This window comes from Roseomonas sp. HF4 (genome assembly GCF_005222755.1).
GTDB lineage: Bacteria > Pseudomonadota > Alphaproteobacteria > Acetobacterales > Acetobacteraceae > Neoroseomonas.
Genome location: NZ_STGD01000002.1, coordinates 225281 through 334995 on the forward strand (window position 1 = coordinate 225281; position 109715 = coordinate 334995).

General features: G+C 71.7%; 111 protein-coding genes, 1 tRNA gene and 1 pseudogene (1 of these 113 cut by a window edge). 45 read left to right on the top strand and 68 right to left on the bottom strand.

Going from position 1 to position 109715, the window contains the following annotated elements:
* The 6 genes from E8M80_RS03975 to E8M80_RS04000 all read left to right on the top strand — a co-directional run bounded on the left by E8M80_RS03975 (position 1) and on the right by E8M80_RS04000 (position 8202).
* Positions 1-1419 carry a bifunctional enoyl-CoA hydratase/phosphate acetyltransferase gene (locus tag E8M80_RS03975; RefSeq protein ID WP_240789876.1) on the top strand — a complete coding sequence of 473 codons (1419 nt, stop codon included), beginning with the start codon at positions 1-3 and terminating at the stop codon, positions 1417-1419.
* Complete coding sequence (locus E8M80_RS03980) at positions 1416-2621, top strand: acetate/propionate family kinase (protein ID WP_240789877.1); 1206 nt, start codon at positions 1416-1418, stop codon at positions 2619-2621. Before E8M80_RS03975 ends, E8M80_RS03980 begins: the two co-directional genes overlap by 4 nt.
* Before the next feature lie 50 nt (positions 2622-2671).
* Positions 2672-4969 (top strand): DUF3141 domain-containing protein, encoded by a 2298-nt coding sequence (locus E8M80_RS03985; protein WP_137124362.1) that lies wholly within the window; start codon positions 2672-2674, stop codon positions 4967-4969.
* A gap of 79 nt (positions 4970-5048) precedes the next feature.
* The gene (locus tag E8M80_RS03990) at positions 5049-5969 is read left to right on the top strand and encodes a hypothetical protein (protein ID WP_137124363.1); all 921 of its coding nucleotides are present in this window, start codon (positions 5049-5051) and stop codon (positions 5967-5969) included.
* A complete protein-coding gene (locus E8M80_RS03995; RefSeq protein WP_137124364.1) occupies positions 5966-7174 on the top strand; it encodes an adenylate/guanylate cyclase domain-containing protein in 1209 nt (402 codons plus the stop codon). Before E8M80_RS03990 ends, E8M80_RS03995 begins: the two co-directional genes overlap by 4 nt.
* A gap of 5 nt (positions 7175-7179) precedes the next feature.
* A complete protein-coding gene (locus tag E8M80_RS04000; RefSeq protein ID WP_137124365.1) occupies positions 7180-8202 on the top strand; it encodes a patatin-like phospholipase family protein in 1023 nt (340 codons plus the stop codon).
* A 3-nt stretch (positions 8203-8205) separates the two neighbouring features.
* On the opposite strand, the gene E8M80_RS04005 is transcribed toward E8M80_RS04000, so the two are convergent.
* The 15 genes and pseudogenes from E8M80_RS04005 to E8M80_RS04075 form a co-directional block, all read right to left on the bottom strand.
* Positions 8206-9450, bottom strand: a complete 1245-nt coding sequence (locus E8M80_RS04005) for an aminotransferase class V-fold PLP-dependent enzyme (protein ID WP_137124366.1) — start codon at positions 9448-9450, stop codon at positions 8206-8208.
* Positions 9447-10112 carry a phosphoribosyltransferase gene (locus E8M80_RS04010; protein WP_137124367.1) on the bottom strand — a complete coding sequence of 222 codons (666 nt, stop codon included), beginning with the start codon at positions 10110-10112 and terminating at the stop codon, positions 9447-9449. The genes E8M80_RS04005 and E8M80_RS04010 overlap by 4 nt, the downstream gene beginning before the upstream one ends.
* 5 nt (positions 10113-10117) lie before the next feature.
* Positions 10118-11173: a 2-oxoacid:ferredoxin oxidoreductase subunit beta gene (locus E8M80_RS04015; protein ID WP_137124368.1), complete on the bottom strand. Its 1056-nt coding sequence runs from the start codon at positions 11171-11173 to the stop codon at positions 10118-10120.
* Positions 11170-13008, bottom strand: coding sequence for a 2-oxoacid:acceptor oxidoreductase subunit alpha (locus tag E8M80_RS04020; protein ID WP_137124369.1), 1839 nt, complete (start codon positions 13006-13008; stop codon positions 11170-11172). Before E8M80_RS04020 ends, E8M80_RS04015 begins: the two co-directional genes overlap by 4 nt.
* A complete protein-coding gene (locus E8M80_RS04025; RefSeq protein WP_137124370.1) occupies positions 12996-14786 on the bottom strand; it encodes an FAD-dependent oxidoreductase in 1791 nt (596 codons plus the stop codon). The genes E8M80_RS04020 and E8M80_RS04025 overlap by 13 nt, the downstream gene beginning before the upstream one ends.
* A gap of 226 nt (positions 14787-15012) precedes the next feature.
* Positions 15013-15939: a 3-hydroxyacyl-CoA dehydrogenase family protein gene (locus E8M80_RS04030; RefSeq protein ID WP_240789878.1), complete on the bottom strand. Its 927-nt coding sequence runs from the start codon at positions 15937-15939 to the stop codon at positions 15013-15015.
* The gene (ureG, locus tag E8M80_RS04035; protein WP_137124371.1) at positions 15936-16547 is read right to left on the bottom strand and encodes an urease accessory protein UreG; all 612 of its coding nucleotides are present in this window, start codon (positions 16545-16547) and stop codon (positions 15936-15938) included. The genes E8M80_RS04030 and ureG overlap by 4 nt, the downstream gene beginning before the upstream one ends.
* Positions 16544-17299, bottom strand: a complete 756-nt coding sequence (locus tag E8M80_RS04040) for an urease accessory protein UreF (protein ID WP_137124372.1) — start codon at positions 17297-17299, stop codon at positions 16544-16546. Before E8M80_RS04040 ends, ureG begins: the two co-directional genes overlap by 4 nt.
* Complete coding sequence (locus E8M80_RS04045) at positions 17214-17738, bottom strand: urease accessory protein UreE (RefSeq protein ID WP_137124373.1); 525 nt, start codon at positions 17736-17738, stop codon at positions 17214-17216. The genes E8M80_RS04040 and E8M80_RS04045 overlap by 86 nt, the downstream gene beginning before the upstream one ends.
* A gap of 8 nt (positions 17739-17746) precedes the next feature.
* The gene (gene ureC, locus E8M80_RS04050) at positions 17747-19462 is read right to left on the bottom strand and encodes an urease subunit alpha (RefSeq protein ID WP_137124374.1); all 1716 of its coding nucleotides are present in this window, start codon (positions 19460-19462) and stop codon (positions 17747-17749) included.
* Entirely contained in the window at positions 19463-19768 is a 306-nt protein-coding gene (locus E8M80_RS04055; RefSeq protein WP_137124375.1) for an urease subunit beta, read from the bottom strand. It abuts the gene before it with no gap.
* Between the two features lie 173 nt (positions 19769-19941).
* Positions 19942-20241, bottom strand: a pseudogene (locus tag E8M80_RS26500) (urease subunit gamma); the annotation flags it as partial.
* 69 nt (positions 20242-20310) lie between these two features.
* Entirely contained in the window at positions 20311-21027 is a 717-nt protein-coding gene (locus E8M80_RS04065; RefSeq protein ID WP_170979186.1) for an urease accessory protein UreD, read from the bottom strand.
* 206 nt (positions 21028-21233) lie between these two features.
* Positions 21234-22367 (bottom strand): zinc-dependent alcohol dehydrogenase family protein, encoded by a 1134-nt coding sequence (locus E8M80_RS04070; RefSeq protein WP_137124377.1) that lies wholly within the window; start codon positions 22365-22367, stop codon positions 21234-21236.
* A 21-nt stretch (positions 22368-22388) separates the two neighbouring features.
* Complete coding sequence (locus E8M80_RS04075) at positions 22389-23045, bottom strand: DUF1028 domain-containing protein (protein WP_137124378.1); 657 nt, start codon at positions 23043-23045, stop codon at positions 22389-22391.
* A gap of 134 nt (positions 23046-23179) precedes the next feature.
* On the opposite strand from E8M80_RS04075, the gene E8M80_RS04080 reads away from it, so the two are divergent.
* Both E8M80_RS04080 and E8M80_RS04085 read left to right on the top strand, forming a co-directional pair.
* Positions 23180-24781, top strand: a complete 1602-nt coding sequence (locus tag E8M80_RS04080; protein ID WP_137124379.1) for an ABC transporter substrate-binding protein — start codon at positions 23180-23182, stop codon at positions 24779-24781.
* Between the two features lie 2 nt (positions 24782-24783).
* Positions 24784-25533, top strand: a complete 750-nt coding sequence (locus tag E8M80_RS04085) for a hypothetical protein (RefSeq protein WP_137124380.1) — start codon at positions 24784-24786, stop codon at positions 25531-25533.
* Here the strand turns inward: E8M80_RS04085 and E8M80_RS04090 are convergent, their stop codons facing one another.
* Genes E8M80_RS04090 through E8M80_RS04125 form a run of 8 tightly spaced genes read right to left on the bottom strand, consistent with a single transcriptional unit; the run spans position 25534 to position 32931 of the window.
* Positions 25534-26340 carry an alpha/beta hydrolase gene (locus tag E8M80_RS04090; protein ID WP_170979187.1) on the bottom strand — a complete coding sequence of 269 codons (807 nt, stop codon included), beginning with the start codon at positions 26338-26340 and terminating at the stop codon, positions 25534-25536.
* A gap of 5 nt (positions 26341-26345) precedes the next feature.
* Positions 26346-27356: a dimethylarginine dimethylaminohydrolase family protein gene (locus tag E8M80_RS04095; RefSeq protein WP_137124382.1), complete on the bottom strand. Its 1011-nt coding sequence runs from the start codon at positions 27354-27356 to the stop codon at positions 26346-26348.
* A gap of 4 nt (positions 27357-27360) precedes the next feature.
* Positions 27361-28152, bottom strand: coding sequence for an ABC transporter permease (locus tag E8M80_RS04100; RefSeq protein WP_137124383.1), 792 nt, complete (start codon positions 28150-28152; stop codon positions 27361-27363).
* A 5-nt stretch (positions 28153-28157) separates the two neighbouring features.
* Positions 28158-29003 (bottom strand): ABC transporter permease, encoded by an 846-nt coding sequence (locus E8M80_RS04105; RefSeq protein WP_137124384.1) that lies wholly within the window; start codon positions 29001-29003, stop codon positions 28158-28160.
* The gene (locus E8M80_RS04110; protein WP_137124385.1) at positions 29000-30094 is read right to left on the bottom strand and encodes an ABC transporter ATP-binding protein; all 1095 of its coding nucleotides are present in this window, start codon (positions 30092-30094) and stop codon (positions 29000-29002) included. The genes E8M80_RS04105 and E8M80_RS04110 overlap by 4 nt, the downstream gene beginning before the upstream one ends.
* The gene (locus E8M80_RS04115) at positions 30091-30861 is read right to left on the bottom strand and encodes a class II aldolase/adducin family protein (protein ID WP_137124386.1); all 771 of its coding nucleotides are present in this window, start codon (positions 30859-30861) and stop codon (positions 30091-30093) included. The genes E8M80_RS04110 and E8M80_RS04115 overlap by 4 nt, the downstream gene beginning before the upstream one ends.
* Complete coding sequence (locus E8M80_RS04120; protein ID WP_137124387.1) at positions 30861-31799, bottom strand: glyoxylate/hydroxypyruvate reductase A; 939 nt, start codon at positions 31797-31799, stop codon at positions 30861-30863. Before E8M80_RS04120 ends, E8M80_RS04115 begins: the two co-directional genes overlap by 1 nt.
* A gap of 25 nt (positions 31800-31824) precedes the next feature.
* Complete coding sequence (locus E8M80_RS04125) at positions 31825-32931, bottom strand: extracellular solute-binding protein (protein WP_170979188.1); 1107 nt, start codon at positions 32929-32931, stop codon at positions 31825-31827.
* A gap of 130 nt (positions 32932-33061) precedes the next feature.
* On the opposite strand from E8M80_RS04125, the gene E8M80_RS04130 reads away from it, so the two are divergent.
* The 3 genes from E8M80_RS04130 to E8M80_RS04140 all read left to right on the top strand — a co-directional run bounded on the left by E8M80_RS04130 (position 33062) and on the right by E8M80_RS04140 (position 36560).
* Positions 33062-34390, top strand: coding sequence for an FAD-binding oxidoreductase (locus E8M80_RS04130; RefSeq protein ID WP_137124389.1), 1329 nt, complete (start codon positions 33062-33064; stop codon positions 34388-34390).
* The gene (locus tag E8M80_RS04135; RefSeq protein WP_137124390.1) at positions 34387-36006 is read left to right on the top strand and encodes an amidohydrolase; all 1620 of its coding nucleotides are present in this window, start codon (positions 34387-34389) and stop codon (positions 36004-36006) included. Before E8M80_RS04130 ends, E8M80_RS04135 begins: the two co-directional genes overlap by 4 nt.
* A 68-nt stretch (positions 36007-36074) precedes the next feature.
* Positions 36075-36560: a heme-binding protein gene (locus tag E8M80_RS04140; RefSeq protein ID WP_137124391.1), complete on the top strand. Its 486-nt coding sequence runs from the start codon at positions 36075-36077 to the stop codon at positions 36558-36560.
* A gap of 83 nt (positions 36561-36643) precedes the next feature.
* Here the strand turns inward: E8M80_RS04140 and E8M80_RS04145 are convergent, their stop codons facing one another.
* The 3 genes from E8M80_RS04145 to E8M80_RS04155 all read right to left on the bottom strand — a co-directional run bounded on the left by E8M80_RS04145 (position 36644) and on the right by E8M80_RS04155 (position 38851).
* Positions 36644-37084 (bottom strand): thioesterase family protein, encoded by a 441-nt coding sequence (locus tag E8M80_RS04145; RefSeq protein WP_137124392.1) that lies wholly within the window; start codon positions 37082-37084, stop codon positions 36644-36646.
* Between the two features lie 5 nt (positions 37085-37089).
* Positions 37090-37797 carry an RraA family protein gene (locus tag E8M80_RS04150; protein ID WP_137124393.1) on the bottom strand — a complete coding sequence of 236 codons (708 nt, stop codon included), beginning with the start codon at positions 37795-37797 and terminating at the stop codon, positions 37090-37092.
* Between the two features lie 64 nt (positions 37798-37861).
* Positions 37862-38851: a tripartite tricarboxylate transporter substrate binding protein gene (locus E8M80_RS04155; protein ID WP_137124394.1), complete on the bottom strand. Its 990-nt coding sequence runs from the start codon at positions 38849-38851 to the stop codon at positions 37862-37864.
* A 102-nt stretch (positions 38852-38953) separates the two neighbouring features.
* Between E8M80_RS04155 and E8M80_RS26990 the strand changes: the two genes are divergently transcribed.
* Complete coding sequence (locus tag E8M80_RS26990) at positions 38954-39946, top strand: nitrile hydratase subunit alpha (RefSeq protein WP_137124395.1); 993 nt, start codon at positions 38954-38956, stop codon at positions 39944-39946.
* On the opposite strand, the gene E8M80_RS04165 is transcribed toward E8M80_RS26990, so the two are convergent.
* The 5 genes from E8M80_RS04165 to E8M80_RS04180 all read right to left on the bottom strand — a co-directional run bounded on the left by E8M80_RS04165 (position 39947) and on the right by E8M80_RS04180 (position 46282).
* Entirely contained in the window at positions 39947-42337 is a 2391-nt protein-coding gene (locus E8M80_RS04165) for a 1-deoxy-D-xylulose-5-phosphate synthase N-terminal domain-containing protein (RefSeq protein ID WP_137124396.1), read from the bottom strand.
* A gap of 75 nt (positions 42338-42412) precedes the next feature.
* Positions 42413-42550 carry a hypothetical protein gene (locus E8M80_RS25740; protein WP_170979189.1) on the bottom strand — a complete coding sequence of 46 codons (138 nt, stop codon included), beginning with the start codon at positions 42548-42550 and terminating at the stop codon, positions 42413-42415.
* A gap of 96 nt (positions 42551-42646) precedes the next feature.
* Complete coding sequence (locus tag E8M80_RS04170) at positions 42647-44068, bottom strand: malonyl-CoA decarboxylase (RefSeq protein ID WP_137124397.1); 1422 nt, start codon at positions 44066-44068, stop codon at positions 42647-42649.
* 136 nt (positions 44069-44204) lie between these two features.
* Positions 44205-44624 carry a hypothetical protein gene (locus E8M80_RS04175; RefSeq protein WP_137124398.1) on the bottom strand — a complete coding sequence of 140 codons (420 nt, stop codon included), beginning with the start codon at positions 44622-44624 and terminating at the stop codon, positions 44205-44207.
* Between the two features lie 194 nt (positions 44625-44818).
* Positions 44819-46282 carry an NAD(P)H-hydrate dehydratase gene (locus E8M80_RS04180; protein WP_137124399.1) on the bottom strand — a complete coding sequence of 488 codons (1464 nt, stop codon included), beginning with the start codon at positions 46280-46282 and terminating at the stop codon, positions 44819-44821.
* A gap of 44 nt (positions 46283-46326) precedes the next feature.
* Here E8M80_RS04180 and E8M80_RS04185 point away from each other — a divergent pair, with 44 nt between their 5' ends.
* The 5 genes from E8M80_RS04185 to E8M80_RS04205 all read left to right on the top strand — a co-directional run bounded on the left by E8M80_RS04185 (position 46327) and on the right by E8M80_RS04205 (position 49764).
* Positions 46327-47529 (top strand): sulfite oxidase, encoded by a 1203-nt coding sequence (locus E8M80_RS04185; protein ID WP_240789879.1) that lies wholly within the window; start codon positions 46327-46329, stop codon positions 47527-47529.
* 117 nt (positions 47530-47646) lie between these two features.
* Positions 47647-48120, top strand: a complete 474-nt coding sequence (locus E8M80_RS04190; protein WP_137124400.1) for a hypothetical protein — start codon at positions 47647-47649, stop codon at positions 48118-48120.
* 114 nt (positions 48121-48234) lie between these two features.
* Positions 48235-48867 (top strand): ParA family partition ATPase, encoded by a 633-nt coding sequence (gene parA, locus E8M80_RS04195; protein ID WP_137124401.1) that lies wholly within the window; start codon positions 48235-48237, stop codon positions 48865-48867.
* A 1-nt stretch (position 48868) separates the two neighbouring features.
* Positions 48869-49330: a hypothetical protein gene (locus E8M80_RS04200; RefSeq protein WP_137124402.1), complete on the top strand. Its 462-nt coding sequence runs from the start codon at positions 48869-48871 to the stop codon at positions 49328-49330.
* Entirely contained in the window at positions 49327-49764 is a 438-nt protein-coding gene (locus E8M80_RS04205) for a GNAT family N-acetyltransferase (RefSeq protein ID WP_137124403.1), read from the top strand. The genes E8M80_RS04200 and E8M80_RS04205 overlap by 4 nt, the downstream gene beginning before the upstream one ends.
* Positions 49765-49905: 141 nt before the next feature.
* On the opposite strand, the gene E8M80_RS04210 is transcribed toward E8M80_RS04205, so the two are convergent.
* On the bottom strand, positions 49906-51012 hold the full coding sequence (locus E8M80_RS04210; protein ID WP_137124404.1) for an AraC family transcriptional regulator: 1107 nt from the start codon (positions 51010-51012) through the stop codon (positions 49906-49908).
* 86 nt (positions 51013-51098) lie between these two features.
* Positions 51099-52016: a DMT family transporter gene (locus tag E8M80_RS04215; RefSeq protein ID WP_137124405.1), complete on the bottom strand. Its 918-nt coding sequence runs from the start codon at positions 52014-52016 to the stop codon at positions 51099-51101.
* Between the two features lie 37 nt (positions 52017-52053).
* Between E8M80_RS04215 and E8M80_RS04220 the strand changes: the two genes are divergently transcribed.
* From E8M80_RS04220 to metC, 4 genes are read left to right on the top strand one after another with little or no spacing between them, the layout of a single operon-like run.
* Positions 52054-52716 (top strand): NUDIX domain-containing protein, encoded by a 663-nt coding sequence (locus tag E8M80_RS04220; protein WP_137124406.1) that lies wholly within the window; start codon positions 52054-52056, stop codon positions 52714-52716.
* A complete protein-coding gene (locus E8M80_RS04225; RefSeq protein ID WP_137124407.1) occupies positions 52717-53439 on the top strand; it encodes an alanyl-tRNA editing protein in 723 nt (240 codons plus the stop codon).
* Positions 53440-53444: 5 nt separating this feature from the next.
* Positions 53445-54287, top strand: a complete 843-nt coding sequence (locus tag E8M80_RS04230) for a sulfurtransferase (protein ID WP_137124408.1) — start codon at positions 53445-53447, stop codon at positions 54285-54287.
* Positions 54287-55489 (top strand): cystathionine beta-lyase, encoded by a 1203-nt coding sequence (gene metC / locus E8M80_RS04235; protein ID WP_137124409.1) that lies wholly within the window; start codon positions 54287-54289, stop codon positions 55487-55489. Before E8M80_RS04230 ends, metC begins: the two co-directional genes overlap by 1 nt.
* Positions 55490-55529: 40 nt before the next feature.
* Here the strand turns inward: metC and E8M80_RS04240 are convergent, their stop codons facing one another.
* The 3 genes from E8M80_RS04240 to E8M80_RS04250 form a co-directional block, all read right to left on the bottom strand.
* Entirely contained in the window at positions 55530-55760 is a 231-nt protein-coding gene (locus E8M80_RS04240) for a glycine zipper family protein (protein WP_137124410.1), read from the bottom strand.
* Positions 55761-55776: 16 nt separating this feature from the next.
* On the bottom strand, positions 55777-56208 hold the full coding sequence (locus E8M80_RS04245; protein WP_137124411.1) for a Rap1a/Tai family immunity protein: 432 nt from the start codon (positions 56206-56208) through the stop codon (positions 55777-55779).
* A 148-nt stretch (positions 56209-56356) separates the two neighbouring features.
* Positions 56357-56824 carry a Fur family transcriptional regulator gene (locus E8M80_RS04250; protein WP_137124412.1) on the bottom strand — a complete coding sequence of 156 codons (468 nt, stop codon included), beginning with the start codon at positions 56822-56824 and terminating at the stop codon, positions 56357-56359.
* A gap of 43 nt (positions 56825-56867) precedes the next feature.
* On the opposite strand from E8M80_RS04250, the gene hisI reads away from it, so the two are divergent.
* Genes hisI through E8M80_RS04265 form a run of 3 tightly spaced genes read left to right on the top strand, consistent with a single transcriptional unit; the run spans position 56868 to position 59333 of the window.
* On the top strand, positions 56868-57275 hold the full coding sequence (gene hisI / locus E8M80_RS04255; protein WP_137124413.1) for a phosphoribosyl-AMP cyclohydrolase: 408 nt from the start codon (positions 56868-56870) through the stop codon (positions 57273-57275).
* Complete coding sequence (locus E8M80_RS04260; protein WP_137124414.1) at positions 57272-58321, top strand: GTP-binding protein; 1050 nt, start codon at positions 57272-57274, stop codon at positions 58319-58321. Before hisI ends, E8M80_RS04260 begins: the two co-directional genes overlap by 4 nt.
* A 49-nt stretch (positions 58322-58370) precedes the next feature.
* The gene (locus E8M80_RS04265; RefSeq protein ID WP_137124415.1) at positions 58371-59333 is read left to right on the top strand and encodes a formylglycine-generating enzyme family protein; all 963 of its coding nucleotides are present in this window, start codon (positions 58371-58373) and stop codon (positions 59331-59333) included.
* 24 nt (positions 59334-59357) lie between these two features.
* Here the strand turns inward: E8M80_RS04265 and E8M80_RS04270 are convergent, their stop codons facing one another.
* Positions 59358-59639: a SemiSWEET family sugar transporter gene (locus E8M80_RS04270; protein ID WP_137124416.1), complete on the bottom strand. Its 282-nt coding sequence runs from the start codon at positions 59637-59639 to the stop codon at positions 59358-59360.
* A gap of 48 nt (positions 59640-59687) precedes the next feature.
* Here E8M80_RS04270 and E8M80_RS04275 point away from each other — a divergent pair, with 48 nt between their 5' ends.
* Genes E8M80_RS04275 through E8M80_RS04290 form a run of 4 tightly spaced genes read left to right on the top strand, consistent with a single transcriptional unit; the run spans position 59688 to position 63758 of the window.
* Positions 59688-60287, top strand: a complete 600-nt coding sequence (locus tag E8M80_RS04275; protein ID WP_137124417.1) for a GNAT family N-acetyltransferase — start codon at positions 59688-59690, stop codon at positions 60285-60287.
* A complete protein-coding gene (locus E8M80_RS04280) occupies positions 60284-61171 on the top strand; it encodes a carbon-nitrogen hydrolase family protein (protein ID WP_137124418.1) in 888 nt (295 codons plus the stop codon). The genes E8M80_RS04275 and E8M80_RS04280 overlap by 4 nt, the downstream gene beginning before the upstream one ends.
* Complete coding sequence (gene lpxB, locus E8M80_RS04285) at positions 61168-62334, top strand: lipid-A-disaccharide synthase (protein WP_137124419.1); 1167 nt, start codon at positions 61168-61170, stop codon at positions 62332-62334. Before E8M80_RS04280 ends, lpxB begins: the two co-directional genes overlap by 4 nt.
* A 38-nt stretch (positions 62335-62372) precedes the next feature.
* Positions 62373-63758: an amidohydrolase family protein gene (locus E8M80_RS04290; protein WP_137124420.1), complete on the top strand. Its 1386-nt coding sequence runs from the start codon at positions 62373-62375 to the stop codon at positions 63756-63758.
* A gap of 125 nt (positions 63759-63883) precedes the next feature.
* On the opposite strand, the gene E8M80_RS04295 is transcribed toward E8M80_RS04290, so the two are convergent.
* From E8M80_RS04295 to E8M80_RS04305, 3 genes are all read right to left on the bottom strand, one after another.
* Positions 63884-64657, bottom strand: coding sequence for an SDR family NAD(P)-dependent oxidoreductase (locus E8M80_RS04295; RefSeq protein WP_137124421.1), 774 nt, complete (start codon positions 64655-64657; stop codon positions 63884-63886).
* Positions 64658-64758: 101 nt separating this feature from the next.
* Positions 64759-65061, bottom strand: coding sequence for a putative quinol monooxygenase (locus tag E8M80_RS04300; RefSeq protein ID WP_137124422.1), 303 nt, complete (start codon positions 65059-65061; stop codon positions 64759-64761).
* Between the two features lie 51 nt (positions 65062-65112).
* Positions 65113-66420: a D-amino acid dehydrogenase gene (locus tag E8M80_RS04305; RefSeq protein WP_137124423.1), complete on the bottom strand. Its 1308-nt coding sequence runs from the start codon at positions 66418-66420 to the stop codon at positions 65113-65115.
* A gap of 86 nt (positions 66421-66506) precedes the next feature.
* Between E8M80_RS04305 and E8M80_RS04310 the strand changes: the two genes are divergently transcribed.
* Positions 66507-66953, top strand: coding sequence for an Lrp/AsnC family transcriptional regulator (locus E8M80_RS04310; protein ID WP_137124424.1), 447 nt, complete (start codon positions 66507-66509; stop codon positions 66951-66953).
* Here E8M80_RS04310 and E8M80_RS04315 read toward each other — a convergent pair.
* Positions 66950-67219: a hypothetical protein gene (locus tag E8M80_RS04315; RefSeq protein ID WP_137124425.1), complete on the bottom strand. Its 270-nt coding sequence runs from the start codon at positions 67217-67219 to the stop codon at positions 66950-66952. The two genes, E8M80_RS04310 and E8M80_RS04315, sit on opposite strands and share 4 nt — an antisense overlap.
* Positions 67219-68142, bottom strand: a complete 924-nt coding sequence (locus E8M80_RS04320) for a dihydrodipicolinate synthase family protein (RefSeq protein WP_240789881.1) — start codon at positions 68140-68142, stop codon at positions 67219-67221. The genes E8M80_RS04315 and E8M80_RS04320 overlap by 1 nt, the downstream gene beginning before the upstream one ends.
* Before the next feature lie 59 nt (positions 68143-68201).
* On the opposite strand from E8M80_RS04320, the gene E8M80_RS04325 reads away from it, so the two are divergent.
* From E8M80_RS04325 to E8M80_RS04370, 10 genes are all read left to right on the top strand, one after another.
* The gene (locus E8M80_RS04325; RefSeq protein ID WP_137124427.1) at positions 68202-69341 is read left to right on the top strand and encodes a 2-methylaconitate cis-trans isomerase PrpF family protein; all 1140 of its coding nucleotides are present in this window, start codon (positions 68202-68204) and stop codon (positions 69339-69341) included.
* Positions 69342-69396: 55 nt separating this feature from the next.
* The gene (locus E8M80_RS04330; RefSeq protein ID WP_137124428.1) at positions 69397-70374 is read left to right on the top strand and encodes a tripartite tricarboxylate transporter substrate binding protein; all 978 of its coding nucleotides are present in this window, start codon (positions 69397-69399) and stop codon (positions 70372-70374) included.
* The gene (locus tag E8M80_RS04335; protein ID WP_137124429.1) at positions 70371-71222 is read left to right on the top strand and encodes an amidohydrolase; all 852 of its coding nucleotides are present in this window, start codon (positions 70371-70373) and stop codon (positions 71220-71222) included. The genes E8M80_RS04330 and E8M80_RS04335 overlap by 4 nt, the downstream gene beginning before the upstream one ends.
* Positions 71223-71224: 2 nt before the next feature.
* On the top strand, positions 71225-72061 hold the full coding sequence (locus tag E8M80_RS04340; protein ID WP_137124430.1) for an amidohydrolase: 837 nt from the start codon (positions 71225-71227) through the stop codon (positions 72059-72061).
* Positions 72061-72888 carry a MaoC family dehydratase N-terminal domain-containing protein gene (locus E8M80_RS04345; protein ID WP_137124431.1) on the top strand — a complete coding sequence of 276 codons (828 nt, stop codon included), beginning with the start codon at positions 72061-72063 and terminating at the stop codon, positions 72886-72888. The genes E8M80_RS04340 and E8M80_RS04345 overlap by 1 nt, the downstream gene beginning before the upstream one ends.
* Positions 72888-74090, top strand: a complete 1203-nt coding sequence (locus E8M80_RS04350) for a CaiB/BaiF CoA-transferase family protein (protein WP_137124432.1) — start codon at positions 72888-72890, stop codon at positions 74088-74090. Before E8M80_RS04345 ends, E8M80_RS04350 begins: the two co-directional genes overlap by 1 nt.
* A complete protein-coding gene (locus tag E8M80_RS04355; RefSeq protein ID WP_137124433.1) occupies positions 74087-75055 on the top strand; it encodes a tripartite tricarboxylate transporter substrate binding protein in 969 nt (322 codons plus the stop codon). The genes E8M80_RS04350 and E8M80_RS04355 overlap by 4 nt, the downstream gene beginning before the upstream one ends.
* Positions 75056-75060: 5 nt before the next feature.
* Positions 75061-76248, top strand: a complete 1188-nt coding sequence (locus E8M80_RS04360; protein WP_137124434.1) for a CaiB/BaiF CoA-transferase family protein — start codon at positions 75061-75063, stop codon at positions 76246-76248.
* A gap of 14 nt (positions 76249-76262) precedes the next feature.
* Entirely contained in the window at positions 76263-76637 is a 375-nt protein-coding gene (locus E8M80_RS04365; RefSeq protein WP_137124435.1) for a VOC family protein, read from the top strand.
* 254 nt (positions 76638-76891) lie between these two features.
* Positions 76892-78076, top strand: coding sequence for a TIGR03862 family flavoprotein (locus E8M80_RS04370; protein WP_137124436.1), 1185 nt, complete (start codon positions 76892-76894; stop codon positions 78074-78076).
* Between the two features lie 43 nt (positions 78077-78119).
* On the opposite strand, the gene E8M80_RS04375 is transcribed toward E8M80_RS04370, so the two are convergent.
* From E8M80_RS04375 to E8M80_RS04410, 8 genes are all read right to left on the bottom strand, one after another.
* Complete coding sequence (locus E8M80_RS04375; protein WP_240789883.1) at positions 78120-80399, bottom strand: xanthine dehydrogenase family protein molybdopterin-binding subunit; 2280 nt, start codon at positions 80397-80399, stop codon at positions 78120-78122.
* The gene (locus E8M80_RS04380; RefSeq protein ID WP_137124438.1) at positions 80396-81997 is read right to left on the bottom strand and encodes an amidohydrolase; all 1602 of its coding nucleotides are present in this window, start codon (positions 81995-81997) and stop codon (positions 80396-80398) included. The genes E8M80_RS04375 and E8M80_RS04380 overlap by 4 nt, the downstream gene beginning before the upstream one ends.
* 41 nt (positions 81998-82038) lie before the next feature.
* Positions 82039-82647 carry a 2-hydroxychromene-2-carboxylate isomerase gene (locus E8M80_RS04385; RefSeq protein WP_137124439.1) on the bottom strand — a complete coding sequence of 203 codons (609 nt, stop codon included), beginning with the start codon at positions 82645-82647 and terminating at the stop codon, positions 82039-82041.
* Complete coding sequence (locus E8M80_RS04390; protein ID WP_137124440.1) at positions 82644-83273, bottom strand: 3-oxoacid CoA-transferase subunit B; 630 nt, start codon at positions 83271-83273, stop codon at positions 82644-82646. Before E8M80_RS04390 ends, E8M80_RS04385 begins: the two co-directional genes overlap by 4 nt.
* On the bottom strand, positions 83273-84007 hold the full coding sequence (locus E8M80_RS04395; RefSeq protein ID WP_137124441.1) for a CoA transferase subunit A: 735 nt from the start codon (positions 84005-84007) through the stop codon (positions 83273-83275). The genes E8M80_RS04390 and E8M80_RS04395 overlap by 1 nt, the downstream gene beginning before the upstream one ends.
* A 57-nt stretch (positions 84008-84064) precedes the next feature.
* Entirely contained in the window at positions 84065-84958 is an 894-nt protein-coding gene (locus tag E8M80_RS04400) for a DMT family transporter (RefSeq protein WP_137124442.1), read from the bottom strand.
* A gap of 103 nt (positions 84959-85061) precedes the next feature.
* Positions 85062-86267, bottom strand: coding sequence for an MFS transporter (locus tag E8M80_RS04405; protein ID WP_170979190.1), 1206 nt, complete (start codon positions 86265-86267; stop codon positions 85062-85064).
* 88 nt (positions 86268-86355) lie between these two features.
* Positions 86356-87669: a class I SAM-dependent methyltransferase gene (locus E8M80_RS04410; RefSeq protein WP_170979191.1), complete on the bottom strand. Its 1314-nt coding sequence runs from the start codon at positions 87667-87669 to the stop codon at positions 86356-86358.
* A 158-nt stretch (positions 87670-87827) separates the two neighbouring features.
* Here E8M80_RS04410 and E8M80_RS04415 point away from each other — a divergent pair, with 158 nt between their 5' ends.
* Positions 87828-88295, top strand: coding sequence for a nuclear transport factor 2 family protein (locus E8M80_RS04415; RefSeq protein ID WP_137124445.1), 468 nt, complete (start codon positions 87828-87830; stop codon positions 88293-88295).
* Positions 88296-88311: 16 nt separating this feature from the next.
* Here E8M80_RS04415 and E8M80_RS04420 read toward each other — a convergent pair.
* The 6 genes from E8M80_RS04420 to ssb all read right to left on the bottom strand — a co-directional run bounded on the left by E8M80_RS04420 (position 88312) and on the right by ssb (position 93380).
* Positions 88312-88387: transfer RNA gene (locus tag E8M80_RS04420), tRNA-Lys, on the bottom strand.
* Positions 88388-88419: 32 nt separating this feature from the next.
* Positions 88420-88920, bottom strand: a complete 501-nt coding sequence (locus tag E8M80_RS04425; protein ID WP_137124446.1) for a peptidylprolyl isomerase — start codon at positions 88918-88920, stop codon at positions 88420-88422.
* A gap of 10 nt (positions 88921-88930) precedes the next feature.
* Entirely contained in the window at positions 88931-89491 is a 561-nt protein-coding gene (locus E8M80_RS04430; protein ID WP_137124447.1) for a peptidylprolyl isomerase, read from the bottom strand.
* A gap of 12 nt (positions 89492-89503) precedes the next feature.
* Entirely contained in the window at positions 89504-90013 is a 510-nt protein-coding gene (coaD, locus tag E8M80_RS04435; protein WP_137124448.1) for a pantetheine-phosphate adenylyltransferase, read from the bottom strand.
* A complete protein-coding gene (gene gyrA / locus E8M80_RS04440) occupies positions 90006-92750 on the bottom strand; it encodes a DNA gyrase subunit A (protein ID WP_255467507.1) in 2745 nt (914 codons plus the stop codon). Before gyrA ends, coaD begins: the two co-directional genes overlap by 8 nt.
* Positions 92751-92858: 108 nt before the next feature.
* Positions 92859-93380, bottom strand: coding sequence for a single-stranded DNA-binding protein (gene ssb, locus E8M80_RS04445; RefSeq protein WP_137124450.1), 522 nt, complete (start codon positions 93378-93380; stop codon positions 92859-92861).
* A gap of 158 nt (positions 93381-93538) precedes the next feature.
* Between ssb and uvrA the strand changes: the two genes are divergently transcribed.
* Complete coding sequence (gene uvrA, locus E8M80_RS04450; RefSeq protein ID WP_137124451.1) at positions 93539-96400, top strand: excinuclease ABC subunit UvrA; 2862 nt, start codon at positions 93539-93541, stop codon at positions 96398-96400.
* Here uvrA and E8M80_RS04455 read toward each other — a convergent pair whose 3' ends face one another.
* Positions 96401-97528, bottom strand: a complete 1128-nt coding sequence (locus tag E8M80_RS04455) for a glycosyltransferase family 2 protein (protein ID WP_137124452.1) — start codon at positions 97526-97528, stop codon at positions 96401-96403.
* A gap of 132 nt (positions 97529-97660) precedes the next feature.
* On the opposite strand from E8M80_RS04455, the gene E8M80_RS04460 reads away from it, so the two are divergent.
* Positions 97661-97900: a hypothetical protein gene (locus E8M80_RS04460; protein WP_137124453.1), complete on the top strand. Its 240-nt coding sequence runs from the start codon at positions 97661-97663 to the stop codon at positions 97898-97900.
* Here the strand turns inward: E8M80_RS04460 and E8M80_RS04465 are convergent.
* Positions 97897-98382, bottom strand: coding sequence for a hypothetical protein (locus tag E8M80_RS04465; RefSeq protein WP_137124454.1), 486 nt, complete (start codon positions 98380-98382; stop codon positions 97897-97899). The genes E8M80_RS04460 and E8M80_RS04465 overlap by 4 nt on opposite strands.
* 80 nt (positions 98383-98462) lie before the next feature.
* Positions 98463-99275, bottom strand: coding sequence for a squalene/phytoene synthase family protein (locus E8M80_RS04470; protein WP_240789884.1), 813 nt, complete (start codon positions 99273-99275; stop codon positions 98463-98465).
* 124 nt (positions 99276-99399) lie between these two features.
* Between E8M80_RS04470 and E8M80_RS04475 the strand changes: the two genes are divergently transcribed.
* On the top strand, positions 99400-100041 hold the full coding sequence (locus tag E8M80_RS04475) for a superoxide dismutase (RefSeq protein ID WP_137124456.1): 642 nt from the start codon (positions 99400-99402) through the stop codon (positions 100039-100041).
* Positions 100042-100119: 78 nt separating this feature from the next.
* On the opposite strand, the gene yajC is transcribed toward E8M80_RS04475, so the two are convergent.
* A complete protein-coding gene (gene yajC / locus E8M80_RS04480; protein ID WP_137124457.1) occupies positions 100120-100479 on the bottom strand; it encodes a preprotein translocase subunit YajC in 360 nt (119 codons plus the stop codon).
* A 217-nt stretch (positions 100480-100696) separates the two neighbouring features.
* Here yajC and E8M80_RS04485 point away from each other — a divergent pair, with 217 nt between their 5' ends.
* Complete coding sequence (locus tag E8M80_RS04485) at positions 100697-101368, top strand: hypothetical protein (protein ID WP_137124458.1); 672 nt, start codon at positions 100697-100699, stop codon at positions 101366-101368.
* 148 nt (positions 101369-101516) lie between these two features.
* On the top strand, positions 101517-102380 hold the full coding sequence (locus E8M80_RS04490; RefSeq protein ID WP_137124459.1) for an ATP-binding protein: 864 nt from the start codon (positions 101517-101519) through the stop codon (positions 102378-102380).
* An 18-nt stretch (positions 102381-102398) separates the two neighbouring features.
* Here the strand turns inward: E8M80_RS04490 and serS are convergent, their stop codons facing one another.
* The 8 genes from serS to nagZ form a co-directional block, all read right to left on the bottom strand.
* Positions 102399-103667 (bottom strand): serine--tRNA ligase, encoded by a 1269-nt coding sequence (serS, locus tag E8M80_RS04495; RefSeq protein WP_137124460.1) that lies wholly within the window; start codon positions 103665-103667, stop codon positions 102399-102401.
* A gap of 12 nt (positions 103668-103679) precedes the next feature.
* Positions 103680-104426, bottom strand: coding sequence for a twin-arginine translocase subunit TatC (gene tatC, locus E8M80_RS04500; RefSeq protein WP_137124667.1), 747 nt, complete (start codon positions 104424-104426; stop codon positions 103680-103682).
* 57 nt (positions 104427-104483) lie between these two features.
* The gene (tatB, locus tag E8M80_RS04505; protein WP_137124461.1) at positions 104484-105095 is read right to left on the bottom strand and encodes a Sec-independent protein translocase protein TatB; all 612 of its coding nucleotides are present in this window, start codon (positions 105093-105095) and stop codon (positions 104484-104486) included.
* Between the two features lie 87 nt (positions 105096-105182).
* Positions 105183-106229, bottom strand: coding sequence for an ABC transporter ATP-binding protein (locus E8M80_RS04510; RefSeq protein ID WP_137124462.1), 1047 nt, complete (start codon positions 106227-106229; stop codon positions 105183-105185).
* 242 nt (positions 106230-106471) lie between these two features.
* Positions 106472-107329, bottom strand: a complete 858-nt coding sequence (gene scpB, locus E8M80_RS04515; protein WP_137124463.1) for an SMC-Scp complex subunit ScpB — start codon at positions 107327-107329, stop codon at positions 106472-106474.
* Positions 107313-108071 carry a ScpA family protein gene (locus E8M80_RS04520; protein WP_137124464.1) on the bottom strand — a complete coding sequence of 253 codons (759 nt, stop codon included), beginning with the start codon at positions 108069-108071 and terminating at the stop codon, positions 107313-107315. Before E8M80_RS04520 ends, scpB begins: the two co-directional genes overlap by 17 nt.
* Positions 108068-108775 carry a site-2 protease family protein gene (locus tag E8M80_RS04525; RefSeq protein WP_137124465.1) on the bottom strand — a complete coding sequence of 236 codons (708 nt, stop codon included), beginning with the start codon at positions 108773-108775 and terminating at the stop codon, positions 108068-108070. Before E8M80_RS04525 ends, E8M80_RS04520 begins: the two co-directional genes overlap by 4 nt.
* On the bottom strand, positions 108775-109715 hold the 3' portion of the coding sequence (nagZ, locus tag E8M80_RS04530; protein ID WP_240789885.1) for a beta-N-acetylhexosaminidase. It continues 91 nt past the right edge of the window; the window shows 941 of its 1032 coding nt (coding positions 92-1032); its start codon lies off the right edge, out of view; the stop codon is at positions 108775-108777. The genes E8M80_RS04525 and nagZ overlap by 1 nt, the downstream gene beginning before the upstream one ends.

Here is a 109715-nt window from a genome sequence, read left to right on the forward strand (position 1 = left end):
GTGACGATCAGCGCCCCCGCCCTCGTCGGCCGTGCCTGGGACGACATCGCGCAAGGCGAGACCGCGAGCCTCACGCGCGTCTGCACACCGAACGACCTGATCGTCTTCGCCCATGCCTCGGGCAACCTGAACCCGGTGCACCTGCCGGGCGAATCCGAGCAGGAGACCGGCCGCACGGCAATCGCGCCCGCCATGTGGTGCGGGTCGCTGTTCTCGGCGGTGTTCGGCAACCGGCTGCCCGGCCCCGGCACGGTGTATCGGTCGCAGGCACTCCGCTTCCATGCGCGCGTCGAGGCCGGCGATGCGGTGGTCGCGACCGTGACGGTGCGGGAGAAGCTGCCTGGCAACCTGCTGGTGATGGACTGCCGGCTCGAGAAGGCGGACGGCGTCCTGATCGCCGACGGCGTCGCCGAGATCAGCCCGCCGCAGAACCGGCTCGTGACCGACGGCGTCGTGATCCCGGAACTGACGCTGGTCCCGCGCGGTAAGTTCTCCCGGCTGCTCGAGGCGTGCCGCGGGCTGCCGGCCATGCCGACCGCCATCGCCGCGCCGACCGACGAGAATTCGCTGGGCGGCGCCTGGGAAGCGACGAAGGAGGGCCTGATCGAGCCCATCCTGGTCGGCCCCGAGGCGGCGATCCGCGCCGCGGCCGAGAAGATCGGCTGGAACCTGGCCGGCGTCAGGATCGAGGCGACCGCCGACATCCACGCCGCCCCCGCCCGCGCCGTCGCCCTGGTGCACGAGGCGCGCGCCGAAGCGGTGATGAAGGGCAACATCCATTCCGACGAGGTGCTGCGCCACGTCACGAAATCGGACGGCGGGCTGCGCGCCGGGCGGCGCATCAGCCATGCCTTCGTGCTCGACATCCCCGGGCATGAAGGGCTGATGATCATCACGGATGCGGCGATCAACATCCTGCCCGACCTGATGACCAAGGCCGACATCGTGCAGAACGCGATCGACCTGGCGCGCGCGATCGGGATCGAGGAGCCGCGCGTCGGCATCCTCTCGGCGATCGAGACGATCAACCCGGCGATCCCGTCCACAGTCGATGCCGCTGCGCTGGCGAAGATGGCCGAGCGCGGGCAGATCACGGGCGGGCTGGTGGACGGGCCGCTCGCCATGGACAACGCGGTGGACCTGGAGGCGGCGCGGACCAAGGGGATCCACTCGACCGTCGCGGGCCGGGCGGACGTGCTCGTGGCGCCGAACCTCGAGGCCGGCAACATGCTGGCCAAGCAGCTCGTGTTCCTCTCGCAGGCAGATACCGGCGGGCTCGTGCTCGGCGCGAAGGTGCCGGTGATGCTGACCTCGCGCGCCGACGACGAGCATGCGCGCCTGATGTCGGCGGCGCTTGCGGTGCTCTACGGCCACTGGCGGCGGACCGGGCGCTCGCGCCTGCAGGAGATGACGCCGTGATCGCCGCCGGCGATGCCGTCCTGGTGCTGAACGCCGGCTCGTCCTCGATCAAGTTCGAACTGTTCGAGGCGCGGGACGGCGCGCCGGTCGCCCGCTTCGGCGGGCAGGTGGAGGGGATCGGCGCCGCGCCGCATTTCGTCGCGCAGGATGCCGCGGGCCGGCGCCTCGCGGATCGGCGCTGGGACGGCGCCGCGGCGCCAGCCGATCACCGCGCCGCGCTCGGCGTCATCATCGAATGGCTGGATGGCGTGCTGGCGGGACGGCGCGTCGCGGCCGTCGGGCATCGCGTGGTGCATGGCGGGCCGGACCTCGCCGCGCCGGTTCTGGTCGACGACACCGTCATGAACGCGCTTCAGGCGCTGTCGCCGCTCGCGCCGCTGCACCAGCCGCACAACCTGGCCGGCATTGCCGCGGCCACAGAGCGTTTCCCCGGCGTGCCGCAGGTCGCCTGCTTCGACACCGCCTTCCACCGCGCCCATGCCTGGGAGGCCGACACCTTCGCGCTGCCGCCCGAGTTCTACGACCGCGGCATCCGGCGCTACGGCTTCCACGGCCTGTCCTACGAATACATCGCCCGGACGCTCGCGGCCGAGGAGCCGGCGCTGGCGGCGGGGCGGATCGTCGTCGCGCATCTGGGCAACGGCGCCTCGCTCTGCGCCATCCATGGCGGGCGGAGCGTGGACAGCACCATGGGCTTCACGGCGCTGGACGGCGTGCCGATGGGCACGCGCTGCGGCCAGATCGACCCGGGCGTGCTGCTGCACCTGATCGGCACCGAAGGGATGGACGTCGCGGCCGTGCAGCGGCTCCTCTACGGCAATGCCGGGCTCAAGGGCATGTCCGGCATCGGCCAGGATGTTCGCGACCTGGAGGCGAGCGTCGATCCGCGCGCGGCCGGGGCGCTGTCCCACTTCGCGTGGCGGGTGCGCCGGGAAGTGGGCGCGCTGGCGGCCGCGCTCGGCGGCATCGACGCGCTGGTCTTCACCGCGGGCATCGGCGAGAATGCCGCGGGGCTGCGCGCCAGGATCTGCGAGGGGCTGGGCTTCCTCGGCATCGTGCTGGATCCGGCGCTGAACGCGGCCAATGCGCCCGAGATATCCGGCCCTGGCGCGGCAACCCGCGTGCTGGTCCGCCCGACCGACGAGGAAGGCATGATCGCCCGCCACGTCCTGGCCTTGCTGCAGCGCAGCGAAAACGCTTGAACCCGCCCGGCCGGGGGCGCAGAACCCCGTCGAACGTCGGAGTGCCGTCCATGCCCGCCATGCCGAACCTGCCCGCCCGCGAACTGGCCAACAAGGCCAGCGAGACGACGACGCGGGTGCTCGACCAGATGCGGTCGCTGGCCGAGGTGATGGCGCGCCACGCGACCCTGGCGATGCCGCCCGCGCCAGATACCGCGGGAGCGAAGGACCTCGCGGCCCGTTTCGCCCGCGCGCCGGGTGCGCTGGCGCAGGACGCGCAGGCCTACATGACCGACGCGACGCAGCGCCTGCTGATGTTCTGGGACGTGATGCGCCAAGCCGGGAACAACTTCGTCGAGCATGAGCGCGCCGGCTGCCCGCCCGTCCTGTTCTTCCCGTACGAGACGGTGGTGGACGGGCGCGACCTGACGCGGCCGGTCAACTACGCGCTGGTGCGCATCCTGCCGCCCGAAGGCACGCGCGCGACCGACCCCAAGCTCCGCCCCTTCGTCATCATCGACCCGCGCGCGGGGCACGGCGCGGGCATCGGCGGCTTCAAGAACGACAGCCAGGTGGGCGTCGCGCTGCGTCGCGGCCACCCGGTCTATTTTGTCGTCTTCTACCGCGAGCCCGAGAAGGGGCAGACCATCCTCGACGTGACGGCGGCGGAGGCGGCCTTCCTCACCCGCATCACCAAGGACCACCCCGAGGCGCCGAAGCCCGTCGTCATCGGCAACTGCCAGGGTGGCTGGGCCACGATGATGCTGGGCGCGGCGGCGCCGGATGCGGTCGGCGCGCTGGTGCTGAACGGCGCGCCGCTGTCCTACTGGGCCGGGGAGAAGGGGCGCAACCCGATGCGCTACCTGGGCGGGCTGGCGGGCGGCGGCTGGCCGTCCTCCTTCATGGCGGACCTCGGCAACGGCAAGTTCGACGGCGCCTCGCTGGTCGCCAACTTCGAGAGCCTCTCGCCCGGCAACACCTGGTTCAAGAAGTACTTCGACCTCTATTCGCAGGTCGACAGCGAGGCCGACCGCTTCCTCGAGTTCGAACGCTGGTGGGGCGGCTACTTCCTCATGACCAGCGACGAGATCCGCTGGATCGTGGACAACCTCTTCATCGGCAACCGCTTCTCCTCCGGGCAGATCGCGTCCGGCGGCGGCGAGACCTTCAACATGCGGGAGGTCAAGGCGCCGGTGATCGTCTTCGCTTCCTCGGGCGACAACATCACGCCGGTCGGGCAGGCACTGCGCTGGATCGCCGACGTCTACCGCGACGAGCAGGAGATCAAGTCGCTCGGCCAGACCATCGTCTACCTGCTGCACGACCAGATCGGGCATCTCGGCATCTTCGTCTCGGGCGCCGTCGCGAAGAAGGAGCATTCCGAGATCGCGACCACGCTCGAGATGATCGAGGCGGTCGCACCCGGCCTCTATGAGATGCGCATCACCGGCCACGAGGGCACGGGCAGCAACGAGGAATGGCAGGTCGAACTGGTCGAGCGGACAATCGCCGACATCCGCACGCTCTCCGGGGAGGCGAGCAACGAGGCCTTCCCCGCCGTCGCCAAGATCTCGGAGATGAACCAGCATCTGTATGACGTGCTGGCCTCGCCCCTCGTGCGCCAGTTCGCGACCGAGGCGAGCGCCGAGGCGCGCCGGCAGGCGAGCCCGATGCGCACGCGCCGCTACATGTTCAGCGACCTCAACCCCTTCATGATGCCGGTGCGGGCCATGGCCGGCATGGTGCGCCAGCACCGCGCACCGGCCGCGCCCGACAATCCGTTCCTGGCGATGGAGCGGGCCTGGGCCAATGCGGTGGAGCGCAGCATCGACGGCTGGCGCGACATGCGCGACGCAGCCATGGAGACCGCCTTCCACGCGATCTACGGCGGCCTCGCGGCGGTCGGCGTCACGGGCGACGACACGGCGGCCGAGGCGGAGGCCGCGCGGCGCTCCGTCGCGGTGGAGCCCGCGAACCTCGCCGAGGCGCGCGGCCGGGTCGCCACCGGCGGCTATGCCGAGGCGGTCATCCGCATGATGATCCTGCTGGCCGATGCGCGGGGCGGCGTGCGGCGCTCGCGCCTCGCGCGGTCGAACGCCCTGCTGACGACCGAGCCGCCCTTCGTCGGCATGAGCCCGGCCGCGCGCCAGGCCATGATCCGCGAGCAGACCGTCATCGTGACCCTGATGCGGGAGCAGGCGCTGGCCACGCTGCCCGCCCTGCTGCCCGAGGCCGCCGAGCGCCGGAAGGCGCTGGCAGCGGTCGAGCATGTGGCCGGGCCGGACGACGAACTCGGCGACAAGGCGCGGGAGATGCTGGTGCAGATGCGCGAGACGCTCGGCCTCGGCCCCCGGATCGCCGCGGCCTGACGGGCGGCCTGCGCCGGGGGACTTTCCACCGGGGGCATCGAACGGTCTAGGATGCCGGGCCATAGTTCCGGCGAGGCCCATGGGCGCTCAGCCCGAGACCAACGACGCGGTTCTTGACCTCGCCTTCGGCGCGGCTGGCCCCGCTGGCGCCCTTCTCCGCGCCGAAGCCTGCATGATCGGGCGACGCAACGGGCCGGCCGACGTGCCGGGGGCGGTGCGCCGGGCCCTGGCCGCGGCCGGCGGGAGCGCCGAATTGACGCGCCCGATGGCGCGTGCCGCCCTTGCGATCGGCGAGGCGGTCGAGCGCCACGGCGCCGCCTTCCCGCCGGGCGCCGAGCCCGCCTATCACGACCGCCACCACCAGGCTGAAGCCGTGCTCGCCATGGGGTGGCTCGCCGGCGCCGCGCGGCGGATCGGCTTGCTGGACACGGCGGGGACGGACCTCGCCGTCGCGGCGATGGCGGCGCACGACCTGCTGCATGACGGCAAGGTCCATGCCGAGCGCGGAGTGCTCGAACGGCGCTCGGCCGATGCGGCCGCCGGGATGGCCGCGGCAGCTGGCGTCGATGCGGGTGCCATCGCCGCGCTGCGCCGCATCGTGCTCGCCACGACCTGGCCCTGGGAGGAGGCGGAGGCGCCCGACCTGCTGTGCCGGCTGGCGCGGGAGGCGGACCTTTTCGGCAGCGCGTTGCCGGTGCTCGGCCCGCGCCTCAGCCGCATGCTGGCGGCGGAGATCGCAAGGGCAGGACAGCCCGCGCCGGACGACGTCGCGACGCATGCGGCGCGCGTGGCTCTGCTGGGAATCCTGCCGCCGCCGACGGCGCCGGCCCGCGCGCTGGGTCTCGACGCCGCCCGCGACGCGCAGCTCGCCGCCTATGCACGCGCCGCCGACAGCCTCGCGATCAGCCCGCCGACGCCGGAGGCGGGTGCGGCGGCGCTCGATGCCATGGCGCCGGCGGATGCGGAAGCGCTCCTCGCCCGACAGGAGCGCGCGCCATGAGGGCGCCCGCGCACGGCCTGCCGCTGGCGATCGGCCTGATCGGCGCGGCGGCGCCGGGCCTGGCGTTGATGGCGACCGCGATCTTCGCCGGTGGCCCCGGTTCCGTCCTGGCCTACGGGCTGGCGGCCGCGGGCGTGCTGGCCACAGGGCTCGGCCTCGGCATCGCCGCGCACCGCGTGCGGCGCGGCCTCGCAGCCCTGGAGCGCGAGGCGGAAGATGTCCGGCGGCTCGACCTCGGCGATCCCGTGCCGGCGCCGGGCGGCGCGGCGGAGGTGAATGCGCTCGGCGCGGCGATGGGCGGCATGAAGTCGGCGCTCCGGCTGTTCAGCGTGTACGTGCCGCGCGACCTGGTACGAAAGCTGATGGCCGAGGGCGCGGAGGCAAGCCTCGGCGGCGAACGCCGGCGCCTGACCGTGATGTTCAGCGACGTGCAGGGCTTCACGGGCATCGCCGAACGCATGGACCCGGAGGAGCTGATGCGCATCACCTCCACCTATTTCCAGGCGGTGACGGATGACCTGCTGGCGCAGCACGCGACCATCGACAAGTACATCGGCGACGCGGTGATGGCGATGTGGAACGCGCCGAAGCGCGACCTGGCGCACGCCAGGCACGGCTGCCACGCCGCGCTCAGCGCGAAGCGCCTGACGCTGCGCCTCGAAGCGGAATTCGCGGCGCGGGGCTGGCCCCGCATGCGCACGCGCTTCGGCGTGCACAGCGGCGACGCGGTGGTCGGCAATGTCGGATCCTCCGACCGCATGTCCTATACGGCGATCGGCTCGATGGTGAACCTCGCCTCGCGGCTCGAAGGCATGAACAAGATGTACGGCACGCAGGTCCTGGTCTCCGAGGCCACGCGCATCGGGGCCGGGAGCGGCTTCGTCTTCCGCCCCGTCGACCTGGTGCAGGCGAAGGGCGCGCAGGACCCGATCGAGGTGCATGAGCTGGTCGGGCTGTCGGCCGCGGGGGATCCCGGCGGGGAGGACATGGTGGCCGACCCAGGGCTGGTCGCGCGCCTGCCGGCCTGGGGGGAGGCGATCCGCCGCTTCCGCGCAGGGCAGTTCGACAGCGCGGCCGAGGCACTGCGCGAGGCCGGCGACCCGGCCCAGGACCCGCTCGTCGCGGCCTATGCCGCACGCATCGCACGCTTCCCAGAGGGGCCGCCACCCGGCTGGTCGCCCGTGACGCGGCTGGACAGCAAGTAGCCCGGATGCCGAGACGGAACCGCAAGCCGATCAAGCTCGCGCTGCAGGGCGGCGGCTCGCACGGCGCCTTCACATGGGGCGTGCTCGACCGGCTGCTGGCCGACGACCGGCTGCAGGTCGAGGCGCTGGTCGGCACCAGCGCGGGCGCAATGAACGCGGCGATCGTGGCCGACGGGCTGAATGCCGGCGGGCCGGAGGAAGCGCGGCGGATGCTCGACGCCTTCTGGGAAGGGGTCGGCGCCAGCTTCGCCTTCTCCCCGGTGCAGCCCACGCCCTTCGACCTCTGGTTCAGCCCGGGGAACATGGACTTCTCGCCGGCCTGGCGCGTGGCGGACGTGCTGATGCGGCAGTTCTCCCCCTACGAGTTGAACCCCGGCAACCGCAACGGCCTGCACGAGCTGATCGAGCAGGTGGTGGATTTCGAGCGGCTACGTCGCGCGCCAGGGCCGGCGCTGTTCGTGTGCGCGACCAACGTGCTGACCGGGCGGCTGCGCGTGTTCGAGCGCGCCGAGATGAGCGCGGACGCCGTGATGGCCTCGGCCTGCGTGCCGCTGCTGTTCCAGGCGGTCGAGGTCGAGGGCCAGCATTACTGGGACGGCGGCTATTGCGGCAATCCGCCGATCTTTCCCCTGATCTACATGGGCGGCGCGCCCGACATCGTCATCGTGCAGCTCAACCCGATCAACATCCCTGAGGTCCCCCGCGACATCCGCGCCATCGTCGACCGGATGAACACGCTCGCCTTCAACTCGTCCCTGATGCGCGAGATGCGGATGATCCGCTTCGTGACCGACCTGATCGACCAGGGGCAATTGCCGAAGGACCGGCACCTGCGCTGCTTCATCCACACCGTGGATGCCGAGGCGGAACTCGCGGCGCTGAACGCATCGTCCAAGATGAATGCGAGCCAGGGGTTCCTGCACCACCTCCGCGCGCTCGGCGTCGCGCGGGCGGAGGCGTTCCTCACCGAGCATTTCGATGCGATCGGGGAGAGATCCTCGACCGACATCGTGGCGAAGTTCCTGTAGCGGTCAGTAGGTCCGCTCGTTCGCGCCGATGCGGCTGTTCTGCCCGCCCCGCGCGGCCGCCACGGCGCGCGAGACGGCCTCGACATACTCCTCGGCGACGCTGCGGTGGATCGGGTTGAGGTGCAGGTGGATGCCGTCCGGTTCCTGCTGCCGGCCGACCAGCCAGCCCTCGGCGTCGAGCGCCGCGGCCACCTTGCCGATGTCGAGCGTCGGGTCCGTCGCGCGCCAGACGAAGATGCCGATGTCGCTCGGCTGCAGCACGCCGAGGCCCGGGATGGCGGCGATGCCCGCCATCATGATCGCCTTCGCCTCCATGATGAGGCGCGCGCAGCGGAGGTAGCCCTCCTCGCCCAGGTGGTTCATCGCCGCCCAGGCGGCGGCGACGGCGCCGCCCGGTCGCGTGCCCTGGGTCGTGTAGGCGGCATAGGGCCCGCGCTGCCAGGCGCGGCTTTCGAATTTGTGCCATTCGCGGTCGGCCGCATCGGCCACCAGCAGCAGCGAGGCGCCCTTCGGCGCCATGCCGTGCTTGTGGATGTCGGCCGAGAGCGAAGTCACGCCCGGGACCGACAATTCGAAGGCCGGGATGTCGTGGCCGAGGCGGCGCACATAGGGCGCCAGGAACCCGCCGACGCAGGCATCCACGTGCATCCAGGCACCGCGGCGCGCCGCGAGCGCGGCAAGATCCGCGATCGGGTCGAAGGTGCCGAAGGGGTAGTTCGGCGCCGATCCAACGAGCGCGACCGTGTCGTCGTCCATGCGCGCCGCCATGGCAGCGACATCGGCGCGGAGATCCGCGCCCACGGGCACGCGGCGCACCTCGAGCCCGAGCGCCTCGGCCGCGCGGTCGAAGGTCAGGTGCGCAGTGTCGGGCAGCACGATGTTCGGCCGCATCTTGCCGCGCCGCGCGCGCGCGCGGTTCCGCGCCGCCATCATGGCCAGGAAGATGCTTTCCGACCCGCCGGAGGTGAAGGTGCCCCCTGCCCCCTGCCCGCCGCCGAGCAGGGCGAGAGACATGCCGATCACCTCGTCCTCCAGCGACTTCAGGCTCGGAAAGGCGCGCTGGCCGAGGTTGTTCTCGGTCCAGTAGGCCAGGTAGGCCTGCTGCTGGACACGCTCGAGGTCCTCGTCGAGCCAGTAGAAATAGACGGCGAGGCGGCCGCGCCGCCAGTCGCGGTCCTGCGCCTTGCGCTCGCGGAGCGCGGCCAGGATGGCCTCGGCTGGGCGACCTTTGGCGGGGATCTGGCTCATGCGTCCGGCGTCCCTGGCATTGCGTCGAGGAGCGCGAGGACTTCCTCGTCCGTCAGCTGGTGGAAATCGTCGTAGCAGCCGCCAATGCCGCGCGGGATGGCGGAGACCTCAGCGCAGACGATCCGGTCCGCCTCGGCGGCCAGCGCATCGATGCTGTCCTGCGGCGCGACGGGCACGGCCAGGATCAGCGGCTGCGCCCCCTGGGCCCGCAGCGCGCGCAGCGCGGCACGGGCGGTGGCGCCGGTCGCAAGGCCGTCATCGACCAGGATGGCCGGCCGGCCGCGCGGGTCGGGCCGCGGGCGATCCCGGAGATAGACGGCGCGGCGGCGCTCGAGTTCGCGCGCTTCGGCCGCCTGGACGCGCAGGATCTCGGCCGGCGCCAGGCCGCTGACCGCGACGATGTCGGCGTTCAGCACCGGCGCCTCGGCTCCCTCGGCAAGGGCGCCGAACGCCAACTCCTCATGCCAGGGTACGCCGAGCTTGCGCACGAGGAAGGGCTCGAGCGGCGCGCCGAGCGCCCGTGCCACCGGCGCCGCGACCGCGGCACCGCCGCGCAGCAGGGCGTAGACGATGGGGCGGTCCAGGCGCAGGCCGCGCAGCAGCGGCGCCAGCCTCTCCCCCGCCTCGCGGCGGTCGCGGAAGAGCGGCGCGCCGCGCGGCATGGCCGTCAGCGCAGCGAAGCGTTGATCTTGTCGAGCGCCGCGGCCCCGGGGCAAAGCTCCGCGTCGCCGAGCGCATTGAGCGGCGCCGGCACGGTGCCGAGGTGCTCGTGCAGGGCCGAGGGGTTTGGTTCGACGTAGATCAGGCCCGTGACGATCTCGCCCGCCGCCTTGCGGTCCAGGATGTGGTGCATGGCGGAGGCGCGGTTGGTCGGGTCGTGCCCTTCGTGCAGCTTGCGCAGCCGGAGCAGCGAGCCGTCGTGCTGCGTCACCTCGGTCACCTCGCCGGGCGCATAGGCGACCGTGATCTCGGCCCGGTTCAGCATGATGTCGAGCTTGTTCAGCGCGTCGTTGTGCTCGCGCACGTAGTCGTATGACTTCGTGCTGCCGGGGTGGTTGTTGAAGGCGACGCAGGGGCTCAGAACATCGAGGAAGGCGGCGCCCTCGTGCAGCAGCGCGGCCTCGATCAGCGGCACGAGCTGTTCCTTGTCGCCCGAGAAGGACCGCGCGACGAAGGTCGCGCCGAGTTGCACCGCGATGGCCGCGAGGTCGATCGGCTGGTCGGTGTTGATGGCACCCTTCTTGGCAACCGAGCCGAGGTCGGAGGTGGCCGAGAACTGACCCTTGGTCAGCCCGTACACGCCGTTGTTCTCGACGATGTAGGTCATGTTCACGCCGCGGCGGATGCTGTGCGCGAACTGGCCGAAGCCGATCGAGGCGCTGTCGCCGTCCCCCGAGACGCCGAGATAGACGAGGTCCCGGTTCGCGAGATAGGCGCCCGTCAGCACGGACGGCATCCGCCCGTGCACGGAATTGAAGCCGTGCGCGGCACCGAGGAAGTAGGTCGGTGTCTTGGACGAACAGCCGATGCCGGACAGCTTGGCGATCCGGTGCGGCGGCAGGGAGAGGTTGAAGCAGGCCTGGATGATGGCTGCGCTGATCGAATCATGCCCGCAGCCGGCGCAGAGCGTGCTGATCGCGCCTTCGTAGTCACGGCGTGTCAGGCCGATCGCGTTCGTCGGCAGCTTCGGGTGGTGCAACTTGGGCTTCGGCAGGTAGCTCATGGCGTGGCCTTGCGGAAGGGAAGGACATTCGCGGAACCGGCGCGGTCCGCGATGGCGGCCTGGATGAAGCGCGCGGTGATGGGCGTGCCGTCGTAATGCAGCACCTTGATCAGCCGCGCGGGGTCGATCTCCTCCTCGTTGATGAGGAGGGTGCGAAGCTGCGCGTCGCGGTTCTGCTCGACCACGAAGACGCGGTCGTGGTTCGCGACGAAGTCCCGCACGTCATCGTGGAACGGAAAGGCGCGGATGCGCATGGCGTCGAGGTGGACGCCCTGGTCCTCCAGCGCCGCCAGCGCCTCCCGCATGGCGGCCGACGATGATCCGTAGAAGATGACGCCGTCGCGCGCGGGCTGCTTCGCCGGGATCGTCACCGGGCGCGGCACCACCGACTTCGCGGTGGCGAACTTCTTCAGCAGGCGCTCCATGTTGTCGACATAGGGCGCGCCTTCCTCGGTGTACCGCGCGTAGCGGTCGCGCGAGGTGCCGCGCGTGAAGAACGCCCCCTTCTCCGGATGCGTGCCGGGCCAGGTGCGGTAGGGGATGCCGTCGCCGTCCACGTCGAGGTAGCGGCCGAAGGTCTTGGCCTCGTCCAGCTGTTCAGCGTTCAGCACCTTGCCGCGGTCCATCCGCCGCGCCGGGTCCCAGGCGAAGGGCGCGCAGAGCCAGTCGTTCATGCCGATGTCGAGGTCGAGCATCACGAAGACCGGCGTCTGCAGCCGGTCGGCGAGGTCGAAGGCGTCCGCGCCGAAGGCGAAGCACTCGTTCGGGTCCTCGGGCAGCAGCATCACGTGCTTGGTGTCGCCGTGGCTCGCATAGGCGGCGCTGAGCAGGTCCGACTGCTGCGTGCGCGTCGGCATGCCCGTGGAGGGGCCGGCGCGCTGCACGTCGAAGATCACTGCCGGGATCTCGGCGAAATAGGCGAGGCCTACGAATTCCTGCATCAGCGAGATGCCGGGCCCGGAGGTCGCGGTGAAGGCGCGCGCGCCGTTCCAGGATGCGCCGATGACCATGCCGATGGAGGCGAGTTCGTCCTCCGCCTGCACGATGGCGTAGCGCTTGGCGTCCGTCTCCGGGTCCTTGCGCAGGCGGCCGCAATATTTCTCGAAGGCTTCCGCGAGCGAGGTGGACGGCGTGATCGGATACCAGGCGCAGACCGTCGCGCCGCCGTAGACGGCGCCGAGCGCCGCGGCCTGGTTGCCGTCGACGAAGATACGCTCGCCGACCGCATCCGCGCCCTTCAGGCGCAGCCCGATCGGGCAGGACAGGTTCTCCTGCGCCCAGGCGCGGCCCATCTCGAGCGCGGCGAAGTTCGCGGGAACGAGCTTCTCCTTGCCCTTGAACTGCGCGGCGATCGAGCCCTTCACGGCCTCGGCGTCCATGTCGAGCAGCGCCGACAGCGCGCCGAGATAGACAATGTTCTTGAAGAGCTGCCGTTGCCGTGGGTCGGAATAGGCGGCGTTGGTGATCTCGGTGAGCGGGCAGCCGATGACGGTGATGTCGTCGCGGAAGCGCGACTTCGGCATGGGGCGCGTCGAATCGTAGAACAGGTAGCCGCCGGGCTCGATCTCGGCGATGTCGCGGTCCCAGGTCTGGGGGTTCATCGCGACCATCATGTCGACGCCGCCGCGCCGGCCCATGTGGCCGGCCTCGCTGACGCGCACCTCGAACCAGGTCGGCAGGCCCTGGATGTTGGACGGGAAGATGTTGCGCGACGCGATGGGGATGCCCATGCGCAGGATGGATTTCGCGAACAGGCCGTTGGCCGAGGCGGAGCCCGATCCGTTGACGTTGGCGAACTTGACGACGAAGTCGTTGGTCGCGGTTATCGGCTGCATGCGTGGGCCTTCGGCTTCGCTGTCTCGAGCAGGAATTTCTGCATGTCCCAGGCACCCGTCGGGCAGCGTTCGGCGCACATGCCGCAATGCAGGCACACGTCCTCGTCCTTGACCATGACGCGCCCGGTCTTGAGCCCGTCCTGGACATAGAGGTCCTGGTAGAGGTTGACCGCCGGCGCCTTCAGGTGCGTGCGCAGCTCATCCTCCTCCCCGTTGTCGGTGAAGGTGATGCAGTCGGTCGGGCAGATGTCGACGCAGGCGTCGCATTCGATGCAGGTCTTGGCGTTGAACACCGTCTGCACGTCGCAGTTCAGGCAGCGCTGCGTCTCGAGGTAGGCCATCTCCCGGTCGAAGCCGAGCTCGACCTCGACCGTGATGTCGCGCAGCGCCTTCTCGGGCGGGATGTGCGGCACCTTGTAGCGAAGGTCGGGCGAGACCGCGTTGTCATAGGCCCATTCGTGGATGCCCATCTTCTGGCTGGCGATGCGCACCTCGGGCGGCGGGCGCTGCGCGACGTCCTCGCCGCGGCAGAACAGGTCGATCGAGACCGCGGCCTCGTGGCCATGCGCGACCGCCCAGATGATGTTCTTAGGGCCGAAGGCAGCGTCGCCGCCGAAGAAGACGCGCGGGTTGGTGGACTGGAAGGTCGCCTGGTCGAGCTTCGGCAGGCCCCACCGGTCGAACTCGACGCCGGCGTCGCGCTCGATCCAGGGAAAGGCGTTCTCCTGGCCGATCGCGACCAGCACCGCGTCGGCCTCGATGGTCACGTCGGGCTCGCCGGTCGGCAGCAGTTGGCGCCGGCCCTTCTCGTCATACTGCGCGGCGACCTTCTCGAAGACCATGCCGGTGAGGCGGCCGTTGTCGTGCAGCACTTCCTTGGGCACCAGGAAATTGAGGATCGGGATGCCTTCGCCCAGCGCGTCCTCCTTCTCCCAGGGGGATGCCTTCATCTCCTCAAAGCCGGAGCGGACGACGACCTTCACCTCCTCGCCGCCGAGGCGACGGGCGGAGCGGCAGCAATCCATCGCGGTATTGCCGCCGCCGAGCACGATCACGCGCCGTCCGACCTCCTTCACATGTCCGAAGGACACCGAGGCCAGCCAGTCGATGCCGAGGTGGATATGCGCGGCGGCCTCGGCCCGGCCCGGCACGTCGAGTTCACGCCCGCGTGGAGCGCCGGATCCGACGAAGACCGCGTCATAACCTTCGTCGAGCAGCGCCTTCAGGCTGTCCACGCGGCGGTTCTGGTGGCTGACCACGCCGCCGCGGTCGAGGATGTAGCCGCATTCCTCGTCGATCACTTCTTCCGGCAGCCGGAAGCGCGGGATCTGCTGGCGGATGAAGCCGCCGGGCTTCTTCTGTTCGTCAAAGACATGCACTTCGTAGCCGAGCGGCGCCAGGTCGCGCGCCACGGTCAGGCTGGACGGCCCGGCGCCGACGCAGGCGATGCGCTTGCCGTTGCGTTGCTCCGGGATCGCCGGCATGCGGTGCGACACGTCGCCTTTGTTGTCGGCGGCGACGCGCTTGAGCCGGCAGATCGCAACCGGCTGTTCCTCGACGCGGCCGCGCCGGCAGGCGGGCTCGCAGGGGCGGTCGCAGGTGCGGCCGAGAATCCCCGGGAAGACGTTGGAATGCCAGTTGACCATATAGGCGTCCGCATAGCGGCCGGCCGCGATCATGCGGATGTATTCCGGAACGGGCGTATGGGCCGGGCAGGCCCACTGGCAGTCGACGACCTTGTGGAAATACTCCGGGGACGAAATGTCCGTCGGCTTCACGCGCGCAGCCTCCTTCGTGCTGGATGCCGAAACGCGTCGGGACGGCAGTCGGCCATGTGAACCGATGCACTCGAAGAACCAGGGATCGGTCGCTGAGCCAGCGCCGTCGTCATTCCTGCCCGTCACTCCCCGCCGTTGAACGGCTGACGGAGCCTCGCACGAAGCGCGCGGCAGGGGCAATCCGCTGATTCATGGTGCACCGCAGCGCGGCCGCATAGCCGCAGCTTCAGGGCTCGTCCCGCAGGATCCGCGCCGCGGCCAGCATGGCTCGTTCGTAGCGCGCCCGTTCCTTCGCCGTGACATCCGGCGGCCAGTCGCGGAAGCCGCGTCCGGTCTTGGGGCCAAGCCGGTTCTCGGCCACCAGCCGCGCGAGCGTCGGGCTGGGATCGGGAGAGTTGCAGAGCGAGGGGTAGATGGTCCGCCCGGCCTCGAGCTGCGTCTCGAGCCCGGCGAGTTCCTTCTGCGTGATCGGCCCGGCCGCGGCGTAGCGAAAGCCGAAGCAGTAGCGGACGGCCCGGTCCACATCCTCGGCCGTGCCCAGGCCCTGGTCGATCACGGCGAAGGCCTCGCGCATCAGCGCGTGCTGGATGCGGTTGGCAAGGAAGCCGGGCACGTCGCGCGCGACGCGGATCACCTTGCGATCGAGACCGTCCATGATGGCCGCGACGGTGTCGCAGATGGCCGGGTCGGTATGCTCGCCCTGCACCACCTCGACCCCGGGGACGATGTGCGCCGGCAGGAAGAAGTGCAGGTTCGCGCAACGCGCCCGCGTCGCGATGTGCCCCGCGATGTCGGTGATGCGATAGCCGGAGGCGTTGGAGACGACCGGGACATGCGCCGGCACCAGCGCATCGAGCCGCGCAAAGACCTCGCGCTTCAGCGGCAGGCGCTCGGGCACCGCCTCGATGACGATCTCGACCGAGGCGTAGTCAGGCGCGGCGATGTCATCCAGCAGCGCGAGATGCACGGCCTCCGCCGGGTCGCCGTCCAACTGCCCGATCGATTGCCGGACGCGGGCCTCGGCCTCCGGCCAGCGTACGGCTTCCGGCTCCACCGCCGTCACGCGCCAGCCGCCGGCCAGGAAGATCGCCGCGATGTCGCAACCCATCAGCCCCATGCCGAGGATGACGGCGTGGCGTCGCCCGGCGTTCACGCCGCGATCCCCCCCTGGCGCAGCACGAAGTCGGCGATCTCGGCCAGGCCCTTGTTCTCCTTGAGGTTGGTGAAGACGAAGGGACGCTGGCCGCGCATCTTCCGCGCGTCGCGGTCCATCACCGACAGGTCGGCGCCGACCAGCGGCGCCAGGTCGATCTTGTTGATCACCAGCATGTCCGACCGCGTGATGCCGGGCCCGCCCTTTCGCGGGATCTTGTCGCCGGCGCTGACGTCGATGACGTAGATGGTCAGGTCGGCTAGTTCCGGGCTGAAGGTGGCCGCGAGGTTGTCGCCGCCGCTCTCGATGAAGAGCACCTCCAGCGAGGGGAACTTCTCCACCATGTCGTGCACGGCGGCGAGGTTGATCGAGGCATCCTCGCGGATCGCGGTATGCGGGCAACCGCCGGTCTCGACGCCCGCGATGCGCTCGGGGTCGAGCGCGCCGGCGCGCGTCAGGAACTCCGCATCCTCCTTCGTGTAGATGTCGTTGGTGATGACCGCGATGTCGTGCCGGTCGCGCAGGTGCCGGCAGAGCCGTTCCGTCAGCGCGGTCTTGCCGGAGCCGACGGGGCCGCCGATGCCGACGCGGAAGGGACCGTTCCTCATGATCTGAAAAGCCTCGTGTATTGCGTCTCGTGACGGATGGAGAGGATGTCGAGGACCGGGCTCGATGTGCCGAGCCGGTCGAGGTCGGCGGCCAGCGCCGCATCGACCGCCGCGGCGACGACCGGAAGAAGCGCCGCCGTCGCCTTCTGCCCGTCGGTCTGGCCGAGCGGCACCAGCCGGACACCGGCCGAGACGAGGTTGGCCGCGAAGGCCGAAAGATAGCCGAAGACCGCCTGGTCCAGCGGCACGCCGTGCGCAGCGGCGGCGGCGCCGAAGGCGACCGCATGGACGATGCGGCGGGGATGGCGCGCCGCGAAGGCGGCCAGCCGTGGCTCGGGCCAAGCCGCGAGGGTGACCGACATGAACGCCGTGCCCTGCCCTTCGGCCTCCAGCGCCGTCTCGGGCGTGCCGCGCCAGGCGGCGCCGAGTTCCGCGATGTCGTCGAGCGCGCGGGTGCGGCCCGCCACCATCGCCCGATGCACCGCCGCCAGAAGCGCGCCATCGACGCGCCCGGCGCCGACGCGCAGCGCCGCCATCACATAGGCGACGAGGTCGTCGCGGCCCCGCACCGCGCCATCCTCGACCGCCGTCTCGAGCCCATGGCTGTAGGTGTAGGCGCCGACCGGATAGGCCGGCGACAGCCAGGCAAGCAGCCGGTAGAGCGCCTCAGTGCTCGTGGTCGTGGTGATGGTCGTGGTCGCCGTGATGGTGGTGGTGGGGCTGGTGGGCCGGGCTGTGGTTGTGCTCCCCATAGGCGCCGCCCTCCGGGTCGAAGGGGGCGTCCACGCGGCGAAGCGTGGCGCCTAGCCCTTCCAGCATGTGCACGATGACGTGGTCGTCGCGGATCAGCAGCCGCTCGCCCTCGATCTGCGTCGGCAGGTGCCGGTTGCCGAGATGCCAGGCGAGGCGCGCGAGATGCTCCCGCGACGCGGCCGTGATCTCGACCAGCGGCTCGGGTGCCGCCTGCACGCGCACGAAGCCGCCGGTCGCGAGCGCGAGCCCGTCCCCGTCGCGCAGCACCGCGGCCTCCGGCAGGTCGAGCAGGAAGGTGAGCCCCCCCTGCCCCGTATACAGTTTGCGGCGCCGCCAGCGGTCGTCGAAATCGACCAGCACGGTGTCGCGCGCCTCGGCCTCGGGCCATGTGCCGGCGCGCCTCACCTCGGTCGCGCGGGGCGTGTTCTCCTGGTCCATGCGGGTCCTCAGAACAGGAAGTAGCGCTGCGCCATCGGCAGCACCTTGGCGGGTTCGCAGACCAGCAGCACGCCGTCGGCGCGCACCTCGTAGGTCTCGGGGTCGACCTGGATGCGCGGCAGGGCATCGTTCAGCACCATGCTGCGCTTGGAGATTCCGCCGCGGCAGTTGCGCACGGCCGCGAGCGGGCGGGACAGGCCGAGCCGCCCGCCGACATCCTCCGCGATCGCGGCCTGGGATACGAAGGTGAGCGAGGTCGCGCGCCGCGCTCCGCCGAAGGCGCCGAACATCGGGCGGTAATGCACCGGCTGCGGCGTGGGGATGGAGGCGTTGGGGTCGCCCATCAGCGACATGGCGATGGCGCCACCCTTCAGGATCATCTCGGGCTTCACGCCAAAGAAGGCGGGGCTCCAGAGCACCAGGTCCGCAAGCTTGCCGACCTCGAGGCTGCCCACGTGGTCCGCGACGCCCTGGCTGATCGCGGGATTGATCGTGTATTTCGCGATGTAGCGCTTCGCGCGAAGGTTGTCGTTCTCGCCGCTCTCGGCGGGAAGGCGGCCGCGCTGCACCTTCATCTTGTGGGCGGTCTGCCAGGTGCGGATGATGACCTCGCCCACGCGCCCCATCGCCTGGCTGTCGGACGACATCATCGAGATCGCGCCGAGGTCGTGCAGGATGTCCTCGGCCGCGATGGTCTCCTTTCGGATGCGCGATTCCGCGAAGGCGACGTCCTCGGCGATGCGCGGGTCGAGGTGATGGCAGACCATGAGCATGTCGAGATGCTCGTCCACCGTGTTCACCGTGTACGGCATGGTGGGGTTGGTCGAGGACGGCAGGATGTTGCCCTCGCCTACCAGCCGCAGGATGTCGGGCGCATGGCCGCCTCCGGCGCCTTCGGTGTGGAAGGCCTGCAGCACGCGGCCCTTGATGGCCTTGATCGTCTCCTCGACGAAGCCGCTCTCGTTCAGCGTGTCGGTGTGGATGGCAACCTGGATGTCCATCGCATCGGCGACCGACAGGCAGGTGTCGATGGCCTTGGGCGTGGTGCCCCAGTCCTCGTGCAGCTTGAGGCCGCAGGCGCCGGCGCGGATCTGCTCCTCGAGCGCCGCCGGCAGCGCGGCATTGCCCTTGCCGAGGAAGCCGAGGTTCATCGGGAAGGCCTCGGCCGCCTGCAGCATGCGCGCCATGTGCCAGGGTCCGGGCGTGCAGGTGGTGGCGAGCGTGCCATGCGCCGGCCCCGTGCCGCCGCCGAACATCGACGTGACGCCCGAGGCCAGCGCCTCCTCGATCTGCTGCGGGCAGATGAAGTGGATGTGCGGGTCGATGCCGCCCGCGGTCAGGATGCGGCCCTCGCCCGCGATGATCTCGGTGCCCGGCCCGATCACGATGGTCACGCCCGGCTGAGTGTCCGGGTTGCCGGCCTTGCCGATGGCGGCGATGCGCCCGTCCCTCAGGCCGACATCGGCCTTGATGATACCCGTCACCGCGTCGAGGATCAGCGCATTGGTGATGACGGTGTCCATCGCGCCGGCCGCGCGCGTCACCTGCGACTGGCCCATTCCGTCGCGGATGACCTTGCCGCCGCCGAACTTCACTTCCTCCCCATAGGTGGTGAGGTCGCGCTCCACCTCGATGATGATGTCGGTGTCGGCCAGGCGCACGCGGTCGCCGATGGTCGGGCCATACATGCCGGCATAGGCGGCGCGGGAGATCCTGGTCGCCATCTACAGCGCTCCTTCCGTCTCGCCGCGGAAGCCGTGCACGATGCGTGCGCCGGCGAATTCCACCAGCCGCACCTTGCGCGTCTGGCCGGGCTCGAAGCGGACCGCCGTGCCGGCGGCGATGTCGAGCCGCCGGCCGCGCGCGGCGGTGCGGTCGAAGCGCAGCATCGGGTTGGTCTCGGCGAAGTGGTAGTGGCTGCCGACCTGCACGGGGCGGTCGCCGGTATTCGCGACCTCGACCTCGATGGCGGCGCGGCCGGCGTTCAATTCGATGTCCCCGGCGGCGGGGATGATCTCGCCCGGGATCATCGGCGGGGTCCTTTCGCGGGGGCGGCAGGCTTGCGGCGGGCAGCAGGCTTCGTCTTGGGCTTGGGTTTCGCGCCGGCCTTCGGCTTCGCCCGTGCGGCGGCCCTGGCCGTCGGTCCGGCCACGACCTTCGCCTTCGCATTGCCCGCGGGCTTCGCCTTCGCCGGCGCGGCGTCGCGGATCGGCTCGTGCACCGTGACGAGCTTCGTCCCGTCCGGGAAAGTCGCCTCGACCTGGATCTCGTGGATCATCTCGGCGATCCCGTCCATCACCTGGGCGCGGGTCAGCACCTTCGCGCCGTCGCGCATGAGGTCGGCGACGCTTCGCCCGTCCCGCGCGCCCTCCACCACGAAATCCGTGATCAGCGCGACGGCCTCCGGGTAGTTCAGCCTGAGCCCGCGCTCGAGCCGCCGGCGCGCGACGATCGCCGCCATGGCGATCAGCAGCTTGTCCTTCTCCCGGGGCGTCAGGTTCATTCCGATCCACTCCTCCAGACCGTGGGGCGAAAGCACAGCAAGCACCGCGCCATCATGGCCGTTCCCCGCTCAGCACGTCCACAGCCGGGGCAGCGCCGCCGGCAGGCCGAAATGCCGGGCGCGCACCATCCGGATCGCGCTGCCGAGACCCTCCCGCACCGTCGCGGCAGGGCCAAGCCACCGCGCCAGCATGAGGCCGGGCCGCAGAACGGTGGCCGCGATGCCGGCGTCGCGCAGCCCGTCTCGCAGCCGCGCCAGCGGGTTCGGGTCGGCCAGCAACAGGGTGGCGCTCGCCTCGGCGCCCGCGAAGCCGAAGGGGTTCGCCAGCATCGCCGCGACATCGCCGTCGAGTGCCAGCCCATCGGCCCACACCAGGGCACCGCCCCGCCGGATGCGCCAGGTGTCGAGCAGGCTGCCCCGGGTCAGCGCCTCGCCGCGCGCATGGCGGCCGAAGACCAGCATCTCCGCCATCAGCAGCACGGCATCGGCGGCGATGTCGGCCTCCAGGCGGCGCGCCAGCCGCGCGCCCTCGAACAGGATCGTCTCCTGCGGGATCCATTCGAGCCGCGCGCCGGGCCCGACCTCGATCCGCGCCGCCACGCGCGTCTCGGGGCCGAGGCTGCGGTAGATCTTCTCGGCCGCCGGCGTCGAGACCGTGGCCGCCGCGCCGGCATCGAGCGCCACCGAGATCTCCACCTCGTCGCCGCCCGCGAGCCCGCCCGCCGTGTTCACCAGCGCCGCCAGCGGCGCCTCCCCCGGTTCCGGCGTCGGGAACAGGATCCGCATGGGGGATGCCTGGTGCAGGTCGGCCAGCCGCGTCGCTCCGCGCGCGACGGCGAAACGGAGGGAAGCGCCGCCGCGCGAACGCTGGTGGCTGGGCGTGGCGGCAGGGCGCGGCATGAAGCGCCAGACTGCCACGCCGCCGCAGGGTTGCAAGCGCGGCCGGGCTGCACGGGTCCTGGGCAGGCCCTGCCTCAGGCGCGTGCAGCGCCTCAGGCGTTGGGGCGCAGCATCTGGCGCAGGACGCTGCCGTCCGAGAGCAGGTCGAACCCCTCGTTGATCTGGTCGAAGGTGATGTGGCTGGTCTTGAGCTTGTCGACCGGCAGCTTGCCGCGTCGATACAGGCCAAGCAGGCGCGGCAGGTCGCGCTCCGGCACGCAGGAGCCCATGTAGGACCCGCGGATGCTCCGTTCCTCCTGCACCATGCTCGCATGCAGATACGACACGGAGGCGTTCACGTTGGGCAGTCCCGCGCTGATCGTGCTGCCGCCGCGCGCGGTGATGGCGATGGCGAGTTGCATCGCCGGGATGGTCCCCGCGGTTTCGATCACCGTGTCGAGCCCGCCATCCGTCGCGTCCCGCACTTGCGCCGCGCAATCCTCGTTGCCCGCGAGGAAGACGTCGGTCGCGCCCCATTGCTTCGCGAGTTCCAGCTTCTGGGGATTGGTGTCGATGGCGACGATCCGCTCCGCCCCGGCCGCGACCGCCGCGAACAGCGCATTCATGCCGACGCCGCCCAGGCCCACGACCGCGATGCCCTCCCCCGCCTCGAGCCCCGCCGTGTTCAGCACCGCGCCCGCGCCCGTCATCACCGCGCAGCCGAAGATCGCCGCGTCGTCGAGCGGGATATCGCGGCCGATCTTCACCGCCGAGCGCCGCGCCACCACCGCATACTGGGCATAGAGCGACAGGCCGGAATTGTGGTTGATCGGCGTGCCGTCCAGCCGCTTCAGCCGACGCGCGCCCGTCGGCAGCTGCCCCGCCTGGCGGAAGGCGTTGCCGGTCGGGCAGATGTTCGGCCGCCCGCGCACGCAGTACCGGCAATTGCCGCAGGACGGCGCGAAGACGGTCACGACATGGTCGTCGGGCTTCACGTCGGTGATGCCGGAGCCGACCTCGCGCACGATGCCCGCGCCCTCGTGGCCGATCACGATCGGCAGCGGGCGCGGGCGCTGGTTCTCGATGGTCGAGAGGTCGGAATGGCAAAGCCCCGCCGCGGCCACCTCGATCAGCATCTCGCCGGGCCCGGGGCCCTCGAGTTCCACCTCCTCCACCACCAGCGGACGGGACGTGGCGTAGGGGCGCGGCTTGCCCTGCTCGAACAGGATGGCGGCCTTGATGCGCATGGGCGTGTCCTCGGTTCTTCTTCAGATGATCGGCGCGTCTTCGGGGTCGATCGCGCGCTGCACGAAGCCGTCGGCGAGCGGCGCGTATTCCGCCCACAGGCGGCGCAGCGCCGGCAGCGGGTGCGGGTCCTTGTCCACGCGGAGGTCCACATAGGGGAAGCACTCGCGATGGACGACGAGCAGGCAGGCGGAGGTGACGTCGCCATGCTCGCCGCCCGCCGCCTCCCCGGCTTCCAGCGCGCGCAGCAGGCGTTCGGTCAGCGCTTCGTCCGACGCAGCAAGGAACGCCTCCGCCATCGCCTCCGCCACGCGGGGGGAGGAGAGGATGTTGCCGATCGCCACCACGTCCCGGCCGTGCGCCACGCCGCGCTCGGGCTTCACGCGTTCGCCGTCGAAATGCGCCGTGCCGCCCGCCGCATCCATCGCCGCGAGCTGCCGCCAGCGGTGATGCGGCGTCGAGGCGACCAGCGCCGCGATCGTCTCCTGCGCCGAACACCCGGACCGCAGCAGGTCGAGCCCGCGCGGGCCGAGCCGCGGGTCGGTGCGGTGTTGCGTCAGCATGCCGCCGACCCCGGCCGCCAGGAAGGGCACGCGCGTGCCCACCGCGATGGAGGAGGTCGTCACCGCCGCACCGAACTGGCCGGTCCGCGCGCATCGCCCGAGAAGCGAGAAGGTCATGGCATCCCTGTCCGTCGGCTGCCGCATTGAAGGGCGGCGCGGCCGCGCCGTCCAGGCGGTGGACAGGCGGTGGACAGGCGGTGGACAGGCGGGGATGCGATGTCATGATGCCGCCCGCAATACGGAAGGGCATCATGGCAGACCGCAGAACCTCGATCCTGGCCGGGGCCGCCGCCGCGGTGCTGGCCTTCTCGGGCGCGATGGCCCCCGCGGCGGCGCAGCAGCCCGCGCCCTCCGGGACGCTGCGCGTGGTGCTGGCCAATCCGCTGGCGAGCCTCGACCCCGTGGTCTCGACCGCGGCCTTCATCCGCAACCACGGCTTCCTCGTCTATGATCAGCTGTTTGGCCTGGACAGCCAGGGCGAGGCGCGGCCGCAGATGGTCGATCGGCACGAGGTCTCGGCCGACGGCATGACGCATCGCTTCACGCTGCGCGACGGCCTCGCCTTCCATGATGGCCAGCCGGTGCGCGCGGCGGATGCCGTCGCCTCCATCCGGCGCTGGTCGCAGCGCGACATCGCAGGGCGCGCACTGGCCGCGGCGACCGCGGCGATGGAGGTGGTGGACGACAAGACATTTACCATCCGCCTGTCGCGCCCCTTCGGCCTGGTGACCGAGGTGCTGGCCCGTCCGACCGCGAGCGCGCTGTTCGTGATGCCGGAACGCATCGCCTCCACCCCCGCGAACGTCGCCTTCACGGACCCGACCGGCTCCGGCCCCTTCATCTTCCGCCAGCAGGAGTACCTGCCGGGCGAACGCGCGGTCTATCTGCGCAACCCGGCCTATCGCCCGCGCAGCGAACCGGCGGACGGGCTGGCGGGCGGCAAGGTCGCGCTGCTCGAGCGCATCGAATGGCTCGGCATCAACGACCCGGCGACGGCCGCGGCCGCGCTGCAGTCGGGCGAGATCGACTTCATCGAGCAGCCGACACCCGACGTGCTGCCGCTGCTGGCGCGCAACCGCAACATCCGCACCTTCCAGCTCGACCCGATCGGCTCGATGGTCTGGCTGCGCCCGAACCACACCCAGCCGCCCTTCAACAACCCGGCCGCGCGGCGGGCGCTGCTGCATCTCGTGAACCAGCAGGAGAACCTGCAGGCGGTCGGCGTCGCGCCGGCCGAACAGGTGCCCTATTGCCCGGCCTATTTCCTGTGCGGCACGCCGCTCGAAAGCAACGCCGGCGCCGAGGGGCTGCGCGAGATCAACCTGGAGCGCGCGCGCGCCCTGCTGCGCGAGGCCGGCTACAACGGGGAACGCGTCGTCTTCCTCAATGCCACGGACAGCCCGGTCAACAACGCCGTCACGCTGACCATGGCGGAAAACATGCGTCGCGCCGGGCTCAACATGGACGTGGTCGCGATGGACTGGGCGACGCTTTCGCAGCGGCGCAATCGGCGCGAGCCGGTGGAGCAGGGCGGCTGGAACCTGTTCGTCACCGTCGCCAACGTCCTCGATGCCCAGAACCCGCTGGTCAACGTCTATCTCGGCTCGCCGTGCCAGGGCGGCCCCGCCGGCTGGCCCTGCGACGAGGAACTCGAGCGCCTGCGCCGCGCCTGGTGGGAGGAAGCCGACCCTGCGAAGCGCCGGCAGATCCTCGACCAGGTGCAGGCCCGCGCGACTGAATCCCTCCCCTACATCAATGGCGGGCAGTTCCGCCGCCTGGCCGCGCACCGGACCAACATCGAAGGGCTGCGCCCGACCATCATCCCTGTCTTCTGGGGCGTGACGAAGCGCTGACCATGGAAACCATCGCCATCGCCGAGGCCGGCTACCGCTTCATCCCGGCCGTCATGCAGTATTCCGGTGGCGTCGCGGCGCTGCCGGGCTTCCGGCTCGAACGTGTGCGCTTCGCCGAACCCCTGCCGATGGCCGAGGGCTGGCGGCGCATCGCCGCCATCCTCGACGCCGCGGGCCGCCCGCGCACGGCCTTCGCGGCCTGCGAACTCCGTTCCCCCGCGCCCTTCACCGAGGCGGGCTTCGCCACCTTCAACGCCGGCTACGCCGCCGTGCTCAACGACTGGGGCGTGCTGCGCGACGGGCGCAACCCGATCGCGCGCAGCAATGTCTGCCCGCGCCACGCGCCGCCGCCCGAGCCCTGCTTCCACGCCTTCTGCTTCACCGTGCCGGACGCCGATGCCGCGCCGTCCTTCGCCGTTGCCGGCAGCGGGGAGGCGGCGGAGGGCAAGGGCTCCTACCGCGATAACACCGTGGCTTACGGCGACACCTCGCCCGAGGGGCTGCTGAACAAGGGAATCTGGGTGCTGGGCGAGATGGAGCGCCGGATGGGCCTGCTCGGCCATAGCTGGGCCGGTACGACGGGCGTGCAGGCCTATACCGTGCATCCGCTGCCGCCGGCCCTGGCCGCCGGGATGGCCATGCGCGGCGTGCTGCGCCACGGCCTCACCTGGCAGGATTGTCGCCCGCCGGTGGAGGGGCTGGATTTCGAAATGGATTGCCGCGGCATCGGCCTGGAGCGCGTGGTCGCCTGATCAGGCCGCGAGGCGCGGCTCGAGGAAGGCTTCCACCGCCGGGAAGGTCCCTTCCCCCGAATGCCCAACGCCCGGAACGCGGTCGAGCACGGCGTCGATTCCGGCGGCCCGCAGGCTCGCGGCCAGCGCCTCGATCCGCGCGATGCGGGTCGGCCCCTGCGCCTCGGCCCCGCGCACCCAGAGCGGATGGCCGGGCGGGACGCGGATGACCTCGGTCTCCGTGTCACCCTCGCCCACCACCAGATGCACCGCCACACGGCGCATCGCCGCGAGGTCGGGCGCATGGCCGAAGACAGCGGCGAAGTCCTCGGTGCCCGCCCACCAGGGCAGCGTGGGGTCGAGCAGCGTGACGTAGCCGGGCGCACCGATCGAGACCGCGTGCAGCCGGTGCGGCTGCAGCAGCAGGAAGCGCAGCGCGAACTGCCCGCCGCCCGAATAGCCGGCCAGCGCAAAGCGGTCGGTCGCCAGGTCGACGCGCCGCGCCGCGTCCTCGACCATCGCGAGCAGCGCGTGATCGTAGCGTAGGCCCCGGAACAGGCCGAACTTGTAGCCGGGTTCGTCGTCGGGCGCGGTGCTGCCGATCGCGAAGAGCGGCGCCAGCACCACGGCGCCGGTGCGTTCGCTCAGCGGCACGCAGAGGTCGCGCAGCGCCTCGGGCCGGCGGTCGCTGCCATGGACGGCGACCAGCAGCGGCGCCGGCCCCTCGCGCCGCCGTGCCGGAACATGGAGGCAGTAGGGAAAGCGCGGTTCGGCGGCACAGGCGAAGAAGGGCGTGGCACCCTCCATCGCAGGTCGCCAGCCGGGCATGCCGCTCACAGCGGGTCGCGCACCAGGGGCGCCGTCGAGCAATGGATGCCCCCGCCGCCGAGATAGACGCGGTCGTATGCCACCAGGCGCACGGAAATGCCCGCCTTGTCCAACGCGTCCTGCGTGCGCGGGCCAACCTGGTCGCTCATCAGCACGCGCCCCGGCGCCACCGCCAGGCAGTTGATCGCCCAGGACGGATCCTCGTGGGTCAGCGGGATCATCCGGATGCCGAGGCGCTTCAGTTCCTCCATGAAGGTGAAGGGCAGGATGACGGGGTTCACCAGCGCGACATCGTGGCCGAGCATGACGAAGGCGCCGTCGATGTGCAGCCGGTAGCCAGGGATCTGCACGCGGATCAGCCGCGTGCCCTGCAGCGCCAGCACCTCCTCCATCTGCCTGGCGCCTTCCTCGTTGACGCGGGAGGAGACGCCGATCACCGCGACATCCGGGCGGATGTACGCGAACGACCCGCCCTCCATCAGGCCGGTGCCGGCGATGGTGCGCAGGATTGGCATGCCGATGCCGGCCAGCGTCTCGGTCACCGCGCGTTCCTCCCCGCGGCGGATGCGCGGGCCCATGCGCGTGACGACGGCGCCGCCATCGATCCCGATGCAGGAATCCCGAGTGTAGACCGACTTGTGCCGGCCGGGCGCGGCGCGATGGAGCATGACGACCTCGACGCCTTCCTCCCGCAGCGCGGCAGCGAGCGAATCGTGCTGCGCCTGCTGCTCGGCGAGCGGGGGAATGACCTCGCCCCGCCAATAGGCGCCGGTTGCGGGGTCGCCATAGGCGCCGAGTTCAGGGATGAGCGGCAGGCCGTCGAGGACCTTCATCTCCTCGCCCGGGCGGTGCATCAGCACGACGCGCAGCCGGCCGATGTCGGAATTGCAGCCCCAGCGGCGGCCCCAGCCGGCTTCCTGCTCGGCCGTGCTGTTGAACGGCGGGTCGGGCTCGCTCGCGAAGCGCTCGATCAGCATGTTGTAGCGGTGGTCGAACTCGCTCATCGCCTGGGCCATGGCCTCAGCCTCCCTCGGTGCGCCGCCGGAGCGCCCGGTCGGCCAGCAGCAGCAGCAGCGTGAACAGGATCAGCAGCACGGCCACGGCGGCCATGGCGGGGTCGAGGTTCTCGTTGATCCCGTCCCAGATCCGGCGCGGCAGGGTGAAGACGTCGCGGGATGCGATGAACAGCACCATCACGAGCTCGTCCCAGGAATGGATGAAGGCGAAGATGGCGCCCGAGAAGATGCCGGGCGCGATGCGCGGCAGGATCACCCAGCGCAGCGTCTGCGTGAGCGACGCCCCCATGCCCCGCGCAGCCTGCTCCAACCGCGGGTCGAAGGCCGCGAGCGCGGTCGAGACGGTGATGACCACATAGGGAATGCCCGTCACGCCATGCGCGATGACCACGCCCATGAACCGGTCCAGCAGGTCGAGGGCGCCGAAGTAGCGATACAGCCCGATGGCGTAGACGATGGACGGGATGATCAGCGGCAGCAACATCAGCACGCGGATCAGCTCCGTCGCGCGGCGGGAGATGCGCCAGCAGCCGATGGCGCAGAGCGTCCCCGCCACGACGGACAGGACCGTTGCGGCCACGGCGATGGTGAAGGACTGCCAGATCGAGCCGAGCCATTCCGGGGAGGCGAGCACGGTCCGGAAATGCTGCAGGCTGAGCCCGTCCTTCGGCAGCGACAGGAAACGCTGGTCGGTCAGCGCAACCGGCACCACGATCAGGATCGGCAGCACGAGATAGAGCGCCGTGGCCCAGGCCAGGCCCCGCCCGGCGGGCCCGGGACGATAGGTGCCGTCCATCCGCCTCAGGCCCCCGCCCCGAAGATGCGGCGCAGGTCCACGATGCGGGAGAACACCGCGAGCGTGACCAGGATCGCGACCACCAGCATCGTCGCCATCATGGTGCCGAGCCCCCAGCGGATGAGGTCGAGGATCTGCAGCCCGATCCATTCCGCGACCATCAGCGTCTTGCCGCCGCCGAGGATGGCCGGCGTGATGTAGAAGCCGAGGGTGAAGATGAAGACCAGCACGGCGGCCGCGATCACGCCGGGCATGGAGAGCGGCAGGAAGACCCGGCGGAACACCTGGCCCCGCGACCCGCCGAGCCCGCGCGCGGCGGCCAGCAGCCGTGGGTCGATCTCCCGCATCGAGGCCAGCATCGGCAGCACGGCGAAGGGCACCATGTAGTGCACCATGCCGACGACGATGCCGAATTCGTTCCAGACCAGCGGCAGCGGCTCGGAGATGATGCCGGCTTCCATCAGCGTGTTGTTCACGAGGCCCTGCCGGCGCAGCAGCGTGACCCAGGCGAAGGCACGCACCAGCACCGAGATCCAGAGCGGCACGAGCACAGCCAGGATCCACCACCCCCGCGCGCGCGGGCTGGCCAGCGTGATCGCGTAGGCGATGGCATAGCCCAGAAGCAGCGCCAGCACGGTCGTGATGAGGCAGATGCGCAGCGTCGTCACGATCACCCGCTGCACGGCGCCCGAGGTGAACAGCCGCTCGTAATTGCCGAGGCCGGGCTCGGGCTCCGTCACGCTGATGGCGAGCACCTGCAGGATGGGCGCGACGTAAAAGACGACCAGCAGCAGGAAGGCCGGCAGGATCAGCCACCACCACCCCGCGCCCGGCCGCCCGGCGGCGGTCACGCGGCGTCCTCCTCGACCGGCACGGCGGCCTCGGCCGACCAGCCGAGGCGCACGGGAAGCCCCTCGGCCGGCGCGATGGCGGCCTGCCAGGAGGGCAGGCTCGCGCGGATCTCGCCGAGGCGCTCGGTGGCCACGCGCAGCGCGAAGCCGGCACCGAGGTAGGACCAGGACAGGATGCGCCCCTCCGCGACGTTATCGGCGGCCTCGCCCTCGGCCAGCAGCGCCACCTTCTCGGGCCGGAGCGAAAGCAGGCTGCGCGATCCCGCCGGCGGCGGCGCCGCGCCGTCCGGCAGCCGCACGGACACGCCGCTGTCGAGCGCGAAGCCGCCCGCTGCCGCCTCGACCACCGTGCCTTCCAGGAAGTTCGACTTGCCGAGGAAGTCGGCGACGAAACGCGTGCGCGGGCGTTCGTACAGCAGCCCCGGCGCACCCTGCTGCACCAGCCTGCCATGGTTCAGGATGGCGATGCGGTCGGACAGCGACAGCGCCTCCTCCTGGTCGTGCGTCACGTTGACGAAGGTGCGGCCGACGCGCCGGTGCAGCGCCTTCAGCTCCTCCTGCAACTCCGCCCGCAGCTTCTTGTCGAGCGCCGAGAGTGGTTCATCCAGCAGCAGCAGCGCCGGGTCGAACACCAGCGCGCGGGCCAGCGCGACGCGCTGCTGCTGCCCGCCCGACAATTGCCGCGGCAACCTCTCCGCAAAGGTGGCGAGTTGCACCAGGTCGAGCGCGGCGCGCACCTTCGCGTCGCGATCCGCGCGCGACAGGCCGCGCACGCGCAGCGGGAAGGCGATGTTCTCCGCCACCGTCATGTGCGGGAACAGCGCGTAGCCCTGGAAGACCATGCCGAAGTTGCGCTTCTCCGGCGGCAGCGGCGTGATGTCGCGGCCATCGAGCAGGATCGCGCCCGCGCTCGGCGCGACGAAGCCCGCCACCGCCATCAGGATGGTCGTCTTGCCGGAGCCCGAGGGGCCGAGCAGCGTCAGGAATTCGCCCTGCCCGACCTCGAGCGAGACGTCCTCCACCGCCGTGAACTCGCCGTAGCGCTTGGTCAGGCCCTTCAGGCCGAGCGCGTGGCCGCGCGCATCGCTCATGCCCGGTAGTCCGGCTGCTCTCGGTCGAGTTTCCGCTTCAGCGCCTGCCAGGGCAGCCAGCCCTTGGTCGGGCCCGTGCCGAACTGGTCCCGCGCGCGCCTGACGACCGGCGCCGGCGGCACCGCGAGCGGCGCGCCGGAGGATTGCGCGGCCAATTGGATGCGGCAGGCCTGCTCCAGGTAGTACAACCAGTAGAAGGCCTCGGCGACGCTGCGCCCGACCGTCAGCAGCCCGTGGTGGCGCAGGATCATGCAGGGACGCTCGCCCAGGTCCTGCACCAGCCGGTCGCGTTCGGACAGGTTGTCGTCGGCCGCGATGCCTTCGTAGTCGTGCAGCGCGACGCGGCCGTCGAATTCCATGCTCATCTGATTGAGCGGCAGCAGCCCGCCCGACTGCGCGGCCACCGCCATGCCGGCCAGCGTATGCGTGTGCATGACGCACATCGCATCGTTCCGCCCGAGATGCACGGCGGAATGGATGACGAAGCCGGCCGGGTTCACGGGCCATGCGGTCGCCTGCAGCGGCTCGCCCTCGGCATCCACCGCGACCAGGCTGCTCGCCGTGATCTCCTCGAACAGCAGGCCGTAGGGGTTGACCAGGAAGCGGTGCCCCTCCCCCGGCAGCCGCGCCGAGAGATGCGTGAACACGAGGTCCGTCATGCCGAACATCGCAACCAGGCGGTAGGCGGCTGCAAGGTCCTCGCGCACCTCCTGTTCGGTCGGCACGCGGTCTGGGTCCGGCTTCACCGGCGGGGGCGGCAGGGGCATCAGTAGCCTCGCTCGGGGGAATAGAGGTTGGGCGGGGTCTCGCCGCGCTCCAGGCGTGCGATGCAGCCGGCGACGTAGCGGGCGCGTTCGCGCCGGCTGGGCAGGCTGCCGACATGCGGCGTCACGGTCACTCGCGGATGCGTCCAGGCCGGGCTGTCGGGCGGCAGCGGCTCCGGTTCGAACACGTCCAGCACCGCGCCGGACAATTGCCCGGCATCGAGCGCGGCGAGGATGTCGGGCAGCACCTGCTGCACCCCGCGCCCGACCTGGACCAGCCCGGCCCCGCGTGGCAGGCGGTCGAGCAGCGGCGCCGCGATCAGGCCCTGCGTCTGCGGCGTCGCCGGCAGCAGGCAGACCAGCACCTCGGCGCGCGCGAGGAAGGCGTCGCGCTCCCCCTCGCCCGCGAAGGTCTCGACGCCCGGCACGTCCTTCTGCGTGCGCGACCAGCCAATGACGGGAATGCCGAGGCCGCGCAGCATCGCCGCGCTGCGCAGCCCCATCGCGCCGAGGCCCATGATGCCGACGGTGCGCTCGGCCGCGGCGAAGGGGGCCTCGAAATAGTCCCAGGCGCTGCCCGCCTGCGCGCGGGCCATGCGGCGCGCGTCCCGGGCCAGCGAGAGCACCGCCCAGCAGACGAATTCCCCCATGCGCTGCGTCGCCTCGGGCGGCACGCAGCGCACCAGAGGCAGGTGGCGCGGCAGGTCGGGATCGGCGGCGATGGCATCGACGCCCGCGCCCGACCCGAAGATCGCCCGCAGCCGCGGCAGCCGCGCGAGGCGCCCCGGCTCCGGGTCCCACACCAGCGCGTAGTCGACCGCCGCGGGGTCGAGCGACGGGTCGTCCCACCAGCGGCAGTCGAGGCCCGGCGCGAATTCCGCGAAATGCGCCCGCCATTCGGCAAGGGCCGCCTCGCCCCCCGACTTCACGACCAGGATCATGGCGACGCCTGCGGCGGGCAGCCGGTCAGCCGGTCACCATGTCGATGTAGTCGGCATTCACGCGGGCGTAGTTCTCGCCCCACCAGCGGCCATCCTGTGCCACCTGCACGCGGGCATTGGCGGGCTCGGTCGGATTGAAGCGCTTGAATTCCTCCGGCACCAGGGCGGCGGCGCGCGGGTTGGTCGGGCCGTTGCCCAGGAATTTCAGCAACTCGACCTGCTGCTCGGGATTGGCGAGCATCGAGGCGAGGAAGTTCTGCGCCATGGCGCCGGCCGGGTTGCCGCGCGGGATCACCATGATGCCCGGCTGCAGGATGCCCTGGTTCCAGATGAACTTGAGCCGGCCGTTGGTCTCCTGCTCGAGCACCTTGGCGCGGGTGTGCCAGATCTGGCCCATCACCGCCTCGCCGGTGCGCATGAACTGCTCGGACTCCGATCCGCTGGTCCAGAACACCAGGTTGCGCCGGATCTGGCGCACGCGCTCGAGGCTCGCGCGCACGTCCAGCGGATAGAGATTCGCGAGGTCCTTGCCGAGCGACATCTGCGCCGCATCCAGCGCGCCCGCGGCATCGCGCCGCAGCAGCCGCGTGCCCGGGAATTTCTGCAGATCCCAGAAATCCGCCCAGCCCGTCGGCGCGGTCGGGAACTTGCTGCTGTCGTAGACCAGCACGTTGCTGAAGGAATAGGGCGCCGCGCCGTAGTCGAGCGCGAAGGTCGGCCCGATCACGTTCTCCCGGTTCACGACGCCGTAGTCGATCTTGGTCAGCAGGTTCAGGCCGCCCAGCAGGTGCGAAGACGTGGCCGAGCTGTCGCAGATGTCCCAGGTGACGCGGCCGCTTTCCACCATCGAGCGGATGCGCCCGGCGGACGGCCCGGTGCTGTCCTGCACCACGCGCCAGCCGGGGTTCGCGGCCATGAAGGGCTCGCCGTAGAAGCGGCCGAAGCCCTGGTTGGCGATGCCGCCCCAATTGACCATCACGATCTGGCGCACGGCCTGCGCCAGCGCATCGCCGCCCGTCATCGGCAGGGCGCCGAGCGCGGCCAGCCCGGCGAGCAGCCCGCGGCGCGAGACCTGCCCCCGGCGGTAGGCGCACATGGCAAGCTCGACGCAATCCTGCTGGAAGCTCTGCATCACCGATCTCCTCATTCGGGCAAATGCACGGCCCGCGCGACGCGAAGCCAGTGCATCACCACTTGCGGTTGTTGCCGTGACGGCGTGAACTCTCCCACCCGAAGTTCACCATGAGCAGGCTGATCCGGCAATGAGTCCCGCGCAATCCATCCTCGCACCGGGTTTCAAGACCACGCCCTGGTGGTGGGAAGCGGCCGAGCCGCCAAAGCGCGACAGCGCGCTTCCGACCCATGCCGGGGTCGCCGTCGTCGGCGGCGGCTATGCCGGCCTCTCGGCCGCGCTGACGCTGCGCCGCCTCGGCCACGAGGTCGCGGTGCTGGACGCCGAGCGCATCGGCTGGGGCGCGTCCTCGCGCAACGGCGGGATGGTCTCGGGCGGCCTCAAGGTCGCCTCCGGAGCGCTCGAGAAGGCCCATGGTGCCGAGCGCGCGAAGGCCATCGCCCTCGCCGCCGCCGCCTCCTTCCCCTTCATCGAGGAAACCATCGCGCGCGAGGGCATCGGCTGCGACTACGTGCGCTGCGGCCGCTTCGTCCCAGCCTGGACGCCGAAGCACTACGATGCGCTCGCCGCGCGCGTCGACTTCATCGCCGAGGTCACGGGCCTGCCCACGCGCATGCTGCCGAAGGACCGCCAGCGGGAGGCGCTGGGCTCGGACCATTACCACGGCGGCATGGTGGCCGAGGCCTCGGGGAGCCTCCATCCCGGCAAGTATGCGCGGGGCCTCGCGGATGCGGCCGAGCGCGCGGGCGCGCGCCTCGTGGACGGGGTTCGCGTGAATGGCATCCGGCGCGAGGACGGCGGCTTCCGCCTCGTCACCGATCGCGGACGGATGCGCGCCGATGCGGTGCTGGTCGCGACCAACGGCTATTCGCGCGACGGGCACGGACGCTCGGCGATGCCCTGGCTCGCGCGCCGCATGATCCCGGTCGGGTCCTACATCATCGCGACCGAGGAACTGCCGCACTACGCGATCGACAAGCTGTTCCCCGGCCGCCGAATGATCAGCGACACGCGCCGCGTGCTGAACTACTTCCGCCCCTCGCCCACCGGCAACCGCGTGCTCTGGGGCGGGCGCGCCTCCTTCTCGCCGACCGAGCCCGACAGGGCCGCGCCGGCGCTGCACCGGATGATGTTGGCGGTGTTCCCGGAGCTGAAGGACGTGCAGGTCACCCACGCCTGGACCGGCAATGTCGCCTTCACCTTCGACTTCCTGCCGCATATCGGCGTGCAGGACGGCATCCACTACGCCGCCGGCTGCCAGGGGTCGGGCGTCGCCATGGCGACCTGGCTCGGCCATCGTGCGGCGCTCAAGATCGCGGGCGCGGACAACGAGGGCTTCGCGCTGGATGGGCTGAATTTCCCGACGGCGCCGTTCTACAACGGCAATCCCAACTGGTTCCTGCCCTTCATCGGCGGCTGGTACCGGTTGCGCGACCACATCGACAGGGCCGCCGCATGAACGCCGACTTCGTCCTGCTCAACGGCCGCATCGCCACGATGGATGGCGCAGGTACGGAGGCGGAGGCGCTGGCCGCCCATGGCGGGCGCATCGTCGCGCTCGGCACCGTCGCGGCCATGCGCGAGTATGTCGGCCCCGCGACGCGCGTGCTTGACGCGGGCGGCCGCCGCGTGATCCCGGGCATCGTGGACAGCCACGCGCATCCGGATGCCTATGCGGTGCGGCTGCGCACCTGGACGCTGCTCTCGCCCGACCGCGTGCGCACGCGGGACGAGGTGCTAGGCACGATCCGCCGGGTCTGCGCATCCCTGCCGCCCGGCCGCTGGGGCGCCTTCTACCGCTTGAACGAACGCGCCTCGGGCGGCTACCCGACGCTCGACGAGCTCGATGCAGCGAGCGCGGGGCGACCGGTCTTCATCCTCCGTACGGACGGGCATCTGGGCCTTGCGAACCGCGCCGCCTTCGCCGCCTGCAGCGTGCCGCCCGACGCCGCGGATCCGCCCTTCGGCGCCTTCGACCGCGACCCCGCGACCGGTGCCTTCACCGGCCTGGTGCGCGAGACCGCGGCGCACATCTTCCTCAACGCCATCCATGGCGCCGACACCGAGGCCGACATCGCCGAGGGCATGGAGCAGGTGCAGGACGAATGCCTGTCCTTCGGCATCACCTCGGTCGCGAATTCCCTGACGCCGGCCAAGGCCATCCGCGCCTACCAGCGGATGCGCCGCGACGGCCTCTGGCGCATGCGCATGGGCATCATCGCGAGCGGCCGGGACGAACCGCTGATCCCGCACCTGATCGGCGCCGGCATCCGATCGGGCTTCGGCGACGATTGGCTGCGCCTCATCGGCGTCGAGTGGTGCCCGGATTGCTCCACCTCCGGGCGCACCGCCGCCTATTGGGACCCCTATGTCGGAACGCCGGTGCCTGGCGAGCCCGTGCCCAACACCGGCATGCTGCTCTACGACCGGGACGACCTGATCGAACGCGCCACCGCCGCGCACAAGGCCGGGCTGCAGGTGATGATCGAGGGCGTCGGCGACCGCGGCATCGACTTTGCGATCGACGTCATGGAAGCGGCGCTCGCCGTCCATCCCGTGTCCGACCACCGGATGCGGGTCGAGCATTGCTGCTACGTCACGCCGCCCATCCTCGCGCGGCTCAAGCGCGGCGGCTTCGTCGATTCCAGCGCGACCGGCTTCATGGACGAACTGGGCGAGGCCTATGTCGCGAACCGCGGCCAGGGCGCCATGCGCCACATGTGGCCGCACCGCAGCCTGATCGCGGCCGGAGTGCCCGCGCCCGGCCATTCCGACTTCGCGGTCTGCCGCGTGAACCCCTTCACCGCGATCGGCGCCATGGTGACGCGGCAGAGCGGAACCGGCGCCGACCTCGACGCGACGGAGGCGGTGACGCCCGCGCAGGCGCTCGCCGCCTACACCACCCTCGGCGCCTGGGCGCAGCGGGAGGAACAGGACAAGGGCAGCCTGGAGCCAGGGAAGCTCGCCGACCTCGCGGTGCTCGACACCGACATCCTGACCTGCGACCCGGCCGCCATCCGCGACACGCGGGTCGCCGCGACCGTCGTTGGCGGCACGATCCGACACGGCGGCTGAGGCCCCTTCCCCGCCGGCCGTCCGGCATGCGACACATCGCCACACCACCGTTGCCTCGAGTGTGCCGCATGCGCCGCCTCTGCCTCCTTGCCAGCCTCGCCCTGGCGCCGATGCCGGCCCTGTCCCAGGGCCTCGTGGTTGAACGCACACTCAGCGCGGGCCTGGCCGCCGAGGCGGTGGCGGCCGCGGTCGAGGCCTGCGCCGGGCGCGGGCACCGCGTGACGGCCGCGGTGGTGGACCGCGCGGGTGTGCTGCGCGCCCTGCTGCGCGCCGACGGCGCCGGGCCGCACACGGTCTCCTCCGCGCGTGCCAAGGCCTATACCGCCGCCAGCATGCGCGCGACGACCTCGCAGATCCTCGAGACCGTGCGCACCAACCCGGGCGCGCTGCGCTTGCCGGATATCGAGGGCTTCCTCGTGGTCGGCGGCGGCATGCCGATCCGGGCGGGAGACGAGGTGGTGGGCGCGATCGGCGTGGGCGGCGCACCCGGTGGGCACCTCGACGACCAATGCGCCGAGGCGGGCATCGAGCGGATTCGCGAACGCCTGAACTGAAGGACGGCATCCGAGAGGGGCGCTGCCCCTCTCGGGCTCTCCCCGCCAAAGGCCGAAGGGCCTTTGGAAACCGTCACATAGGATCAGGACCGGCGGGTCAGGGAGAGACGCTTCGGCGCGCCGCCCGTGGTCCGCGCGGCGAAGCGGGCAAGCACGTCCTCGGGCCAGGCGGCCACGCGCCGCGCCTCGAGGTCGACGCACAGGTAGAGCACCTCGTTCTCCGCCGCCTTCCAGCCCTCCTCCGCATGGAACATCACGTGGCGGCAGAGCAGGCGCTTGGCGTCATGGGCCAGAACCTCGCTCTCGAAGGCGAGCGGCGCGCCCTCCGTCACCTCGCGGTCGTAGGACTGCCAGGATTCGGCGGCGAAGGTGCCGAGGCCCCGGTCCCGGAACCCCGGCCCCAGGCCGAGCGCGGGCCACAGCGCATCCGTCGCCAGGTCGAAGGCGACCAGGTAGTAGGCGAGGTTCATGTGCCGGTAGTGGTCCACCCACCCCGGCAGCACGGTGCAAAGCGGTGCGCGCATGGTCCTCAGTGGATATCGTCGGCCTTGGACAGCGCATCCTTGAGCTTCTGCACGTCGAAGCCGGGCGCCTTGACCATGTCGAGGATCACCTTCTCCCGCCGCGCGCCGAGCTCGATCGCCGCCGGCAGCTTCGTCACCACGTCGTGCGGGATGACGACGGCGCCGTGCCGGTCGGCATGCACCACGTCGTCGTGCTTCACCTGCATGCCGTGGATCGTGACGTCGAGGTTCAGCGCCACGATGTGCACGAAGGCGTGCGATGGGTTCACCACGCCCGCGATGCCCTGGAAGCCCGGCGCGAACATGTCGAGGTCGCGCACCGAGCCGTTCGTCACCACGCCCTGCGCGCCGAGGCCCTGGTGGACCGCGCTGTTCACTTCCCCCCAGAAGGCGCCGACGCCCGGCGTGTCGTCGAGGTCCTGCAGGCAGACAACGGTCGGCAGCGCGGCATCCGCCACGTACTCGTACCAGGCGATCCGCATCGCGCGATCGGCCTCCTTCGAGCGGCCCGAGGGGTAGTGCGCGCGCTGCGTCCCCGTGCGCGCCAGCCCGCAGATCGGCGGCAGCTTCGGATCGACGGCGGTCATGGGCCGCACGGTGAAGCCGTAGTTGCGGCGCTGCGGCGCGACGAGCTCGAGCGCGTTGCAGATCGTGGGCGTGTCCCACTGGCGCAACGCCTCGAGATCGGCGGCGGTGAAGGGGTATTGGGCCATGCTGGTTTCCTCCGTGCCGCCAGCATCGGCCGGCGGCACCCATCGGTCAAAGGGGTGTGGCGGGTCAGTTCACGGTCACGTTGCCGTCGCGCACCACGCGCGCCCAGCGGGCGAGTTCAGCCGTGACGAGGCGCGCGTAGTCGGCCGGCGCCCCGCCGGCCGGGACGGTGCCGCGCGCGGCGAGCTGCTGGCGCACATTGGCATCGGCCAGCGCCGCCAGGGCTGCCGTCGACATGCGTGCCACCACGGCATCCGACGCGCTCTTGTGCGCATGCAGCCCGAACCAGGCCTGCGCCTCGAAGCCCTCGAAGCCGAACTCGGCGCCGAGCTCGGACAGCGCCGGCACGTCGGGCAACTCCGGCACGCGGGTGCGGGAGGTGACGGCCAGGGCGCGCACCGTACCGCCGCGGATCTGCGGCAGCGCGGTCGGCAGGTTGTCGATCAGCGCATCGACCTCGCCGCCCACGACCGCCGTCATGGCGGGGCCGGCGCCGCGATACGGCACATGCGTCATGCGCCCGCCGGAAAGCTGGCCGATCAGCTCGCCCGTCAGATGCGTCGAGGTGCCGTTGCCAGCGGAGGCGAAGTTGCGTTCGCCGGGCTTCGCCCGCGCGTCGCGCAGGAAGGCGCGGATATCGGCGCCCGGCACCTTGGCCGGGTTCACCACCAGCACGTTCGGCACCGTAACCAGCAGCGTCACGGCCCGGAAATCGGCCTCGGGGTCGTAGGCGAGGTTGCGGTAGAGCGCCGGCCCGATGGCGTGGGAGGCGATCTGGCTGAGGAACAGCGCATGGTCGTCCGCTTCCCGCGCGAAGCGCCCGGCGGCGAGCGTGCTGCCCGCGCCCGGCTGGTTCTCGACCACGACGGCGCGCCCGAGGCTCTCGCGCATCGCGGTCGCCATCAGCCGCGCGATGACATCCGTCGTGCCGCCGGGCGGGAACGGGCAGACCAGGCGAAGGTCCCGCGCGGGCCAGGCCCCCTGCGCGCCTGCCGCACCGGCGCCGAGCGCCGCCCCTGCCAGCCCGATGGCGCCGCGTCGCGTGATGTTCGTCATGCTTGCTCTCTCCCGACCAGAGGGGGCGAAGATGCTGGCATCGCCCGCCGCTGTCGAGCCGCCCTTGCCGTCGCGCGGTGCTCTGTCAGGATCGCGGCCGCCATGACCGAGACCACCCCGCACGACCACCCGCCCCACGACGCCGGCGGCCGCTTCGCCGCCGCGATCGACCAGCACGAACACCAGCCCGCGCATTGGGAGAAGGAGGCGGATGCCATCCGCATGCTGCTTGCCGACCGCCGGCGCCGCTTCTTCACGACCGACGAGAGCCGCCGTGTGCAGGAGCAGCTCGACGCCGCGACCTACTGGACGGTGCCCTACTACGAGCGCTGGATCCTGGCCTTCTCCTCCCTGCTCGCGGAGAAGGGCGCCGTGACGGAAGCAGAGATGGCGGACGAGGAAGAGCGGCTGCGCGTGGCCGGTGCGCATCGCATCGAGGGCGAGGCCGCGGGCGGCCACGACCATCACCACGACCACGACCACGACCATCACCCCTACCAGGAGGATGACGACGCCGCGACGACGGAGCTTCCGCCGCTCCGCCTGCGCGGCCTCGCCGTCCGCAACCTGCTGCTCGCCAAGGGAATCGTAACGGCGGAGGAGATCCGCGCCGAGATCGAGCGCATGGACGGCCGCGGCCCGGAGAACGGCGCGCGCGTCGTGGCGCGCGCCTGGACCGACCCGGCCTTCGCCGCGCGCCTCGCGGCCGATGCCGGCGCGGCGGTGGGCGAACTCGGCCTCTCGGGTGGGGAGACGGTGCTGACGGCGCTGTTCAACACGCCGCGGCTGCATCACCTCGTCGTCTGTACGCTCTGCTCCTGCTACCCGCGCAGCGTGCTCGGCCGGCCGCCGGCTTGGTACAAATCCCGCGCCTATCGCGCCCGCGCGGTGCGCGACCCGCGGGGCGTGCTGGCTGAATTCGGCACGGTGCTGCCCGAGGGCATGGAATTGCGCGTGCATGACAGCAACGCGGAACTCCGCTACCTGGTCGTGCCTGCCCGGCCTGCCGGCACCGAGGGCTGGGACGAAGCGCGCCTCGCCACCCTGGTCACGCGCGATTCCATGATCGGCGTGACGCCCGCCCGCGCGCCCTGATCAGCGCGCGGCGAGCAGCGCCTCGGCGCAGGCATCGAGGATCGCTTCGGAATCGAGGCCGTATTCCCGGTAGAGGTCCGGCAGGTCGCCCGCCTGCCCGAAGCGATCGACGCCGAGCGGCACCACGCGCTGCCCGCGCACGGCGCCCAGCCACGCATGCGCGGCCGGATGGCCGTCCAGCACCGTGACAAGCGCGGCGCCGGGCGCGAGTGGCGCCAGGATGCGTTCGATGTGCGACACCCGGGCCGCGCCGCCGCGCACACCGCGCCGGGCGGCACGCCAGGCCGCATGCAGCCGGTCGGGGCTCGTGATGGCGAGCAGCCCCGCACCGGGCTCCTCGGCCGAAAGTTCCGCGAAGGCGGCCTCGGCCTCGGGCGCCAGCGGGCCCTGGTAGGCGATGGCGATGCGCGCACCCTCGGCCGGCGGCACGACCCAGTGCGCGCCGGCGATCACCGCGGCCGGATCGAGCGACCGGGCGGGCTGCGCCAGCGCCCGCGTCGACAGGCGCAGCCAGACGGCCGAGCCGTCCGGCTTCTGCATGTGCTCGAAGGCATGCCGCAGCAGGATGGCGAGTTCGTCGGCATGGGCGGGTTCGAAGCTCGCGAGACGGTCCGCTGCCATGCCGATCAGCGGTGTGTTCACGCTCTGGTGCTGCCCGCCCTCGGGCGCCAGGGTCAGGCCCGACGGCGTGCTCACCAGCAGGAAGCGCGCATCCTGGTAGCAGGCGTAGATCAGCGCATCGAGGCCGCGGTTGACGAAGGGGTCGTAGACCGTGCCGACCGGCAGCAGGCGCGCGCCGTAGAGCCGGTCCGCGAGGCCAAGCCCGGCCAGCAGCAGGAACAGGTTCTGCTCGGCGATGCCGAGCTCGACATGCTGCCCTTCCGGCGACATGCCCCAGCGCTGCGCGCTGGCGAGCTTCGCGTCGCGGAACACGTCGTTCTTCTTGTGCCGGTCGAAGATGCCGCGGCGGTTCACCCAGGGACCGAGGTTCGTGCTGACCGTCACGTCCGGGCTGGTGGTGACGATGCGCTTCGCGAGGTCGGCGAATTCGCCGTTGCCGCGGCCGATCTCGGCCAGGATGTCGCCGAAAGCGGCCTGGGTCGCGATCTTGCGCCCCTCCGCCACGCGCGGCGCGGCGAAGGTCGCGGGGACGTGGATCGCGGGCGAGGCGAGCGCGCGCCCGGCGGGCGTCAGGGGCTGCGCGAAGGGCAGGCCGGCCAGGAAGTCGCGCAGCTCCGCCTCGGGAATGCCGAGGCCCTCGAAGGGGTCCCATTCATGGCCCGGGCGGATGTTCATCACCTCCCGGAACCCCTCCATCTGCTCCTTCGTCATGAGCCCGGCGTGGTTGTCCTTGTGGCCGGCGAAGGGCAGCCCCATGCCCTTGATCGTGTAGGCGATGAAGCAGGTGGGCTGGTCGCCCTCGGCGTCCTGGGTGCGGAAGGCCTCGATCAGCGTCTCGATGTCGTGGCCGCCGAGGTTCATCATCAGCGCCGCCAGCTCGTCGTCGGTCAGCGGGTCGATGATGGCGCGGATGCCGGCGATGCGGCCGAGGTCGGCCAGCAGCGCCTGGCGCCAGGCCGCGCCCCCCTGGAAGGTCAGCGCCGCGTAGAGGCTGTTCGGGCAGTCGTCGATCCAGCGGCGCAGCGCCTCGCCGTCCGGACGGGCGAAGGCCGCTTCCAGCTTACGGCCGTATTTCAGGGTGACGACGTTCCAGCCCATGTCGCGGAACAGGCCCTCGATCCGGCCAAACAGCCGGTCGGGCACCACGCTGTCGAGGCTCTGGCGGTTGTAGTCCACCACCCACCAGACGTTGCGGATGTCGTGCTTCCAGCCTTCCAGCAGGGCCTCGTAGATGTTGCCCTCGTCCAGTTCGGCGTCGCCCACCACGGCGACGTGCCGGCCGGCGGGCAATCCTTCCGGCGCAAGCCCATGCAGGTGGACGTAGTCCTGCACCAGCGAGCCGAAGGAGGCGAGGGCCACGCCCAGCCCGACCGACCCGGTGGAGAAATCGACCTCCGCGCCATCCTTCACGCGGGACGGGTAGGGTTGGATGCCGCCGAAGGCGCGCAGCGTCGCGAGCCGGTCCTTCTCCTGCCGGCCGAACAGGTAGTTGATGGCGTGGAAGACCGGCCCCGCATGGGGCTTCACCGCGACGCGGTCGGCCGGGCGCAACATATTGAAATAGAGCGCGGCCAGGATCGAGACCGAGGATGCGCAGGACGCCTGGTGCCCGCCCACCTTCAGCCCGTCGCGGTTCGGGCGGAGGTGGTTGGCGTTGTGGATCATCCACGCGCTGAGCCAGAGAAGCTTGCGCTCGAGCGCATGCAGAACCTCGATGCGGCGCGCCTCGTCCGGCGTGTCCTGGCGTCGGCCGCGGCGCTCCGCTGTCATGTCCCTGCTCCGCTCGATGCTGCGCCGCCGACTATGACGGCACGGCGCGACGGGGAGAAGGCCGCGCGGCGCGGGTCAGCGCCGCGGGTGGCGAAGCGGCGCGGCCACCGGGTCGCCCCCGCGCGCGCGCCGGCCGGGCAGCGGAACCGCTCCGACGGCCAGAAGCAGGAGCAGCGTGGGAAAGCCGACCAGCACGAACAGCGAAATGGGCACGGCGTCCTCGTCTTGCCGAATGGACACCGAAGATGCCCGGCGCGCAGGGGGGGCGCCGTGCCGCGCATCACACCCTGCGCGCGCTCCCCCGCTTCCTCACCCCTTGGCGAGCCGCCGCAGGGCCGCCGAGACCGCACGCTTTCCCTCGCCCACGTAGAGTTCGTGATTCTCCTCGATCCGCTCGGGATCGTAGAGGTAGTTGACCATCATCCCGAATGCCTGGCGGAGGCCATTCTCGGATGTGTCGGCGCGCCAGTTGAGCCGCTCGATCCTGGCGCCGTTGGACAGGTGGAAATGCGCGACCGGGTCGCGCGCCCGTCCCGTCCGGCGCGGGGCGTCCTCGCGGACCAGGTAGCGGGCGCAGAGGCGCGTCAGGATCGGCTCCAGCACCTTCTGCGCCGCCTCGTCGCGCCAGGGCGGGCGACGCGCGACCAGGGCGCGCAGGATCTCCGCCTCGCCCGGCTCCGTGGCGCCGGGCTCGGCCGCGGGCAACAGGGGGGCGGCAGCGCGGAGCGCCTTCTTCTCCTCCTCGGTCAGGGCGACATCCCCGGCGACGAGGGAGGCATCGAGCCACTTCCGATAACCCGGGATGGGAGAAAGCGTGCAGAATTGCTTCATATTACGGAATTCACCAGACAGTTCCCCAACCACCCGCTTGATCAGGAAATTGCCGAAGGAAATGCCGTCCAACCCGCGTTGGCAGTTGTTGATGGAATAGAAGACGGCGGTGTCCGCCTCGCGCGGGTCGAGCACCGGCGCCTTTTCGTCGAGCAGGCGCTGCACGCTGTCGGCCATGCCCTTGACCAGGGCGACCTCGACGAAGATCAGCGGTTCCTCTGGCATCCGGGGATGGAAGAAGGCGTAGCAGCGGCGGTCGGATTCCAGCCGGTTCTTCAGGTCGCGCCATGAGCGGATGCGATGAACCGCCTCATATTGCACGAGTTTTTCCAGAAGCAGCGCGGGCGATCGCCAGTCGATCCGGCGCAGGTCGAGGAAGCCCACGTCGAACCAGGCCGCGAGCAGCCCCTTGAGGTCGGTCTCGAGCGCCTGGAGCAGCTTGTCCCCGTCCATCCGCGCCAGCAGGTCGGCGCGCAGATCCACGAGAAACTTCATCCCGTCCGGGATGGCGGCGAAGGCGGTCAGCAAACGGATCCGTGGCGGCTCCAGCGCGCGGCGAAGCCGGGCAGTCGCGACCGCGCGCTCGGCCGCGTCCGCCGCCGCCGCCACGCGCTCCATGGCCCGGCCAACCGCGTCTGGGTCGGAATCGAAGGCCGCGAGCGCGCGCAGGAAATCCGTGCGCCCGGTGGCATCGAGGCCGCGGTAGGTCTCGGCCAGGCCTGCCGCGCGGGCGCGGGCGGAAACCTCGCCGCCCTTCGCCTCGAGGCAGGCGGCGAGCCGTGCGGCGAGGTCGGCATCGGCGTCTCCCGCGCCGACCGCGGCGGCCATGTCGCGCCAGAGGGTCGTCACGCGGCGCAACGCCCTGTCGAGCAGACCTGCCTGGATCGCGACTTCCGACATGCGGTGCTCCGTTGCCTCGGGGCTGAAACCTATCGAAACGCTTCGTGAGGCGGAAGCGTCATGCGCACCCCGGAAAAGACGAAGGCCGCGCCACCTTGCGGTGCGCGGCCTTCAGGGCCTTCGGTCGCGGCAGCGTTCAGGCTTTGCCGATACCGAGCAGCGCGGCACGCACGCTCGAGACGACGCTCGCGGGCTCCTGGCCCGTTTCGCCCGAAGCCATCCCGGGCAGCGGCCCGGCGCTGCGCATCGCGTCGGCGACCGCAGTCTCGACCGCGACAGGGCCGGGCATCGGGATCGGCGCGGAGGACGGCATGCCACCCGCCACCGCCATCACGGGCGCGGCCACCGGGGGCGCGAGCGGATGGACGACGGCGCTCGGGCGCCCTGCCTCGACGGCACCGAGGCCCGGCAGCGGAAGTGCGACCGATGGTTGCGTGTCGTAGAGCGCCAGCAACGAATGGATGCTCTCCAGGCGCTGGAACGGCCGCGAGGCGCGAAGTTCCTCGATGATCGACCGCTCCTCCTGGTGGAGTGCGGAGACGAGTGTGCTGCTCATGAAGCCCCCTGCTCGGCGTGGTACGTTAAGATATGCGCAATTCACGAGTAATCTCAATACTTTACTCGCGCGCCGGTAATTTCTCAGAAGATCATCATCTTGTGGTTGCGCGCGCCAGGCGGGACCCAGATGTTGCGATTGCCCCACCAAATTCGTCCGAAGACGCGCCACGTGTCTCAGCAATGGGACGCTCGTCAGCCCGCCGCAGCCGCCTCCCGAACCCTGTCTCGCCCGGCCGCAAGGGCCGCGGGCAGGTGCCGCGGCAGGTCTTCCGCGACCAGGCCGGCGCCGCATCGCCTGGCCGCCTCCCCCAGCAGCCAGGCGCCGGCCGCCGCCGCCTCGAAGGCCGGCAATCCGTTGGCGAGCAGCGCCGCGACGGTCCCGGCGAGCACGTCGCCCGTCCCGCCCGTGGCCAGCCAGGGCGGCGCATGGTCGTCGATGGCGGCCCTGCCGTCGGGCGCGGCCACCACCGTATCCGGCCCCTTCAGCAGCACCACCGCGCCCGTCGCGGCCGCGGCGCGTCGCGCGGCGGCCAGGCGGTCCCCGCCGATCGGGCCAAAGACGCGGACGAACTCGCCCGCGTGCGGGGTCAGCACCGCGCAGCCGGAAAGGGCCTCCGGCCGCCCGGCCGCGGCGCCGAGCACCCCGGCATCGGCCACGACGCGCCGACCCGCCGCGACCAGCGCGCCGACCGCGGCCAGGGTCGAAGCCTCCGCCGGCAACCCCGGACCCGCCACCCAGACGTCGCGGCGCGGGTCCTGGAGCAACGCCGCGACAGAGGCCTCGCTGACGATCACCCCGGGATCGCCGGCGCGCAGCACATCGGCCGTCCTGCCGTCCGGCGCGACAAGGGTGACGAGCCCCGCCCCGGACCGGCGCGCGCCCGCCCCGGAGAGCCGCGCTGCGCCAGTCATTCCCGCCCCCACCAGGATCGAGACATGGCCGCGCGTGTACTTGTTGTCGGCAAGCCCCGGCGCGGGCAGGCACCAGAGCCCCGGCCCGTTGCGCCGGCACAGCGGGGCGATCGCCGCCAGCACGCCGACGGGCAGGCCGATCCCGGCCAGCACCGTCTCGCCGCACAGCGCGCGGCCCGGCAGCAGCAGGTGCCCCGGCTTGCGCCGGAAGAACGTGACGGTCATCGCCGCCTGCGGCGCGTAGCCGAGCGCTTGGCCCGTCGCGCCGTCGAGGCCGGAGGGCACGTCCACCGCCACCACCGGCCCTCCCGCGGCGCCGAGCGTGGCGGCGAGATCCGCCTCGACCGGCCGCGCAAGGCCTGCCCCGAAGACCGCGTCGATCACGAGCGCGGCGCGGGCAGCCTCGGCCGGCGCGAAGGGCACCACCGGCCCCCGCCAGCGCCGCGCGGCGAGCGCGGCGTCGCTTCCCGGCCGCGGCGCGGCCAGGGGCGCGACCGCCACCGGCCAGCCGGCCTGCTCCAGGTAGCGGGCGGCGACATAGCCATCGCCGCCATTGTTGCCCGGCCCCGCGAGGACGAGCGTCCGGCAGGGACGGAAGCGGCGCATCGTTTCGCGCGCGACAGCCCGCCCGGCCGCCTCCATCAGGACGGAACCGGGCACGCCAGAGGCGATGGCGAGCGCGTCGGCACGCGCCATCTCGGCCGGAGTCAGCAGCGCATCGTCGCCTGATTCGTCGTTCGACATGCATCAATCCTTGCTTATCTTAAAAAAATTTAATGGAGGACGCGATGCGGAGCAGCCACAGGACCGAACGTTCACTCGACGAACTCTATCGCGACGATCCGGAACGTGCCGATGCCCTGGTGTGGCGGCGGCGCGGCGTCCTGAAGGGGGCGGCGCTGGCTGCCATGGGCGCGGCTGTCGGCGGCGCCATCCCCTTCGCCCGCAATGCGCCCCCGGGCTTCGTGCCCTCCGCGCTGGCGCAGGGCGCCGCGGCTCAGGGGCCGGAATACCTCCAGATGGAAGGCAAGGCGCGGCTCGTCCTGCTGGGCGACCGGCCGCTCAATGCCGAGACGCCGGAGCATCTGCTCGACGACGACGTGACGCCGGCGCCCAACTTCTTCATCCGCAACAACGGCCAGGTGCCGGACGCGGCCCCCAACGCCATGGCCTGGAAGATCAAGGTCGAGGGCGAGGTGAACACGCCGCTCGACCTCAGCATCGGCGACCTCCAGCAGCGCTTCGAGGTGGTCACGCGCCGGCTGCAGATCGAGTGCGGCGGCAACGGCCGGTCCTTCTTCGTGCCGCAGGCGCGCGGGAACCAGTGGTCGACCGGCGCCATCGCCAATTCCGAGTGGACCGGCGTCAGGCTGCGCGACGTGCTCCGCGCCGCGGGTCTCAAGGACAGTGCGAAGTTCACCGGGCACCATGGGTCCGACCTGCATCTCTCGGGCAATGGCGAGGCGATCAGCCGCGGCATGCGCATCGAGAAGGCGCTCGACGAGGATACGCTGATCGCCTTCCGCATGAACGGCCAGCCCATTCCGCAGATCCACGGCGCGCCGGCGCGGCTGGTCGTGCCGGGCTGGCCGGGGTCGCTCAGCCAGAAGTGGTTCAATCGCATCGAGTTGAAGGCGCAGCCTCACGCGGGGCGCGGCATGGGCGGCACCTCCTACCGCGTGCCGACGGCGCCGATCGTCCCCGGCAGCCGCAACGACGGCGCGACCTTCCGCGACCTCGAGAACATGCCGGTACGCTCGATCCTGACCAACATCGCGCATGGCACGCGCCTGCCGGCCGGCACCCGCCGGATCGAGGTGCGGGGCCAGGCCTGGGCGGGCGACGACACGGTCCGCGCCGACGACGTCTCGGTCGATTTCGGCGCCACCTGGACCGCCATGACGGTGAACCCGCCGCCCAACAGCCATTCCTGGCAGCGCTGGCGGGGCGCGGTGGCGCTGCCCTCGGACGGGTATTTCGAGATCTGGTAACGCGCGACCGACGACAAGGGCCGGTCGCAGACCGTGGCGCCGGGCGTTTGGAACCCGCAGGGCTATGGCGGAAACCCGATCACCCGCGCCGCGATCCTGGTCGGCTGACGGGCACCGATGTCCGCAGGACGCCTCCTCGCCGCCGGGATCGTGGTCGTGATCCTCGTGCTCGCGGCGCGCGAGCACGGGCTGATCGGGCGCAGCGAGCGCCCGCCGCCGCATCCGCCGACCCCCGCGCGCCTGGCTTTCGAGGCGGAGAGTAGCGCGGCCGAGGCCCGCGCGGCGGCGGCGCGGCGCCAGGCCGAGGCCGCCCAGGCCCTGGCGCAGGCGCCGGAGGAAGAGAGCGTGCTCGCCGAAGGTCCCGGACGCTCCGAGACATTCGGCTACTGCACCGCGTGCCACAACACCGCCCTGATCCGGCGCAGCGCCTTCGACCGCGAACGCTGGGACGAGCTGATGGACTGGATGACCGAGAAGCACGGGATGAATCCGCTCGAGGGCGAGTTGCGCCAGACGATCGTGGACTACCTCGCGGCGCATTATGGCCCGCGGCAGCGCGGCCCGCGCGGCGGCAATCCATTCCTGAACTGACCGGCCTGGGCGACGCGCCGCGCTGGCGCGCCGTTCGGATCGGGGATGCCATGGTTCGGGGAGGGCGCGACCGTCGGCGGCTGCTATGGTGCGCCGCGAAAGACGGAGTCGCGCATGGCCTTCATCATAGCCGTCGCGCAGCGCAAGGGCGGCGCGGGCAAATCCACCATCGCGGCGAACCTCGCCGCGGCCTTCGCGGAACGCGGGGAGAATGTCGCCCTGCTCGACATGGACCCGCAGCGCAGCCTCGCCCGCTGGGACGAGGTGCGCGGGCGCGCGTCCAAGGCGCGGCCGCTGCATTTCGAGGCGCCGTCCGGCTGGCGCGTGCCCGGCATCCTCGACCGCCTGCGGCGGGAGGCCGACGTCGTTCTGCTCGACACCGCGCCGCATGACGACACGGATGCCCGGCTCGCGGTCAGGGCGGCGGACCTGGTGCTGGTGCCGCTGCAGCCCTCGGCCGCCGACCTCTGGTCGATGGATGCGACGCTCGACCTCGCGAAGAAGGAAGGGCGGAAGGTCTCGCTCGTGCTGAACCGGGCACCGGCCTCCGGGCGGCTGCTCGACCAGGTGACCGCCGAGATCCACGCGCGCGGGTTGCCCCTGGCCGAGGCCGCGCTCGGCAATCGCACCGCCTTCGCGCAGGCCTTCATGGCCGGGCTCGGCGCGGTGGAGGCGGCGCCGAAGGGTGTCGCGGCGCGGGAAGTGCGGGCGCTGGCAGCGGCGCTGCGCGGCTGGAAGGACGACTGACATGACGACGCTGCTATATGTGTTCCACCTGCTGGGGGCGGTCGTCTGGGTGGGCGGCATGGCCTTCGCCATCCTGGCGCTTCGGCCGGCGGCGCACGAAGCGCTGGAGGCGCCCGAGCGGCTCGCGCTCATGGGCGCGGTGTTCCGCCGCTTCTTCCGCATCCTCTGGCATGTCGCGCCGATCGTGATCCTGTCGGGCTGGGCGATGCTGGGCGGATGGTACTGGGGCTTCGGCGCCAGCATCTGGCATGTCCACCTGATGCACCTGACCGGGCTCATCATGCTGGGCGTCTTCGTCTTCGTGGCGCTGGTGCCGGGACGCGCGATGCGCGCGGCGCTCGCGGCCGGCGACCGCCCCGCGGCGGCGGCGGCGCTCGACACGATCCGGAAAGGCGTCACGGTCAACCTGGCGCTCGGGCTGCTGACCGTGGCGGTCGCCGGGTGGGGACGTTTCGGCGGATGAATTCGGACGCACCCAAGGGCATCGAAATCGTCGAGGACGCCGCCCCGGAATTCGAGGCGGTCGGTGCCATCCAGCGCGGCCTGCACGACTTCAACCAGTCGATGGGCGGCAATTACGACCGTGAACCCGTCACGCTGCTGGTCCAGGACGGCGAGGGCAAGACGCTCGGCGGGCTGCTAGGCCTGACGTTCTGGGGCTGGCTGTTTGTCGACTGGCTCTGGCTGAACCCGGACCTTCGCGGCAAGGGGGTCGGCGCGGAATTGCTGCGCCGGGCGGAGGCGGTCGCGCGCGATCGCGGCTGCACCAATGCCTATACCGACACCTTCTCGTTCCAGGCGCCGAATTTCTGGCAGCGCAACGGCTATGTCGAATTCGGCCGGCTGGACGGCATGCCGGCGGGGCATGCTCGGGTCTGGTTCCGCAAGGCGTTGTAGCGCAGGACGGCCGGCGCCGCGGCGGCTGGCGGTCGGGGCACGCCGCCCGGCGTGCCTGCCGATCGGTGCCCGGCCGGCCCCGAACCTTAACCGGCCGGAGTAGGCCGCCCGGCAGGATCAGTCGGCTGGACGCGCCTCGCTCTATAGCCGCCGCAGCATTGCCATGACGTCGGACCGGGACGCGGCCGCCACGGCCAGCGATCCGTCATCGACCTGCGGCTGGCCGAGGGACGCGGCCAGCCGCGCCTCCCGCGGCGTGCAGCCGAATTCCTGGCGGAAGGCGCGGCTGAAGCCCGACGGGTCGAAGAAGCCGACCGACTCGGCGATGCGGGCGATGGAGCGGCCATCGGCCGTGTCCTCGATGCAGCGCCGCGCGACGCGGAGCCTCTCCCGCTGGATGTGGCGCGCGACGCCGCCCAGCGGCTCGAACAGCCGGTACAGGCGAGAGCGCGAGATGCCCGCCATGGTGCAGAGCCGCGCCGGCCCGAGCGTCGCCGCGCCGATGTTCTCGCGGATGATGCGCTTGACCCGCGCCAGCTGCATCGGCTCGATCCTGGCCTGCGCCGCGACGCCCGCCTCGCTGCAGGGCGCGAGCGCCGCCGTCAGCAGCGCCTGCGCGGCGTTCGCGACATGCGGCATGTCCGCGGCGCCGAGCTGGTCCATGGTCCCGGCGACATGGCCGAGGAACCCGGCCAGCAGGTCTGCCGTCGGGCCTTCCAGCGGCTTGCAGAGCGCCGCCGCGAGGGCGGGTTCGAGGTCCGGCACCGCGTCGCGCGGGACATGCAGCGCGAGCCAGTCGATCTCGGCGCCCGCGCGCTGCGCCTCGAAGGCGCAGGCCATGCTGAGCACATAGGGAACACCCGGGCGCAGCGCGACGACGTCGTCCCCGCTGCGTTGGCGTTGGCGACCGCGCCGGCAGATGGCGATCATCCAGTGATCGAGCGAATCGCGACGGATGCGGAGCGCGGTTCGGCCGTGGTCATAGGCCGGCAGGCTCGCCGCATAGAGAAGGAAGGGGCCCATGCGCAGCGCCCTGCCGGTCGCGTCGAAGCCGGCGTTGGCGTCCTCGGGGGGCTTGATGTCGATGTAGGGAACGGCCAAGTCGCGCCAAGCCTCGAAGCGCTGGCGCGCAGGCAGCCCGGCGGTCGAGATGATCACCTGGTGGCTCGTATCGCCCCCACACCCCGCAGCGCCCGCGTCACGGTCGCGCAGGGCGCATTGACCGGACAGGTCGTCGGGCCTCGTCAATCGAATGCCTCCCCCTTGGTACTTCCGCGCACCCCGGACTTGGCCAGACAGCCGTGTAATTCAAGCATTTTTTATCGACCGCCCGGCTATCGCCGCACGCCGAGCGCCACCTCCCGGTGCCAGATGTAGAGCCCGGCGCCCACCAGCACCCCGATCCCCGCGAAATCCCACCCGCCGGGAAGTTCGGCCCAGATGAAGGCGCCGAGCGCCGTGGTCCAGACGATCCCGGCATATTCGAAGGGGGCGAGCAGCGTCGTCTCGCCGCTGCGGTAGGCGTCGGTCATGAGCACCTGCGCCAACGCCGAGACGAGGCCGATCGCGCCGAGCAGCGCCCATTGCCAAGGGGTTGGCCAGACCCAGACCGGCACCGCCGCGATGCCGGCCAGCACCGCCGAACCCACCGCGAACCAGAACACGATGGCGACCGCGCTCTCCCCCGCCTCCCCCATGCGGCGGATGGTGATCATGGCAAGCGCCCAGCCGACCGAGCCCAGCAGGCAGAGCAGCACCGCGACCCATTCGCCGCGGATGCCCTCGCTGCCGGGGCGGACCATGAGCAACACCCCGAGAAACCCCACCAGCACGGCCATGCCCCGCCGCCAGCCGACCTTCTCGTTCAGCAGGGGCACCGACAGCACGGTCAGGAACAGCGGCATGGTGAAGCCGAGCGCGGTGACGGTCGCAAGCGGCAGGTGCACGTAGCCGTAGAAGGCGCCGACCATGCCCATCATGCCGAACAGCGTGCGCGCCGCGTGGCTCATGGGCTTGCGGGTCGTGAGCGCGGCCAGGCCGCCGCTCGCCAGCACCACCGGCATCAGGAAGGGAATGGCGAAGAGGTTGCGGAACAGGATGACCTCGGCCACCGGGATGGCCGGGCCGATCGTCTTGGCGCAGGCCGCGGCCAGCGCGAAGGTGCCCGAGGCGATGAGGACGAGGATGATCCCCCGCCGGCGCGCGCGCGCCCTGGCGGCCGGGTCCGGCGGCGCTTGCGGATCGGGGGTCATGGACGGGCTCCTTGGCCGAGGGTAGGGTCCGGCGCGCATGAACGCCAGACACCCCAAGGCGAAGCCGATCCCTCCGCATGTCGGGCTGACGGTGCTCTCGGACGAAGTGGTCTGGGACGGGCGCTTCCCGGTGCAGCGCATCCGCTTCCGCCGCCGGCGCTTCGACGGCACCGAGGGCGGCGTGCAGACCTGGGAATTGTGGCGCCGCGGCTTCGCGGTCGCGGTGCTGCCCTTCGACCCCTGGACCGACCGCGTCGCACTGATCGAGCAATTCCGCCTGCCCGCGCTCGCGGCCGGGTTCGACCCCGTGATGCTGGAATGCCCCGCCGGGCTGCTCGAGGAGGGCGAGGACCCCGTCGAGGCCGCGCGGCGCGAGGTGCTGGAGGAAACGGGCCTGGCGCCCGACCTTTTCGCGCCGATCGGCCGCTACATCCTGAACCAGGGCGGCTCGGACGAGACCATCAGCCTGTTCGTGGCGCGGGTGCGCCTGCCGGAGCCCGGCATCCTCGGCCATCATGGGCTGCAGTCCGAGCACGAGGACATCCGGCTGCGCGTGGTCCCGGCCACGGAGGCGCTGGCGATGCTGGACGACACGAGTGACGACCGCATGGCCAACCGCATGGCCAACGCCACCGGCGCGCTCTGCCTCGCGGGCTTCGCGCGACGGCGGGCGGCCCTGCTGCAGGAATGGACGGGCTGAATGGCGACCGAACTGGCCTATCGCGACGATGCCTATGCGCGCGAGATCGCGGCGCGCGTGGTCGCCGCCTCGCCGGAGGGCGTGGTGCTCGACCGGACCGTCTTCTATGCGCGCGCGGGCGGGCAGCCGGGCGATGTCGGGTCGCTCCGCTGGCCGGGCGGCGAGATGGCCGTGGCCGACGCGCTGAAGGGCCCGGATGAGACGGTGCTGCACATCGCCGCCCCCGGCGCGCTGCTGCCGGCGGTCGGGGACGAGGTGACAGTCGTGCTCGACTGGCCGCGGCGCCACCGGCTGATGCGCATGCACACCGCCCTGCACCTGCTGTGCAGCCTGATCCCCGGCGCCGGCGTCACGGGCGGGCAGATCGGGGCGGAGAAGTCGCGCCTCGATTTCGACCTGCCCGAGCCGCCGACGAAGGAAAGCCTGACCGAGGGGCTGGCCGCCCTGGTCGCGGCCGACCATCCGGTGAGCGAGCGCTGGATCAGCGAGGCCGAGCTCGACGCGAACCCTTCGCTGGTGCGCACCCTCTCGGTGCAGCCGCCGCGCGGGTCGGGGCGGATCCGCCTGGTGCGCATCGGGCCGGAGCAGGCGCCGGTCGACCTGCAGCCCTGCGGGGGCACGCATGTGCGCCGCACGGGCGAGATCGGGCGGGTCGAGGTCGCGAAGATCGAGAACAAGGGAAAGGCCAACCGGCGCGTATCGCTCGTGCTGGTGGGGGAGTGACGCCGATGGAGATGCTGGTCTCGACCGAATGGCTGGCGGCGGAACTGGGCAAGCCGGACCTCGTGGTGTTCGACTGCTCGACCTTCCTGCCCAACGAGCCCGGCAACAAGCACGACGCCTTCCGCGCCGCGCGCATCCCGGGCGCGCGGATGTTCGACATCGACGCCATCGCGGACGATGCGACCGACCTGCCGCACATGGTGCCGACGCCGGCGCGCTTCGCGCGGATGGTGGGTGCGCTCGGCGTATCGAACGACCACCGCGTGGTGTTCTACGACCAGCACGGGCTGCGGTCCTCGCCGCGCGGCTGGTGGATGATGCGGCTGTTCGGGCATGACCGTGTGGCCGTGCTGGATGGCGGTCTGCCGGCCTGGATCAAGGAAGGCCGGCCGACCGGGAGCGGGGAGGCCCCTGCCCCCGTCCCCGCCGCCTTCGTGCCGGATTTCCGCGCGGCGATGCTGGCCGGGATCGGGGACGTGAAGCGGATCGTGGCCGACGGTTCGGCGCTGGTGCTGGACGCGCGGGCCAAGGGCCGCTTCGACGGCACGGCGACTGAACCACGCGCGGGCCTGCCGTCGGGCCACATGCCCGGCGCCGCCAACGTGCCGGTGACCGAGATGGCCGGCCCCGACGGCCGCATGAAGGACCCGGCGGCGCTGCGCGCGATCTTCGCCGCGGCCGGCGCGGCCGGCGGCAGGCCCGTCGTGACCTCCTGCGGGTCGGGCGTGACCGCCTGCGTGCTGGCCTTCGGCATGGCGCGCGCGGGCCTGCCCGAGCCTGCCGTCTACGACGGATCCTGGACCGAATGGGCGTCCCGCCCGGAAACCCCCAAAGAGAAGACAGCCTGATGCCCGACGACGCCCAGACGCCGCACGCCGAGCACCGCTTCGCGACGCGCATGTCCCATGCGGGCCGCGCGGGCACCCGCGCGCATGGCTTCGTGAACCCGCCGGTGCACCGCGGGTCGACGGTGCTGCACCCGGATTGCGAAAGCCGGCGGACCTCCGCCAAGGACCGCTTCAACCGCGTGATGACCTACGGCACCGCGGGCGGGCCGACGCATTACGCGCTCGAGGACGTGATCTGCGAGATCGAGGGAGCGACGCGCTGCGTGCTGGTGGGAACCGGCCTCGCCGCCGTGACGGTGCCGCTGATGGCCTATCTCAAGGCCGGCGACCATTGCCTGATGCCCGACAGCGTCTACGGCCCGGCGCGCAACATCGCGGGCGGGCTGCTCGCGGGCTACGGCATCGAGACCACCTTCTACGACCCCACGATCGGCGAGGCCGAGGTCGCCGCGCTGATGCGGCCGAACACCAAGGTCGTCTACACCGAGAGCCCGGGATCCCACACCTTCGAGATCCAGGACATCCCGGCCATCGCCCGCGCGGCGCATGCAGGGGGCGCCAAGGTGCTGATGGACAACACCTGGGGCATCCACAACTTCATGCCCTTCGAGAAGGGCGTGGACGTGTCGATCCAGGCGCTGACCAAGTATGTCGGCGGGCATTCCGACGTGCTGCTGGGCTCGATCACCACGGTGACGGAGGAAGACTACCTCACGGTCCGCACCGCCGCGTCGCAGATGGGGCACTTCGCCGCGCCGGATGATTGCTGGCTGGCGCTGCGCGGGGCGCGCACCATGCCGGTGCGCCTGAAGCACCAGGAAAAAAGCGGTCTGGCCGTCGCGCGCTGGTTCGAAAGCCGGCCCGAAGTGCAGCGCGTGCTGCATCCCGGCCTGCCGAGCCACCCGCAGCACGCGCTGTTCGCGCGCGACTTCGCCGGGTCGTGCAGCCTGTTCGGGGTGGTGCTCCAGCCTCGCTACATGGAAGCGGACATCTTCCGCTTCATCGACAGCCTGGAGCTGTTCGGGATCGGCGCGTCCTGGGGCGGGTTCGAGAGCCTGGCGCTGCCGACCACCGGCTTCATCACGCGCACGGCGACCAGCCCGGACCTCGGCGGCTACGCGGTGCGCATCCATATCGGGCTGGAGGACGTGGCGGACCTGACCGCCGACCTCGAGCGCGGGCTGGCGACGCTGCCGAGGTAAGTCGGGTCGGGCCGGCGGATGGACCGCCGGCCCGCCTCGTTCAGCGGCGACCGCGCTCGATCGCGAAGCCGGAGGCGCCGCCCACGCCGGCGCCGATCAGCGCACCCATGCCGGCATTGCCCGACAGGGATCCAATCGCGGCGCCGCCGAGCGTGCCGATGCCGGCACCCGTGACGGTGGCGCGCTGCGAGTCAGTCATGCCCTCGCAGCCGGCGACGCCGATGCCGAGCAGCAGGACCGCGGCCAGGCGAAGGGGCTTCATCTTGGTCATTCTCTGCTCCTCCCGATCAGCGCCGACGCGCCGCGGACGGCTGCGGGCAGGAATAGGTTGCGGCGGCGAAGCGCAGCGCGCCCTCTGCCGCCCGGGTGCCCGCATGCTGGGGATTCGCCGCGGCCCAGGACACGAAGCGCGCCGACACATCCTCCATGGTGGGGGAAGGATTGGGCAGGCAGAACACCGGCCGCGCGGCCTGGCGGCCTGCCGTGTAGATCGCGTGCATCTGGCCCACCGTGACGAGCACGGCATAGCAGACCGAACGGGAGGCGAGCGCATTGGCGTCGCCGGCCGCGGGGCCGCAGGCGCGGGCGAGTTCCCCGGTGGTAAAGGCCGGCGCGGCCGTCTGGCCCTGCGCGGCGGCGGGCCCGGCGGCGAAGCCCGCGGCAAGCGCGAGCCCGATGCCGGCGCGGCGCAGCGCAGCGGGAATGCGGCTGAAGGTCATGGCAGGGTCGTTCCTCCTCCGCGGCACCGTATTGGCCGCGGCTCCAAATGGTTGCCGAGGGCACGGACCCTAGCAAGCAAAAGCATGAACCAGTTCCGCTGCCGCACCGCCCGGGACGCCGTGCAAGTTCGCGGGATGCGGCGCCTGCTCAGGCGGCTGCGCAGCGCGCGCAGGTGCCCTCGATCTCGACCGTCGACTCGGTGGCGGCGAAGCCAGCACGCGAAGCCGCCTCGGCAATCGCCCGGGCGACCGCGTCGTCGGCGATCTCGACCGTGGTGCCGCAGCGCCGGCAGATCAGGAACTGGTGCGGATGGCCGTGGTCGTGGACGTGGCCATGCCCGGCATCGGCGCAGCCGATGAAGGCGTTCAGGCGCTCGACCTTGTGGACCAGCCCATGCTCCAGGAGGAAATCGAGGGCGCGGTAGACGGTCGGCGGCGCCGCCCCGGGCCGATCGGCCTTCAGGCGGTCGAGCAGCGCATAGGCGCCGACCGGCGCATCGGCGTCGAGGATCAACTCGAGCACCTGCCGGCGCAGCGGCGTCAGCCGGGCGCCACGGCGCAGGCACGCCTCCTCGGCCTCCTGCAACTGGCGGTCGCGGCCGATGGCGGCGGTCATGCGCGTTTTCCGATCATGGCGGCCGATACTATATCATGAGGCCATGAGCTCCGCAGACCCCACCGCCACACGACAGTTCCTCGATGCCGTCCGCTTCGACGCCGCGGGGCTCGTGCCCTGCATCGCACAGCAGCACGACACGGGGGAGGTGCTGATGATGGCCTGGATGAACCGGGACGCGGTGGCCGAGACGCTCGCGACAGGCCGGGTCTGCTACTGGTCGCGGTCCCGCGGCGCACCGTGGCGGAAGGGCGAGACCTCCGGGCAGGTGCAGCGGCTGGTCGACCTCCGCCTCGACTGCGACGGGGACACGCTGCTGGCACTCGTGGACCAGGTGGGCGTCGCCTGCCACACCGGCCGGCGCAACTGCTTCTTCCGCGCGGTGCGCGACGGCGCGCTCGCGGCCATCGCCGAGCCCGAGGTCGATCCCAAGGCGCTCTACGGCGCATGAGGCCGGCCAAGATCCCGGTCACGGTGCTGACCGGCTTCCTCGGCGCCGGCAAGACCACGCTGCTCAACCGGTTGCTCAGGGCGCCCGGCATGGCGGGCACCGCGGTCCTGATCAACGAGTTCGGCGAGATCGGGCTCGACCACCTGCTGGTCGAGCGGATCGACGAGGACACGGTGCTGCTCAATGCCGGGTGCCTCTGCTGCACGGTGCGCGGCGACCTCGTCCGCGCGCTGCGCGACCTCGCGGTCCGGGCGGAGGGCGGGCAGGCGGTGGCGCGCGTCGTGATCGAGACCACCGGCCTCGCGGACCCGGCGCCGATCCTGCAGACCTTGATGTCGGACCCGGTGGCGCTCTCGGCCTTCGTGCTGGACGGCGTCGTCACGCTGGTCGATGCCGCGACCGGCGCCGCGACGCTCGACACCCAGGTCGAGGCGGTGAAGCAGGCCGCGATGGCCGACCGCATCGTGCTGACCAAGACCGACATCGCCGAGCCCTCGGCGGTGGCAGCGCTCGATGCGCGGGTCGCGGCGCTGAACCCCGCGGCGCCCCGCATCCGCGCCGTGTCGGGGGACCTCGACCCCGCCACGGTCATCGGCTTGGGCGGGCATGCGACAGCGGGCCGCATCCCCGAAGTCGCCGCCTGGCTGGCCGCCGAAGCCGCGGCGGGCGGCCACCACGGCCATCATCACCACCACGACGTGAACCGGCACGATGCGCGCATCCATGCCTTCGGCCTGGTGTTCGACGACCCGCTCCCCTGGGACGGGCTCGCGACCTGGCTCGAGATGCTGTCTGTGACCAGGGGCACAAGCCTGTTGCGGGTGAAGGGATTGCTCAACATCGCGGGTGAGGAACGGCCCGTCGCCATCCATGGCGTGCAGCACCTCTTTCATCCACCAGCGCGGCTTGCAGCCTGGCCCGAGGACCACGACCGCCGGTCGCGCATCACCTTCGTCCTGCGGGACGTGCCGCGCGCGGTGGTTGTGGAGGGGCTGGCCGCCTTCCTCGCCGCATCGCGGGACCAGGCGACACCCGCCAAGGCCTGACCGCTCACGAGGCTACCAATCGCTCATGTTCGTGATGTAGGAACATGGCATGCCCTCCCTTCAGCCGCGCGCCGCGCGCCCGCTTCTCCTCCTGCTGATGATCGCCGCCCTCGGCGCATCGCCCGCCCTTGGCCAGCGGCCCGAGTTGGTCCGCGACTGTGCCGACTGCCCGCAGATGGTCATGCTGCCGCGCGGCGCCTTCACCATGGGCGCTACGGTCCGGGAGGAAGAACTGGAAAGCGTGCCCGAGGGGCTGCGCGGCCGCTCGGTGCCGCTGACCCGCGTGGTGATCGCCCCGGGGCTGGCGATGGCGCCGCGTACGGTCACGCGGGGCGAATACGCGGCCTTCGTCCAGGCGACGGACCGGCCGACCGTCCCGGGCTGCTTTACCTTCGTCAACAGCGGCACGTCGTACGAATATCTCGAGCAGCCGGATTCCGACTGGCGGAACCCGGGCTTTCCGCAGACCGACGACCACCCCGTGGTCTGCGTGACCTGGAGCGACGCCACGGCCTACGCGGCCTGGATCTCGCAGAAGGCCGGCCGGACCTATCGCCTGCCGAGCGAGGCGGAGTGGGAATTCGCCGCGCGCGCCGGCACCACGGGAACGCGCTGGTGGGGCGATTCAGGCTCCAGCGCCTGCGCCAACGCCAATGTGGCGGACCTCACCCTGGCCAATGCGCTGAATCTCGACCGGCGGCCGCAATTCACCTTCCGCTGCACCGACGGCTTCATCCACACGGCACCGGTCGGCAGGTTCCGGGCGAACGCCTTCGGGCTCTTCGACATGCTCGGCAACGTCTGGCAGTGGACGGCGGATTGCCTCAATCCGAACCTCTCCGGGCAGTTGAGCGACGGCTCGGCGCGCACCGAGGGGGATTGCTCGGAGCGGATGATGCGGGGCGGATCCTGGAGCCACCTGCCCTGGTACGTGCGCGCAGGCAACCGCGTGCGCGGGCGGACAACGGAGCGCTTTTCCTTCGTCGGCTTCCGCCTGGTCCGCGAGCGCTAGCGCCACGTCCGATCGGACAGGGCGCTAAGGGCTCGTCCCGGCGCGGGAGCGCAGATGCTCGCGGATCTTCACCCACAGGATCGGCAGCGTCAGCGCGAGGGTCGCGACATTGGCAGCCGTCACGACGGCGATGCCGGCAAGCAGGCCATAGGCCAGCCAAAGACCGATGCCCGCGACGAACAGCACCAGCATGGCGGCGCTAAAATCCCGCGCGCTGCCCGTGCGCACCGTCCGCCATGCCTGCGGCACGAAGGCGGCGGTCGTCAGGCAGCCCGCGACGAGGCCCAGGATTTCGACAGGGTTCATGAAGCCGGCCTCTTCCACGCGCGCGGGCCGGCCCCTATGCATCGCGTCATGGAGCCTGTCCATCTGCGTTTCGAGACCCTGCACGGCGATCGGCTGCGCGCCTGGCTGCCGCGCCTCGCAGGGCTCAGGATCGCCGTCTTCCGCGAATGGCCCTACCTCTACGAGGGCGAGGCCGGCTACGAGGAAACCTACCTTGCCGCCTATGCCGACAGCCCCGGCGCGGCGGTGATCGCGGCGCTGGACGGGGACCGCACGGTCGGCTGCGCGACCTGCCAGCCCATGGCCGAGGCGACGCCGCGCGTTCGCGATGCCTTTGCCGCGCGCGGCATGGACCCGGCGCGCTGGTGCTATTTCGGGGAAAGCGTCCTGCTGCCGGACTACCGCGGCCGCGGCGCGGGCGTCCGCTTCTTCGAGATGCGGGAGGCGCATGCGCGCGGCCTCGGCCTCGAGGCCGCCGCCTTCTGCGCCGTCACGCGCAACGACAACGACCCGCGCCGGCCGGCCGGCTACGTGCCGCTCGATGCCTTCTGGCGGAAGCGCGGCTATGCCCGGCGCGCCGACATCTCGGTGGTGTTCGACTGGCGCGAAGTGGGCGACGACCGCGCGACGCTGCACGCCCTCGGCTTCTGGGCGAAGGATCCGCTGTGAGCGCGCCGCTCAGGCTCGGCCTGCTGCAGTACCGTGTCGGCCGGCCCGGATCGGTCGCCGCCTTCGCGCGCGCGCTGGATGCGCGGCTGGAGGAAGGGCGCGCCCAGGCGGACCTGCTGGTGCTGCCCGAATACGCCTGCGTCGAACTCGGCGCGACGCTCGCCGACCGCAACGCACCGGACGAGGCGGCGGAACTCGCCGCCATGGTGGCTGCCGCGCCCGAGATCCTGGACGCGATGCAGGCGGCAGCCCGGCGCCTCGGCGTCTGGCTGCTGCCCGGCACGCTGCCGGTGCGCGCGGCGGATGGGCGCGTCGTGAACCGCGCGCCGCTCATCATGCCGGACGGGCGCATGGCCATGCAGGAGAAGCGCGCCATGACCCGGTTCGAGAGCGAGCGCTGGGGCGTCTCCCAGGGAGCCGACCCCGGTGTCTTCGACACGCCCTGGGGGCGGATCGGCGTGTCGATCTGCTACGACCTCGAATTCCCGAAGCATGTCCGCGTGCAGGTCGAGGCCGGAGCCTGGCTGGTGCTGGGCCCAACCTGCACCGACACCATGGCGGGCTTCAATCGCGTGCGGATCGGCGCCGCCGCGCGCGCGATGGAGAACCAGTGCTTCGTCGCCATCACGCCGACGGTGGGCGAGGCGCCCTGGTCGGCCGCGCTCGACGCGAACCGCGGCCATGCGGCGGTGTTCGGCCCCGTGGACCGCGGCTTCCCCGAGGACGGCGTGCTGGCGCGCGGCGCGCTGGATACCGAGCAATGGGTGTTCTGCACCCTCGACCCCGCGCGGATCGAGGCGGTGCGGCAGGATGGCCAGGTGCTGAACCACCGCGACTGGCCGAAGGCCCCCTTCGCCTGGCCGCAGCCGGCGGTCTTCGCATGACGCTGGTCTATCTCGTGGCGGGCGAGGCTTCGGGCGACGTGCTCGGCGCGCGGCTGGTGGCGGCGCTGCGCCGGCGGCGGCCGGACCTGGAATTCGCCGGCATCGGCGGGCCGCGCATGGCGGAACAGGGCATCGAGAGCCTGTTCGACTATCGCGAGCTCGCGCTGATGGGCCTGCTCGAGGTGCTGCCCAAGGTGTTCCGGCTGAAGCGCCTGCTGGCCGACGCCGCCGCCGACGTCGCGCGGCGGCGCCCGGCGGTGCTGGTCACGATCGACAGCCCGGGCTTCACGCTGCGCCTTGCCGCTCTGGTGAAGCCCTTCGGGCAGCCGGTCGTGCACTATGTCGCGCCGCAGGTCTGGGCCTGGCGGCCGGGGCGCGTGGTGAAGCTGCGCCAGAAGGTCGACCGCATCCTCTGCCTGCTGCCCTTCGAGCCGGTCTTCTTCGAGCACGCCGGCATCCCAGTGACCTTCGTGGGCCATCCGGTGCTGGAAAGCGGGGCCGATGCCGGCGACGCCGCACGCTTCCGCGCCGCCCACGGGCTGGCGCCGCACGAGCGCCCGGTGATCGTCATGCCGGGCAGCCGCAGGATGGAGGCGAAGCGCCTGTTGCCGCTGTTCGGGGAAGCGCTCCGCATCGCCGCGGTGCGGCTGCCGGGCCTCCGGCCGGTCGTGCCCGTGGCGCCCATCGTAGCCGAGGCGGTGCGCGCGGCCGCCGCCGGCTGGCCCGTGGCGCCGATCCTGGTCGAAGGCAACGACGCCAAGCACGATGCCTTCGCGGCCGTCGCCGAGGGCGGGGGCGCGGGGCTGATCAAGTCCGGCACATCGTCGCTGGAAATGGCGGTGGCCGGCATCCCGCACGTCGTCGCCTATCGCGTGAACCCGATCACGGCAGCCATCGTGCGACGGCTCGTGAAGGTGCCGCACGCCTCCCTCGTGAACCTGATGGCGGAACGCGAGGTCGTGCCCGAGCGCATCCAGCAGGACTGCGTGCCGGATGCCCTGGCCGAGGCCCTGCTCCGCCCGATGCTGGACCCGGCGGTGGCGGCCGCCCAGCGCGCAGGCTTCGCCGAGGCGCTTGCGAAGCTGCGCGCGCCGGAGGGCCTGCCCTCCGAGGCCGCGGCCGAGGCCGTTCTGCGCATCCTCGCCCCCTCGACAGACGGCTGAGCCGGCGCGAGCCTTCCGGCCTGGACCCGGAGGCGCGCATGACGATCCTGATCACCGACACGACCATCGTCACGGTCGACGACGCCGACACGCTGCACCACGGCGCCGCCATCGCGATCGAGAACGGGCGGATCGCGGCCATCGGGGCCACGCCGGCGCTGCGCGGCCGCTTCCCCGGGGCCGAGGTCGTGGATGGGCGGAACCGGATGGTGATGCCGGGCTTCGCGAACATCCACACGCATCTCGGCATGACGCTGGCGCGCGGCATCTTCGAGGATCTCTCGCCGCCGCACGCCCCGCCCTTCTGCGGCGGGCTCTCGCCCCTGCCCCTGCCGCCGCTCTCGGCCGAGGAGACGGGGCTGATGGTCCAGCTCGGCGCGCTGGAGGCGATCCGCAGCGGCACCACTGCGCTGCTCGAGGACGGCGCCGGGATCGCCGGCTATGCCCCACTGCTGGAGGCGACGGGGCTGCGCCTGCTACTCGCGGAGCGCGCCTGGGACCGCGCCGATGCGGGCATCGGCGACCCGGGGTCCTTCGAGGTATCGGAGCGCCTGGGCGAGGACGGCCTCGAGCGCATTTCCCGCCTGCACGCGGCCTGGGACGGCAAGGCCGGCGGGCGCATCCGGGTGGGGGTCGCGGCCTGGGCGCCGGACATGTGCTCGCCACCCATGCTGCGCCGCCTGCGCGGGCTTCAGGAACGGCTCGACTGCGTCTGCACCGTCCACCTGAACCAGATCTGGGGCGAGGTCGCAGCGGTCGAGGCGCATCGCGGCATGCTGCCGACCGAATACCTGCACGCGGAAGGCTTCGTCAGCGACCGGATGGTGGCCGCGCATTGCCGCTGCATGGCGCATCGGGAGGAAGCCCTGCTCGGCCGGGCACGGGCGCGCGTGTCCTTCAACCCCGCCATCGCGGCGCGGCGCGGACTTTCGCCCCGCGTCTCGGTGCTGGAGGCCGAGGGCTGCACCATCGGCATCGGCACCGACAACATGGCCGAGGACATGGTGGAGGCGATGCGCACGGGGCTTTTCATGGAGCGCATCCGGCGCGCGGACGGCCGCGCGCCGACACCCGAACAGGCGTTGCGCTGGGCTACCCGCAACGGCTACGCGGCGATGGAGGTGCCGGACGGCGGATGGCTGGCCGAAGGCAACCGCGCGGACCTGATCATGGTGCGGACCGACCGCGCGCACCTGGTGCCGCGCATGCGCCCGGTCAGCGGTTTCGTCCACCAGGGCCAGGCGGCGGACGTGACGGACGTCATGGTCGACGGCGCCTGGATCATGCGGGAGGGACGCGTGACGACGATGGACGAGGCGGCGATCGTGGCGGAGGCGGACAGGGTCGCGCGGCGGGCCTGGGCGCGGATGTTCGCGGAGAACCCCTCGCTGGAGGTGCCGCCCGGATTTGCGCCGGCCGATTGAAGGTCGGGGGAGGTGAACCTCCCACGAACCCCCCTCCTATTTTTGTCACCTGGCACCCGTCATGTGGACTGCGGCGCCATCTGCCAAAGAGGGGAGACGTTCCACTGGACCCCCTCCCCGTCCCGTCACGGCTGCATGTGGCTCCCGCCATCCTCGAGCCAGTTCTGCCCCGTGATGAACGAGGCCGCCTCCGACAGCAGGAAGCAGATCAGCGGCGCGACCTCAGCCGGCTGCGCGACGCGGCCGAGCGGGATGCGAGCGAGCGTCTGTTCCCGGAAGCGGTCGGAGCGGATGGTCTCGGTCATCGGCGTCTCCACCGTGCCGAAGCCCACGCTGTTCACGCGGATGCCGTAGCGCGCCCATTCCCGCGCAGCGGTCATGGTTATGCCGAACAGCGCGGCCTTGGCGGCCGAGTAGTTCACCTGACCGATCGAGCCGCGCTTGCCCGCGGTCGAGGATATGTTGACGATCGCCCCCGGCGCCGCCTCGCCGCCGCGCGCGCGGGCGATCATGTGGCGCCCGACCGCCTGCTGCATCAGGTGGCAGGCGGTGAGGTTCACGTCGATCACGGCCTGCCACTGCGGCAGGGTCATCTTCTCGATCATTGCCGGGCGCGTGATGCCGGCATTGTTCACGAGGCCATGCACGGCACCGAAGCGGGCTGCGGCTTCCTCGACGACGCGCGCGCAGAAGGCTTCGTCGGTGACATCGCCCTGCAGGGGCAGGGTGCGGTCCCCGGCGAGCGCCTCCGACACCGCGGCGAGCGTCGCGGGGTTGCGCTCCACCATCACGACGTTAGCGCCGAGGTCGAGCGCGAGTTCGGAGATGGCGCGGCCGATGCCCTGGCCGGTGCCGGTGACGACGACGGTGCGGCCCGTCAGGTCCATGGGGTTGCGCATCGTCGCGTCCTTCCGTCCGGGGTCGCGGACCCGGCCCGGCGCCAGGTCGCAGAAAAGGTCAAGGGGGGTCCGAGGGGAGAAGTTCCCTTCTCCCCCCGGCCTCACATCTCGCACATGGTCAGGATCCGCTGCTCGATCAGCGGCGTATAGGCTTCGCGCACCTTCGGCATGCGCGGATTGGCGACATGCGCCTTCACCGCATCCTGGCTGGCATAGACCTCGACCAGCATGATGCGGCCTTCGTCGCGCGTGCCGTCGGCCTTGAGCGGCTGCAGCACCTCGAAGCGCTCGCAGCCCGGTTCCTCGGAGAGGGTCAGGCGGGCGTGTTCGCGGATCAGCGCGTCGAAGGCGGCGTGGCAGCCCGGCTTCGGTTGGAATTCGACGTGGATGGCGATTTTCGGCATGACGGGTCCTCCTGGACGCGAGCGTCGCAGGGAACCGCCATGGCGTGAAGGTCAGGCGGCGGCGTAGCGGTCGATCGCGAGGTCTGCGGCCTCGATCTCCGGCTTGCGGCCGGTGACGAGGTCGGCGAGCAGCCGGCCCGAGCCGCAGGCCATGGTCCAGCCGAGCGTGCCGTGGCCGGTGTTGAGATGGAGGTTACGCAGGCGCGTGGGGCCGACGACCGGCGTGCCGTCCGGCGTCATGGGGCGGAGCCCGGTCCAGAAGGACGCTTCGGCCACGTCTCCGCCGCGGGGGAAAAGGTCCGTCACGGAGTGTTCCAGCGTCTCGCGCCGCGGCTTGCGGAGCTTGAGCGAGAAGCCGGCGAGCTCGGCGGTGCCGCCGACGCGGATGCGGTCGCCGAGGCGCGTGATGGCGACCTTGTAGGTCTCGTCCATCACGGTCGAGACGGGCGCGCCGGCCCCGTCCTTCACCGGCAGGGTCAGCGAGTAGCCCTTCACCGGATAGACCGGTACCCGCACGCCGAGCGGGGCCAGCAGCGCCGGGGTGAAGGACCCGAGCGCCGCGACGTAGGCATCCGCCGTCTCCACACCCGTGGCGGTGACGACGCCGCTCGCGAGGTCGCCATCGGTCCGCAGCCCCTTGATGGTGACGCCGTAGCGGAAGCGCACGCCGATCGCCTCCGCCATGGTGGCCAGGCGCTGGGTGAAGATGTGCGCGTCGCCGGTTTCATCGTCCGCCAGGCGCAGCCCGCCCACGAACTTGCCCGGAACGTGGCGCAGCGCCGGCTCCGCGGCGATGCAGGCGGCGGGGTCCAGCACCTCGTAGGGAACCTTGAAAGTATCGAGCACGGCGGTGTCGCCACCGACCGCATCGAGCTGCTTCTGCGTGCGGAAAAGCTGCAGCGTGCCCATGGAGCGCCCGTCATAGGCGATGCCGGTCTCGCGCCTGAGGTCGCCCAGGCAGTCGCGCGAGTATTCCGCGAGGCGGACCATGCGGGTCTTGTTCAGCCGGTAGGCGGCTTCCGTGCAGTTCGCGAGCATCGACGCGAGCCAGGTGTAGAGGCGCTGGTCCGCGCGCGGCCAGAGCACCAGCGGACGATGGCGCATCATCAGCCACTTCAGCGCCTTCACCGGAATGCCCGGGCCGGCCCAGGGGGCGGAATAGCCGTAGGAGAGCTGGCCGGCATTGGCGAAGGAGGTCTCCATGCCGGCGGCGGGCTGGCGGTCGAGCACGGTGACCTCATGGCCCGCGCGGGCCAGGTACCAGGCGCTGGTGACGCCGACGACGCCGCTGCCGAGGACGATGACGCGCATGGTGGGGAACCCCTTCGCTCCGATGCCGTGATGATGACGGAGACGCATATGCATTTGCTGCGAAAGGGTCGCTGTTCCTGCTATATGGCAGTGATTGGATCGCAGGATATGCTGAATGTTCGCAGAATCTGCCGATGCTGGATGAGGCCGACCAGCGCATCGTCAAGGCCCTCCGCCAGGACGGGCGGATGACCAACGCAGCGCTGGCGGAAGCGGTGGGGCTGTCGCAATCCGCCTGCCTGCGGCGGCTGCGCCTACTGGAAGGCCGCGGCGTGATCCGCGGCTACACGGCGATCATCGAGGAGCCGCAGGCGCGCGATGCGGTGACGGTGATCGTGCAGATCACGCTGGACCGGCAGACGGAGGAGCATTTGTCGCGCTTCGAGACGGCCGTGCGGCGGTTGGCCGAGGTTCGGGAGTGCTTCCTGATGACGGGGATGGCGGATTACCTGCTGCGCGTCGAGGTGCGCGACGCCGCGGATTACGAACGGGTGCACAAGGAGCAGTTGTCGCGGCTGCCGGGCGTCGCGCGGATCCAGTCGTCCTTCGCGATCCGACGGGTGATCGGCAGCCGGGGCTAGAGGGCGCGGGCGATCTCGGCCCATTCCTCGGGCAGCGTGCCGGCCGGGCGGCGGCGCCCGGCGCGGCGGTACCAGTAGTCGGCGTTGGGCAGGTCGCCTTCCTTGCGGTGCAGATAGGCATGCACCCAGGCGCCGTCGGCCGTGTCCATCGATTGCGCGATCTCGTGCGCGCGGGCCCAGTCCCCGCGCGCATCGTGCCAGAGGGCGGCCAGCGGCGGCGGCAGGCCCTCGGCGTCGGGCGCCGCCGCCAGCGCCGCCGGGTCCATCAGGCCGCGGCGGCGAGCGGCTGGGTGCGCGCCAGCCGCGCCAGCAGGTAGTCGACCTCGGCCGCCGTCTCCGCGCTCAGCTTCGGCCCCGGCGCGCGTAGCGCCGCATGGGCGATGATGCCGCGCTTCACCAGCACGTATTTGCGGATGGCGAGGCCGAGGCCGGGCTGCACCTCGGTGCGGATCAGCGGCAGGTGCAGGTCGAACAGGTCCTGCGCCTCGTCGCGCTTGCCGGCCCACATCAGCTTGCAGACGCCGACCAGCATCTCGGGGAAGGCGTAGCCGGTCATGATGCCATCCGCGCCGCGCGCGAGTTCCTCGGGCAGGAACTGCCCGCCGACGCCGCCCAGGATCGACAGGCGCGGCATCTTTCCTTCCGCTTCCAGCCGGCGGACGGCGGTCAGCTTGTCGAGGCCAGGCCAGTCCTCCGCCTTCAGCATGACGACGCGCGCATCCTGCGCCATGCGCGCGATCATCGGCGCGGTCATGGTGATGCCGGTGAGCTGCGGGTAGTCCTGCAGCACGAAGGGGGCGTCCACCGCCTCGACCGCCTGCGCGATGTAGGCAACCACCGCCTCGTCGCCCTTCAGCCCAGGCGGCGGGGAGACCATGATGCCGGCCGCACCCAGGTCGAGCACCGCGCGCGACAGACCCTTCATCTGCGCGAAGCCGGGCGCCGAGGCGCCGACCACCACCGGTACGCGGCCCGCCACGCGCCTCAGCACGCGGGCGACGAAGGCGACGCTTTCCTCCTGCGTCAGCTTCGGCGCCTCCCCCATCACGCCGAGCAGCGTCATGCCGGCCGCGCCGGCGGCAAGGAAGGCGTCGGTCATGCGGTCGGCGCTGTCGAGGTCGAGCGCGCCGTCCGGCAGGAAGGGCGTAGGGGCTATGACGAAAACGCCCTTGGCGGAACGGTCGAGCATGGGCATGGCTTCCGGTTGGATGGGGCTCCCAGCATAGCGCCCCCACAGGGAACGACCAGATGGACCAGGCCTTCATCCCCGCCGTCTTCCTGCGCGGCGGGTCCTCCAAGGGCGTGTTCTTCCACGCGAAGGACCTGCCGGCCGATCGCGCCCGGCAGGATGCGATCTTCCTCGCGGTGCTGGGCAGCCCCGACCCGTACCAGCGGCAGCTGGACGGCATGGGGGGCGGCATATCCTCGCTGTCCAAGGCGGTCGTGATCGGCCCGCCGACGCATGCGGACGCCGATGTGGACTACACCTTCGCGCAGGTGGCGGTGGACCGGCCGCTGGTGGACTGGTCGTCCAACTGCGGCAACCTCTCCTCCGCCGTCGGGCCCTTCGCGGTGGACGAGGGCCTGGTGCGCGCGAGCGACGGGGAGGCGCTTGTGCGCATCCACCAGGTCAACACGCGCCGCATCATTCATGCGCGGTTTCCGGTGCGCGGCGGGCGCGCGGCGGTGGCGGGGGATTTCGCCATGGCGGGCGTCGCCGGCACCGGGGCGCGCATCAGGCTCGACTTCCTGGCTCCGGGCGGGGGTGCGACGGGCGCGCTGCTGCCCACGGGCAACGCGACCGACGTGCTGGACCATGGCGGCCGACCGTATCGCGCGACGCTGGTGGATGCGGCCAATGCCTGCGTCTTCCTCGATGCGCGGGACCTCGGCCTGACGGGCACCGAGAGCCCGGAGGCGATCGAGGCCGCCCCCGCGCTGATGGCGCTGCTGGATGCGCTCCGCCGCCAGGCTGCGGTGCGGATGGGCCTGGCCGCGGCGCCGGCGGATGCGCCGCTGGCGATCCCGAAGGTCGCTGTGGTGGCGGCGCCGGCGGCCTATCGCGCGCTTGACGGCGGGGAGCACGCGGCGGGCACGCACGACATCGCGGTGCGCATGATCTCGATGGAGCGGGCGCATCGCGCGGTGCCGCTGACGGGCGGGATGGCGCTCGGCGTGGCGTGCCGCATCGAAGGGTCGCTGCCAGCCCGCATCGCCGGCGCGATCGCGGGGGACGAGGTGCGGGTCGCCAACCCCTCCGGCGTGCTGTCGGTGGGCGCCGAGGTTTCGCAGCGCGAAACCGGCTGGTTCGCGGACAGCGCGGTGGTGTTCCGCACCGCGCGGCGCCTGATGCAGGGCGCCGTCGCCGTGCCCGCGCGCCTGTTTTGACCGCACGGGCGGGCGTGGCATCGTGGCCGCAACCAAACGCCCGGAGGACACGACCATGACCAGCCGCCGCCAGTTGATAGCCGGGGCCGCCGGCCTCGCCGCGCTGCCGCTGCCGGCCCTCGCCGCCTGGCCGGAACGGCCGGTGCGCGTGGTCGTCCCCTTCGCCGCCGGCGGCAATGCCGACACGATCGCGCGCATCCTGCAGCCGCGGCTGCAGGAGAAGCTCGGACAGCCGGTGGTGGTCGAGAACAAGCCCGGCGCCGGCGGCGCCGTGGGCGCGGCCGAGGTCGCGCGCGCACGGCCGGATGGCTACACGCTGCTGATCGGCTCGAACGGGCCGCTCAGCGTGAACCCGGCGGTGCAGGCGCGGCTGCCATACGATGCGGAGAACGACTTCGCGCCGGTCGCCATGGCGATGCAGGTGGCGCATTGCCTGATGGTGCAGTCGAACGCGCCCTTCCGCAGCGTGGCGGACGTGGTGGCTGCAAGCCGCGCGCAGCCCGACGCGCTGGGCGCCGGCACGGCCGGGGTGGCGAGCGCCACGCACCTCTCGCTCGAAGCCTTCAAGCTGGCGAGCGGCGCGCGCATCCTGCACGTGCCCTATCGCGGCGGCGGCGCGGCGGTGCCGGATTTCGTCGCCGGCAACATCCCGATGCTGTTCACCGAATTCTCGACCGCACTGCCGCTCCATCGCGATAACAAGGGGCGCATCCTGGCAGTCGCCTCGGCCGCGCGGCTCTCCGCACTCCCCGATGCGCCGACCATGATCGAGCAAGGCGTGGTGGGCTTCACCGCCGCCTCCTATGTCGGGCTGGTGGCGACCGCGGGCACGCCGGCCGAGGCGCTGGCGAAGCTCGGCGAGGCGATGACCGCGATCGTCGCCGAGGCGGATTTCAGGCGCCGCATGGAGGCGATGGGCGGCGAGGCGGCAACCGGCGCGCTCGCCACGCCCGCCGGTTTCGCCGCCTTCATCACCGATGATCTCCGCCGCTCGCGCGAGGTGGTGCGCGCGGCCGGGATCACCACGCAGTGACCGAGCGCGAGACGCCGCCGGGCGCGACCGACTGCCACTGCCACATCTTCGGCCCGGCGGCACGGTTTCCCTATGCCGAGCCGCGGTCCTACACGCCGGAGGACGAGACGCTGGAGGACTACCTCGCGCTGCTCGACGGGCTCGGGCTCGACCGCGGCGTGATCGTCCAGCCCTCGGCCTATGACCGCGACAATGCCTGCACGCTGGATGCGCTGCGGCGCGCGCCGGACAGGCTGCGCGGCGTGGCGGTGGTGGGGCGGGAAGCGACGGCAGAGACGCTGCGGGCGATGCATCGCGACGGCATCCGCGGCCTGCGCGCCAACGAGTACCGACGCGACGGGCAGGCGGCCTATCATGGCGGCGTGCGGCTCGAGGAGATCGAGCCGTTCTTCCCGCTCATGGCGGAGCTCGGCTGGCACCTGCAATTGTGGATCGACGCGCGGCATCTGCCGGAGCTGGAGCCGCGGCTGGCCCGGGTGCCGGTGCCGATCGTGGTGGATCACATGGGACGGATGCACCACAGCCACGGCATCAACGACCCGGGCTTCCAGGCTCTCGTCCGCGGCGTCGGCGAAGGGCGGTACATGTCGAAGGTGTCGGGGACCTATCGGCTGGGTGCCACGAAGCCCGACTACCTGGAGGCGAAGCCCTTCCACGACGCGCTGGTCGCGGCCAATCCCGATGCGCTGGTCTGGGGCACCGACTGGCCGCATCCGCGGCCCGATGGCGGGCGGCCGGATGCGGCGCGGCTGCTGCGGGTGTTCCTCGACTGGACGACCGATCCGGCGCTGCGGCGGAAGATCCTGACGGACACGCCGGCGCGGCTCTACGACTTCCCGAAGGTGTGAGCATGGCTTCCGAACGCCGCCCGAACTTCGTCCTGCCGCCCGGCAGCTGCGACACGCATGTGCATGTCTGGGGGCCCTTCGACCGCTTTCCCGTGGCGAAGGGCGCGCCCTATACGCCACCGGAGCGCAACAAGGACGACCTCCGCGCGCTGCATGCGCGGCTGGGCGTCGATCGTGCCGTCATCGTGCAGACCACGGTCTACAAGGCCGACAACCGGGCGATGCTGGATGCGATCGAGGCCAGCGAAGGCGCCTATCGCGGCGTCGCGCTGGTGGACGAGACATTCGGGGACGCCGAATACAAGGCTCTGCACCTGGGCGGCGTGCGCGGCGTGCGCTTCGGCTTCCTCAAGCACCTGGGCGGCGTGCCGGACCTGGCGCTGCTGAAGCGCACGGCGCTCCGGCTCGAGGAGATGGGCTGGCACCTCGTTCTGCACCTCGATGCCGCGAGCCTCCTGGAATTCGAGCCGCTGCTGCGCGGCCTGCGGCTGCCCGTGGTGGTGGACCACATGGGCCGCGTGCCGGTGCCGGAGGGGATGGACCACCCCGCCTTCCGCATCCTGCTCGACCTGCTGCGCCAGCCGAACTGGTGGGTGAAGGTGTCGGGGAGCGAGCGCATCTCGGCCGAGGGGCCGCCCTTCCGCGATGCCATCCCCTTCGCGCGCCGGCTGATCGAAGCGGCGCCCGACCGCGTGCTGTGGGGGACCGACTGGCCGCACCCCAATGTGCGCTGGGAACCGGACGAAGCGGACCTTGTGGACCTGCTGCCGGAATTCGGCGATGCCGCCGCGCTGCAGAAGGTCCTGGTGGACAATCCCGCCAGGCTCTACGGCTTCTGATGACCGGCGACCTGCAATCCTGGGTCGGGCGCAAGCGGATCGTGGCCGACGAGATGGCCGCGCCACTCGTGCGCCGCATGGCGGCGCTGACCGACCGCGCGGATGTATCCTGTGCGCGCGGCGCGCCGGTGCCGAACCACTGGCTCTGCATGCTGTTCGACGACGCGGCGCCGCAGGCGGCCCTCGGCCCGGACGGGCATCCGGCGACGGGGGATTTCCTGCCGCCGGTCCCCCTGCCCCGCCGGATGCTGGGCGGGCGGCGGCTCGACTACCGCGCGCCGGTGCGCGTGGGGGATGACCTCACGCGCGAGACCGAGATCGCCGCCATCACCCCCAAGGTCGGGCGCAGCGGGGCGATGATCTTCGTGATGCTGCGGCACACCATCGGCGGGCCGGATGGCGTGGTGGCGGTGGAGGAGCAGGACATCGCCTACCTGGAGCCCAAGCGCGACGCGCCGGCACCGCGGGAGAAGCCGATGGAGGTGCCGGTCGCCGCATGGCGCGACGCCTTCGCGCCCGACCCCGTGATGCTGTTCCGCTACTCGGCGCTCGCCTTCAACGGGCATCGCATCCACTACGACGCGGATTATGCGCGCGACGTGGAGGGCTATCCGGCGCTGGTCGTGAACGGCGGCGTGACGACGCTGTTCCTGCTGGAGGCGGCGCTGCGGCGCGCGCCGGGGGCGGCGGTGCGATCCTACGAGGCGCGCACCATGGCGCCGCTGTTCTGCGGGCGGACGGCGACGCTGTGCGGCGACGGCGGAACGCTGTGGGCGGAGGACGAGGCCGGCGCCATGGCGCTGCGCATCACGGCGAGGATCCGCTGATGGCGGGGCCGCTCGATGGCGTGCGCGTGCTCGACCTCTCAGCCGTGGTGGTCGGGCCGATCTGCACGCATGTGCTCTGCGAGCACGGCGCGGAGGTGATCAAGGTCGAGGCGCCCACCGGCGACCTGCTGCGGCATCTGGCCGGCCGCGGGCGCAGCGCCGGGATGAACGGCAAGTTCCTCAACTTCAACCGGGGCAAGCGGTCGCTCGCGATCGACCTGAAGTCGCCGGCGGGCATCGCCGCGCTGCGGCGGGTGGCCGCCACGGTCGACGTGTTCGTCACCAACATCCGCCCCGACGCCCAGGCGCGCCTCGGCGTCGATGCCGAGGGCCTGCGCGCGGCGGCGCCGCGGTTGATCCATTGCTCCATCACCGGCTTCGGCAGCGGCGGGCCCTATGCCGGGCGGCCGGCCTACGACACGGTCATCCAGGGTGCATCGGGTGTCGCGGGTTGCTTCGCGGCCTCGACCGGGGAGCCGCGCTACGTGCCGTTCCTCGTCGCAGACCACACCGTCGGACTGATCGCCGCGCAGATGATCGGCTTCGCGCTGTACCGGCGCGAGAAGACCGGCACCGGGGAGGCGATCGAGGTGCCGATGTTCGAGAACATGGCCGCCTACATCATGCAGGAGCACCTCGGCGCGCATTCCTTCCGCCCGCCGCTCGGCCCGCCCGGCGACCATCGCGTGCTGAGCCCTGACGGCAAGCCGCTGCCGACGAAGGACGGCTACATCTGCGTCTCGGCCAATACCGACGCGCAGGCGCATGGGTTCTTCGAGGCGATCGGCCGGCCGGAACTCAAGACCGACCCGCGCTTCGCGACCATCGCGCAGCGCGTGCAGCACACGAAGGACTACTTCCACATCCGCGCGACCTCGCTGGGCGGCCGCACGACCGCGGAGTGGCTCGACATCTTCGACCGGCTGGACGTGCCGGCCTCCCCCTACAACACCATCGCGTCGCTGATCGACGACCCGCATCTGCGAGCGGTGGGCATGGTGCGGGAGGAGGACCACCCGACCGAGGGCGCGACCTGGGCGATCGGCGCGCCGAACCGCTTCTCGGGCGGGCAGGCGCCGGCACGCCCGCCCGCGCCGCGGCTCGGTGCCGACGGTGCCGCCGTGCTGGCCGAGGCCGGCCTGACGCCGGACGAAATCGACACCCTGCGCGCCGAGGGCGTGCTGATCGAGGGATCGCCATGACCCGCCTCACCCGCCGCGCCGCCATTGCCGGCGCGACGTTCGCACCCTTCGCGCTGCAGGCGCAGCCCGCCTCGCCCGACCGCCCGGTCCGCCTGGTCGTGCCCTTCACGCCGGGCGGATCGACCGACATCCTGGCGCGCGCGATGGGCCAGCGCCTGGCGGAGATGTTCGGACAGCCCTTCGTGATCGAGAACCGGCCCGGCGCCGGCGGCACGCTCGGCTCCGAGCAGGTGTTCCGCGCCACGCCCGACGGCCACACGCTGATGATGGGCCATATCGGCACGCTGGCGGTGAACCCGGCGCTCTATCGCAACCTCGCCTTCGACATCGGCGCCTTCGTGCCGGTCGCGCTCGTGGCGAAGGTCGCGAACATCCTGGTCGTGACGAACCGGCTCGCGGCGACCGACGTGGCCTCGCTGGTCGCGCTGGCGAAGCGCGACCCGGGGCGGCTGACCTATGGCAGCGGCGGCAACGGCAGCGCCGCGCACATCGCCATGGTCGCCTTCATGGAGGCGACCGGCACCGACATGACCCATGTGCCCTATCGCGGCACCGGCCCGATGATGACGGACCTCATATCCGGCACCATCAACCTGACCATGACGGGCGGGCCGCCGGCGCTGCCGCCGGTGCGCGCGGGGCAGTTGCGGGCGCTGGGGATTTCCTCGCTGTCGCGCCTGCCCTCGGCGGCGGACATCCCGACCATCGCGGAACAGGGCGTGGCCGGCTTCGACGTGCTGCAGTGGTACGGCATCGTGGGCCCGCCCGGGTTGCCGGCGCCGCTGGTCGCGCGGCTGAACGAGGCCTGCAACCGCATCCTCGGCGAGGCGCCCTTCCGCGCGCGGCTCGAAACCGAGGGCGCCACGGCCGAGCCGATCGCGCCCGCCGCCTTCGGCGCCTACATCGCGACCGAGCGGGAGCGCTGGGGCGCGCTGATCCGCCGCGCCAACGTCTCGCTGGGCTGACCGCCATGACACGACCCTTCGAAGGCATCCGCATCGTCGATGCGACGCATGTGCTGGCCGGGCCCTTCGCGGCCTACCAGCTTGGCCTGCTCGGCGCCGAGGTTATCAAGGTCGAGCATCCGGGCGACCCGGACCAGAGCCGCGGCAACGGCCCGGACTGGGACCTCAACCGCGCCGGCATGGGCACGCAGTACCTGGTGCAGAACGCCAACAAGCGCTGCATCACGCTCGACCTGAAGCAGGAGGCGGCGCGCGAGGTGTTCCGGACGCTCGTCGCCGGCGCCGACGTGCTGGTGGAGAATTTCCGCCCCGGCGCCTTCGAGGCGCTGGGCCTGGGCTACGAGGCGCTGTCGGCGCTCAACCCGCGGCTCATCTACTGCTCGATCTCCGCCTTCGGCCAGCAGGGGCCGCGTGGGCAGCAGACCGCCTACGACCACGTGATCCAGGCGACCTCGGGCATGATGGCCTGCACGGGGACGAAGGAGGTAGCGCCCCTCAAGCTCGGCGCCCCGGCGATCGACTACGCGACCGGCACCATGGGCGCCTTCGCGCTGTCGGCCGCGCTGTTCCAGCGGGAACGCACCGGGCGCGGGCAGCGCGTAGACCTTGCGATGCTCGACGTCGCGCTGGTCATGATGGCGACGCACATGACATCCACCAGCATCACCGGCCGTGCACCGCGGCCCAAGGGCAACGACCACGAGTTCGCGACCAATTCCTGTTATGCGGCGCAGGACGGGCTGGTGATGCTCGGCGCCTCCAACCTGCGGCAGCAGAAGCGACTCTGGGATGCGCTCGGCCGGCCGGATATGGCCAAGACGACAAACGAGGCGCGCGTTGCCGCCGACGCCGAGGAACGCGCGACGCTGGCCGGGATCATGGCGACGCGCACCGCGCAGGACTGGGAGGATTGGCTGCAGGCGCGCCATGTCCCGGCCGCGCGCGTGCGCGACATCGCCGAGGCGCTGGCGGACCCGCATGTGGCGACGCGGCGCGTGATGCACCGCTTCGCGGGCGCGGAGGGCGTGGACGCGCCCTTCGCGGTGCCGCTCGCCCCCTTCTCCTTCGCCCATGGCGGGCCGAGCGCGGATGCGGCGCCGCGCCCGCTCGGCGCGGATACCGACGCGGTGCTGGCCGAACTCGGCTACGACGACGCAGCGCGCGAAGCGCTGCGCGCAACCCGCGCGATCTGACCGGAGACGCCCCGATGACGGCCTTCACCTTCGACCACATCCACCTGCGCAGCCCGGACCCGGAGGCGACCGCCGCCTTCTACGAGCGCATCTTCGGCGTGGAGCTGAAGCGCAGCCCGCAGCGCATCGACTTCATGCTCGGCGGGCAGGCGATCTTCGTCTCGCCGATTACCGAGCCCACGACGGGGGAGGCGCCCACGGCGCCATATCGCGGGCTCGAGCACATCGGCCTGGCGGTGAAGGACATCGATGGCGTGACCGCCGCGCTGAAGGCGAAGGGCGCGGTCTTCACGATGGAGCCGACGACGATCCGCCCGGGCGTGCGCATCTGCTTCCTGCGCGCCCCTGAGAACGTCTCGATCGAGTTGCTCGAGCGGAGCGCGGCCTGAGCGCGTCCGATGACCGGAGCGCCGCATGGTGCGAAGGTCTGAATCGGCCGCGGCAGCAAGCCAGCGCGTCCGATGACCGGAGCGCCGCATGGTGCGAAGGTCTGAATCGGCCGCGGCAGCAAGCCAGCGCATCCGATGACCGGAGCGCCGCAGGGCGCGAAGGTCTGAATCGGCCGCGGCAGCAAGCCAGCGCGTCCGATGACCGGAGCGCCGCAGGGCGCGAGGATGCCGATCGACCGCGCCCGGCGCAGCACATCCTCGTCGTCGGCGCCGGGCCTGCGGGCCTGATGGCGGCGGAGGCGGCGACGCAGGCGGGCGCCGCCGTCACCGTGCTGGATCACACGCCCTCACCCGCGCGGAAGCTGCTGATCGCGGGGCGGGGCGGGCTGAACCTGACGCATTCCGAACCGCTCGACCGTTTCCTCGACCGCTACGGCAGTGCGCGCGCACGGCTCGAGCCCTTCGTTCGTGCCTTCCCGCCGGAAGCGCTGGTCGCTTGGTGCGAGGGGCTCGGCCAGGCGACCTTCGTCGGCTCCTCCGGCCGGGTCTTTCCAAAGGCGATGAAGGCTTCGCCCCTGCTGCGCGCCTGGCTGGCGCGGCTCACGGCGATGGGCGTGGCGCTGCGCGGGCGGCATCGCTGGACGGGCTTCACGGCGGATGGCGGGCTGCGCTTTGCGACGCCGGAAGGCGAGCGGGTCGAGCAACCCGCGGCCACCGTGCTGGCGTTGGGCGGCGCTTCCTGGCCACGGCTCGGCTCCGATGGGGCCTGGGCGTCGCTCCTGCCGGGGTACGTCATCGCACCGTTCCGCCCGTCCAACATGGGCTTCGCGGTGGCGTGGTCGGACCACCTGCGGGCGCGCTTCGCCGGCGCGCCGCTCAAGCGCATCGCACTGTCCCTCGGCGGCGCCATGATGCGGGGGGAGGCCATGCTGACCGAGCAGGGCATCGAAGGTGGCGCGGTCTATGCCCTGTCCGCACCGCTGCGCGACGCGATCGCGGCGCGGGGCCACGCCACGCTGCTGGTCGATCTGCGGCCGGATGTCGCGGCGGCGGACCTCGCCGCGCGGCTCGCGGCGGCGCCGCGCACGATGTCGCTGCCGAACCGCCTGCGACGCATCGCGGGGCTGACGCCGGCAGGCGCGGCACTGGTGCAGGAGGCGCTGCACGCGGGCGCCGCACGCTCCGACATCGCCGCGCTGGTGAAGGCGCTGCCACTGCGCCTGACGGCGGCCTTCCCGATCGCGCGCGCCATCTCCTCCGCCGGCGGGCTGGCATGGGAGGAGGTGGACGATGGGTTGATGCTCGCGAAGCACCCCGGCGTCTTCGCCTGCGGCGAGATGCTGGACTGGGAGGCGCCGACCGGAGGCTACCTCCTGCAGGCCTGCTTCGCGACGGGGCGGGCGGCGGGCGAAGCGGCCGCACGATACGCGGGGGCGTGAACGCCGCCGCGGCCCATCCTTTCTCCTGGGCGTTGGCGACGCGTCAGGGGTTGAGGGCGCGCCACAATTTCTCGGGCGTGGCGGGCATGTCGGGCGGGGTGGCCCCGACCGCGGCCAGCGCGTCGGCGATCGCGTTCATCACCACCTGGGGCGCGGCGATCGCGCCGGCCTGGCCGACGCCCTTCACGCCGAGCGGATTGGCTGCCGTGGGCGTGCCCTCCAGCAGCACGTCAAGGTCGGGCAGGTCGTCGGCGCGCGGCAGCGCGTAGTCCATCAGCGACCCCGTCAGCAACTGGCCGGAGTCGCAGTCGTAGACGATGTCCTCGAGCAGTGCCTGGCCGATGCCCTGCGCCAGGCCGCCTTGCACCTGGCCCGCGGTCACCAGCGGGTTCACCAGGCGGCCATAGTCATCCACCGCCGTGTAGCGCGTGAGGCGCGCAAGGCCAGTATCGCGGTCGATCTCAACCTCGGCGGCCTGGCACCCATTGGGGAAGGTCACGAGGTCGGAGGCGTTGTGCGCCTCGGCCAAGAGGCCCGGCTCCATGCCCTCGGGCAGGCTCGCGGGATCGGCCGCGGCGCGCGCGATGCCGGCGAGGTCCACGAAGCGGTCGCTGCCGCGCACGACGAAGCGGCCCTCGGCAAAGGTGAGTTCCGCAGGGTCCGACTGGAGCAGATGCGCGGCGATGGCGCGTGCGCGGGCCAGCAGCGCATCCACGGCGAGCACCAACGCATGGCCGCCCATGTGCAGGCTGCGCGCGCCGCCATGGCCGTGGCCGTTCGACAGCAGATCCGTATCGGCCTGGAGGAAGCGCACACGATCGATTGCCAGGCCGAGCCTGTCTGCGGCGACCTGCGGGAAGGAGGTCTCGTGCCCCTGCCCGTTCGAATGCGTGCCGACGGCGATGATGGCGCTGCCATCCGGGTCGATCCGCGCGCTGGCCCATTCGCCCGGCGCGCCGCGCGCGGTTTCCAGGAAGCAGGCCACGCCGCGGCCGAGCAACGCGCCCCGCGTCGCGGCCTCGGCGCGGCGCGCGGGAAAGCCCTCCGCGTCGGAGGCGCGCGCCAGGACCTCGAGATTCGCTCCGAACCGTCCGCCATCGACCTTCATGCCCATGGCCGTGACGCCCGGCGCATCCGCCATCATGTTCAGGGCGCGCAGCGCGGCGGGGTCTGTATGCAGTTCGCGCGCGGCGGCATCGACCAGGCGCTCGACGATGTAGTTCGCCTCGGGCTTGCCGGCGCCTCGATAGGCGTCGACCGGCAGCGTGTTCGTGAAGGCGCCGCGCACGACCAGATGCATCGCCGGGATGGCGTAGACCCCGCCCATCGCCGTGCTGAAGGCATTGGTCGGGCAATGCGGGCCGACGGCGGAGAGGTAGGCGCCCATGGCGGCGACGGTCTCGACCTCCAGCCCGGTGAAGCGCCCTGCGGCATCGAGCGCGAGCCGCGCCCGCGCGCGCAGGTCGCGGCCATGGACGGAGGCGGCGAATTCCTCGCTGGCGCCGGCGACCCAGCGCACGGGGCGCCCTGTGCGCCGCGCCGCGGCGAGCGCCGCCACGTATTCCGCGAAAACCAGGTTCTTCGCGCCGAAGCCGCCGCCGACATCGGGGCAGGAGAGGTGGAAGGCCGCCTCCGGCAGGCCGAAAATGGAAGCGAGCTGCCGCCGCGCGCCATGCACGCCCATGCCGGTATAGGTCAGGTCGAAGCGACCATCCGCGAAGCGCGCGAGGCAGGCGCGGGGCTCGAGCGGCAGTGCGTGGACGCGGTTGTTGAACAGGTCGAGCGAGACGATGCGCGCCGCGGCGGCGAAGGCGGCATCGATCGCCGCGCGGTCGCCCTTCTCGAAGCGGAAGGCCTCGTTGCCGGGCGCCTCGGGCCAGATCTGCGGCGCACCGGGGGCCAGCGCCGCCGCGCCATCCACCACGGCGGGCAGCGGGTCGTAGTCGACCTCGATCGCCTCGGCGGCGTCGCGCGCGGCGGCCTCGGTCTCCGCCAGCACGAAGGCGACGGGCTGGCCGACATGGCGGACACGGCCGCGCGCTAGCACCGGGCGATCCGGCACGCTCATCGGCCGCACTGAAGCCAGCACGCTCACGCAGGGCAGCGGGCCGATGCCCTCACCGTCGAGATCGGCGGCGGTCAGCACCATCGCGTCGCGCACGGCGCGCGTATCGACGGCGCGAATCGCGGCATGGGCGTGCGGGGAGCGCAATACCACGGCGTGCAATGCGCCCGCCGCGTCGATGTCGGCGACGTAGCGCCCCTGTCCGCTCAGGAAGCGGGCATCCTCGACACGACGGAGCGAGCGGCCACTGTAGGTCACAGGCGGTCCCCCGCGCCGAGGCCGTCCATCGGCGTCGGCACGCACCATTCTGCGCCGCGCGCGGTCGTGACGTATTCCGGCCATTTGAGGTCCACGGGCGCGGCGAAGTCCTGCGGCAGCAGTGGCGCAACCCACTTGGATCCGCCCATGCCGCCGCCGGTGCGATCGCGCCACTCGGCCTGCGCGGCATCGAGCAGGCCGGGCTTCGCCGCCAGGTCCACCAATGTCAGCGCCATGGTCTTCGCAGCCACGAACATGCCGGGGTCGATCGCAGCCGGCAGGCCGCCCAGCGCATTGTAGCTCCACATCGGGTAGTCGAATTCCGCATCGGGCGAACGCAGCCGCGGCCGGGCGGCGAGCAGGCGCACCGTCGGGCAGTGCCAGCAGAACTCCACGTAGTCGTCTGCCGAGAGGTGCTTCTGCCAGGGTGGCAGGAAGTGGCGCATGCCCGCCTCGAACTCCGCGGGCGGCGTCAGCCTGGTGTTGGCCGGCGCGAAGGGATCCTCCATCGGCGCGAGGCCGAGGCCGGACTGGATCTCGCGCGCGAAGGCGCGCGCCTCCTCCCCATAGGTGGGCGGGCCGACCTCCTGCAGGTTCGCCCAGGTCGCGTCGGTCAGCACGGTGTTGGGAAGGCCGACGCGCGTCTTGGTCACCCAGCGCCAATGCGCCGTGCAGGCGGTGCCGGCCGCGGCGCTGCGCGCATTGGCCATGAGTACATTCGCGATCTGCTGCGCCATGGGCAGGGACGGCGTTCGCCAGGAATACTGGATCTGCGTGAAGCGCGGCGCGAGGTTGTCGGAAGTCGCGTCGCCGCCGTGCAGGATGCACTCGTTCAGCGTCCAGGCGCCGGCGTGGGGGAACATCGCCTCCTTCGTGTACTTGGTCGTGGTGTACATGAGGCAGAGCGCATCCGTTGCGCCCGGCGCGCGCGCCGCGGCGTGGCCGACGTCGCGGATCGGCAGCAGGGACTTGTCGATCCAGGTCTCGGGGCTGTCGCAGGTGAAGGTGACGACGGCCGACCAGTAGGCGCCGAACTGCGTCTCGTCCGTCACGGTGTTCTGCATGTGCGGGTGCCAGACCACGGCGGCATCCAGCCCGTCGTAGTAGCCCTTGGCGGCATGGACAGGCTTCGATCCGCAGACCTTCTCTGCGGGTTCCCCGAACAGCACCAGGCGCCCGGGCGCGCCGGAGGCCTCGAGCGCGGCCTTGGCGGCCAGCACCGCCGCCAGCGCCGCGGTGCCGAGGGAGGAATGCGGGTCGGTGTGCCCGGCGGCGTAGGGATGCATGCCGGCGCGCGGCTCGCGGCGCGGCACGACGGCCTGGCAGTTGCCGGGCACGGCATCGTATTCCGAGAAGGAGGCCAGCACCGGCCCCGAGGCGCCCCAGCGCGCGACGAAGGCGGTCGGCATGCCGCCCGAGCCTTCCTCGACCTCGAAGCCCTCGGCACGGAGGACCTCCACATAGGCGCGGGCGGAGCGGTATTCGCGCCAGGCGGGTTCGGCGAAGTGCCAGATTCGCTCGTTGAAGGCGGACATCCGGCCTTCATTGGCGGCGATCCAGTCGAGCGCGGCACGGCGCAGCGCGGCAAGGTCGGTCATGCTCATCCCCCGGGTTGGACGGCGGATGATGCGACGGGTTGCTAGCCCCGCGCCAGACGCCGCGCCACGAAGTCGAGACGATCCTGGCCCCAGAAGATGTCCTCCCCGATCACGTAGGAGGGCGCGCCGAAGACGCCGCGGGCGAGCGCGGCCTCGGTATCGGCCAGGCGGCGGTCGCGCCAGCGCGTATCGGCCGCCAGCGCCGCGACCGCCGCAGGGTCCAGGCCGCAATCCGTCGTCAGCGCGGCGAGCGTCGCGGGGTCGGCGGGGTTCGCTTCCTCCTCCCACAGCGCCTTCAGCACGCGATGCGCGAGGCGGATGGCCGGCCCGTCGCCCACCGTCTCGCGCAGCCCGATCACGGCGGCCGCGGCGGGCACCTCGTCATGCGGGAAGAATCGTGGGCGGATGGTGATGGGAATGCCGAGCGCGTCGCGCCAGCGCGCCAGTTCCTGCAGGCGATAGGCCTGGCGCTGCGGCGAGCGCTTCGGCAGCGGCAGCCCGCCCGAACCCGCGAAGATGGTGCCGAAGTCGCAGGGGATGATGCGGAGCGTGGCGCCGTGCTGCGCGGCCAGCGCCTCGATCCGCGTGGCCCCCAGATGAGTCCAGGGGGAGTTGAGCGAGGCGTAGTAGTCGATGTGCATGGCAGTCATTCCGTGAGGGGGCAGGCGGTGGCGGCGCGGACGTCATCGAGGCTCACGCCCGGCGCGAGGTCGCGGACCGCGAAGGATGCGCCGGCGGGCGCGAACAGGCCGAGGTCGGTCGCGACCAGCGTGACCACGCCGCGCGCCGTGATCGGCAGGGTGCAGCGTGCGAGCAGCCGGGGCGTGCCGTCGCGCATGCGGTGCTCCAGCATCAGGAAGACGCGCTTCGCGGAGGCCGCGAGGTCCATCGCGCCACCGATGCCCCCGCCCTTGGCGCCCTTCACCTTCCAGTTGGCGAAGTCGCCATTGGCCGCGGCCTCGTAGGCGCCCATCACGGTCACGTCCATGCGGCCGCCACGGATCAGCGCGAAGCTGTCGGCGTGATGCACGATGGCCGCCCCCGGCAGAAGCGTCACGTTCTGGCCGCTGGCGTTGACGAGTTGCAGGTCCTCCTCCCCCGGCGCGGCGACGGGGCCGTAGCCGATGACGCCGTTCTCGGAATGGTAGGTGATCTCGCGCTCGCCCATGGGGATGTCGGCGATCAGCGTCGGCATGCCGACGCCGAGGTTCACGATCCAGCCGTCCTCGAACTCGTGCGCCAGGCGCTCGGCCATCTGCTGGCGGGTCCAGGGCATCAGCGGGCCTCCCTTCTCATCGGCCAGATGCCCTCGGGTGGCGGAGGGATCTGCACCAGGCGCTGCACCAGGATGCCGGGGGTGTGGACATCGTCCGGGTCGATCGCGCCGGCGGGCAGGATCGGCTCCTCCACCTCGACGATCACGAGCTTCGCGGCCATGGCCATCAGCGGGTTGAAGTTGCGCTGGCTGCGGCGGAAGCGGAGGTTGCCGGCCCCGTCCGCCTGGTGGGCGCGCAGCAGCGCGACATCGACCGGCAGCGCGTATTCCAGCAGGAACTCGCGGCCGTCGATCATGCGTGTCTCCCGCCCCTCGGCGAGTTCGGTGCCGACGGCGGTCGGCGTGTAGAAGGCCGGGATGCCGGCACCGGCGGCGCGCAGGCGTTCGGCCAGCGTGCCCTGGGGGACGATCTCGGCCTCGACCTCGCCGCGTTCGTAGTAGGGGGTGAAGGGCAGCGTGTCGGAGGCGCGGGTCGCGGCGGTGAAGGAGCACATGACCTTCGCCACCTGCCCATTCTCGACCAGCATGCCGATGTCGGGCATGCGCGGCTTGTGCGCGCCGCCGGTGGTGTTGGCGATGCAGGTCAGGCGCCGCGCCCCCTGGCGATGCAGCGCGGCGAGGAGGTTGAACGGCACGCCCGGCATGGCGAAGCCGCCGATGGCGACGGTCGCGCCATCGGGGATGTCCGCGACGGCGGCGTCGAACCCCGCCACGATCTTGCTGCGACGCGCCATGAGCCCGCTCCCGTCCCTGCCCGCATCGTCCGGCGCGCGGGCGAGCCTGTCCAGGGGTCAGCGGCGGCGGCTCTCCAGCACGGCCATCGAGACGCCGGCCGCGATGATGATGCCGGCGCCGAGCCAGGTGAAGGCGTCCGGGAACAGCCCGGTGATGACGTAGCCGACCGCGACCGAGCCGATCATCTGCCAGTACTGGAAGGGGGAGATCACGCTCGCCTGCCCGTAGGTCATGGCCTTGGCGACGCACCAGTGCCCGGCCGCGCCGAGGCAGCCGAGCGCCATGTGCAGCAGGATGTCCCGCAGGTTGCCGGGGGCGGTCCAGACGAAGGGCACGACGCAACTCATGACCACGGTGCCGATCAGCGCGGAATACATCACCGAGGTCTCGGGCCGGTCGATGCCCGCCACCTTGCGCGTGTAGACTTGGTAGACCGCGTAGCAGAAGGCTGAGCCCACGATCAGCAGCGAAGCCGTCTGGAAAACCTCGCTGCCCGGCCTGATCACGACCAGCACGCCCAGGAAGCCGACGCACACGGCAGCCAGCCGTCGTGCGTCGGCCTTCTCCCCCAGCAGGGGAAAGGCCAGCAGCGTGACGAAGAAGGGCGCCATGAAGGAGATGGAGGCCGCCTTGGCGAGCGGTACGTCCTTCACCGCGAAGAAGAACAGCGTCGTCGAGGCCAGCAGCAGCAGCGAGCGCGCGACCTGTGTCACGGGCCGCCGCGTCGCCAGGATGACGATGCCGTAGCGCGGGATGACGAGCGCCAGCACGATCAGCAGGTGCCCGGCCGTGCGCGCCCAGATGATCTGCTCGGACGGATAGTCGCGGCTGAGCACCTGCACGATCCCGTTCATGATGGGAAAGCAGGTGGTGGCCGCGCACATGAAGAAGATGCCGAGCCAGAGGCGCCGCAGCGCGTCCTCGCGCGTTTCGATCGCGGTTGCTGTCACCTGTTCAGCCTGTCGCGGGGCGCCCCGCGGGTCAACGCATGATGCACCGCGCGTGTCACCGCATCAGGCCCCGCGCGCGTCACCGCACCATGTCCCGCGCGCGTCAACGCGCGACCGGCCGGCGCAGTGCCCAGAACGCGACCGCGCCGGCCGCATAGGCCGCGATCGAGAGCAGGAACACGATCCGGTAGCTGCCCGTCACGTCGAACAGGAAGCCCGCGCCCCAGGACCCGATCCCCGCTCCCAGCCCCGAGCCCACCGTGATCAGGCCGAGGATGGTGCCGAGCCGCGGCCCGCCGAACAAATCCGCTGTCTTGGCCGTGATGGCCGGCCCGCGCGCGCCCCAGGTCACGCCGAAGAAGACCGCGTGCAGCCAGAGCATCACGTGCTGGTCGGCATCCTCGATCGCCAGCGCGAAGGCGACCCCCAGGATCGATATCGCATAGGCGAGGATCGCCGCCCTCTCCCGTCCGATATGGTCGGAGATGGTGCCGGTCAGGATCACGCCCGGCAGCGCGAGCAGGCTGCCCGTGCCGAGCACGAAGGCGGCGTAGAGCGGCTCGAACCCCTGCCCCACCGCGAAGGCGAGCTGGTGGAGGGAGACGAGGAAGCTGCCGATGCTGGTCAGCATGTAGACAAGGAACAGCAGCCAGAAATGCCGCGTGCGCATCGCCTGGCCGAGGGTCCAGGACGCGACGCCGGACGCGGCATCGGCCGCGGCGGCCGGCGCCAGCGCATCCGCCCGGCGGAACATCGCGGCGAGCGGCAGCACCAGCACCGCCATCAGCCCTGCCTGCACGAGATAGGCCTGGCGCCAGCCCGCGTCGTCCACCAGCCATTGCGCGAGCGGCGCCGAGATGGCGCGGCCGAAGCCGTTGGCCGATTGCAGCAGCGAGATCGCCATGCCGCGCTGCGTCACGAACAGCCGCGAGACAAGCGGCACGAACACCACGAGGCCGATGCAGTTGGCGCCGAGCGTCATCACCACGCCGTAGAGCAGCACCACCTGCCACAGCGCATCGGCCTGCGAACTGCCGAGCAGCCCCGCCGTCAGCAGCACGCCGCCCAGCATCACCATGCGACGCGCGCCGATCCGGTCGACCAGGCCGCCGACCAGCGGCGAGGCGACGCCGCCCACGATCTGCCCGACCGAGTAGGCGAGGCTCGCATCCGCGCGGCTCCAGCCGAACTCCGCCACGAAGGACAGCAGGAACACCGTGTAGGCGTGCATCAGGCTGGCGCTGACGGTGAAGGCGACGAAGCCGCCGGCAACCACGAGCCAAGCCTGGCGAGAGGGGCCCTGGCCCATGCGTGTTCCGTATCCCGCCGATGTGCCGCGCGCCGGGCGCGAACGCGCGGCAGCGGGGGACAAGCATAGACGGGCGGCGCCGCGCCTCCTACCCGGCGGGATCGCGGCGCAGGAACAGCGCCCAGGGCGCGGCGCGCGCACCGGCACCGCGCAGCAGCACGGAATGGGCGAGGCCGGCCCTGGCCTCGAAGCCGAGCGCGCCATGCGGACCTTCGAGCGACAGCCTGGCCACCGTCCGCTGCCCGAAGGGCGGCGCCAGGCGGTTGCTGCGCACCAGGACCTCGGCAGGGCCTTCCGGCACGCCCGCGGGCGCTGTGATGCGCAGCGTGAAGCGACCGGGCGGCAGGCTCACCCAGCCGGTCTGCTGCGCAGCAGGCGCCGCGTCGGCCGCGGCCTCGGATGCGAACTCCTCATGCGCCTCGGCCGGTGCGGCGCGCGGCGCGCGCAGCCGGAGCACCTGCCAGTCCCGCCAGAGCGCCGCTTCCTGCGCGGCGCGCTGGCCCTGCACCCAGGCCTCGGCCGCATGGTAGCCAAGCACGCGGACGGGGCGCTCGGGCGGCGCGTTGCGCAGGACGAGCATTGCCGAGCTGAAGACCCGCCCGCCGCGCCAGGGCGTCACGAAGGTCCGCCCGAGGCCGGCCTCGTTGACGCCGAGATCCGCGAGGTCGGCGGCGGGCGCGTTGAGCGGCACCTGCCGCAGCCGCGCGTCGAAGACCGGCGCCGCCGCCAGGCCCGACCGCGCGACGATCCCTAGCAGGTCGTCGATGCCGAAGAAGAAGCAGTGCGGCACGGGCGCGGTCGCGCCCCAGGACATCTCGGTCGTGAGCACGTAGAGGCCGCCGGGCTTCAGGATCCGCTTCACCTGCGCGAGGTGGGAGACGAAATCCTCCTCCCGCCGCCCGATATGCTCGAAGGAGCAGGCGGAATAGGCGAAGTCGAGCGGCGGGCCGTCGTAGTCGATCGCCGTCATGTCCATCCGCGCGACGTCGAGCCGCGCCGGATCGACCGGGAGATGCGCGACCTCCAGCAGGAAGCCCTTGGGATCGGCCGTGCGCGCGGTGGCCCAGGGGGAGGCTTCGTCGTAGAGATCCGTCACCAGCAGATGTCCGACCTTCCCGGCCAGGGCGAAGATCAGCGGCTCCCGCCCCGCGCCGAAGACGATGCCGCGGGCATCGGGGCGGAGCGCGCCGGCCGCCTCCAGCGCGCGGTAGATCATCACCCATTCCCACTGCTTGCGCTGGAAGGCGGGCGGGCGGCGGAGTTCCTCCGCCAGGATGCGGGCGAAGTCGGGGTCCGCCCAGTCGAGCGCGTCGCAGGGCTTCTGCAGATGCGCGATGGGGCACGCGAGGCCGTGCGGCGGCGCCGCCTCATGGCGGACGAGATCGGTCACGGGAACGTCCATGGCGCGGGTCCTTGTCCGGCCGAGCATGGGATACCGAAGGTTGCTGATGGGTCAAGGCAATGCGCGTATGGCGTGGGTTTCTCATGGCGAGCAGCGGTCTCTTGACCACGGCGGCGAGGCGCCCTTCGCTGACCCCTCCAGCAAGGGTAGCCGCACGCATGGCCAATCTTCCGATCCCCGAGGCCGATGCCGCGACGCGGGCCGAGGTCATCGACTGGCTCGAGCGCTTCACGGCCTGCGTGCGGGACGTGGATTTCCGCAGCGCCTATCCCTTCTGGCACGATGAGATCGTGATCTTCGGGACCTACCAGGAACTGGTCCGCAGCCGTCAGGCCTGGACGGACACGCAATGGTCGAATGTCTGGCCGCGGACGAAGGACTTCGCGATCGACGCGGCGAACACGCTGGTCCTCGCCTCCGCCGATGGCGGGACGGCGGTCGCGGTGGTGCCCTGGACCAGCACGGGATTCCACCCGGACGGCACGGAATTCCCGCGCCCCGGGCGCGCGACCATCATGCTGCAGAAGCAGCCGGACGGGCGCTGGGTCGGCGTGCACAGCCACATGTCGCTCGGCCGCGGCGTGCCGCAGGACAGCCACGGGAAGCGGCCGATCAAGGCGCGGTAGGCGGCGCCATCGGGTCTGGTGTGCCCGCGGGGACTCGAACCCCGGACCCCATGATTAAAAGTCACGTGCTCTACCGGCTGAGCTACGGGCACATGCGCCCCGGCGCGCGGCCGGGGTGATAGCCTCAGGCGGCGTCCGACGCCACCTTCATGCTGCGGATCGTGTCGGGGCCCTGCACGATGCCCGACATGCCGGCGCCGCGCTTGATCTTGTCCACGGCCTCCATGCCGGCAGTGACCTGGCCCCAGATCGTGTACTGGCCGTCGAGGCTCGAGGCCGGCGCGAACATGATGAAGAACTGGCTGTTCGCGCTGTTCGGGTTCTGCGTGCGCGCCGCGCCCACCGTGCCGCGCTGGAAGCGCGCGACGGAGGGCTGGCTGAACTCGGCCTCGAGGTCCGGCAGGTCGGACCCGCCGGTGCCCGTGCCGGTCGGGTCGCCGCCCTGCGCCATGAAGCCCTCGATCACGCGGTGGAAGGGCGTGTTGTCGTAGAAGCCGCGGCGCACGAGCGCCTTGACCTGCTCGACATGCTTGGGCGCCAGGTCAGGGCGGAGCGCGATCGTGACGGTGCCGTGCTCGATCTCGAGCAGCAGCGTGTTCTCGGGGTCGGCGGGGGTCTGGCTCATGGGCGTGTCCTCAGCGGATGTCGGCGGCGATGCGCGCGGTGCGGATGCGGTCGGGCGGCGCGGGCACCTGGCCCGACTGGCCAACGCCGCGCTTGATGCGGTCCACCGCCTCCATGCCGGACACGACGCGGCCCCAGATCGTGTACTGGCCGTCGAGCCCCTGGTTCGGGGCGAACATGATGAAGAACTGGCTGTTCGCGCTGTTCGGGTCCTGGCTCCGCGCAGCGCCCACCGTGCCGCGCACGAAGCGCGCGCGGGCCGGCGGGCTGAATTCCGCCGGCAGGTTCGGCAGGTCGGACCCGCCGCGGCCCGTGCCGGTCGGGTCGCCACCCTGCGCCATGAAGCCCTCGATCACGCGGTGGAAGGGGGTGTTGTCGTAGAAGCCGCGGCGCGCGAGCACCTTCACGCGCTCGACATGGCGGGGTGCCAGGTCGGGCAGCAGTTGGATGGTCACGCGCCCGCCGGGCAGTTCCAGCACCAGCGTGTTCTCGGGGTCGAGCGCGGGCTGCTGCGCCAGCGCCGGCGTCGCGAACGCGGCAGCGGCCGCGCCCAGGAGCGTCCTGCGGTCCATGGGGGTTCTCCTTCAGTCCTGTGTTGCGCGGAGCTTGGCCATCGTGCGCGTGAGCGTCGCCTTCGGCACGAAGCCCGAGATGTCGCCGCCCAGCCGCGCGATCTCCTTGACCAGGCGGGACGCGATGAATTGGTTTGTCTCGGACGCCATGAGAAAGACGGTCTCGACCTCGGCATCCAGGCGGCGGTTCATGCCGACCATCTGGAACTCGTAGTCGAAGTCGGACACCGCACGCAGGCCTCGGATGATCATCCGCGCGCCGACCTCGCGGGCATATTGCACGAGCAGGCCCTCGAAGGGCCGCACCTCGATGATCGTGCCGTTGCGGTCGGCGATCGCGGCGGTCTCGGCGCGCACCAGTTCCACCCGTTCATCGAGGTCGAACAGCGGACCCTTGCCGATGTTGATCGCGACGCCCACGACCAGCCGGTCCACCAGCCGCGCGGCGCGGCCGATGATGTCGAGATGCCCGTTCGTCACGGGGTCGAAGGTGCCCGGATAAAGGGCGACGCGCTCAATCATGGGTGCCGGCCGCCTCGTCGTCCTCGCCCTCGTCGGCGACGGGGAAGCAGGACATCACGCGCTCCCCCTCCGCGAGGCGCATGAGCATAACGCCCTGTGCCTGGCGGCCGGTGATGCGGACATCGTCGGCCTCGATGCGGATGAGCTGTCCGCCGTCGGTCACCAGCATCAGGTGGTCGCCGTCGCGCACCGGGAAGGTTGCCACGACCTCGCGCCCCGTGCGGGCCGAGAGCGAGATGCCAGCGACCCCCTGCCCGCCCCGGCCGCTGACACGGAACTCGTGGGACGAGCTGCGCTTGCCGAAGCCACGGTCGGTCACGGCGAGGATGAGCTCCTCCGCCTCCGCCATGGCGTCGACGCGCTCCGCCGACAGCGTGATCTCCTCGACCGCCTCCTCGGGCTCCTCGGCGGCGGGGACGGCGGGGTCGGCTTCCTCCTGCTCGCCGTTGCGGCGGCGGCTTGCGGCGACCTTGAGGTACGCCTCGCGCTCCGCGGGTGTGGCCTCGAAGTGGCGCAGCACGGACAGCGCGATGACGCTGTCCCCGGCCGCAAGGCGGATGCCGCGCACGCCGGTCGAATCCCGCCCGGCGAACAGGCGGAGCGTCTCGGGCTCGGCCCGGAAGCGGATGCACTTTCCCCCGCGCGTGGCCAGCAGCACGTCGTCGCCCTCGCGGCAGGTCGCGACGCCGACCAGGCTGTCGCCCTCGTCCAGCTTCATGGCGATGAGGCCGGAGGAGCGCACGTTGCGGAAATCGCTCAGCCGGTTGCGCCGCACGTTGCCCTGCACCGTCGCGAAGATCAGGTGCAGCCCGTCCCACAGCTCCTCATCGAGTGGCAGCGGCAGCACTGCCGTGACCGTCTCGCCTTCCTGCAGCTGCAGCACCTGGCGGAGCGAGCGGCCGCGCCCGGTCGGCCCGCCCTCGGGGAGTTGCCAGACCTTCTCCCGGAAGGCGATGCCGCGGCTCGTGAAGAACAGCACGAACTGGTGCGTATGCGCGACGAAGGACCGGATGACCACGTCGTCGTCCCGCGTCCCGGCCCCGGTGCGGCCCTTGCCGCCGCGGCCCTGCGCGCGGAAGGTCTCGAGTGGCGTGCGCTTGACGTAGCCGTCGCGCGTCAGCGTCACGACCATGGTGCCGGGCTCGATCAGGCTCTCGTCGTCGACATCCGCCACATGGTCGACGATCTGCGTCATGCGCGGGGAGGCGATCTTCTCGCGCACCGCGCGCAGCTCGGCGTCCATCACCTCCATCCGGCGCGGGCGGCTTCCCAGGATGTCGAGCAGGTCGCGGATGCGTTCGCCGACTTCGCCCAGTTCGCCGGTGATCTTGTCGCGCTCGAGTCCCGTCAGGCGCTGCAGGCGGAGGTCGAGGATGCCGCGCGCCTGTTCTTCCGTCAGGCGCACCGTGCCCTCGGGCGTGACGACGTTGCGGTAGTCGTCGACCAGAGCGAGCAGCGTGCCGATGTCGCCCGCCGGCCAGTCGCGTTCCATCAGCGCGGCGCGGGCCGAGGCCGCGTCGGCGCTGGCGCGGATGACGCGGATCACCTCGTCGATATTGGCGACCGCGATGGCGAGGCCGATCAGCAGGTGCCCGCGCTCCCGCGCCTTCATCAGGCGGTGGCGGGACCGGCGGAGGATTACCTCCTCCCGGAAGCCGATGAAGGCCATCAGCGCGTCGCGCAGCCCCATCTGCTGCGGGCGCCCGTTGTGCAGCGCGAGGAAGTTCACCGCGAAGGAGGTCTGCAGCGACGTCATGCGATAGAGCTGGTTCAGCACCACCTCGGCCGTCGCATCGCGCTTGAGCTCGATCACGATCCGCATGCCCGAGCGGTCGCTCTCGTCGCGCAGGTCCGAGATGCCCTCGATCGCCTTGGCACGGACCAGCTCCGCGATCTTTTCCAGCAGCGTCGACTTGTTGACCTGGTACGGGATTTCCGTCACGGCGATGGCCTGGCGGTTGCCGCGCATCTCCTCGATCTCGGCGCGCGCGCGGAGCGGGATGGAGCCGCGGCCGGTCTCGAAGGCCGCGCGGATTCCCGCGCGCCCGAGTATCAGCCCGCCGGTCGGGAAGTCCGGCCCGGGGATGATCGCCATCAGGTCTTCGAGGGTCAGCGAATTGTCTGCGATCAGCGCGAGCGTCGCGTCGATCACCTCGGTCGGGTTGTGCGTCGGGATGTTGGTCGCCATGCCGACGGCGATGCCGCCGGCGCCGTTGACCAGCAGGTTCGGGAAGGCGGCGGGCAGGACCCGCGGCTCCGACGCGCTCTCGTCGTAGTTGGCCTGGAAGTCGACGGTGTCCTCGTCGATGCCTTCCAGCAGCGCCATGGCGGACGGCGCGAGCCGCGCCTCCGTGTAGCGCATCGCCGCCGGCGGATCGCCGTCCACGGAGCCGAAATTGCCCTGCCCGTCGATCAGCGGCACGCGCATCGAGAAGGGCTGCGCCATGCGGACCATGGCGTCGTAGATCGAGGCGTCGCCATGCGGGTGATACTTGCCCATCACGTCGCCGACGACGCGGGCCGACTTCCTGTACGGCTTATCGGCGGTGTAGCCGGCCTCCTGCATGGCGAACAGGATGCGGCGATGCACCGGCTTCAGCCCGTCGCGCGCATCGGGCAGCGCGCGGGCCACGATCACGCTCATGGCGTAGTCGAGGTAGGAGCGGCGCATCTCCTCCTCGAGCGCGACGGGCGTCGTGTCCGAGGGGGGATCGGCGGGGGTGCTGGGGTCGCTCACGCGGGGGAACTCGATCCGATGTCGTGGGTCATGCGACGCCTGGGCGCGCGGGGCTTCGGCGCCATAGGCACCGCGCGGCGGCCTCCGTCAACCGCCGCACGGGGCGGCTCAGAACGGGATTTCGTCGTCGAGGTCGGTCTTCTTGGAATCCCAGCCGCCGCTGCGCTGCCCGCCGCCCGGGCGCGCACCGCCACCCTCCCCGCGCGATCCGCCGCCGGGGGGCGAGGAAGAGGAGGAGGAAGGCCGCTCGGAATACCCGCCGCCCTCATCCGCCCCGCCGCTGCCGCGGCCGCCGACCAGGCTCAGCTCGCCGCGGAACTGGCGCAGCACGATCTCGGTCGTGTAGCGCTCCTGCCCGTCCTTGTCCTGCCACTTGCGGGTCTCGATCTGGCCTTCGATGTAGACCTCGCTGCCCTTGCGCAGGTAGCGCTCGGCGATCTCGCCCAGCTTCTCGTTGAAGATCGCCACGGAGTGCCACTCAGTGCGCTCCTGCTGGTTGCCTTCACGGTCCTTGTATCGCTCGGAGGTTGCGATGCGGAGGTTCACGACCTTGCCGCCATTCTGGAAATTCCGCACCTCTGGGTCGCGGCCGAGCCGCCCGAGGATGATCGCCTTGTTCACGCCCGCCATGCCGCAGATTCCTGTCGTTTCAGCCCGCCATCCTAGCCTGTCGCACCGGACCGGGCCACCCCGCGCCCTTCCCAGGCCGACTGACCGCGCGCATATATCATGGTGAGAACATCACCGGAACACCAGTGGCCGGCCCCGCCGCGCCCCGGAGCCCCTTCATGACCGGCCACATTCGAATCCGCGGCGCCAGGCAGCACAACCTGAAGGACGTGGACCTCGACATCCCGCGCGACACCCTCACGGTGGTCACTGGGCTGTCGGGGTCGGGCAAGTCCTCCCTCGCCTTCGACACGATTTACGCCGAGGGGCAGCGCCGCTACGTCGAGTCGCTCAGCGCCTATGCGCGGCAGTTCCTGCAGCTGATGCAGAAGCCCGACGTCGATTCCATCGAGGGCCTGTCGCCGGCCATCTCGATCGAGCAGAAGACCACCAGCCACAACCCGCGCTCGACCGTCGGCACCGTCACCGAGATCAACGACTACATGCGCCTGCTCTGGGCGCGTGTCGGCGTGCCCTACAGCCCGGCGACGGGGCTGCCGATCGAGGCGCAGACCGTCTCCCAGATGGTCGACCGCGTCATGGCGATGGAGGAAGGCACGCGGCTGCTGCTGCTGGCGCCGGTGGTGCGCGGCAAGAAGGGCGAATACCGCAAGGAACTGGCCGAATGGCAGCGACGCGGCTTCGAGCGGGTGAAGGTGAACGGCACGCTCCACCAGATCAACGAGGCGCCGAAGCTCGACAAGAAGCTCAAGCACGACATCGAGATCGTGGTCGACCGCATCGTGGTGCGCGACGGCATCGCGCAGCGCCTGGCGGACAGCTTCGAGACCGCACTCGGGCTCGCCGACGGCATCGCCTATGCCGAGAACGCGGATACCGCTGAACGCACCGTCTTCAGCGCGAAATTCGCCTGCCCCGTCTCGGGCTTCACCATCGAGGAGGTCGAGCCGCGGCTGTTCTCCTTCAACTCGCCGCATGGCGCCTGCCCGGCCTGCGACGGGCTCGGCACGGAAAGCTTCTTCGACGCGCAGCTGGTGGTGCCGCAGGACGATGCCTCGCTGAAGGATGGCGCCATCCTGCCCTGGACCGGCGCGCAGTCTCCCTACTACACGCAGACGCTGGAGAGCCTGGCGCGGCACTTCAAGTTCGCCATGACCACGCCCTGGCAGGACATCCCGGCCGCGGTGCGCGAGGCCATCCTGCACGGCACGGGCGATGAGGTCGTCACCCTCCGCTACAAGGACGGGCTGCGCGCCTATGAGGTGAAGAAGCCCTTCGAGGGCGTGATCCCGAACCTGCAGCGCCGCTACAAGGAAACAGACAACCCCTGGGTGCGGGAGGATCTCGCGCGCTACCAGGCGGACCGCCCCTGCGCCGCCTGCTCCGGCTTCCGGCTGAAGCCGCAGGCGCTCTCGGTGAAGGTGGCGGGCCGGCACATCGCGGAGGTCAGCGACCTGTCCATCAGCCGCGCGCGCGACTGGTTCGCGACGGTGCTGGAGACGCTGACGCCGCAGCGCCAGGAGATCGCGCGCCGCATCCTGCGCGAGATCGAGGACCGGCTGCAGTTCCTGGTCGATGTGGGGCTCGACTACCTCTCGCTCGGGCGGTCCTCGGCCACGCTGTCCGGCGGCGAATCGCAGCGCATCCGGCTGGCATCCCAGATCGGCTCGGGGCTGACCGGCGTGCTCTACGTGCTGGACGAGCCCTCGATCGGGCTGCACCAGCGCGACAACGAACGCCTGCTCGGCACGCTGCGGCGGCTGCGCGACCTCGGCAACACGGTGCTGGTGGTCGAGCACGACGAGGACGCGATCCGCCAGGCCGACCACCTGATCGACATCGGCCCCGCCGCGGGCAAGGGCGGCGGGCGCGTCATCGCGCAGGGCACGCCGGCCGAGGTGATGGCGAACCCCGCCAGCCTGACCGGCCAGTACCTGAGCGGCATCCGGCGCATCGAGGTGCCGGCCACGCGGCGCAAGGTGGACCGGAAGAAGCAGCTGCGCGTCGTCGGCGCCACGGGGAACAACCTCAAGGACCTCAGCGCCGCGATCCCGCTCGGCACCTTCACCTGCATCACCGGCGTCTCGGGCGGCGGCAAGTCCACGCTGGTGGTGGAGACCCTCTACAAGGCGGCGTCGCGCCGGCTGATGGGCGCGGCCGAGGTCCCTGCCCCGCATGACCGGATCGAGGGGCTTGAGCACCTCGACAAGATCATCGACATCGACCAGTCGCCGATCGGCCGCACGCCGCGATCCAACCCCGCGACCTACACCGGCTTGTTCGCCCCCATCCGCGACTGGTTCGCCGAGATGCCGGAATCCCGCGCGCGCGGCTACAAGCCCGGCCGCTTCAGCTTCAACGTCAAGGGCGGGCGCTGCGAGGCCTGCCAGGGCGACGGCCTCATCAAGATCGAGATGCACTTCCTGCCCGACGTCTACGTCACCTGCGACACCTGCAAGGGCAAGCGCTACAACCGCGAGACGCTGGAGGTGAAGTTCAGGGGCAAGTCCATCGCCGACGTGCTCGACATGACGGTGGACGAGGGCTGCGAGTTCTTCAGCGCGGTGCCCGCCATCCGCGACAAGCTGACGGTGCTGCGCGACGTCGGCCTCGGCTACATCCATCTCGGCCAACAGGCGACAACGCTGTCGGGCGGCGAGGCGCAGCGCATCAAGCTGTCGAAGGAACTGTCGCGCCGCGCCACAGGGCGCACGCTGTATATCCTCGACGAGCCCACCACCGGCCTGCATTTCGAGGATGTGCGCAAGCTGCTGGAAGTGCTGCATGCGCTCGTCGAGCAGGGCAACACGGTCGTGGTGATCGAGCACAACCTCGAGGTCATCAAGACCGCGGACTGGGTGCTCGACCTCGGCCCCGAGGGCGGCGAGGGCGGCGGGCGGCTGGTGGCCGAGGGCACGCCGGAGGACATCGCGGCGGCGGCGGAAAGCCATACGGGACGGTTCCTGGCACCGCTGCTCGCGCGCGGCGAGGCGCCGGCCAAGCGCCGCAAGCGGGCCTGATCACGGCCCCGTCTGGCGCTGGAATTCCCGCATCCGGACGATCTCGCGCCTGAGGTCGCGCAGCCGCGTCTTCCCCGCATGGCGCGCGATCACGCCGGGCGGCACCTCGCGCCGGTCCAGCATCAGGTGCCAGAGGGCGACGATCTCGGCCTCCGTCACGGCGCGGTCGGGGTCGTCGCGTTCCGCGGCCAGGCGCGCGATCAGCGGCTCGAGCTTCTCCCGCCGCCACGCCGCGCGCTGGCGGAAGGCCGCCTCCGCGATGGCTGCGACGCGCTCGGCGGTCAGCGGCCGGAAGGCGAAGTGGTCCGCCTCAGCCCAGCGCATCCCCTCGAAGCCGAGGTCGCGGAAGACGCCCGGCGTGAAGTGCTCCCCCTCGACGCCGATGTAGCGGCCGAAGCAGACATCCGTGCCGAGCCGCGCGAGGCCGAGTTCGAGGCATGCGACCTCGGTCGCCGCATCCTCCCCGACGCCGTCCACCGCCGCCTCCCGACGCCGCCACAACTCGAACAGCCGCAACCGGTTGCGCGCGCGGTAGTCGTTGCGCCGGATCTCCTCCCACCAGTCGCCGATGCGCGACTGGATGCGCCGCCAGGCGTCCCGCCTGAGCCCGAAGCCCCAGTGGTGGCCGAGTTGCCGCCAGCCGACCTCGGGGCCCGGCGCGGGGTCGCGGTGCGCGCCATAGGCCGCGAAATAGCCGACGCGGTCCGCGAAAGGCTCGGTGGCCGCGCGCATCGCCTCCAGCGCCGCGAGGTAGAGCGGCCCGGGCTCAAGGTCGTCCTCGAAGAAATAGCCGACCGCGCTGTCCATCGTCTCGAAGGCGTGGCGCTGGCCGCGCAGGATGTTCTCGGCGATGCCGAGGTTGCGCGGCGCGGCCATCACCTGGCCCTCGGGGAAGTGACGGCGGAAGGTCTCGATGCTGCGCTGGATCAGGCCCGGTCGGCCGTGGCGATGGCCGGTCAGGGCCGAGACCGAGCCGTCCTGCATCAGCACGACGCGCGCCGGGTCGGGCCGCACCACGGCCTGCGCCCTGAGGCCGGCGCAGAGCCGGTCGAGATACTCCGGGCGGTCGAAGGAGAAGATGACGACCGGCACGCGCGTGACGCCGGGCTCGACGCCGGCAAGCCTCATGCGTGTTCGTCCGGGTGGGCCATCCTGGCGCCAATGTCCCTGCCGAGGGCGGCGTGGGTCAAGCGGCGCCGCCGGGCGTCCGCCCCGTTGCAGGCAAGCCCGCTTACGGGCTTAGCCCCGATCCTGGCCCGCATGGGCTCGAAGGGACTGCGCGACAGGAGCATCCTGCCGATCAACGGACATCCGCAGCTCGGCTACGCGCATCCGACCAGGGGCTTCCTCGCCGGGTTGATGTGCGGGCCGCTGTTCGACTTGCGCGTCGCGCTGCGCGGCTTCGACGTCTTCCGCCCCGGCGCGCCCATGCAGGTCGTGCCCCACGAGGAATGGTTCGTCACGCGCGCGCCGCCGGTGCTGCGGCCGGACCGCGCCTAGGCCGCGCGCCCGCGTAGATCCCGCAACCCGCTCAGGACCAGGCTGCCGGCCAGGACGAGGGCGCCGAGCAGCATGACCGCCGCCGTCGCGATGCGGTTCGTGATCCGCTCGAGACCGAGATCGGTGGTGACCAGGTGCGGCCGCGCCGGGTCGGCCACCGCATGGACCGTCCAGTTGCCGGCGTGGGGCTCGACAAACAGGTAATGGAGGTCGCGCATGCCGCTGCCCTCCTTGCCCCGCCAGGCGAGCGTGACCTCGCAATGCTGCAGCAGGAATAGCCGCGACTTGCAGCGACCGGTGACGAGGCGCACCGAAGGATCCTGCCGCGCCGTCGCGCGGACCGAGAGGTCGTCGCGCAGGCCGGGCGCGATCGTGACGGCCAGGAAGGCGGTGCCGGCGAGGAAGGCCAGCCCGCCCAGCAGGCCGAACAGGGCCCGGCCGATGGCGCGTCGGGGGGCGGGCGGGGCAGTGTCGGCGGGCATGGCGGCTCTCCTGCGGTGGGGTGGCAGTCTGCCACCGCCGGCAGGGCGGCGCCGCGGAAGTCCTTCGCACCCTTCGCGCTTCAGGCGCGGCCGCGCAGCCCCGCCAGCGCCACGGCCGCGCGGTCGAGCAGACCGCGTGGCCGCGCCACCGCCCGTCCCGCCGCGATCCGCGCCAGGTCGCGCCGCGCCAGCACCGCCGGCAGCGCCGCCGCGACCGCGGCGCGCGGCACGTCCCGCCGCGCCCCGGCCAGCGCGACCAGGCCCTCGGCCGCCATCTCGCGCAGCAGGGCGCCGAGCGGCGCGGCCGCGGGCGCCACGATCGCCGCCTCCGCCGACAGCCCAGCGGCTGCGAGCCGGTCGCGCGGCAGCAGGCAGCGCCCCTGCGCGGCATGCGGGGCGACGCTGGCCAGCGCGCCCGCCAGCCCATAGGCCGCGCCAAGGGCGCGCAGCACCTCCGCCTGTTCCGCCGTCGCGCCGAGCGCGCGGCCGGCCGCCGCCGACCAGCCGCCCGCCGTGCCGCGCAGCCAGGCGACGAAACCCTGCTCCGTCGCGAGGCCGTCTTCCTCCGCCTCGGCCTCGCGCGCATCCACCATGGCGACGAGCGCATCGGCATCGAGCGTGCCGGCGGCAATGGCGGCATGCAGGGGGGCCGCCACCTCGTGGCGGCGGGCCGGGCGGCCGGCGCGCGCTTCCTCCACCGCGTCGCGCCACCATTGCAGGCGGATCAGCGCGGCGATCGGGTTGCTCGCCGCTTCCCGCGCGCGGGCCAGTTCGTGGTTGAAGGCAATGAGGGCGAAGATCGCGGCGCGCGCCGGTGCCGGCGCGAACAAGGCGCAGAGGAAGCGGTCAGGGTCGTGGTCGCGCGCGAAGGCGCCGATGGCGGAGAGATTCACCCGCGCGGTATGCCCGCGCGGGACGCCACGCGGAAGCCCGCGCGGTTGACGGGCGTTGCCCCCCCGCCTACCTCGACCCGGTGGCGCGGCCCGCGCTTCCTGACCACGAACGGGAGAGACCCCCATGGCCTTCAGCCTGCCCCCGCTGCCCTATGCCACCGGCGCCCTCGCGGCCAACGGCATGTGCCAGGAGACGCTGGAACTCCACCACGGCAAGCACCACAACGCCTATGTCACCGCGCTGAACGGCCTGGTCGAGAGCAAGGGCCTGGCCGGCAAGTCGCTGGAAGCCATCTGCGCCGAGGCCGGCAAGGCCGGCGCCGATGGCCTGCCTGTGCTGAACCAGGCCGGGCAGCATTGGAACCATTGCCTGTTCTGGAATGTGATGGCGCCCGGCGGCGCGCATGGCGAGAGCCTGCCCGCGGCGCTGGCGGCGAAGATCGACAGCGACCTCGGCGGCCTCGCGGCCTTCAAGGACGCCTTCAAGGCCGCGGGCGCCACGCAGTTCGGCTCCGGCTGGGCGTGGCTCGTGATCGGCGGCGACGGCAAGCTCAAGGTGACCAAGACGCCGAACGGCGCGAACCCGCTGTCCACCGGCGAAGGCCAGCCGATCCTCGGCTGCGACGTCTGGGAGCACGCCTACTACCTCGACTTCCGCAACGTCCGCCCGAACTACCTCGCGAACTTCCTGGACAAGCTCGTGAACTGGGAGGTCGTGGCCGACCTGATGGCGAAGGGCGGCTTCAGCGCGGGCCAGTCGGCCTGACGGCTGCCGCCGGCGGAAACGCGAAGGGCGCCGGGGGTGGACCCCGGCGCCCTTTTTTATGGCCACTGCGGGCGGGCCTCAGCCCGCCTTGACCGCGCTGCCGCTGTCGTTCGCCGCTTCCGGCCGAAGGACGCTGGTGATGGTGCCGCGCACGAGAGTCACGCGCACATTGGGGGCGATCTCGGCCTCGATCTCGTCCGAGCCTTCCTTCACCTTGGTGATGGTGGCGACGATGCCGCCCGAGGTGACGACGCGGTCGCTGCGCTTGAGCTGCGTCAGCATCTCCCGGTGTTCCTTCATCTTCTTCTGCTGCGGGCGGATCAGCAGGAAGTAGAAGACGACGAAGATCAGCACGAGGGGCAGGATCTGCATGACGATCCCGGCACCGCCGGCGGCGTCCTGGGCGTAGGCGGGGGAGATCCCGAAAGGGGTCCACATGGGCGTTGGTTCCGTCTTTCCCGGCGTGAAGGCGTCGCAACCTAGCCACGCGCCCCCCGGCGTCAAGCCACGACGTCGCCAGGGCCCGCCCGCGGGTGGAAGGCCGCCGGCCCGGCGCCTTGCACCATAACCGGAATGTTCTAGCCTGGGCATGGTGGCCTGCCGTCCCGCCGAGCGTCGCGGCACGCAGGACGCAGCCCCGGCCCAGGAGACGCGCATGCCCGCCATCGACGACTTCATCGCCCATCCCCGCACCTTCATGCGCGCCAATGTCGTCATGGTGATGGGCACGACCGGCGGCACTGGCGGGATCAAGAACTTCTCCTTCACCAAGGCGACGCAGACGACGGCCCGGAACATGCGGAACGGCGGGCAGGCGATGGATGTCTACATCCTCAAGCTTGGCGACAATGCCGGGCAGCAGCTCAATGCCTGGTGGTGTCCCTACAGCTCGAACGACCGGCTGGGCACCACGCTGCCGGGGGCGGGCGGGCCCAACATGATGTTCACCTACGCCATGGACGGCTGCACCTTCGTCACGGGCTCCGTCCAGGGTGACAAGACCGTGTCGGTGTTCCACGTGAACTTCTCGAACGCCGCAGGCGCGCTCGGGTCCGGCGCCAGTGACGAGGCGAAGGCCGAGCAGCAGCGCAAGCTGCAGCGCAACGTCGGGCGCAGCCTCGTCACCAACGCGGCGATGATCGACCCGGACGACTACTACGAGCCCACCAGGGCCGCCGTGCCGATCCCGCATGGCGCGAAGATCTCGACCGTGACCTTCGGCCGGCGCAGTACCCAGAACGGTTGGAAGTTCTACACCCACCAATGGTACACGGTGGCCGGTGCGCGCCAGACGCTCTGCTTCATCGGCACGCAGCGCGCCGTCTGACCACGCGCCGGGGACGGCCGGCCCCGGCCCCGGGACTGCACCCGATGGCCGGGCCAGGCGGGGACGCCGACCGGCCGGGAGTGCCGGGCGGGGCTGCCAAGCGCGCCCGCACTTCCCGCCGGCGACGGACCGGCCTATGCCGCCCGCCATGGACGAACCGACCCTGCTGCCCGCCCTGACCCGCATCGCCGAGGCGCTCGAGCGCCTGGCCCCGCCGCCCGCCGGCGGCATCGATCTCACTGGCGCCGACGCCTTCGTCTGGCACCCGGAGCCGCGCGCGCGGCTAGCCCCGGTGCCGCGCGTGGCCGCCGTGCCGATCGCGCTTCTGCGCGGCGTGGACCGCCAGCGCGACATGCTGCTTGAGAACACGATGCGATTCGCGCGCGGCTTCACGGCCAACAACGCCATGCTCTGGGGCGCCCGCGGCGCCGGCAAGTCGTCCCTGGTCAAGGCCGCGCATGCGGCGGCGAACGCCGAACTGCCCGGCAGCCTCGCGCTGATCGAGATCCACCGCGAGGACATCCGCAGCCTGCCCGAATTGCTGGGCGCGCTGCGCAGCCAGCCGCGCCGCTGCATCGTCTTCTGCGACGACCTTTCGTTCGAGCGTGAGGACGCTGACTACAAGGCGCTGAAATCCGTGCTCGACGGCGGCATCGAGGGGCGGCCGCCCAACGTGCTGTTCTACGCGACATCGAACCGGCGGCACCTGATGTCGCGCGACATGATCGAGAACGAGCGCAGCGGCGCCATCCACGGCAATGAGGCGGTCGAGGAGAAGGTCTCGCTGTCCGACCGCTTCGGCCTCTGGATCGGCTTCCACAACGCCGACCAGGACACCTTCTTCGCGATGATCGAAGGCTATGCCGCGCATTTCGGCCTGCCCGTCGCGGCCACGGATCTGCGCGCGCAGGCGGTCGAATGGTCGGTCACGCGAGGTGGGCGCTCGGGGCGCGTCGCCTGGCAGTTCATCCTGGATCTCGCGGGGCGGCTCGGCGTCAGGATCGACGCCTGAGCCGTCCCACGGCGCGGCTCAGCCGATCCGCGCCGTCCCGCCCATGAAGGGGAGCAGCACGTCGGGCACCCGCACGCTGCCATCCGCCTCCTGGAAGGTTTCCAGCACCGCGATCAGCGCGCGCCCGACCGCCACGCCCGAGCCGTTCAGCGTGTGCAGGAAGGCCGTTCCCTTGCCTTCCTTCGGGCGGTAGCGCGCGTTCATCCGGCGCGCCTGGAAGTCGCGGCAGTTGGAGCAGGAGGAGATCTCCCGCCACGCCCCCTGCCCCGGCAGCCACACCTCGAGGTCGTAGGTCCGCGCCGCGCCGAAGCCCGTGTCGCCCGCGCAGAGGACCACGCGCCGCCAGGTAAAGCCGAGATCGGTCAGCACGCGTTCCGCGCAGCGCGTCATGCGCTCATGCTCGGCGGCGCTGTCCTCGGGCGTGGTGATCGAGACCAGTTCCACCTTGCTGAACTGGTGCTGGCGCAGCATGCCGCGTACGTCGCGCCCGGCGCTGCCGGCCTCGGCACGGAAGCAGGGTGTCAGCGCCGTGACGCGGATCGGCAGGTCGGCCTCGGCCAGGATATCCTGCGCCACCAAGTTGGTCAGCGGCACCTCGGCCGTGGGCACGAGCCAGCGGCCGTCGGTCGTGCGGAACAGGTCGTCGCCGAATTTCGGCAATTGCCCGGTGCCGTAGATCGTGGCGTCGTTCACCAGCAGTGGCACCGAGGTTTCCGTGTAGCCATGCGCCTCGGTGTGCAGGCCGATCATCCACTGGCCCAGCGCGCGCTCGAGCCGCGCCAGCGCGCCCCGCAGCACCGTGAAGCGCGCGCCGGCGAGCTTCGCGGCAGCGCCGAAATCCATGAGGCCGAGCGCCTCGCCGATCTCGAAATGCTGCTTCGGCGCGAAGGGGAAGACGGGAACGTCGCCATGCGTGTGCAGGATGACGTTGGCGCTCTCGTCGGCGCCGTCGGGGACCTCGGGGTCGAGGATGTTGGGCAGCGCCTCGAGCACCGCCACCTGGGCGCGCTCGGCCTCGCCGGCAGCAGCGTCGAGCGCGGCCATCTCGTCGCGCAGCGCGATCGCCTCCGCCTCCAGCGCCGCTGTGTCAGCGCCCTGGCGCTTCGCCGCGCCGATGTCCTTGGCGATGGCATTGCGGCGCGCCTGCTTTTCCTGCAGCGCGGTCTGCGCGGCGCGGCGCGCCTCGTCCTGCACCAGCACGCCGGCCGAGACGGGCGCGATGCCCCGCCGCGCCATCGCCGCGTCGAAGGCCTCGGGGTCCGCCCGCACCGCCCGGATGTCATGCATGGCCTGGAACCCTCAGGTCTCGTCGGTCTTGGGCGTCATCCAGCGCGCCGCCAGGATCGAGATCTCGTAGAGCAGGATCAGCGGCACCGCGAGGCCGATCTGGCTGATGATGTCGGGCGGCGTGATGATCGCGGCGAAGACGAACATGCCCACGATCGCGTAGCGCCGGCCCTTCCGGAGGCTGTCCACGTTCAGGATGCCGACGCGCACCAGCAGCGTCAGAAGCACCGGCAGCTGGAACGCGATCCCGAAGGCCAGGATCAGGTGCATGACCAGCGAGAGGTATTCGCCGACCTTGGCCTCCAGCTGGATCGGGATGCCGCCCGAGCCCGGCGGCGTCTCGAAGGAAATGAAGAAGCTCCAGGCGAGCGGGAAGATGAAATAGTAGACCAGCGCCGCGCCGAGTACGAACAGGAAGGGCGAGGCCAGGAGGAACGGGTAGATCGCCCGCTTCTCGCTGCGATAGAGGCCGGGCGCGACGAACAGCCAGAGCTGCGTCGCCCACATCGGGAAGGAGAAGAACACCGCACCGAAGAAGGCCACCTTCAGGTAGGTGAAGAAGGCCTCGTAGAGCGCGGTGTAGATCATCCGCCGCTCGGCGCCGCCGGGTTGCGCGGCCAGGATGTCGGCCAGCGGCTGCGCCAGGAAGCCATAGATCGGCTGGGAGAAATAGTAGCAGACGGCAAAGGCCAGGATGAAGGCGCCGACCGACCACAGGACCCGCTGGCGCAGTTCCTTCAGGTGGTCGAGCAACGGCATCGGCTTGTCGTCGATGACGTCTTCGTCTTCGGTCTTCGTAGCCAAGGCGGCGATACCCTAGACGCTCGGGGTGGCGGGGGCGGCGGCGGGCTTTGCAGTGGCGGTCGGGCCGGCAGGCTCGGTCGCGGCGGGCGGCTCGGCTGCGGCGGGCGGCGGCGGGGCCGCGGCGATGGACAACTGCTCGGCCGGGGCGGGCCCCACCTCGGCCGGCGGCACGAAGGCCGGCGCGGGGGCAGCCTCGACCGGCGGAAGGGGTGGCGGCGGCGGTGCCTGCCAGCGCGCCACGTCGGGGGGGACGAAGGCCGGCGCGTTCTCCGGTACCGGCGGCTCATAGGGCGCGGGCGGCGTGTAGGTCTCGGCCATCGGGTTGTCGAAGGCCTTACGCACCGTGCCGTCGGAATCGACCGTCTTCTCGATCTGGCCCTTGAGGTCGAAGTTGCGGATGTCGCTGATCGTATTGCGCACGTCGGCGATCTGGTTGCGCACGTCGTCGAGCTTGGCCTCGCGGACAAGCTCGTCCGCCTGCTGCTGGAATTCGCCGATCTTGCGGCGCAGCGACTGGATGCCCTTCGCCACGCCCTTGATGGCGTCGGGCAGGTCCTTAGGCCCGATGACGACAAGCGCCACCACGGCAATCAAGGCGATCTCCGACCAGGCGAGGTCCAGCATGCGTTCCCTGCTCCCCCGGCCCTTCTGCCGTCGGGGGAGGACCCGTTAGCAGGAAGCCGGCACGCCGCCAATGCGGCTCGCCCTTATCTAGGAAGCCTCGGGCGGAAAGACGAAGGCCCGTTCCGGGTCCAGCGACACTGTCACGCGCTCCCCGCGCGCGAGCCGCCCGCCCGGGGGCAGCCGGGCGTGGAGGTGCAGCAGCCCCCCCGCCCCATCGGGCAGCGCCAGGTGGACCATGGTTGTGGCCCCGAGCAGGCGGCAGGCCTCGACCTCCGCCTGCCGCGCCTCCGCGGCGCCAAGGCGCAGCCCTTCCGGGCGCACCAGCACCTCGGCTGCGGCGCCGTCCGGCAATCCGGCGGCCGGCAGGCCGCCGATCGCGGTCTCCGCCATGCCGGACCGCACGCGCGCCGGCAGCCGGTTCACCTCGCCGAGGAAGGTCGCCACGTAGCGGTCGGCCGGCGCGAAATAGAGCGCCTCCGGCGGGCCGACCTGCAGCACCCGGCCTTCCCGCATCAAGGCGATGCGGTCGCCCATGAACATCGCCTCCTCCGAATCATGCGTGACCAGCAGGGTCGCGATTCCGGAGGTCTGCAACACGTGCAGCGTGTCGTCGCGCACCTGTTCGCGGAGGCGGGCATCGAGGCTGGCGAAGGCTTCGTCCAGCAGCAGCACGGCCGGCCGCGGCGCCAGCGCGCGGGCAAGCGCCACGCGCTGCTGCTGCCCGCCCGAGAGCATATGCGGGAAGGCATTCTGGTAGGATTCGAGACCGACGCGGGCGAGCGCGTCCATGACCCGCCAGACGCGTTCCCCCTTCGGTGCGAAGCGCAGCCCGAAGGCGACGTTCTCGGCCACCGTCAGATGCGGGAACAGCGCGTAGTCCTGGAACACGAAGCCGACGCCGCGCTTCTCCGGCGGCACGTCCCTCCCCGGCTCCGCGATCACCTGGCCGCCGAGTTCGATCCGCCCGGATTGCAGCGGCTCGAGCCCCGCGGCAAGCCGCAGCAGCGTCGTCTTGCCGCAACCCGAGGCGCCGAGCAGGCAGACGATCTCCCCCGGTGCGACGGCGAGATCGATGCCGCGCAGCACCTCGCGCGCGCCATAGGCGTGGTGGATGTCGTGGAAGACGAGGGACACTTTTTCTTGCCCTCAGACGCCCGGCGCCGGCATGCGCTTCCGGATCGCGCCGGGGCGCGGTCCGGGGAAGCCTTTGCCGGCCTCAGGCGCCGGCGCCGTCATCCGGCGGCCCGGCTGGCGCGCCATGCACTGGCGCGCCGGGCCGGGATGGCGGGCTGGGCGCGGTCGCGCTTCGCGCTCCCGGATCGCGTCGGGGCGCGATCCGAGGGAATGTGCTTCAGGCGGCGGCATCCGATGGGCCGTCACGGACGGTCGCCGCCCGGCTCCGGGGCGTCTTCGCCGGCCGTAGCCTCGGCCGGTGCCTCCTCCGTCACCCCGGTCGGGCCGAACGGCAGGGCGGGCGCGGTCTCGGCGCTCACCAGTTCCTCCTTGCGCGGCAGGTCGCCCAGCGCCTTCAGGCCGAATTGCTCCAGGAAACGGGGCGTGGTCCCCCAGAGGGTCGGCCGGCCCGGCACCTCCCGCCGCCCGCGCGGCGCGATGAGGCCGAGTTCGAGCAGCGCCTCGAGCGTCGTCTGGGACAGCGTCGCACCGCGGATCTCCTCGACCTCGCCGCGCGTACAGGGCTGGTGGTAGGCGATGACCGACAGCGCCTCCATGGCCGCGCGCGGCAGCCGGCGCGGCGCCTGGACCACCTTGGTCAGGCGCTGCGCGAGGTCGGGCGCGGTGCGGAAGGCCCAGCCCCCGGCCACCTCGGCCAGCACCACGCCGCGGCCCTCGCAGGCGTCGGCCAGCGTGGCGACGGCGAGCGCCGGCGGCACCGCCTCCGGCAGCACAGCGGCCAGCATGGCGGGCGTGACCGGGCGGTCGGAGGCGAAGATCAGCGCCTCGGTGATCCGGGCGGCCTCGGCGAGCAGCGCCGGGTCGGGGGGCTCGGCTGCCGTATCGGCGCCGGCCTCCGGGGCTCGTTCGATATGGCCGGAAGTCGCGGTGCCGGCGCCCTCCGCCGGCGTGGCGTTGGCCACGGCATCCTCGCGGTCCGTCGTGGCGGTGTCCCGATCCCCGCCGGCCACCGCCGGCGCAGCCTCCGGCCGCGGGCCGGGGTCGTGCTTCGCTTCCCCCGCACCGGGCAAGCTGTCCGGCGGATCAGCCGGTGCGTTCATCCGTCGTCCCCTCCTCGGGCCGGCGGCGGACCAGGATCGGGCCGAAGGCCTCCTCCTGGCGCAACTCGATGCCGCCGCCGCGCGCCATCTCCAACCCCGCCACGAGCGTGCTGGCAAGGGCCGCGCGACGTTCGACGGGGTCGAGGATCGTATCGGGCAGGAAGCCCTGCAGCACCGTCCAGGACGGCAGCGCGCCGACCAGGCGCGTCAGGCGCTCCAGCGCGTCCTGCACCGTGAACAGCTTGCGCGGCTTCGGGCGGTACGGCCGCCGCGCCAGCGCACGCCGCCGCGCCGCGACATAGCCCTGCAACAGGGAGGAAAGGTCGGCATGGAGCCCGGACCGGTCCTCGACGCGAAGGCTCTCCGGCGCGCCGCGGCCGAACACGTCATGGCCGAGCCAGGGCCGGCGGTTCAGCCAGAGCGCGGCGGCCCGCATGCGCTGCAACTCGGCCAGCCGTTCCGCCAGCGTCTCGGCCAGCGCCTCGGCGTCCTCGCCCTCGGCCTCCTCGGGCGGCACCAGCAGGCGGGATTTCAGCCAGGCGAGCCAGGCGGCCATGACCAGCCAGTCGGCAGCCAGTTCGAGCCGCACGCGGCGCGCCCCTTCGATCACCGCCAGATACTGGTCCACCAGCGCCACGATCGAGATGCGCGCGACGTCCACCTTCTGCGCGCGCGCGAGTTCCAGCAGCAGGTCGAGCGGCCCTTCGAAGCCGTCCAGGCTGAGATGCAGGCTCTCGCTCATCGCGCCCCTCCATGCCCCGCCAGCAGCAGCACCAGGTCGAAGGCCGGGGCCACGACATGGCGCAGGAACAGGCCCATCGGGTCCCAGGCCGGGATCGCCAGCGGCAGCAGGAACAGGCCCAGGATCACGATCAGCAACCCATAGCGTTCGAGGCTGGCGAGCGCCATGGCCGGGCCGCGCGGCAGGATGCCGACCATGATCCGGCCGCCATCCAGCGGCGGCAGCGGCAGCAGGTTGAACAGGCCGAGCACGAGGTTCGCCAGCATCATCAGCGCAACGAAACGCAGCAGGAAGCGTGCCGTCTCGGGGTCCAGCACCCCCTCCCCCGCGATCACCGCATGGGCCGACAGCGCCGCCGCGAAGGCGAGCACGGCATTGATCCCCGGCCCCGCCGCGGCCACCAGCACCATGCCCCAGCGCGGGCTGCGCAGCCGCCAGATGTCCACGGGCACGGGCTTGGCCCAGCCGAACACCGCCTCCACCCGCCCCATGGCCAGCAACTGCCCCGCGATCATCAGCCCCGGCACCAGCAGCGTGCCGAAGGGATCGACGTGACGGATCGGGTTGAGGCTGATCCGCCCCAGGCGCTTGGCCGTGTCGTCGCCGAGCGCCAGCGCGGCATAGCCGTGCGCGGCCTCGTGCAGCGTGATGGCGAGCACGGCGGCCAGCACCGCCGCCGCCGCTTCCGGAAGCCAGTCGGGCATCAGGCTGGCCGCGCGGTCGGGTCGTCGCCGGGCGGTGCGGCGGCGCGGGCATCGAGCGCCGCATCGCGCAGGGCCCGCAGCAGGGCCGGATCGCGGCCGTAAAGCGCGTCGCGCGCCAAGCGGGCGGCGGCCATGCGTTCCGCCGCACGGTCGGACAGCGGCGGGCAGGCGGCCAGCAGGGCAGCGGTGTCCGCAATCCGCCCGGTGCAATGCAGCACCAGGTCGCAGCCGGCGGCCAGCGACGCGTCCGCCAGGTCGTTCGACGCCCCGGCCAGCGCCCCCATCGCGATGTCGTCGGTCACGAGCACGCCGTCGAAGCCGATCGCGCCGCGGATGATGTCCTGGATCACGGCACGGGAGATGGTGGCGGGCAGCGCCGCATCCCAGGCCTCGTAGAGCACATGCGCCGTCATCGCCCAGGCGCCCGACCGCGCGAGGGCCCGGAACGGCGCGATGTCGGCATCGAGGTCGCGGGGGGGCGCGGCCACGCGCGGCAATTCGTGGTGGCTGTCGGCCGTGGCGCGGCCATGGCCGGGGATGTGCTTGACCACCGGGATGGCGCCACCCGCCTGCAGCCCCGCCACCCAGGCGGCGCCGATGCGCGCCACCTCGGCCGGGTCGGCGGAGAGCGCGCGGTCGCCGATCACGCCATGCGCGCCGGGCAGGCGCAGGTCCAGCACGGGGGCGCAGACGACATCGAGCCCCGCCGCGGCGCAGGCCGCGCCGAGCAGCAACGCATTGGCGTGGACGGCGGGATCCGGCGCGCCCTCCAGGGCGGCGGCGGGGGGAAAACGGTCCCAGTGCGGCGGCCTCAGGCGCGCGACCCGGCCGCCCTCCTGGTCCACGAGGATCGGCGCCGTGGCGCCGAGGATGCCGCGGATGTCGTCCGCCAGGCGGCGCAGTTGCGCCGGCTCCACGACATTGCGCGCGAAGAGGATGG

What these genes read in the sequence shown, in the direction of transcription:
- E8M80_RS03985 (WP_137124362.1), top strand. Translation starts at nt 2,672, where the DNA reads ATGCCCGCCATGCCGAACCTGCCCGCCCGCGAACTGGCCAACAAGGCC.
- E8M80_RS03990 (WP_137124363.1), top strand. Translation starts at nt 5,049, where the DNA reads ATGGGCGCTCAGCCCGAGACCAACGACGCGGTTCTTGACCTCGCCTTC.
- E8M80_RS03995 (WP_137124364.1), top strand. Translation starts at nt 5,966, where the DNA reads ATGAGGGCGCCCGCGCACGGCCTGCCGCTGGCGATCGGCCTGATCGGC.
- E8M80_RS04000 (WP_137124365.1), top strand. Translation starts at nt 7,180, where the DNA reads ATGCCGAGACGGAACCGCAAGCCGATCAAGCTCGCGCTGCAGGGCGGC.
- E8M80_RS04005 (WP_137124366.1), bottom strand. Translation starts at nt 9,450, where the DNA reads ATGAGCCAGATCCCCGCCAAAGGTCGCCCAGCCGAGGCCATCCTGGCC.
- E8M80_RS04010 (WP_137124367.1), bottom strand. Translation starts at nt 10,112, where the DNA reads ATGCCGCGCGGCGCGCCGCTCTTCCGCGACCGCCGCGAGGCGGGGGAG.
- E8M80_RS04015 (WP_137124368.1), bottom strand. Translation starts at nt 11,173, where the DNA reads ATGAGCTACCTGCCGAAGCCCAAGTTGCACCACCCGAAGCTGCCGACG.
- E8M80_RS04020 (WP_137124369.1), bottom strand. Translation starts at nt 13,008, where the DNA reads ATGCAGCCGATAACCGCGACCAACGACTTCGTCGTCAAGTTCGCCAAC.
- ureG (WP_137124371.1), bottom strand. Translation starts at nt 16,547, where the DNA reads ATGAGGAACGGTCCCTTCCGCGTCGGCATCGGCGGCCCCGTCGGCTCC.
- E8M80_RS04040 (WP_137124372.1), bottom strand. Translation starts at nt 17,299, where the DNA reads ATGGGGAGCACAACCACAGCCCGGCCCACCAGCCCCACCACCACCATC.
- E8M80_RS04045 (WP_137124373.1), bottom strand. Translation starts at nt 17,738, where the DNA reads ATGGACCAGGAGAACACGCCCCGCGCGACCGAGGTGAGGCGCGCCGGC.
- ureC (WP_137124374.1), bottom strand. Translation starts at nt 19,462, where the DNA reads ATGGCGACCAGGATCTCCCGCGCCGCCTATGCCGGCATGTATGGCCCG.
- E8M80_RS04055 (WP_137124375.1), bottom strand. Translation starts at nt 19,768, where the DNA reads ATGATCCCGGGCGAGATCATCCCCGCCGCCGGGGACATCGAATTGAAC.
- E8M80_RS04065 (WP_170979186.1), bottom strand. Translation starts at nt 21,027, where the DNA reads ATGCGGATCCTGTTCCCGACGCCGGAACCGGGGGAGGCGCCGCTGGCG.
- E8M80_RS04070 (WP_137124377.1), bottom strand. Translation starts at nt 22,367, where the DNA reads ATGCGCATCAAGGCCGCCATCCTGTTCGAGCAGGGCAAGCCGCGCCCC.
- E8M80_RS04075 (WP_137124378.1), bottom strand. Translation starts at nt 23,045, where the DNA reads ATGACCTTCTCGCTTCTCGGGCGATGCGCGCGGACCGGCCAGTTCGGT.
- E8M80_RS04080 (WP_137124379.1), top strand. Translation starts at nt 23,180, where the DNA reads ATGGCAGACCGCAGAACCTCGATCCTGGCCGGGGCCGCCGCCGCGGTG.
- E8M80_RS04085 (WP_137124380.1), top strand. Translation starts at nt 24,784, where the DNA reads ATGGAAACCATCGCCATCGCCGAGGCCGGCTACCGCTTCATCCCGGCC.
- E8M80_RS04090 (WP_170979187.1), bottom strand. Translation starts at nt 26,340, where the DNA reads ATGCCCGGCTGGCGACCTGCGATGGAGGGTGCCACGCCCTTCTTCGCC.
- E8M80_RS04095 (WP_137124382.1), bottom strand. Translation starts at nt 27,356, where the DNA reads ATGGCCCAGGCGATGAGCGAGTTCGACCACCGCTACAACATGCTGATC.
- E8M80_RS04100 (WP_137124383.1), bottom strand. Translation starts at nt 28,152, where the DNA reads ATGGACGGCACCTATCGTCCCGGGCCCGCCGGGCGGGGCCTGGCCTGG.
- E8M80_RS04110 (WP_137124385.1), bottom strand. Translation starts at nt 30,094, where the DNA reads ATGAGCGATGCGCGCGGCCACGCGCTCGGCCTGAAGGGCCTGACCAAG.
- E8M80_RS04115 (WP_137124386.1), bottom strand. Translation starts at nt 30,861, where the DNA reads ATGCCCCTGCCGCCCCCGCCGGTGAAGCCGGACCCAGACCGCGTGCCG.
- E8M80_RS04120 (WP_137124387.1), bottom strand. Translation starts at nt 31,799, where the DNA reads ATGATCCTGGTCGTGAAGTCGGGGGGCGAGGCGGCCCTTGCCGAATGG.
- E8M80_RS04125 (WP_170979188.1), bottom strand. Translation starts at nt 32,931, where the DNA reads ATGCAGAGCTTCCAGCAGGATTGCGTCGAGCTTGCCATGTGCGCCTAC.
- E8M80_RS04130 (WP_137124389.1), top strand. Translation starts at nt 33,062, where the DNA reads ATGAGTCCCGCGCAATCCATCCTCGCACCGGGTTTCAAGACCACGCCC.
- E8M80_RS04135 (WP_137124390.1), top strand. Translation starts at nt 34,387, where the DNA reads ATGAACGCCGACTTCGTCCTGCTCAACGGCCGCATCGCCACGATGGAT.
- E8M80_RS04140 (WP_137124391.1), top strand. Translation starts at nt 36,075, where the DNA reads ATGCGCCGCCTCTGCCTCCTTGCCAGCCTCGCCCTGGCGCCGATGCCG.
- E8M80_RS04145 (WP_137124392.1), bottom strand. Translation starts at nt 37,084, where the DNA reads ATGCGCGCACCGCTTTGCACCGTGCTGCCGGGGTGGGTGGACCACTAC.
- E8M80_RS04150 (WP_137124393.1), bottom strand. Translation starts at nt 37,797, where the DNA reads ATGGCCCAATACCCCTTCACCGCCGCCGATCTCGAGGCGTTGCGCCAG.
- E8M80_RS04155 (WP_137124394.1), bottom strand. Translation starts at nt 38,851, where the DNA reads ATGACGAACATCACGCGACGCGGCGCCATCGGGCTGGCAGGGGCGGCG.
- E8M80_RS26990 (WP_137124395.1), top strand. Translation starts at nt 38,954, where the DNA reads ATGACCGAGACCACCCCGCACGACCACCCGCCCCACGACGCCGGCGGC.
- E8M80_RS04165 (WP_137124396.1), bottom strand. Translation starts at nt 42,337, where the DNA reads ATGACAGCGGAGCGCCGCGGCCGACGCCAGGACACGCCGGACGAGGCG.
- E8M80_RS04170 (WP_137124397.1), bottom strand. Translation starts at nt 44,068, where the DNA reads ATGTCGGAAGTCGCGATCCAGGCAGGTCTGCTCGACAGGGCGTTGCGC.
- E8M80_RS04175 (WP_137124398.1), bottom strand. Translation starts at nt 44,624, where the DNA reads ATGAGCAGCACACTCGTCTCCGCACTCCACCAGGAGGAGCGGTCGATC.
- E8M80_RS04180 (WP_137124399.1), bottom strand. Translation starts at nt 46,282, where the DNA reads ATGTCGAACGACGAATCAGGCGACGATGCGCTGCTGACTCCGGCCGAG.
- E8M80_RS04185 (WP_240789879.1), top strand. Translation starts at nt 46,327, where the DNA reads ATGCGGAGCAGCCACAGGACCGAACGTTCACTCGACGAACTCTATCGC.
- E8M80_RS04190 (WP_137124400.1), top strand. Translation starts at nt 47,647, where the DNA reads ATGTCCGCAGGACGCCTCCTCGCCGCCGGGATCGTGGTCGTGATCCTC.
- parA (WP_137124401.1), top strand. Translation starts at nt 48,235, where the DNA reads ATGGCCTTCATCATAGCCGTCGCGCAGCGCAAGGGCGGCGCGGGCAAA.
- E8M80_RS04200 (WP_137124402.1), top strand. Translation starts at nt 48,869, where the DNA reads ATGACGACGCTGCTATATGTGTTCCACCTGCTGGGGGCGGTCGTCTGG.
- E8M80_RS04205 (WP_137124403.1), top strand. Translation starts at nt 49,327, where the DNA reads ATGAATTCGGACGCACCCAAGGGCATCGAAATCGTCGAGGACGCCGCC.
- E8M80_RS04215 (WP_137124405.1), bottom strand. Translation starts at nt 52,016, where the DNA reads ATGACCCCCGATCCGCAAGCGCCGCCGGACCCGGCCGCCAGGGCGCGC.
- E8M80_RS04220 (WP_137124406.1), top strand. Translation starts at nt 52,054, where the DNA reads ATGAACGCCAGACACCCCAAGGCGAAGCCGATCCCTCCGCATGTCGGG.
- E8M80_RS04225 (WP_137124407.1), top strand. Translation starts at nt 52,717, where the DNA reads ATGGCGACCGAACTGGCCTATCGCGACGATGCCTATGCGCGCGAGATC.
- E8M80_RS04230 (WP_137124408.1), top strand. Translation starts at nt 53,445, where the DNA reads ATGGAGATGCTGGTCTCGACCGAATGGCTGGCGGCGGAACTGGGCAAG.
- metC (WP_137124409.1), top strand. Translation starts at nt 54,287, where the DNA reads ATGCCCGACGACGCCCAGACGCCGCACGCCGAGCACCGCTTCGCGACG.
- E8M80_RS04240 (WP_137124410.1), bottom strand. Translation starts at nt 55,760, where the DNA reads ATGACCAAGATGAAGCCCCTTCGCCTGGCCGCGGTCCTGCTGCTCGGC.
- E8M80_RS04245 (WP_137124411.1), bottom strand. Translation starts at nt 56,208, where the DNA reads ATGACCTTCAGCCGCATTCCCGCTGCGCTGCGCCGCGCCGGCATCGGG.
- E8M80_RS04250 (WP_137124412.1), bottom strand. Translation starts at nt 56,824, where the DNA reads ATGACCGCCGCCATCGGCCGCGACCGCCAGTTGCAGGAGGCCGAGGAG.
- hisI (WP_137124413.1), top strand. Translation starts at nt 56,868, where the DNA reads ATGAGCTCCGCAGACCCCACCGCCACACGACAGTTCCTCGATGCCGTC.
- E8M80_RS04260 (WP_137124414.1), top strand. Translation starts at nt 57,272, where the DNA reads ATGAGGCCGGCCAAGATCCCGGTCACGGTGCTGACCGGCTTCCTCGGC.
- E8M80_RS04265 (WP_137124415.1), top strand. Translation starts at nt 58,371, where the DNA reads ATGCCCTCCCTTCAGCCGCGCGCCGCGCGCCCGCTTCTCCTCCTGCTG.
- E8M80_RS04270 (WP_137124416.1), bottom strand. Translation starts at nt 59,639, where the DNA reads ATGAACCCTGTCGAAATCCTGGGCCTCGTCGCGGGCTGCCTGACGACC.
- E8M80_RS04275 (WP_137124417.1), top strand. Translation starts at nt 59,688, where the DNA reads ATGGAGCCTGTCCATCTGCGTTTCGAGACCCTGCACGGCGATCGGCTG.
- lpxB (WP_137124419.1), top strand. Translation starts at nt 61,168, where the DNA reads ATGACGCTGGTCTATCTCGTGGCGGGCGAGGCTTCGGGCGACGTGCTC.
- E8M80_RS04290 (WP_137124420.1), top strand. Translation starts at nt 62,373, where the DNA reads ATGACGATCCTGATCACCGACACGACCATCGTCACGGTCGACGACGCC.
- E8M80_RS04295 (WP_137124421.1), bottom strand. Translation starts at nt 64,657, where the DNA reads ATGCGCAACCCCATGGACCTGACGGGCCGCACCGTCGTCGTCACCGGC.
- E8M80_RS04300 (WP_137124422.1), bottom strand. Translation starts at nt 65,061, where the DNA reads ATGCCGAAAATCGCCATCCACGTCGAATTCCAACCGAAGCCGGGCTGC.
- E8M80_RS04305 (WP_137124423.1), bottom strand. Translation starts at nt 66,420, where the DNA reads ATGCGTCTCCGTCATCATCACGGCATCGGAGCGAAGGGGTTCCCCACC.
- E8M80_RS04310 (WP_137124424.1), top strand. Translation starts at nt 66,507, where the DNA reads ATGCTGGATGAGGCCGACCAGCGCATCGTCAAGGCCCTCCGCCAGGAC.
- E8M80_RS04315 (WP_137124425.1), bottom strand. Translation starts at nt 67,219, where the DNA reads ATGGACCCGGCGGCGCTGGCGGCGGCGCCCGACGCCGAGGGCCTGCCG.
- E8M80_RS04320 (WP_240789881.1), bottom strand. Translation starts at nt 68,142, where the DNA reads ATGCTCGACCGTTCCGCCAAGGGCGTTTTCGTCATAGCCCCTACGCCC.
- E8M80_RS04325 (WP_137124427.1), top strand. Translation starts at nt 68,202, where the DNA reads ATGGACCAGGCCTTCATCCCCGCCGTCTTCCTGCGCGGCGGGTCCTCC.
- E8M80_RS04330 (WP_137124428.1), top strand. Translation starts at nt 69,397, where the DNA reads ATGACCAGCCGCCGCCAGTTGATAGCCGGGGCCGCCGGCCTCGCCGCG.
- E8M80_RS04340 (WP_137124430.1), top strand. Translation starts at nt 71,225, where the DNA reads ATGGCTTCCGAACGCCGCCCGAACTTCGTCCTGCCGCCCGGCAGCTGC.
- E8M80_RS04345 (WP_137124431.1), top strand. Translation starts at nt 72,061, where the DNA reads ATGACCGGCGACCTGCAATCCTGGGTCGGGCGCAAGCGGATCGTGGCC.
- E8M80_RS04350 (WP_137124432.1), top strand. Translation starts at nt 72,888, where the DNA reads ATGGCGGGGCCGCTCGATGGCGTGCGCGTGCTCGACCTCTCAGCCGTG.
- E8M80_RS04355 (WP_137124433.1), top strand. Translation starts at nt 74,087, where the DNA reads ATGACCCGCCTCACCCGCCGCGCCGCCATTGCCGGCGCGACGTTCGCA.
- E8M80_RS04360 (WP_137124434.1), top strand. Translation starts at nt 75,061, where the DNA reads ATGACACGACCCTTCGAAGGCATCCGCATCGTCGATGCGACGCATGTG.
- E8M80_RS04365 (WP_137124435.1), top strand. Translation starts at nt 76,263, where the DNA reads ATGACGGCCTTCACCTTCGACCACATCCACCTGCGCAGCCCGGACCCG.
- E8M80_RS04380 (WP_137124438.1), bottom strand. Translation starts at nt 81,997, where the DNA reads ATGACCGACCTTGCCGCGCTGCGCCGTGCCGCGCTCGACTGGATCGCC.
- E8M80_RS04385 (WP_137124439.1), bottom strand. Translation starts at nt 82,647, where the DNA reads ATGACTGCCATGCACATCGACTACTACGCCTCGCTCAACTCCCCCTGG.
- E8M80_RS04390 (WP_137124440.1), bottom strand. Translation starts at nt 83,273, where the DNA reads ATGCCCTGGACCCGCCAGCAGATGGCCGAGCGCCTGGCGCACGAGTTC.
- E8M80_RS04395 (WP_137124441.1), bottom strand. Translation starts at nt 84,007, where the DNA reads ATGGCGCGTCGCAGCAAGATCGTGGCGGGGTTCGACGCCGCCGTCGCG.
- E8M80_RS04405 (WP_170979190.1), bottom strand. Translation starts at nt 86,267, where the DNA reads ATGGGCCAGGGCCCCTCTCGCCAGGCTTGGCTCGTGGTTGCCGGCGGC.
- E8M80_RS04410 (WP_170979191.1), bottom strand. Translation starts at nt 87,669, where the DNA reads ATGGACGTTCCCGTGACCGATCTCGTCCGCCATGAGGCGGCGCCGCCG.
- E8M80_RS04415 (WP_137124445.1), top strand. Translation starts at nt 87,828, where the DNA reads ATGGCCAATCTTCCGATCCCCGAGGCCGATGCCGCGACGCGGGCCGAG.
- E8M80_RS04425 (WP_137124446.1), bottom strand. Translation starts at nt 88,920, where the DNA reads ATGAGCCAGACCCCCGCCGACCCCGAGAACACGCTGCTGCTCGAGATC.
- E8M80_RS04430 (WP_137124447.1), bottom strand. Translation starts at nt 89,491, where the DNA reads ATGGACCGCAGGACGCTCCTGGGCGCGGCCGCTGCCGCGTTCGCGACG.
- coaD (WP_137124448.1), bottom strand. Translation starts at nt 90,013, where the DNA reads ATGATTGAGCGCGTCGCCCTTTATCCGGGCACCTTCGACCCCGTGACG.
- ssb (WP_137124450.1), bottom strand. Translation starts at nt 93,380, where the DNA reads ATGGCGGGCGTGAACAAGGCGATCATCCTCGGGCGGCTCGGCCGCGAC.
- uvrA (WP_137124451.1), top strand. Translation starts at nt 93,539, where the DNA reads ATGACCGGCCACATTCGAATCCGCGGCGCCAGGCAGCACAACCTGAAG.
- E8M80_RS04455 (WP_137124452.1), bottom strand. Translation starts at nt 97,528, where the DNA reads ATGAGGCTTGCCGGCGTCGAGCCCGGCGTCACGCGCGTGCCGGTCGTC.
- E8M80_RS04460 (WP_137124453.1), top strand. Translation starts at nt 97,661, where the DNA reads ATGGGCTCGAAGGGACTGCGCGACAGGAGCATCCTGCCGATCAACGGA.
- E8M80_RS04465 (WP_137124454.1), bottom strand. Translation starts at nt 98,382, where the DNA reads ATGCCCGCCGACACTGCCCCGCCCGCCCCCCGACGCGCCATCGGCCGG.
- E8M80_RS04475 (WP_137124456.1), top strand. Translation starts at nt 99,400, where the DNA reads ATGGCCTTCAGCCTGCCCCCGCTGCCCTATGCCACCGGCGCCCTCGCG.
- yajC (WP_137124457.1), bottom strand. Translation starts at nt 100,479, where the DNA reads ATGTGGACCCCTTTCGGGATCTCCCCCGCCTACGCCCAGGACGCCGCC.
- E8M80_RS04485 (WP_137124458.1), top strand. Translation starts at nt 100,697, where the DNA reads ATGCCCGCCATCGACGACTTCATCGCCCATCCCCGCACCTTCATGCGC.
- E8M80_RS04490 (WP_137124459.1), top strand. Translation starts at nt 101,517, where the DNA reads ATGGACGAACCGACCCTGCTGCCCGCCCTGACCCGCATCGCCGAGGCG.
- serS (WP_137124460.1), bottom strand. Translation starts at nt 103,667, where the DNA reads ATGCATGACATCCGGGCGGTGCGGGCGGACCCCGAGGCCTTCGACGCG.
- tatC (WP_137124667.1), bottom strand. Translation starts at nt 104,426, where the DNA reads ATGCCGTTGCTCGACCACCTGAAGGAACTGCGCCAGCGGGTCCTGTGG.
- tatB (WP_137124461.1), bottom strand. Translation starts at nt 105,095, where the DNA reads ATGCTGGACCTCGCCTGGTCGGAGATCGCCTTGATTGCCGTGGTGGCG.
- scpB (WP_137124463.1), bottom strand. Translation starts at nt 107,329, where the DNA reads ATGAACGCACCGGCTGATCCGCCGGACAGCTTGCCCGGTGCGGGGGAA.
- E8M80_RS04520 (WP_137124464.1), bottom strand. Translation starts at nt 108,071, where the DNA reads ATGAGCGAGAGCCTGCATCTCAGCCTGGACGGCTTCGAAGGGCCGCTC.
- E8M80_RS04525 (WP_137124465.1), bottom strand. Translation starts at nt 108,775, where the DNA reads ATGCCCGACTGGCTTCCGGAAGCGGCGGCGGCGGTGCTGGCCGCCGTG.